103 protein-coding genes (2 of these 103 only partly in view) are annotated in these 115,343 nt (G+C 31.8%); 74 read left to right on the forward strand and 29 right to left on the reverse strand.

Annotated features, from left to right (window positions below):
• From DFQ10_RS15495 to DFQ10_RS15530, 8 genes are all read left to right on the forward strand, one after another.
• Window positions 1-1,900 carry the 3' portion of a heavy metal translocating P-type ATPase gene (locus DFQ10_RS15495; protein WP_115818347.1) on the forward strand. Its footprint begins 527 nt before the window's first position, so the window shows 1,900 of its 2,427 coding nt (coding positions 528-2,427); its start codon lies beyond the left edge, outside the window; it ends in the stop codon at window positions 1,898-1,900.
• A gap of 116 nt (window positions 1,901-2,016) precedes the next feature.
• Window positions 2,017-2,208, forward strand: a complete 192-nt coding sequence (gene ccoS / locus DFQ10_RS15500) for a cbb3-type cytochrome oxidase assembly protein CcoS (RefSeq protein WP_115818348.1) — start codon at window positions 2,017-2,019, stop codon at window positions 2,206-2,208.
• 10 nt (window positions 2,209-2,218) lie between these two features.
• Window positions 2,219-4,426, forward strand: a complete 2,208-nt coding sequence (gene ccoN, locus DFQ10_RS15505) for a cytochrome-c oxidase, cbb3-type subunit I (protein ID WP_115818349.1) — start codon at window positions 2,219-2,221, stop codon at window positions 4,424-4,426.
• Between the two features lie 6 nt (window positions 4,427-4,432).
• Window positions 4,433-4,618: a CcoQ/FixQ family Cbb3-type cytochrome c oxidase assembly chaperone gene (locus DFQ10_RS15510; protein ID WP_115818350.1), complete on the forward strand. Its 186-nt coding sequence runs from the start codon at window positions 4,433-4,435 to the stop codon at window positions 4,616-4,618.
• Window positions 4,615-5,589, forward strand: a complete 975-nt coding sequence (locus tag DFQ10_RS15515; RefSeq protein ID WP_115818351.1) for a cbb3-type cytochrome c oxidase N-terminal domain-containing protein — start codon at window positions 4,615-4,617, stop codon at window positions 5,587-5,589. Before DFQ10_RS15510 ends, DFQ10_RS15515 begins: the two co-directional genes overlap by 4 nt.
• Window positions 5,590-5,605: 16 nt before the next feature.
• On the forward strand, window positions 5,606-7,030 hold the full coding sequence (ccoG, locus tag DFQ10_RS15520) for a cytochrome c oxidase accessory protein CcoG (protein ID WP_115818352.1): 1,425 nt from the start codon (window positions 5,606-5,608) through the stop codon (window positions 7,028-7,030).
• A gap of 75 nt (window positions 7,031-7,105) precedes the next feature.
• A complete protein-coding gene (locus tag DFQ10_RS15525; RefSeq protein WP_115818353.1) occupies window positions 7,106-7,552 on the forward strand; it encodes a FixH family protein in 447 nt (148 codons plus the stop codon).
• On the forward strand, window positions 7,553-8,254 hold the full coding sequence (locus DFQ10_RS15530; protein WP_115818354.1) for a sulfite exporter TauE/SafE family protein: 702 nt from the start codon (window positions 7,553-7,555) through the stop codon (window positions 8,252-8,254).
• Window positions 8,255-8,436: 182 nt separating this feature from the next.
• Here the strand turns inward: DFQ10_RS15530 and DFQ10_RS15535 are convergent, their stop codons facing one another.
• Complete coding sequence (locus tag DFQ10_RS15535; protein WP_115818355.1) at window positions 8,437-9,270, reverse strand: universal stress protein; 834 nt, start codon at window positions 9,268-9,270, stop codon at window positions 8,437-8,439.
• Window positions 9,271-9,356: 86 nt separating this feature from the next.
• Complete coding sequence (hemN, locus tag DFQ10_RS15540; RefSeq protein ID WP_115818356.1) at window positions 9,357-10,721, reverse strand: oxygen-independent coproporphyrinogen III oxidase; 1,365 nt, start codon at window positions 10,719-10,721, stop codon at window positions 9,357-9,359.
• Window positions 10,722-10,869: 148 nt separating this feature from the next.
• On the opposite strand from hemN, the gene DFQ10_RS15545 reads away from it, so the two are divergent.
• The 8 genes from DFQ10_RS15545 to DFQ10_RS15580 all read left to right on the forward strand — a co-directional run bounded on the left by DFQ10_RS15545 (window position 10,870) and on the right by DFQ10_RS15580 (window position 16,754).
• A complete protein-coding gene (locus DFQ10_RS15545) occupies window positions 10,870-11,502 on the forward strand; it encodes a YceI family protein (RefSeq protein WP_115818357.1) in 633 nt (210 codons plus the stop codon).
• A gap of 273 nt (window positions 11,503-11,775) precedes the next feature.
• The gene (locus DFQ10_RS15550) at window positions 11,776-12,357 is read left to right on the forward strand and encodes a superoxide dismutase family protein (RefSeq protein ID WP_115818358.1); all 582 of its coding nucleotides are present in this window, start codon (window positions 11,776-11,778) and stop codon (window positions 12,355-12,357) included.
• A 95-nt stretch (window positions 12,358-12,452) separates the two neighbouring features.
• Window positions 12,453-12,980, forward strand: a complete 528-nt coding sequence (locus DFQ10_RS15555) for an RNA polymerase sigma factor (RefSeq protein ID WP_115818359.1) — start codon at window positions 12,453-12,455, stop codon at window positions 12,978-12,980.
• A 1-nt stretch (window position 12,981) separates the two neighbouring features.
• Window positions 12,982-13,776, forward strand: coding sequence for an anti-sigma factor (locus tag DFQ10_RS15560; protein ID WP_115818360.1), 795 nt, complete (start codon window positions 12,982-12,984; stop codon window positions 13,774-13,776).
• Window positions 13,777-13,988: 212 nt separating this feature from the next.
• Window positions 13,989-14,900, forward strand: coding sequence for a hypothetical protein (locus tag DFQ10_RS15565; RefSeq protein WP_115818361.1), 912 nt, complete (start codon window positions 13,989-13,991; stop codon window positions 14,898-14,900).
• 146 nt (window positions 14,901-15,046) lie between these two features.
• Window positions 15,047-15,478, forward strand: coding sequence for a hypothetical protein (locus tag DFQ10_RS15570; protein ID WP_115818362.1), 432 nt, complete (start codon window positions 15,047-15,049; stop codon window positions 15,476-15,478).
• Window positions 15,475-16,140 carry an SLATT domain-containing protein gene (locus tag DFQ10_RS15575; RefSeq protein WP_115818363.1) on the forward strand — a complete coding sequence of 222 codons (666 nt, stop codon included), beginning with the start codon at window positions 15,475-15,477 and terminating at the stop codon, window positions 16,138-16,140. The genes DFQ10_RS15570 and DFQ10_RS15575 overlap by 4 nt, the downstream gene beginning before the upstream one ends.
• A gap of 245 nt (window positions 16,141-16,385) precedes the next feature.
• Complete coding sequence (locus DFQ10_RS15580) at window positions 16,386-16,754, forward strand: hypothetical protein (protein WP_115818364.1); 369 nt, start codon at window positions 16,386-16,388, stop codon at window positions 16,752-16,754.
• 129 nt (window positions 16,755-16,883) lie between these two features.
• On the opposite strand, the gene DFQ10_RS15585 is transcribed toward DFQ10_RS15580, so the two are convergent.
• Window positions 16,884-17,480: an NAD(P)H-dependent oxidoreductase gene (locus tag DFQ10_RS15585; protein ID WP_115818365.1), complete on the reverse strand. Its 597-nt coding sequence runs from the start codon at window positions 17,478-17,480 to the stop codon at window positions 16,884-16,886.
• A gap of 93 nt (window positions 17,481-17,573) precedes the next feature.
• On the opposite strand from DFQ10_RS15585, the gene DFQ10_RS15590 reads away from it, so the two are divergent.
• The 6 genes from DFQ10_RS15590 (at window position 17,574) to DFQ10_RS15615 (ending at window position 21,861) form a co-directional block, all read left to right on the forward strand.
• Entirely contained in the window at window positions 17,574-18,476 is a 903-nt protein-coding gene (locus DFQ10_RS15590) for a LysR family transcriptional regulator (RefSeq protein WP_115818366.1), read from the forward strand.
• 121 nt (window positions 18,477-18,597) lie between these two features.
• Window positions 18,598-19,134, forward strand: coding sequence for a hypothetical protein (locus DFQ10_RS15595; RefSeq protein ID WP_115818367.1), 537 nt, complete (start codon window positions 18,598-18,600; stop codon window positions 19,132-19,134).
• A gap of 143 nt (window positions 19,135-19,277) precedes the next feature.
• On the forward strand, window positions 19,278-19,856 hold the full coding sequence (locus DFQ10_RS15600; protein WP_115818368.1) for a hypothetical protein: 579 nt from the start codon (window positions 19,278-19,280) through the stop codon (window positions 19,854-19,856).
• A gap of 208 nt (window positions 19,857-20,064) precedes the next feature.
• Entirely contained in the window at window positions 20,065-20,319 is a 255-nt protein-coding gene (locus DFQ10_RS15605) for a hypothetical protein (protein WP_115818369.1), read from the forward strand.
• Between the two features lie 154 nt (window positions 20,320-20,473).
• The gene (locus DFQ10_RS15610; protein ID WP_115818370.1) at window positions 20,474-20,947 is read left to right on the forward strand and encodes a hypothetical protein; all 474 of its coding nucleotides are present in this window, start codon (window positions 20,474-20,476) and stop codon (window positions 20,945-20,947) included.
• 176 nt (window positions 20,948-21,123) lie between these two features.
• Window positions 21,124-21,861, forward strand: coding sequence for an outer membrane beta-barrel protein (locus tag DFQ10_RS15615; RefSeq protein WP_115818371.1), 738 nt, complete (start codon window positions 21,124-21,126; stop codon window positions 21,859-21,861).
• A gap of 624 nt (window positions 21,862-22,485) precedes the next feature.
• On the opposite strand, the gene DFQ10_RS15625 is transcribed toward DFQ10_RS15615, so the two are convergent.
• From DFQ10_RS15625 to DFQ10_RS18770, 5 genes are all read right to left on the reverse strand, one after another.
• Window positions 22,486-24,633 carry a S46 family peptidase gene (locus DFQ10_RS15625; RefSeq protein WP_115818373.1) on the reverse strand — a complete coding sequence of 716 codons (2,148 nt, stop codon included), beginning with the start codon at window positions 24,631-24,633 and terminating at the stop codon, window positions 22,486-22,488.
• Between the two features lie 264 nt (window positions 24,634-24,897).
• The gene (locus DFQ10_RS15630; RefSeq protein ID WP_115818374.1) at window positions 24,898-27,120 is read right to left on the reverse strand and encodes a TonB-dependent receptor; all 2,223 of its coding nucleotides are present in this window, start codon (window positions 27,118-27,120) and stop codon (window positions 24,898-24,900) included.
• A 2-nt stretch (window positions 27,121-27,122) separates the two neighbouring features.
• A complete protein-coding gene (locus DFQ10_RS15635) occupies window positions 27,123-28,400 on the reverse strand; it encodes a tetratricopeptide repeat protein (protein ID WP_115818462.1) in 1,278 nt (425 codons plus the stop codon).
• 81 nt (window positions 28,401-28,481) lie between these two features.
• Window positions 28,482-29,039 (reverse strand): DUF4331 family protein, encoded by a 558-nt coding sequence (locus DFQ10_RS18765; RefSeq protein WP_115818375.1) that lies wholly within the window; start codon window positions 29,037-29,039, stop codon window positions 28,482-28,484.
• A gap of 23 nt (window positions 29,040-29,062) precedes the next feature.
• Window positions 29,063-29,719, reverse strand: coding sequence for a DUF4331 family protein (locus tag DFQ10_RS18770; RefSeq protein ID WP_115818376.1), 657 nt, complete (start codon window positions 29,717-29,719; stop codon window positions 29,063-29,065).
• A 145-nt stretch (window positions 29,720-29,864) separates the two neighbouring features.
• Here DFQ10_RS18770 and DFQ10_RS15650 point away from each other — a divergent pair, with 145 nt between their 5' ends.
• Window positions 29,865-31,049, forward strand: coding sequence for an LETM1-related biofilm-associated protein (locus tag DFQ10_RS15650; protein WP_115818377.1), 1,185 nt, complete (start codon window positions 29,865-29,867; stop codon window positions 31,047-31,049).
• A 41-nt stretch (window positions 31,050-31,090) separates the two neighbouring features.
• Here the strand turns inward: DFQ10_RS15650 and DFQ10_RS15655 are convergent, their stop codons facing one another.
• Genes DFQ10_RS15655 through DFQ10_RS15685 form a run of 7 tightly spaced genes read right to left on the reverse strand, consistent with a single transcriptional unit; the run spans window position 31,091 to window position 35,321 of the window.
• Window positions 31,091-31,846 carry a LytR/AlgR family response regulator transcription factor gene (locus tag DFQ10_RS15655; protein ID WP_115818378.1) on the reverse strand — a complete coding sequence of 252 codons (756 nt, stop codon included), beginning with the start codon at window positions 31,844-31,846 and terminating at the stop codon, window positions 31,091-31,093.
• Window positions 31,847-31,880: 34 nt separating this feature from the next.
• The gene (locus DFQ10_RS15660) at window positions 31,881-32,198 is read right to left on the reverse strand and encodes a 2TM domain-containing protein (RefSeq protein WP_115818379.1); all 318 of its coding nucleotides are present in this window, start codon (window positions 32,196-32,198) and stop codon (window positions 31,881-31,883) included.
• A 15-nt stretch (window positions 32,199-32,213) separates the two neighbouring features.
• Window positions 32,214-32,552 carry a 2TM domain-containing protein gene (locus tag DFQ10_RS15665; RefSeq protein ID WP_115818380.1) on the reverse strand — a complete coding sequence of 113 codons (339 nt, stop codon included), beginning with the start codon at window positions 32,550-32,552 and terminating at the stop codon, window positions 32,214-32,216.
• A gap of 12 nt (window positions 32,553-32,564) precedes the next feature.
• Window positions 32,565-32,885 (reverse strand): 2TM domain-containing protein, encoded by a 321-nt coding sequence (locus tag DFQ10_RS15670; RefSeq protein WP_115818381.1) that lies wholly within the window; start codon window positions 32,883-32,885, stop codon window positions 32,565-32,567.
• 12 nt (window positions 32,886-32,897) lie between these two features.
• Window positions 32,898-34,250, reverse strand: a complete 1,353-nt coding sequence (locus DFQ10_RS15675; protein ID WP_115818382.1) for a histidine kinase — start codon at window positions 34,248-34,250, stop codon at window positions 32,898-32,900.
• A gap of 14 nt (window positions 34,251-34,264) precedes the next feature.
• Window positions 34,265-34,888, reverse strand: a complete 624-nt coding sequence (locus DFQ10_RS15680; RefSeq protein WP_181897656.1) for a tetratricopeptide repeat protein — start codon at window positions 34,886-34,888, stop codon at window positions 34,265-34,267.
• A 10-nt stretch (window positions 34,889-34,898) separates the two neighbouring features.
• Window positions 34,899-35,321 carry a DUF2141 domain-containing protein gene (locus DFQ10_RS15685; RefSeq protein WP_115818384.1) on the reverse strand — a complete coding sequence of 141 codons (423 nt, stop codon included), beginning with the start codon at window positions 35,319-35,321 and terminating at the stop codon, window positions 34,899-34,901.
• 191 nt (window positions 35,322-35,512) lie between these two features.
• Between DFQ10_RS15685 and DFQ10_RS15690 the strand changes: the two genes are divergently transcribed.
• Entirely contained in the window at window positions 35,513-36,163 is a 651-nt protein-coding gene (locus DFQ10_RS15690) for a hypothetical protein (protein ID WP_115818385.1), read from the forward strand.
• Window positions 36,164-36,224: 61 nt separating this feature from the next.
• Here the strand turns inward: DFQ10_RS15690 and DFQ10_RS15695 are convergent, their stop codons facing one another.
• The gene (locus DFQ10_RS15695; protein WP_115818386.1) at window positions 36,225-36,644 is read right to left on the reverse strand and encodes a nucleoside-diphosphate kinase; all 420 of its coding nucleotides are present in this window, start codon (window positions 36,642-36,644) and stop codon (window positions 36,225-36,227) included.
• A gap of 88 nt (window positions 36,645-36,732) precedes the next feature.
• Here DFQ10_RS15695 and DFQ10_RS15700 point away from each other — a divergent pair, with 88 nt between their 5' ends.
• The 3 genes from DFQ10_RS15700 to DFQ10_RS15710 are packed head-to-tail and all read left to right on the forward strand — an operon-like array spanning window position 36,733 to window position 39,525.
• A complete protein-coding gene (locus DFQ10_RS15700; RefSeq protein WP_115818387.1) occupies window positions 36,733-37,767 on the forward strand; it encodes a DHH family phosphoesterase in 1,035 nt (344 codons plus the stop codon).
• An 11-nt stretch (window positions 37,768-37,778) separates the two neighbouring features.
• Window positions 37,779-38,312 carry a gliding motility-associated peptidyl-prolyl isomerase GldI gene (gldI, locus tag DFQ10_RS15705; RefSeq protein ID WP_115818388.1) on the forward strand — a complete coding sequence of 178 codons (534 nt, stop codon included), beginning with the start codon at window positions 37,779-37,781 and terminating at the stop codon, window positions 38,310-38,312.
• The gene (locus tag DFQ10_RS15710) at window positions 38,305-39,525 is read left to right on the forward strand and encodes a peptidylprolyl isomerase (protein ID WP_115818389.1); all 1,221 of its coding nucleotides are present in this window, start codon (window positions 38,305-38,307) and stop codon (window positions 39,523-39,525) included. Before gldI ends, DFQ10_RS15710 begins: the two co-directional genes overlap by 8 nt.
• 131 nt (window positions 39,526-39,656) lie before the next feature.
• Here DFQ10_RS15710 and DFQ10_RS15715 read toward each other — a convergent pair whose 3' ends face one another.
• Window positions 39,657-41,120 carry an aminoacyl-histidine dipeptidase gene (locus tag DFQ10_RS15715; RefSeq protein WP_115818390.1) on the reverse strand — a complete coding sequence of 488 codons (1,464 nt, stop codon included), beginning with the start codon at window positions 41,118-41,120 and terminating at the stop codon, window positions 39,657-39,659.
• Window positions 41,121-41,413: 293 nt separating this feature from the next.
• On the opposite strand from DFQ10_RS15715, the gene DFQ10_RS15720 reads away from it, so the two are divergent.
• Window positions 41,414-41,812 carry a hypothetical protein gene (locus DFQ10_RS15720; RefSeq protein ID WP_147299236.1) on the forward strand — a complete coding sequence of 133 codons (399 nt, stop codon included), beginning with the start codon at window positions 41,414-41,416 and terminating at the stop codon, window positions 41,810-41,812.
• A gap of 306 nt (window positions 41,813-42,118) precedes the next feature.
• On the opposite strand, the gene DFQ10_RS15725 is transcribed toward DFQ10_RS15720, so the two are convergent.
• A complete protein-coding gene (locus DFQ10_RS15725) occupies window positions 42,119-42,658 on the reverse strand; it encodes a porin family protein (protein WP_115818392.1) in 540 nt (179 codons plus the stop codon).
• A 460-nt stretch (window positions 42,659-43,118) separates the two neighbouring features.
• On the opposite strand from DFQ10_RS15725, the gene DFQ10_RS15730 reads away from it, so the two are divergent.
• The 6 genes from DFQ10_RS15730 (at window position 43,119) to DFQ10_RS15755 (ending at window position 51,152) form a co-directional block, all read left to right on the forward strand.
• Window positions 43,119-43,988 (forward strand): VOC family protein, encoded by an 870-nt coding sequence (locus DFQ10_RS15730; RefSeq protein WP_181897657.1) that lies wholly within the window; start codon window positions 43,119-43,121, stop codon window positions 43,986-43,988.
• Between the two features lie 189 nt (window positions 43,989-44,177).
• Window positions 44,178-44,762: a CHAP domain-containing protein gene (locus DFQ10_RS15735; RefSeq protein WP_115818394.1), complete on the forward strand. Its 585-nt coding sequence runs from the start codon at window positions 44,178-44,180 to the stop codon at window positions 44,760-44,762.
• A 151-nt stretch (window positions 44,763-44,913) separates the two neighbouring features.
• Window positions 44,914-45,411: a hypothetical protein gene (locus tag DFQ10_RS15740; RefSeq protein ID WP_115818395.1), complete on the forward strand. Its 498-nt coding sequence runs from the start codon at window positions 44,914-44,916 to the stop codon at window positions 45,409-45,411.
• A gap of 219 nt (window positions 45,412-45,630) precedes the next feature.
• Window positions 45,631-46,698 (forward strand): DUF3810 domain-containing protein, encoded by a 1,068-nt coding sequence (locus tag DFQ10_RS15745; RefSeq protein WP_181897658.1) that lies wholly within the window; start codon window positions 45,631-45,633, stop codon window positions 46,696-46,698.
• Between the two features lie 158 nt (window positions 46,699-46,856).
• Window positions 46,857-49,829 (forward strand): amidohydrolase family protein, encoded by a 2,973-nt coding sequence (locus DFQ10_RS15750; RefSeq protein WP_245940746.1) that lies wholly within the window; start codon window positions 46,857-46,859, stop codon window positions 49,827-49,829.
• Between the two features lie 12 nt (window positions 49,830-49,841).
• Window positions 49,842-51,152: an amidohydrolase family protein gene (locus tag DFQ10_RS15755; protein WP_115818397.1), complete on the forward strand. Its 1,311-nt coding sequence runs from the start codon at window positions 49,842-49,844 to the stop codon at window positions 51,150-51,152.
• A 209-nt stretch (window positions 51,153-51,361) separates the two neighbouring features.
• Here DFQ10_RS15755 and DFQ10_RS15760 read toward each other — a convergent pair whose 3' ends face one another.
• From DFQ10_RS15760 to DFQ10_RS15775, 4 genes are all read right to left on the reverse strand, one after another.
• Window positions 51,362-52,159, reverse strand: coding sequence for a DUF6503 family protein (locus DFQ10_RS15760; protein WP_115818398.1), 798 nt, complete (start codon window positions 52,157-52,159; stop codon window positions 51,362-51,364).
• A gap of 102 nt (window positions 52,160-52,261) precedes the next feature.
• A complete protein-coding gene (locus DFQ10_RS15765; RefSeq protein WP_115818399.1) occupies window positions 52,262-55,132 on the reverse strand; it encodes a T9SS type A sorting domain-containing protein in 2,871 nt (956 codons plus the stop codon).
• A 112-nt stretch (window positions 55,133-55,244) separates the two neighbouring features.
• Window positions 55,245-58,085, reverse strand: coding sequence for a T9SS type A sorting domain-containing protein (locus tag DFQ10_RS15770; RefSeq protein ID WP_115818400.1), 2,841 nt, complete (start codon window positions 58,083-58,085; stop codon window positions 55,245-55,247).
• A 402-nt stretch (window positions 58,086-58,487) separates the two neighbouring features.
• On the reverse strand, window positions 58,488-62,321 hold the full coding sequence (locus DFQ10_RS15775; RefSeq protein WP_115818401.1) for a DUF7619 domain-containing protein: 3,834 nt from the start codon (window positions 62,319-62,321) through the stop codon (window positions 58,488-58,490).
• A 137-nt stretch (window positions 62,322-62,458) separates the two neighbouring features.
• On the opposite strand from DFQ10_RS15775, the gene DFQ10_RS15780 reads away from it, so the two are divergent.
• The 17 genes from DFQ10_RS15780 to DFQ10_RS15860 all read left to right on the forward strand — a co-directional run bounded on the left by DFQ10_RS15780 (window position 62,459) and on the right by DFQ10_RS15860 (window position 81,725).
• Entirely contained in the window at window positions 62,459-63,256 is a 798-nt protein-coding gene (locus DFQ10_RS15780) for a TrmH family RNA methyltransferase (protein WP_115818402.1), read from the forward strand.
• Window positions 63,257-63,347: 91 nt separating this feature from the next.
• Window positions 63,348-64,580, forward strand: a complete 1,233-nt coding sequence (locus tag DFQ10_RS15785; protein ID WP_115818403.1) for a M48 family metallopeptidase — start codon at window positions 63,348-63,350, stop codon at window positions 64,578-64,580.
• A 101-nt stretch (window positions 64,581-64,681) separates the two neighbouring features.
• A complete protein-coding gene (locus DFQ10_RS15790; RefSeq protein WP_115818404.1) occupies window positions 64,682-65,458 on the forward strand; it encodes a hypothetical protein in 777 nt (258 codons plus the stop codon).
• Window positions 65,459-65,503: 45 nt separating this feature from the next.
• Window positions 65,504-65,953, forward strand: coding sequence for an SET domain-containing protein-lysine N-methyltransferase (locus DFQ10_RS15795; RefSeq protein WP_245940747.1), 450 nt, complete (start codon window positions 65,504-65,506; stop codon window positions 65,951-65,953).
• Window positions 65,954-66,097: 144 nt separating this feature from the next.
• Window positions 66,098-66,817 carry a 3-ketoacyl-ACP reductase gene (locus tag DFQ10_RS15800; RefSeq protein ID WP_115818405.1) on the forward strand — a complete coding sequence of 240 codons (720 nt, stop codon included), beginning with the start codon at window positions 66,098-66,100 and terminating at the stop codon, window positions 66,815-66,817.
• Between the two features lie 209 nt (window positions 66,818-67,026).
• Window positions 67,027-67,509 carry a DUF2628 domain-containing protein gene (locus DFQ10_RS15805; protein ID WP_115818406.1) on the forward strand — a complete coding sequence of 161 codons (483 nt, stop codon included), beginning with the start codon at window positions 67,027-67,029 and terminating at the stop codon, window positions 67,507-67,509.
• 100 nt (window positions 67,510-67,609) lie between these two features.
• Window positions 67,610-69,817, forward strand: a complete 2,208-nt coding sequence (locus DFQ10_RS15810; protein WP_115818407.1) for a RelA/SpoT family protein — start codon at window positions 67,610-67,612, stop codon at window positions 69,815-69,817.
• A 115-nt stretch (window positions 69,818-69,932) separates the two neighbouring features.
• Window positions 69,933-70,385: a Fur family transcriptional regulator gene (locus DFQ10_RS15815; protein ID WP_115818408.1), complete on the forward strand. Its 453-nt coding sequence runs from the start codon at window positions 69,933-69,935 to the stop codon at window positions 70,383-70,385.
• 12 nt (window positions 70,386-70,397) lie between these two features.
• Window positions 70,398-71,678 carry an adenylosuccinate synthase gene (locus DFQ10_RS15820; RefSeq protein ID WP_115818409.1) on the forward strand — a complete coding sequence of 427 codons (1,281 nt, stop codon included), beginning with the start codon at window positions 70,398-70,400 and terminating at the stop codon, window positions 71,676-71,678.
• 4 nt (window positions 71,679-71,682) lie between these two features.
• Window positions 71,683-72,276 (forward strand): outer membrane protein, encoded by a 594-nt coding sequence (locus DFQ10_RS15825; RefSeq protein ID WP_115818410.1) that lies wholly within the window; start codon window positions 71,683-71,685, stop codon window positions 72,274-72,276.
• A gap of 80 nt (window positions 72,277-72,356) precedes the next feature.
• On the forward strand, window positions 72,357-74,159 hold the full coding sequence (locus tag DFQ10_RS15830; RefSeq protein ID WP_115818411.1) for an OstA-like protein: 1,803 nt from the start codon (window positions 72,357-72,359) through the stop codon (window positions 74,157-74,159).
• Window positions 74,160-75,335 carry an aspartate aminotransferase family protein gene (locus DFQ10_RS15835; RefSeq protein ID WP_115818412.1) on the forward strand — a complete coding sequence of 392 codons (1,176 nt, stop codon included), beginning with the start codon at window positions 74,160-74,162 and terminating at the stop codon, window positions 75,333-75,335.
• A 161-nt stretch (window positions 75,336-75,496) separates the two neighbouring features.
• On the forward strand, window positions 75,497-76,903 hold the full coding sequence (locus tag DFQ10_RS15840) for a tetratricopeptide repeat protein (RefSeq protein WP_115818413.1): 1,407 nt from the start codon (window positions 75,497-75,499) through the stop codon (window positions 76,901-76,903).
• A gap of 37 nt (window positions 76,904-76,940) precedes the next feature.
• The gene (locus tag DFQ10_RS15845) at window positions 76,941-77,909 is read left to right on the forward strand and encodes a DUF368 domain-containing protein (RefSeq protein WP_115818414.1); all 969 of its coding nucleotides are present in this window, start codon (window positions 76,941-76,943) and stop codon (window positions 77,907-77,909) included.
• Window positions 77,909-78,928, forward strand: a complete 1,020-nt coding sequence (locus DFQ10_RS15850) for a DUF368 domain-containing protein (protein WP_115818415.1) — start codon at window positions 77,909-77,911, stop codon at window positions 78,926-78,928. The genes DFQ10_RS15845 and DFQ10_RS15850 overlap by 1 nt, the downstream gene beginning before the upstream one ends.
• A complete protein-coding gene (locus DFQ10_RS15855) occupies window positions 78,897-79,658 on the forward strand; it encodes a shikimate dehydrogenase family protein (RefSeq protein WP_115818416.1) in 762 nt (253 codons plus the stop codon). The genes DFQ10_RS15850 and DFQ10_RS15855 overlap by 32 nt, the downstream gene beginning before the upstream one ends.
• Window positions 79,659-79,739: 81 nt before the next feature.
• The gene (locus tag DFQ10_RS15860; protein WP_115818417.1) at window positions 79,740-81,725 is read left to right on the forward strand and encodes a DUF349 domain-containing protein; all 1,986 of its coding nucleotides are present in this window, start codon (window positions 79,740-79,742) and stop codon (window positions 81,723-81,725) included.
• Window positions 81,726-81,837: 112 nt separating this feature from the next.
• On the opposite strand, the gene DFQ10_RS15865 is transcribed toward DFQ10_RS15860, so the two are convergent.
• The 3 genes from DFQ10_RS15865 to DFQ10_RS15875 all read right to left on the reverse strand — a co-directional run bounded on the left by DFQ10_RS15865 (window position 81,838) and on the right by DFQ10_RS15875 (window position 84,572).
• On the reverse strand, window positions 81,838-82,146 hold the full coding sequence (locus tag DFQ10_RS15865) for a hypothetical protein (RefSeq protein ID WP_147299237.1): 309 nt from the start codon (window positions 82,144-82,146) through the stop codon (window positions 81,838-81,840).
• Window positions 82,147-82,182: 36 nt separating this feature from the next.
• Window positions 82,183-83,481: a metal-dependent hydrolase family protein gene (locus tag DFQ10_RS15870; protein ID WP_115818419.1), complete on the reverse strand. Its 1,299-nt coding sequence runs from the start codon at window positions 83,479-83,481 to the stop codon at window positions 82,183-82,185.
• 80 nt (window positions 83,482-83,561) lie between these two features.
• The gene (locus DFQ10_RS15875) at window positions 83,562-84,572 is read right to left on the reverse strand and encodes a 3-oxoacyl-ACP synthase III family protein (protein WP_115818420.1); all 1,011 of its coding nucleotides are present in this window, start codon (window positions 84,570-84,572) and stop codon (window positions 83,562-83,564) included.
• Window positions 84,573-84,743: 171 nt separating this feature from the next.
• Here DFQ10_RS15875 and htpG point away from each other — a divergent pair, with 171 nt between their 5' ends.
• From htpG to DFQ10_RS15935, 12 genes are all read left to right on the forward strand, one after another.
• A complete protein-coding gene (gene htpG / locus DFQ10_RS15880; protein ID WP_115818421.1) occupies window positions 84,744-86,654 on the forward strand; it encodes a molecular chaperone HtpG in 1,911 nt (636 codons plus the stop codon).
• Between the two features lie 197 nt (window positions 86,655-86,851).
• The gene (locus DFQ10_RS15885) at window positions 86,852-88,186 is read left to right on the forward strand and encodes a hypothetical protein (protein ID WP_115818422.1); all 1,335 of its coding nucleotides are present in this window, start codon (window positions 86,852-86,854) and stop codon (window positions 88,184-88,186) included.
• A gap of 156 nt (window positions 88,187-88,342) precedes the next feature.
• Window positions 88,343-89,998 (forward strand): serine hydrolase, encoded by a 1,656-nt coding sequence (locus DFQ10_RS15890; protein WP_115818423.1) that lies wholly within the window; start codon window positions 88,343-88,345, stop codon window positions 89,996-89,998.
• 83 nt (window positions 89,999-90,081) lie between these two features.
• Complete coding sequence (locus DFQ10_RS15895; protein WP_115818424.1) at window positions 90,082-90,816, forward strand: Tim44 domain-containing protein; 735 nt, start codon at window positions 90,082-90,084, stop codon at window positions 90,814-90,816.
• A gap of 249 nt (window positions 90,817-91,065) precedes the next feature.
• The gene (locus DFQ10_RS15900) at window positions 91,066-91,641 is read left to right on the forward strand and encodes a Crp/Fnr family transcriptional regulator (protein ID WP_181897659.1); all 576 of its coding nucleotides are present in this window, start codon (window positions 91,066-91,068) and stop codon (window positions 91,639-91,641) included.
• Between the two features lie 155 nt (window positions 91,642-91,796).
• Window positions 91,797-92,345, forward strand: a complete 549-nt coding sequence (locus tag DFQ10_RS15905) for a hypothetical protein (RefSeq protein ID WP_115818425.1) — start codon at window positions 91,797-91,799, stop codon at window positions 92,343-92,345.
• Window positions 92,346-92,763: 418 nt separating this feature from the next.
• On the forward strand, window positions 92,764-93,651 hold the full coding sequence (locus tag DFQ10_RS15910) for an ABC transporter ATP-binding protein (RefSeq protein ID WP_115818426.1): 888 nt from the start codon (window positions 92,764-92,766) through the stop codon (window positions 93,649-93,651).
• Between the two features lie 32 nt (window positions 93,652-93,683).
• Window positions 93,684-97,328: an ABC transporter permease/M1 family aminopeptidase gene (locus DFQ10_RS15915; RefSeq protein ID WP_115818427.1), complete on the forward strand. Its 3,645-nt coding sequence runs from the start codon at window positions 93,684-93,686 to the stop codon at window positions 97,326-97,328.
• A 70-nt stretch (window positions 97,329-97,398) separates the two neighbouring features.
• A complete protein-coding gene (locus tag DFQ10_RS15920) occupies window positions 97,399-98,034 on the forward strand; it encodes an MOSC domain-containing protein (RefSeq protein WP_115818428.1) in 636 nt (211 codons plus the stop codon).
• A gap of 231 nt (window positions 98,035-98,265) precedes the next feature.
• The gene (locus DFQ10_RS15925; RefSeq protein WP_115818429.1) at window positions 98,266-101,718 is read left to right on the forward strand and encodes a pyruvate carboxylase; all 3,453 of its coding nucleotides are present in this window, start codon (window positions 98,266-98,268) and stop codon (window positions 101,716-101,718) included.
• Window positions 101,719-101,920: 202 nt separating this feature from the next.
• A complete protein-coding gene (gene rlmF / locus DFQ10_RS15930) occupies window positions 101,921-102,877 on the forward strand; it encodes a 23S rRNA (adenine(1618)-N(6))-methyltransferase RlmF (protein WP_115818430.1) in 957 nt (318 codons plus the stop codon).
• Between the two features lie 82 nt (window positions 102,878-102,959).
• A complete protein-coding gene (locus DFQ10_RS15935; RefSeq protein ID WP_115818431.1) occupies window positions 102,960-104,195 on the forward strand; it encodes a DEAD/DEAH box helicase in 1,236 nt (411 codons plus the stop codon).
• A gap of 100 nt (window positions 104,196-104,295) precedes the next feature.
• On the opposite strand, the gene DFQ10_RS15940 is transcribed toward DFQ10_RS15935, so the two are convergent.
• From DFQ10_RS15940 to DFQ10_RS15950, 3 genes are read right to left on the reverse strand one after another with little or no spacing between them, the layout of a single operon-like run.
• On the reverse strand, window positions 104,296-105,453 hold the full coding sequence (locus DFQ10_RS15940) for a hypothetical protein (protein ID WP_115818432.1): 1,158 nt from the start codon (window positions 105,451-105,453) through the stop codon (window positions 104,296-104,298).
• Window positions 105,437-105,949: a hypothetical protein gene (locus tag DFQ10_RS15945; protein WP_115818433.1), complete on the reverse strand. Its 513-nt coding sequence runs from the start codon at window positions 105,947-105,949 to the stop codon at window positions 105,437-105,439. The genes DFQ10_RS15940 and DFQ10_RS15945 overlap by 17 nt, the downstream gene beginning before the upstream one ends.
• A complete protein-coding gene (locus DFQ10_RS15950) occupies window positions 105,933-106,478 on the reverse strand; it encodes an RNA polymerase sigma factor (protein WP_115818434.1) in 546 nt (181 codons plus the stop codon). The genes DFQ10_RS15945 and DFQ10_RS15950 overlap by 17 nt, the downstream gene beginning before the upstream one ends.
• A gap of 129 nt (window positions 106,479-106,607) precedes the next feature.
• Here DFQ10_RS15950 and DFQ10_RS15955 point away from each other — a divergent pair, with 129 nt between their 5' ends.
• The 3 genes from DFQ10_RS15955 (at window position 106,608) to DFQ10_RS15965 (ending at window position 109,331) form a co-directional block, all read left to right on the forward strand.
• Window positions 106,608-107,924 carry a hypothetical protein gene (locus DFQ10_RS15955; protein ID WP_115818435.1) on the forward strand — a complete coding sequence of 439 codons (1,317 nt, stop codon included), beginning with the start codon at window positions 106,608-106,610 and terminating at the stop codon, window positions 107,922-107,924.
• 83 nt (window positions 107,925-108,007) lie between these two features.
• Window positions 108,008-108,985 (forward strand): hypothetical protein, encoded by a 978-nt coding sequence (locus DFQ10_RS15960; RefSeq protein ID WP_115818467.1) that lies wholly within the window; start codon window positions 108,008-108,010, stop codon window positions 108,983-108,985.
• Window positions 108,978-109,331, forward strand: coding sequence for a DoxX family protein (locus DFQ10_RS15965; protein WP_245940748.1), 354 nt, complete (start codon window positions 108,978-108,980; stop codon window positions 109,329-109,331). Before DFQ10_RS15960 ends, DFQ10_RS15965 begins: the two co-directional genes overlap by 8 nt.
• A gap of 3 nt (window positions 109,332-109,334) precedes the next feature.
• On the opposite strand, the gene DFQ10_RS15970 is transcribed toward DFQ10_RS15965, so the two are convergent.
• On the reverse strand, window positions 109,335-110,015 hold the full coding sequence (locus DFQ10_RS15970; protein ID WP_115818436.1) for a M15 family metallopeptidase: 681 nt from the start codon (window positions 110,013-110,015) through the stop codon (window positions 109,335-109,337).
• A 537-nt stretch (window positions 110,016-110,552) separates the two neighbouring features.
• Here DFQ10_RS15970 and DFQ10_RS15975 point away from each other — a divergent pair.
• The 8 genes from DFQ10_RS15975 to DFQ10_RS16010 all read left to right on the forward strand — a co-directional run.
• Window positions 110,553-111,479: an alpha/beta hydrolase family protein gene (locus tag DFQ10_RS15975; RefSeq protein WP_115818468.1), complete on the forward strand. Its 927-nt coding sequence runs from the start codon at window positions 110,553-110,555 to the stop codon at window positions 111,477-111,479.
• 355 nt (window positions 111,480-111,834) lie between these two features.
• Window positions 111,835-112,695 carry an SPFH domain-containing protein gene (locus DFQ10_RS15980; RefSeq protein WP_115818437.1) on the forward strand — a complete coding sequence of 287 codons (861 nt, stop codon included), beginning with the start codon at window positions 111,835-111,837 and terminating at the stop codon, window positions 112,693-112,695.
• 1 nt (window position 112,696) lies between these two features.
• Window positions 112,697-112,885 (forward strand): hypothetical protein, encoded by a 189-nt coding sequence (locus tag DFQ10_RS15985; protein ID WP_115818438.1) that lies wholly within the window; start codon window positions 112,697-112,699, stop codon window positions 112,883-112,885.
• A complete protein-coding gene (locus DFQ10_RS15990; protein ID WP_115818439.1) occupies window positions 112,882-113,040 on the forward strand; it encodes a DUF4177 domain-containing protein in 159 nt (52 codons plus the stop codon). The genes DFQ10_RS15985 and DFQ10_RS15990 overlap by 4 nt, the downstream gene beginning before the upstream one ends.
• Window positions 113,040-113,549, forward strand: coding sequence for a hypothetical protein (locus tag DFQ10_RS18635; protein WP_181897660.1), 510 nt, complete (start codon window positions 113,040-113,042; stop codon window positions 113,547-113,549). Before DFQ10_RS15990 ends, DFQ10_RS18635 begins: the two co-directional genes overlap by 1 nt.
• Window positions 113,542-113,721: an Arc family DNA binding domain-containing protein gene (locus DFQ10_RS16000; protein ID WP_115818440.1), complete on the forward strand. Its 180-nt coding sequence runs from the start codon at window positions 113,542-113,544 to the stop codon at window positions 113,719-113,721. Before DFQ10_RS18635 ends, DFQ10_RS16000 begins: the two co-directional genes overlap by 8 nt.
• Before the next feature lie 64 nt (window positions 113,722-113,785).
• On the forward strand, window positions 113,786-115,096 hold the full coding sequence (locus tag DFQ10_RS16005) for a DUF819 family protein (protein WP_115818441.1): 1,311 nt from the start codon (window positions 113,786-113,788) through the stop codon (window positions 115,094-115,096).
• Window positions 115,097-115,147: 51 nt separating this feature from the next.
• On the forward strand, window positions 115,148-115,343 hold the beginning of the coding sequence (locus DFQ10_RS16010) for a DUF4369 domain-containing protein (RefSeq protein WP_115818442.1). Its footprint extends 512 nt past the window's final position; 196 of the gene's 708 nt are visible here — the first part of the coding sequence; it begins with the start codon at window positions 115,148-115,150; its stop codon lies off the right edge, out of view.

Raw genomic sequence — 115,343 nt, forward strand, 5'->3', positions numbered from 1 at the left:
TGGGTTTGGTAATATTATGTTTTTATCTTTTCCGGAGTATTTTGAAGTTAACGAATATTGGTTAGAACAATACAAACCGTTATTCCGTTGGTTAATGTTTGCCTTGTCGTTACCTATCGTATTTTACTCAGCTCAAGATTATTTTATTTCAGCATTTAAAGGCTTAAAGGCAAAAATTTTAAATATTGATGTTCCAATTGCGCTAGGAGTTTCAGTACTTTTTATAAGAAGTACTATTGAAATTATGTTCGATTTAGGTTCTGGATTTTTTGACAGTCTCGCTGGTTTAATATTTTTTCTTTTAGTTGGGAAATTCTTTCAACAAAAAACATATGAGTTCTTATCCTTTGAACGCGACTATAAATCTTATTTCCCTATTGCCATAACTAAAATAAATAAGGAAGGTTATGAAGAAACGATTCAAGTTTATGATATAGAAAAAGGTGATCGTATTTTAATTAGAAATGAAGAATTAATTCCTATTGACGGCATCTTAATTAATGGTAACGCAAAAATAGATTATAGTTTTGTTACTGGTGAATCACAAACCATTTCAAAACAGTCTGGAGATAAATTATTTGCAGGTGGAAAGCAAACCAATGGTGTTATTGAAATGGAAGCTTTAAAATCTGTTGAGCAAAGTTACTTGACGCAATTGTGGAGTAACGATGTTTTTAATAAAAACAAAGAAGAAGGTTTTACTAGTATTACCAATACCATTAGTAAACATTTTACAATAGCCATTTTAACTATTTCTGCAGTTGCAACTTTATTTTGGTTATTTGTTGATCCTAGTAAAGCGATGAATGTTTTTACTGCTGTATTAATAATTGCATGCCCTTGTGCTATTGCACTTTCTGCACCATTTACCTTTGGAAACTTATTGAGAATCTTTGGCAAACAAAAATTCTATGTTAAAAACGCAAGTGTTATAGAACAATTGGCACAAATAAATACCATAATTTTTGATAAAACGGGTACAATTACTTCTAATAAGGATAGTAGTGCAGCATATGATGGAGAATTACTTTCAGATTCTGAAAACATAGTCCTAAAGAATTCACTCAGAGGATCTAACCATCCGTTAAGCAGAACTTTATATCATATTTTAGAGGAAAACAACATTATTACACTCGATGCTTTTGAGGAACATATAGGTAAAGGTATAGAAGCAAAACATAATGCCGTAAACATGAAAATTGGCTCTGCAAGTTTTGTTGGTAACACAAATGAAAAAACTATTCTAAACACCACAGTACATGTAAGTAGTAATAATATATATAAAGGAAAATTTACATTCTATAATAGTTACAGAAAAGGGGTTTCAAAATTATTTAATCAATTAAAACAGCAATTTGATTTAGTGATCTTATCTGGTGATAATGAAGGTGAGCGCGAAAATCTAAAAAAATTACTGCCATCAAAAACTAAATTAATTTTCAATCAAAAACCAGAAGATAAACTCGATTTTATAAAATACCATCAATCCGAAGGCGCAAAAGTATTAATGATAGGTGACGGATTAAATGATGCAGGCGCATTAGCACAAAGTAATGTTGGTATAGCCATCTCTGAAGATGTCAATGTATTTTCACCAGCTTGTGATGCTATTTTAGATGCTTCAAGATTTGAACAATTATATACATTCATAAAGGCCTCCAAATCCGCTATAAAAATTATAAAATGGAGCTTTGTATTGTCATTTTTTTATAATCTTATTGGGTTATATTTTGCTGTAACCGGACAACTTGAACCTGTAGTTGCAGCTATTTTAATGCCTTTAAGCTCTATTAGCATTGTTATATTTACAACTATTGCTACTAATATTTTAGGTAGAAGAATTATAAAAAAAACAGAAAAACCACATAAGTCACTAGCTACAAGCACAATCTGCTTATAATTAGTTCGAATAAAAAATTAAAAGTTAATAAACAGTTAAAAAAAATCATTAACATGATAAAAATCATGTTTTAAGAATAGGTTCAATATTATTTTTGGGCCATAACTTCAGTAGGTATGAGTGTTATTTATATTTTATTAACGGTTAGCGTAGTTGTTGGCGTGACTTTTTTTGTCATTTTTATAATGGCAGTAAGGTCTGGTCAGTACGATGACGATTATACTCCATCTGTACGCATGCTATTTGAAGACGAACTAGTAAAAGAACAAACTAATATATCAAAACAAACTAAAACTAAAACCGACTAATATTTTTAATATGGAAATGCAACAATTCTATTACGATAATAAAATCGTTAAAAAATTCCTCTATGCCACAATAGTGTTTGGTGTGGTTGGGATGCTTGTAGGTCTTCTTCTGGCCTTTATGTTTTTATTCCCAAACATGACCGATGGTATCTCTTGGTTAAGTTTTGGTCGATTGAGACCATTACACACCAATGCAGTCATCTTTGCCTTTGTAGGTAATGCGATTTTTGCAGGAGTTTACTACTCTACACAGCGTCTCTTAAAAGCTAGAATGTTTAGCGACTTATTAAGTAATATTAATTTTTGGGGTTGGCAACTTATTATTGTAGGCGCTGCAATTACGCTTCCTTTAGGATATTCAACATCAAAAGAATATGCCGAGTTAGAGTGGCCTTTTGATATTGCGATTGCAGTAATATGGGTAACCTTTGGTATTAACCTTATTGGTACAATGCTTAAGCGTCGTCAACGTCACTTATATGTAGCTATTTGGTTTTATATCGCGACGTTTGTTACCGTAGCGGTACTTCATATTTTTAATAGTTTAGAAATTCCTGTGAGTTTTACAGGTATGAAAAGTTATTCAGTTTATGCAGGTGTACAAGATGCCTTAGTGCAATGGTGGTACGGACACAATGCGGTTGCATTCTTCCTTACTACTCCTTTCTTAGGGTTAATGTACTACTTTGTACCTAAAGCAGCAAATAGACCTGTTTATTCATATAGACTTTCTATTGTTCACTTTTGGTCATTGATCTTTATATACATTTGGGCAGGACCTCACCATTTATTATATACAGCATTACCAGAATGGGCACAGCATTTAGGTGTTGCATTCTCTGTAATGTTATTGATGCCATCTTGGGGAGGTATGATAAACGGACTTTTAACCTTGCGTGGAGCTTGGGATAAAGTACGTACAGATCCTGTTTTAAAATTCATGGTTGTGGCTATTACTGGTTATGGTATGGCGACTTTTGAAGGTCCAATGCTATCCCTTAAAAACGTAAATGCTATTGCACACTTTACTGATTGGATTATTGCTCACGTTCACGTTGGTGCTTTAGCTTGGAATGGCTTCTTAGCCTTTGGTATGATTTATTGGTTAATTCCAAGATTATTTAAAACAAAATTACATTCTATTGGTTTAGCAAATGTTCATTTCTGGATTGGTACATTAGGTATTATGCTTTATGCATTGCCATTATATGTTGCAGGTTTTGCACAAGCAAGTATGTGGAAGCAATTTAATCCAGATGGTACATTAGTTTACGGTAACTTCTTAGAAACTGTAACGGAAATAATGCCAATGTATTGGATGCGTGCTATTGGTGGTACACTTTACCTTACAGGTATGCTTATTCTAGTATTTAATGTAATCATGACGATTGTAAAATCTGAACATAAAGTAACTGATGAATTAGCTGAAGCACCAGCATTAAAACGCGTATCTAAGAGTCGTGTTGCAGGTGAAGGATGGCACACTTGGTTAGAGCGTAAGCCAGTACTTTTAACAATATATGCTACAATTGCCATTTTAATTGGTGGTATAGTTCAAATAATTCCAACAATTGTTGTAAAATCTAACATACCAACTATAAGTAGTGTTAAGCCTTACACTCCATTAGAGTTAGAAGGAAGAGATCTTTACATCAGAGAAGGTTGCGTAGGATGTCACTCTCAAATGGTTCGTCCGTTTAGATCTGAAGTAGAACGTTACGGTGAATATTCTAAAGCTGGAGAATTTGTTTACGATCACCCATTCCTTTGGGGAAGTAAACGTACAGGACCAGATTTACACAGAATTGGAGGAAAGTATTCAGATAACTGGCACTTTAATCACATGTACGACCCTCAAAGTACCTCTAGTGGATCTATAATGCCTTCTTATAAATGGCTTATTGTAGGTGAAGGTGCTAAACTAGACAAATCCACTATTGAAAAGAAAATGGAAGTTATGGTAACTTTAGGTGTACCATATACAGAAGAAGACATTGCTAATGCTCAGGCTTCAATGTTAGAGCAAGGAACTAAAATAGAACAAAGTCTTTATAATGATCCAGATTTTGTAGCTTCATATGAAGCAGACAAAGCAGCTTCAGGAGACGAATTCATAGAAATGCGAAACAGAGAAATCGTTGCCATGATTGCGTACTTACAACGCCTTGGAACCGATATTAAAGTAAAAGATATTATAGACGAAACTGCTCAAAACTAAATTATTATGTTCAAATTTATAAAAGGCCATTTAGAAAGCATTGCTGGTATTGAAATATACCCAATGATATCGCTTCTTATCTTTTTTATCTTCTTTGTTGTGTTATTCTATTGGGTAATCACAGCTAAAAAAGATTATATAACAACTGTTAGTAATATACCATTAGACAACCAAAACGACACCGAAATATGAGACATTTAATCCCATCATACATTAGAGTACCTGTTATCTTTTTCGCCATTGCAGGACTCATAGAATACTTTGTAGATTCAGGTGATCAACCTGCATTTATTGAGCAACCTATTATTTTACTATTCTTAGTTCTTGTACTATTAGTACTTATTGGAATAGAAGGTATTGTTAGCTCAATGGATAACATTCTTTTTCAAAGCTTAGATGAAAAAGGCAAAGAACGCTATTTAGCATCAAGGACTAAAGCACCTCAATTTGAAAAAGTTAATGCGCTTTACGCAAAACTAGTAGGTAAACACAAACCTATTGAAGAAGAAAGTGAGATTATACTAGATCATAATTACGATGGAATTAAAGAATTAGATAATAATTTACCACCATGGTGGGTTTATAGTTTTTACATCTCTATCGTTTTTGCAGTCATTTATATGGTGCGTTATCATGTACTAAATGCAGACGATCAGTTTGTAGAATATGAAATTGAATATGCAGAAGCTAACGCTGCCATTGAAGAATACAAAAAAACAGCTAAAGGTTTAGTAGATTTTAATACCGTAGAGCTCTTAACTGAAACAGCAGATTTAAATGCTGGTCAAAAAGTTTTTGAAGCCAACTGTGTTGCTTGTCACAAAGCTGATGGTGGTGGTGGAATTGGACCAAACCTTACTGATAATCACTGGATTTTAGGTGGAGGCATTAAAAATGTTTTCAAAACGATTTCTGAAGGTGGTAGAGATGGAAAAGGAATGGTATCATGGAAATCTGAATTAAAGCCTCTACAAATGGCTCAAGTTGCTAGTTATGTTTTAAGTTTTCAAGGCACAACACCTGCTGAACCAAAAGCTGCAGAAGGTGACATTTGGGTAGAAGAAGGTGCTGTTAACACTAATACAGAAGCTACACAAGATAATAGCGACACCACTACTGAAGAAGTAACTGAAGCTGTTGAAAACGTAGTATCTAATAATTAATTAGAAGTTACAAAAAATGGAAACGCCAGACAATGAAGTTTTTAGAGATTCAATAGGTACCATCGACGAAGAAGGTAAACGTAAATGGGTATTTCCTAAAAAACCTTCGGGACCTTTATATGAGAAGCGTAAAATAGTCAGTTATTTTCTATTAGCATTTTTACTTGCTGCTCCTTTTATAAAGATCAACGGTAATCAATTTCTATTATTTAATATTCTAGAAAGGCGTTTCAATATTTTTGGTTTTCCATTTTGGCCACAAGATTTCTATCTCTTTGTAATTTCAATGTTGATAGGTGTTGTTTTCATTACCTTGTTTACAGTAGGTTTTGGACGTGTGTTTTGTGGTTGGATTTGTCCTCAGACCATATTCTTAGAAATGGTCTTTAGACGAATTGAATATTGGATAGATGGTGATCGTAATAAACAAATGCGTTTAGATCGTCAAAAATGGGATGCAGAGAAAATTAGAAAACGAGTACTAAAATGGTTTATCTTTTTAGTCATTTCATTCTTAATTGCTAATGTCTTTTTAGCCTATTTAATTGGAGGGGACAAACTCTTAAAGTATATTACAGAAGGGCCATTTGAGCATACAGGCACACTTATTCCGTTGCTAATATTCACAGCTGTCTTCTATTTTGTATTTGCATGGTTTAGAGAACAAGTATGTATAATAGCTTGTCCATACGGCCGTTTACAAGGTGTACTTTTAGATAATAAATCTATCGTTGTTGCTTATGATTATAAACGAGGAGAAGCTGATAATGGCAGAAAGAAATTCAGAAAAAATGAAGATCGTGAAGCCTTAGGTCATGGTGACTGTATTGATTGTAATCAATGCGTTAACGTTTGTCCTACTGGTATTGATATTAGAAACGGTACACAATTAGAATGTGTTAATTGTACTGCTTGTATAGATGAGTGTGATCACATAATGGAAAGCATAAATCTTCCTAAAGGCTTAATTCGTTTTGCCAGTGAAGATGAAATTGAAAAGAAAGAGCCTTTTAAAATAACGGCTCGTATGAAAGGTTATATCGCTGTACTGACTATTTTAATAGGTATTTTGGCAGGTATGTTATTATTACGTAGTGATGTTGAAGCTAGAATATTACGCTTACCAGGACAATTATTTGAACATAAAGAAAATGGTATTATTAGTAATGTTTACACCTTTAAGCTAGTTAACAAAACCTCTCAGGACATTGATAATTTAAGTTTCAAATTAAGAGGATGGGATGGTACTATAAATGTTGTATCTACATCTGAGACTTTTGAAGTAGATGCTCAAGGTATAGCGGAAGGCACATTATTTATTGAATTAAAACAAAGTGATTTATCTGGTGATAAAAACGAGGTAATGATTGATTTATATAGTGATGGTGAGTTAATTGAAACCACATCTGTATCATTCTTAGGACCACGAAGTTTTAATTAGATATAAAATACTAAGATTCTGAAATACTTTCAGAATACAATTAAAAATGGAGATTCCCATTAGGGAAGTTGAATTATGAAAATAAATTGGGGAACAGCAATTGTAATAGCGTTTGTATGTTTTATATCATTTATCATGTATTTTGTTATTACCATGAGTACTGGCACAAAATACGAACATGATTTGGTGGTAGAAGATTATTACGGTCAAGAACTTCAATTTCAAGAAGATATTACTCATGAAGAAAATTCTAAAACATTAAAAACCAATGTAACCTGGAAAAAAACAAATGATGGCATTGTTATCACGTTTCCAGAAGATTTGGATATTAACTTAATTAAAGGTAAAGTGTTCCTATACAGACCATCTAACAAGCAATTAGATTTTGAAACACCGATTTCACTATCTAACCATAATTTGCTCATACCTGACAAACGCATGTTGGATGGTCGTTGGAACATTAAAATAGACTGGAAATATAACACTAATTCTTATCTTTATAAAACCGAAATAACATATTAAATGTTGTTTTCAGCTTTCATATTAGGATTATTAGGGAGTTTACACTGCGTAGGTATGTGTGGCCCAATTGCCTTTATGTTACCTGTTGATCGGTCTAATTCTTTCAAAAAAGTAAGTCAAATTGCAATTTATCATTTTGGCAGATTATTATCTTACAGCTTAATAGGCTTGGTTTTTGGTCTCTTAGGTAAAAGCTTTTATCTATTTGGTATACAGCAACAACTCTCTATCATCATTGGTGTATTAATGATTATTATAGTGATTTTACCGCATAAAGTCATCGGTAAATACAACTTATCAAAACCTTTATACCGAATTATATCCAAAGTAAAATCATCTCTTGGTAAAGCCCTAAAAAAGAAAACGGCAGATACATTTTTAACTATCGGTTTTCTCAATGGTTTTTTACCTTGTGGTTTAGTATATATGGCTGTTTTTGGATCTATTGCTACAGGAAGTCTTTTAGAAGGCAGTTTATACATGATTTTATTTGGACTTGGCACTATTCCATTAATGACTACCGCTATTTATTTAGGTAAATTTTTAAACAGCACTATAAAACAACGCATCCAAAAAGCCATTCCTGTTTTTGTGGTTGTTATTGGTGTTTTATTTATTCTTCGTGGTTTAGGTCTTGGCATTCCTTACATCTCTCCTGCTCCAATTGTAGAAACAGCTACGAGTGCCATAGAGTGTCACTAAACAGCAAATAAACTCTCTAAACATATAACAATTATTATAGCTATATTTATTCCTATAAACATTAATTAAAGATTGTAATAACCTGAAACTATTAAGATTTCAGAAATAAAAAAAACGTCAAAAGTCTAAACTTTTGACGTTTAATTTGATGTTAAAAACCCTTAAGACAATAACACCAAATACTATATTTTAAAAGTCATTACAGGCAACGTAGAATGATTAGCGATATCTTCGGACACACTACCATCGAAGAAATGAGATAATCCTTTTCTGCCGTGAGTTGCAACAGCTATAACATCTGCACCAATCACATTTGCAAAATTTAGAATTCCTTTTTCTATAGAATAATCAGACACTACATTAACGTCTTTTAAGTTATCTAAACCACCTTCTGCAATTCTTAAAAAAGCGGCTATTTTCTTATCAATTTCAGAAGAACTTCTAAAATTACCATCTGGAGAATTTACATACACTAAATGCATTTTAGTCCCTAAAGCATCAAACGTTTCCTTTGCTTTTAAATAAGGTTTTACAGCCTCTTCTTCAAAATCACTAGCAAAGACCGCATTTTCAAAATCTAATAATATTGGATTATGCTTAATTACTAAAACAGGGATATTAGCATGTCTAACCACTTTTTGGGTATTAGAACCAATTAACACCTCTTTAAAACCACTTGCACCTTGTGAGCCCATTACAATTAAATTTGCATCATGCTCAATGGCTATATCGTTTACTTCACTCCAAACCTTAAAGTGTTTTACAATTGGTGTAACTTTAATATCTTTTAGATAAGGCTTATCTAAAAAGGTATCAAACTTTTGTTCTGCTAATTTTAAATAAAAAACGGCCTCTTGGCTTAAAGTTTCACTAGCTGAAGAAATAATTGCATTAGACAATTCTAACATGTGTAAAACAATAAGTTCTGAGTCAAATTTTTGAGCCAAACTTGCTGCTGCTTCTAGTGCAAACTCTGAATGTTCAGAGAAATCTATGGGTACAATTATTTTTTTCATCGTTTTTTTATTTAGTTAATAATTCATTTTATAAACTGATTGTAGTACTCATCAGTCTAAGTGTTATTGTCATATATTTCAAATTTCTATATGGTCATTGAGAACAACTTTGTTTCTGGCTTTTTTCGCTGTAATAACAAATCGAAAGCCATACAAATATTTCTTATAAATGGTTTCCCTTTATCTGTAACGGTAACATTTTTTGTTTCAAATTGAAGTAATCCGTCTAATTCAAATTCCTTTAAATTAATAAGTACTTCTGGTAATTCATTAAATGCCATATCATCATTAATCCAGGACGTTTCAAAATTACACATCAGATTAAGAATGTGTTTTCTAATAACTAAATCTTCTGTATTTAAAATGTGACCTTTAAAAACCGGAATTATATCTTGGTCTAATAACTTATAATACTCTTCATTAGACTTCACGTTTTGCGCAAAACCATACCAGCTATCACTAATAGAAGACACTCCCAAACCAATCATAGCTTGAGTTTTAGAAGCGGTATAACCCATAAAATTACGATGCAATGTTTTATTTTCCATCGCTTTATAGAGTGAATCTGTTTTTAGTGCAAAATGATCCATACCAATCTCTACATAACCAGCTTCTTCAAAACGTTGTTTTCCTGTTTCGTACTGCTGACGTTTAGATTCTGGAGTTGGCAAATCGTCTTCACTAAAACCACGTTGTCCATTTCCTTTTATCCAAGGCACATGTGCATAACTGTAAAACGCAATGCGATCTGGCATTAATGTTTTTGTTTTATTAATGGTTTCTATGACATCTGCTTCTGTCTGAAATGGTAACCCAAAAATAATATCATGGCCTACAGAAGTATAACCTATGTTACGTGCCAAATCTGTAGCGCGTTTTACGTTTTCAAAAGGTTGAATACGATGAATCGCTTTTTGAATACTGAGATTATAATCTTGAACACCATAACTCACACGTCTAAAGCCTAAATTGAATAGTGTTTGAAGATGTGCTTCTGTTGTATTATTAGGATGGCCTTCAAAACTAAACTCATAGCCTTCAGCCAATTCAGCATCTTTTAAAAGTCCTGAAATTAAAAATTCTAGATGCTCTGGTGAGAAAAATGTTGGTGTACCTCCACCAAGATGTAATTCTTTAATTTTTGGTGTACTACCTAATAATTTGAGGTACAATTGCCACTCCTTTAAAACGGCTTTTATGTACGGAGCTTCTACCTCATGTCGTTTAGTAATGCGCTTATGACAACCACAAAAGGTGCATAAACTTTCGCAAAACGGCAAATGGATGTAGAGACTTAAACCTTCGGATGTATTACTTTCTTCAAAAGAACGCTTTAACGACGCTTTCCATTGCTCTAAAGAAAACGATTCTAAATCCCAATAGGGCACTGTTGGATAGCTCGTATAACGAGGACCCGCAACATTATATTTATTAATTAACGATTGACTCATACCTAAAAACTTGGGTTCAAAATTAGTAGTATGTACAGAATTAAAATATGATATTTGTCATATCGAATTAATCTCAAACTGAAGACCATTAATTCATCTTGCACAAAAACATTTATATAATTAACTTTACTAAAAAATAGAAATAGCCATGAAAAGCACAAAATTCTTATCCCTACTTGTTATTATTACTTTAGCATTTACATCTTGTAAAGAAGAAAAAAAAGAAGCACAAACGGAGGTACAAACAGAAACAGTTGAAAACACCACTAAATACGTGGTTAAACCAGAAGCAACAACAGTGACTTGGAAAGCTTACAAAACAACAGAAAAGCTACCTGTTGGTGGTGAGTTTGCCACTTTAAATTTTAAAGAAAAAGAAGGTGCTACTCCAGAGGAAGCTTTAAACGGTTTAGAATTTTCTATTCCTATTAGTAGTTTATTTACTAAAGACGAAACTAGAGACCAAAAACTAAAAACATCTTTCTTTGGTGCTATGCTTGATACCGAGATTTTAAAAGGCACCATTAAGTATATAGACAATGCTTACCTAGCATCTATAACGATGAATGGTGTTACAGCAGACTTACCTTTAGAAGTTAGTATTACTGACGAAAGACGTGTAAATATGAAAGGTACCATGCAACTGAAAGATTGGGATGCATTAGGTGCATTAGAATCTTTAAACAAAGTTTGTTTTGATCTTCATAAAGGTGCAGATGGCGTTAGTAAAACTTGGGAAGACGTTGCTATTGAAGTAAACACTTACCTACGCGAAAACTAAATTCCTTTTAATTTTTCCATTTGATAGCGTTTATCAAATGGGTTAATATAATTATGGATTGCGTTCTTTAAGCACATATTACTTTGGTAATTTGTGCTTATTGTTATTATACATCTAATATCAAAAAGCGTATTGTAAAATAATCGGAATACAGGTTATTTCACTTATATGATTGCTGAAGATGATTCATTAAAGAACATCACAGTAGCAATAGAGATAGAAGGCATATAACTAAGTTTTACTATTAACACTAATTAAAAATCAGAAAGCATCATGAAAAATTTAAAATTATTAGTACTCACATTTGCTGTTGTATTTACTACAGCTTGTAAAGACACCACAAAGACTGCAGACACAACTATTAAAACTGAAACAGAAGAGATTAAGGACAACATATCTTCTGAAAAAAAATTATCAATTACTTTATCTCCAAAAAGTGATAGTAATGTAGAAGGTACCATAAATTTTAGTGAGAAAAATGGTATCGTCACTATGGCTGGTACTGTCACTGGTTTAGAAGAAGGAGAACACGCTATTCACATTCATGAAAAAGCAGATTGTTCTGCTGCTGATGGCACATCTTCAGGAGGTCATTGGAATCCTACAGGTCAACCACATGGTGCTTGGGGAGACAAAGCTGGCTATCATAAAGGAGATATTGGTAACTTAACTGCAAATGCAAACGGACGTGCAACAATCACTAAATCAACAAATGAATGGTGTATAGGTTGTGGAGACGAGACCAAAGATATTTTAGGTAAAGCGGTCATTGTACATATTGGTATAGACGATTTAAAAACACAACCTACTGGTGCTGCTGGTGCTCGTATTGGTTGTGCAGGCATTATAGAATAATTAACTAAACTATTACATAACATTTAAATTGTTAGAATAATTGCGGCGATTTCTTCCCCATTTCTGCGAAAAATTCTAAATAATATCGCTAATAAATGGAATTAGAAACACTGGTAATTCAGTTTCAAGATAAAAATCATGCCGCATTTGAGAAGCTCTACGGCATGTACAGTAAAAGCATACATGGTGTGGTTTACAACATTGTAAAAGATACTGCTATTGCAGACGAGTTAATGCAAGATGTCTTTATAAAGGCATGGCATAAGTCGGATACTTACTCGCCAAAGAAAGGACGTTTTTTTACGTGGATTTTAAATATAGCACGTAATGCTGCTATAGACAAAACACGTTCTAAAGCATTTAAACAGTCTAAACAAAACCTCAATACAGATTATTTCGTAGATATTATAGCCAGTCATGATAATTTAGATGACAGCACAGATGCTATTGGCATTAAGAAATTTGTAACCGAATTAGGTGAAAAATGTAAAGCAGTTATTGAACTGTTGTACTTTAAAGGATTTACGCAAAAGGAAGCTTCGGAAGAATTACAAATGCCAATTGGCACTATTAAAACAAGAAACCGAAACTGTATTCAACAATTAAGAGATATGGTATTGTAATATGGACATAAAAGCATACATAGAATCTGGTATTTTAGAGCTATACGTAGCTGGCCAACTTTCTGAAACAGAAAATCAGGAGATTTATGACCTTTTGCAACAACATCCCGAATTGTTACAAGAAGTTATAGAAATAGAACAAGCCGTTGTTAAATTAACAGCAGCAGCATCACCAAAAGCCAACGGTTTTAGTTCCATTAAGGAACGCTTAAGCACCAACGACACTAAAGTGGTAGAGCTTACACCTAAAAAGACCAATTGGATCAGTTATACAGGTTGGGCAGCTTCCATTATATTGGCTGCTGGCTTATTCTGGACTTTAAACCAAAAAACAGAATTAGAACAACAAATACAAACTGCAGAAATAGAAAACCAATATCTCGAAACACAAATAGAAGATGCCAGAGCTGATTTAGCAGCAACTAAAAACTTACTTAATGTAATAAGAGATAAAAACATTATTGCTGTACCACTTGGTGGCCAAGGTGATTTTGCATCTAGCTTTGCAAAAGTATATTGGAACAAAGCAGACAATACCATTTACTTAGATGCAGAAGGTTTACCAAATGCACCAAAAGGAAAAGTTTGGCAAGTTTGGTCGTTAACGTTAAACCCATTAACACCTACAAGTTTAGGTACTATTGAAGATTTTAATACCGATGAGAATAAGATCTTTTCTATTGCCAACGCTAATAAAAGTGAGGCCTTTGGAATTACTTTAGAGCCCGAAGGAGGAAGCACATCTCCAACTATGGAGCAACTCTACACCCTTGGTGTAGTGGCAGCAGCACCTTAATATTAATACATATTAAATATTTAAAACCACCTTGTGCAAGCTTGGTGGTTTTTTTATTAAAATACGTAGTTCTACTTATAGTATCATAATTTTATTTTAGTATTTTTAAAGAGACTAAAATACACTGTTTATCACTAAATTAAAAAGGGATAATAACTGTTTTTATGTTCTTATAACAAGTTGGGGTTAATTTGAGAAAATCTGATAATCAAATGAAATTAGTACAATTAATTGAACTTCTAAATAAAGCAGAGAGTGAAAATGGTTATGAAAATTATGATGATGAATTAGCTTATGCATATGGCGAAATATTTGGGAAAGAAAAATTAGACAAAGTAATAAACTCAACTGGTTGGCCTAAAGACTACCATTTTTGTTGGGATGAATTAATTATCAAAAAGTTGAATAATGATTTATTAAACAGTCAAAAATATCTTTCATTAATTAAGTCTAAACATGAGAAATTTTGGATAACAATTGATTTAATTAAAAATGCTTTATTTGAACTTTCAAATTCTCAAATTGGAATAGACCTTATTGATAGCTTACAAATAGAAGATTTAAAATTTAAAGGATATAGATTACTTCTAAAGTATTATGCCCTAAATGGAGATTTGATAAATTTTAAAAATACTCTAGCAAAATGTGATACTAAAAAAGGACCTAGAGATGAAATTTATGGAGCAAAAGGTTTTCTACTCTCTGCTTTAGTAAATATCGATGGATTTCATAAAACCTATGAACTCTCACAAAGTAATTTTTTTAAAAACAAATCAACTGATTACATTTTAGATCTTACTGTTCCAATGACAAAAGAATCTGATATTGAAAAATTAGATGTTTTTTTAAACCAGTATCCAGAATTAGAAGAGAAAATGCCAACTCTACGACAAACATTATACATTGAGCTTGTCAAGAATAATGATTTTAATCAAGAGTTTTTTAATAATGCTTTAATCTACTTAGAGAAAATACCTAAAAAAGATAGGTATGATTGGGATGTTTTTGAATTAGCAGTAACAACAAAAAATCTTGATTTGATTAAAAGATGTAAGAAAGTTTTAAAAACACCAACAGTTAGAAAAGAACTAAATAAATATATTGATAGTATTAGTAAAAACTAACCCCAACACCGTATATAATTTATTGCTGGCTTCTTGCCTACTTACGAAAGTCCTCGCGGACTTTCTTGGTCTTTAATTATTTACTAAATTAGTTGTTTAAAACACGCAACAAACCATATACATCAACGTTAGGCAACATTTGAGAAATGACGAAACAAGAATTTTTATTTCATCTAAAAGGTGCAAGTTTAGTATCATTAAAATTTGCAGAAAATTATGTGAAAGATAAACTGACAACTGATTTTAAATATAATGTAATTCTCAATGCTTCGACTGACAATCCAAATCTGACCCAATTTGAAGTTTACCCAGAGGACGACGGAAAAATGAAATTGGATTTGACCGATAATGAAGTTGTCGAATTAATATATCGGAATGGAAAAGTGCCTGTATGGATTGACATAAACGTGCTTAAATCAAGTAGAAAAAGTACAACATTCAATTTACTTTGTGCTGGCAGATATTCGGACGATAAAAATGAATATTATTATAATGATAATGGTTCTGGTCCATTCGGAATTAAAAGTCCAAAATTGCCAATAGATTATAAAGAAGGAAAAAAGTTTAAATTAAAATGAAAAAACCAAAAAGCTTTGAAAAACCCGAAGGAAAAGAACATCTAGACAAAGATTTTCTGGAAGAATTAAAACATAAATTGTGGTCAACCAAAGGGATTCGATTTTATGCCAGCGATAGACTAAAGAAGATTTCAAAAATCTCAAATATTTGCACGAGTGTTTTGTCTGTATATTTAATTATTTTCGGACTTCTTTCTGTTTATAATATTTATAACCCATCTGAACAACACGAAAACTTATTTGCTTTCTCTATGACAGCAATTTCAATAATACTTCTGATTTTTTCAGTCTTTGAGAATTCTCAAAATTATTTAGTGAAAGCTGAAAAATTTCACGATTGCTCATTAGATATCGCCGATTTATATAATGAACTTCAGAATTTTAAAACGTATGACACAAAAAGTTCTGATAAAGAAAAAATGGAATATTGTAATGATATTCAATCGAGATATCAGAATATTTTAAGGAGATATGAAAATCACGACCAATTAGACAGACAAAAATTTAGAGCTGACAATATGGACTATTACAAATATCTAAAATGGGATTATTGGTGGAGAATTCAAATTATATATTTCTATAAAACTAAACTGATTTATTTATTAGCTATGATAATTCCTGGACTGATATTAGGATATTTAATAATAAAAAACGTTGCCTAACACCGTATATAATTTATTGCTAGTTTTAGCCTACTTACGAAAATCCTCACGGATTTTCTATTCGGTTTTTATTTGCTAAATTACGTGCTAAACCACGCAACAAACCATATACAAACACGTTAGCTACAATTATGAAAAAAACAATAATCGGAATAATAATCATCTTTCTATCTGGACTCAAATTGTTCAGTCAAAATACTTATACAGTTGATAAATTCAATATTTCGTTTGAAACGACTGAAAAGTTGGAATTTTCACTAGTTGAAACTGAAAATGTAGCATCTTTTGAAAATGACAATGTTGCAGTAGATATAGAAATTATTCCTATTGAGCAAGAATCGAAAAAGTTTAGAAAGAATCTCAAAAAAGGTGCGAAAGAAATTGCAAAAGACTTTGGTTTAAAGAAGATTAAAGATGGCGGAAAATTACTAAAAGTTGACAACGGATATTATGTAAAAGGACTTGACTTTGATGAAGGAACAAAATATCCTGTTATTATTATTGCAGCTTTAAACTATGACAAAGGAATAGCATACGAAATAAGTATTGACTGTTATAACTTAAATGAAACTGAAAGTAATAGAATTATAAATAGTATTAAACTAGTTAAATAACAGTAGCTAACAATGGCTATAAGTAATTGCTTGTTCTCGCCTACTTCTGAAAATCCTCGCGGATTTTCAGTTTGGTGTGTACTTGCAAAGTTAAGTGCTAAACCACGCAACTACTCATAGCCGAGACCGTTACAAATTAATCATTACATCATTTAAAAATGTACTGTAATTATTCAACTCAAAAGGAACATCTGCATTTTTTTCCATATCGTGAAAATGATGTGTTGCTAATAATTCAATTCCTGTAAAAGCATTCATTTTGTGAAACCCAAACATAGCACCCTCATCTACACTTTTTTGATTAAAAAATTCATTTTCTAAAGTAAATGCGGTTTTAGGTGCATTCCAACTTGTAGTTAGTATATATTTTTTTCCGTGCATTAAACCACCAGTTCCGTAATTGATGTCTGGATTTTTTCTACTTCTTCCATCACTGGCATAAATTCCATTTTGATGACCTTCTGTAAAAACTTCATCTATATATTTTTTAAATCCAAAAGGTATTTGAAACCACCAAATAGGCGTATGATAAATCACTATATCTGCCCACTTAAATTTTTCAACTTCTTCTTTTACGTTATAATTTTCACCTACTTGAGTAGATTTCACTTCAAATTCCTCACGCTTATCAAAATATGAAATCGTATTATTGAAAAGTGTTTCGTTAAATCTTCCACCAGAATGTGCAAATGGATGACTGCCATTAATTATAAATATATTTTTCATTTGTCTCTTATTCTATTTGAGGCAAAACTAAACCAATATTTATTATTGTAAAAATAATACAAATCATACCTTTGTATCAATATTTTAATAGCTATGGTGAATTTAGAATGGTACAGAACATTTAAAGAAATCTATGAAAACGGAACGTTAACTAAAGCTTCTATTGCTTTATATGCTTCTCAACCCGGAGTTAGTGTGCACTTAAATGCACTAGAAGCTTACGTTGGCAAAAAACTATTTGAGCGTACTTCGAGAAAAATGATTCCAACAGAGGATGGGAAATTTTTATATGAATATATTATTGAATCTTTAAAAAAACTTGAAATTGCAGAACAGCATTTTAAAAAAACAACGCAAGAAAAAAATCCTTCGCTAAACATTGGAATGTGTTCAGAAATGTTTCAACTAATTATTGAACCCGAAATTCCCAAACTAGACTTTGACCTAGTAGCTAGATTTGGAGCACATACAGATTTAATAAAAGACCTAAACAATGGCATTTTGGATTTAGTAATAACACCTAAAAAACAGAATGAAAAAAGATCATTAGTTGAGTATATTCCGTTTTCAAAAGAAAGAATCGTTTTAATAGCAGGAAACAAAACGAATACAACTCAAATACAAAAACACATTAAATCTAATAATTTAAGTAATTTAGAAGCCGAATTACATCAAAATATTTGGTATAGTTCATCAAACGAAATGGAACATTTTAGACGTTTTTGGTTTGAGAATTTTAATAAGAAACCTGCTTTTAAACCCAACTATATTTTACCAAATATTACTTCTATTATTAGATGTTTAAACAATGGAAAGGGACTTGCATTAGTTCCCGATTTTTTATGTCAGGAACAAATTTTAAAAAACGAAATAAATTTAGTTTGGGAAGGAAACGTAAAAACGGAAAACACCTTATACTTTGCATCAAGAACAGATTTGAAATACAAAAAAGAATTAAATACAATTAAGAATATATTTACATCAAAAATGAAATAAACGTAGCAGAACAACGTGTATAATTGGTAAATTTGATCGTTACTTATTTGGAAAATTCCTTAAGAATTTTCTCTGGCAAGTATTTGTTTACTAAATTAGTTGTTTAATCACGCAACTCATCATGCACAAGACCATTGTCTGTAATGCGGAAAACCACGATAACTCAATGAATATATTTTTAAAATTAAAAAACTGGCAAGTCTTTTTAATTTGGATTTTGGGAGTTATTCAATTGGCGTTTTTTATAAAATCTGACTTTTGGTTTATTTCGTTTGGTATTTATTTCGGGCTTTTTTCACTCTGGATTTATTCTATAGGAAAAGTTCTAAACAAAAACAATCCTGAATTAATTAAGCGTATGAATATTTGGTGGATTTTATATTCGATTTCACTAATTCCTTTAGCAATAAATTACCGAGATAGTATAATGAGAACTTATGACAGAATTGACACATGGATTATAATTCTGACTATATGTATTGGATTTATAGCAATTGCAAAAATTACAATATATTCTGCAAAAACAATAAAAAGAGCTGAATTGGGTAGAGAATATGAAACAGCTGATTTAGTTTCAGAAATATTCTTAATCTACTTTTTCATCATTGGAATTTGGATTTTACAACCACGACTGAATAAAATAATGGCTGAAAAATAAAGCACAACAGGTAACACCATGTATAATTAATTGCTTGATCATTACCAACTCACTAACATTCCTGCGGAATATTCTATCTGTGTTTTATTTACTAAATTATGTACTTAAAACACGTTAACAGCCCTTTGAATTCGTAACCAAAAATGAGAACAAGAATTACTGATAAAAATATGTTTTTATCCTTATTTATTTTCCTTTTTATCTTCTCGTGTAGCGAGAGTGAAGAAGAAATTAATCTTGGAAATAATTTTTATTATATCCCATTTCAAGAAATAATATTTGATGTAACAAGTTTTGGTGGAAATGGAATTTACCAACTTAAAAATAATGAAAAAATCCCTGTGGTTTTATCTAATATTGACAAGTATAAATATAATTCTGAATTCATTATTATAAAACAGATTTTTGACATGGAACAGACTTCTCTACTCATAGAAAATATGATATTTCTACCAAAAACATATTTTACCTATGACAAAAATTATATTCTTCTAAATGAAAACTTTTTAAGCAAATTAGACACGTCGAAAGATAATAGTATTTATTCTCAAACATTCACCCACCAACTTTTAGAAAATACGTCATCGATTCAAAAAATGAAAACGAACAAGGAAAATTACTATATTATTGAAAAAAAGAATCTAAAAATTAATGGACCATTAACCAAAAATGAATTCAAAGAAATAAAAAAAAATCTTGAAATAAATTTAAGTTTTGAATAAAAACACAATTTTAGAACTACACTCTAGAGATCATTCCTTTTAAGATTTTATGCAAGTAGCGTGTATAATTAACTGTTGACGGACTATTCAAAATCCTTCCGGATTTTATATTCGAGTTTTAATTCATTAACTTTAGGGCTTAAACACATAACAAACCCAATATAGATATTAGTATTTATTGAGGCAAAAAGTTAAAAATGAAACTTCTATGAGTAATCTATCAAAAATTAAATCGGAAATTGAAAGTTATGCCAATGAATCAAATTTGACAGAATTGCAAATTGTTGAGAAATTGGAACATCATTTTTTCAATAAAAAAGTTAATGAGAATTTAAAACTTTATAAAAAAGGAAAGAAAAGAGTGAGTGATATTACTAAAGACCTAAAAATATCTCCACGAAAATTTTATGCCATTTTAGAAAAGAAAAAAATTAGTCATAAAAAATACAATAAAAAGGAATAAAGCATACCATTGCTAAGACTAATGACTTTTTTAATCATACATCTTCTAAAAATCATTAAAAAATTTCACGCCAAAAGTGGGTTTACAAAATAATATGTCCACTATATAACTAATTACATTAAAGTAAACTTTAAGAAATTTCTAACCAAAACTAGTGGAAGATTTTCAAATAAAATATAATAAAACCTCTCAATTACTCAAAAAAGCTGTTTCTTATTACTATCACGGAAATTCATGTGCTTGCCAGTATCCAAGGTTTATGCAAATAGTTGGAATAAACTGCATTCACTATAAAGCATCTTTTAAGGCTTGGGAAACAACATTATTAATTGAAAAAGTAAAACCTTATTTTGAAATTGAAACGCTTAAAAACGGATCTGAAAATACAAATGAAAAATGGACTTGCAGAAAATGCAAATCTCAATTTAACTATGGATGGTCAGATTTCAGTATTGCAGTAGAAAGAGACGTTTTGTTTCCAATCAAATTAAACGCTAAAGAAAAGGGAGAAAAAGCGATAAAACCTATTCCACTCTATCTAGGACTTTACGGTCATAGCTATCCTTCAAAAAAAGAAATTACTAATGTGAATTTTGATGCTTTCAAAACATATATAATGGAAAAATAACATCTTAAACCTCAAAGTATATTTCGGTTATGGTGGTAGTTCATCTTTTTAAAAACTATCAAATTTTACTTCTCTAGTTGGTTGAGTTCAGTTATTTTAGATTTTTATTTGCTAAATTACATACTTAACCTCGCAACTAATCATTCATAATAACTCACACAAAACTAAAGCCAACCATGACACTGAGATTTTCACTAATTATTATGATGTGTTTTTGCATTAAGACTTATGCACAAGACAAAAAAATTAATTTTCAATTATCACTTGGACCAACGATTTCCATTCCAAAAACAAGCGAACTCACCAACACCAACGTTAATGGAAGTCCTGAAATTAAGTCTTCCATAAATATTGGAGCTTATATTTTACCAAGTGTAAATTATCCCATTAACGAAAAATTATCTCTCGATTTTGGTATCGGGTTTTATCTCGATCGGTTTTCTGTAGAAGATAAAGTTGCCGCAACTACTAATAAAGGCAACCGCAATATTAGCCAAATTCAAACACCAATAAATTTTAACTTTCATTTTTCTAAAGACAAATCGTATCAATTAGGTATTGGAGGATTTGCTAGTTTTTTAGTTGCTGCTAAGGAAAAAGGAGAGACCATCGTAGATAATTCTCAATTTAATTTTATTGATCCCAATGACCCAATATTCTATGAAAATTCTGTAGTGAGTTATGACAAAAACATAAAGGATAATTATAATTCTGTAAGTTTTGGAGCCTTTATTCAAATAAAAAGAAGCATATCATTTTCAGCAGACAAAAAAGGCTTTATACTTCTAAAGATTAATCAATATTTTAATGCCATAAAGAACAATGATCCTGATTCAGATTTAACCCAATACATTGATTTTAAAAATGAAAAAGAACCTACAACAGTAAATTTAGGAATTGGATTAGTATTATAATACTAAACTAAACCTATATGTATAAAAAAATAGTTGAGTTATTATTTTTATTAATTGTTGTTCTATTTTGTAAACCATTGATAAAGATTTAGACTCTCTTAAAATTGCTGAACAATATTATGAGATTTTAAACCACTCAGATCTATCAAAAATATCAGAATTATTAAGCAATAGTATTGTAATTAGAAAAAGGAAAGTAACTATGATGAACATTTTATAAGTCATTGAGCATAATCATAAAACTAAAAGATCAATGAAATCAATTTTTAAAATTCAAATAGTAATTATTCATTTATGGTTTATCGTTTGTTCTTATTTAATGTTAACCGAAAATAATGAAGTCGACTACATAGGAAAGAATGAACCTACCAAAACAGAACTTTATGAAATTTTATTTTACATATCATTAGTTATATTAATTGTATTCTATCTCTACCTTTTAAGTATAAAATTATTAAACAAGACTAAATAGAATTAGCAATAGTGTTATTAAGAAATTAGTTCCTATATACTTTTGAGAAAAAGAAAATATAATCCCATAACAGTAAACTAAATAACATTTTGACACAAAAAAAAAGCGACCTGAAGTTCAGATCGCTTTTTATTTGTATTAATTTCTATTGACTAGTTATTAATAATCGTTAACTCATCTACAATATGTTTGGCATTAGAGTACTTGTCTATTAACCAAAGTACATATCTAATATCTACATTAATGGTACGTTGCAAATCTTTATCGAAAATTACATCACCTGCCATAGCTTCAATGTTTCCATCAAAGGCTAAACCAATTAATTCACCTTTTCCATTTACAACAGGAGAACCAGAGTTACCACCAGTAATATCATTATCCGTTAAGAAATTTACTGGTAATTGACCACGCTCATTAGCATAACGACCGTAATCTTTCTTTTCGTAAATATCTAGCATACTCTGATCTAAATCAAACTCACTATCGTTTGGCTTGTACTTTTTAATCATACCTTGAAACGTTGTGTAGTTATTTTCGTTTGCATCGTTTCTTTTATCTGCTGGTAAAGCTCTCACTTTTCCGTAAGATAAACGCAAAGTAGAATTTGCATCAGGATATTTTATATCGCTTAATCCAGATTTACGTAAACCTTTTACTAATAATCTAAATGACGCTTGAAAATCATTTTCTGGTTGTTCTAATTCCTCAGGACTTTCTCTATACTTATCTAATAACTGGTTAGATAATTTAAATAAAGGATCATTCTCTAAAATAGCTTCATCAGGATATTGTAAAAATGATAAGGCTCTTTCTTTTGAAGAAAACAAACTTAAATCGAAAATTGCATTAGTATATGCCGTAAAATCATTATTGTTTTTTTGTCCTACTTCAGCAACAAGTTCTGGTAACGAATAATTAGATTTTGATGCTAATAAGCCTAGTTGTTTTGCTAGAATTTCTTTTTCTAAAGGCAAATGATAATTTTGATACGAATTTTCTATAAACGCTTCTAGTCTTGGCAATAAGTTTTTACGTTCTGCATCACTAGCACTCACATATTGTTTTAAACCAGATCCAATTCTATATGGCAAGACAGCAAACTTACTAGAACGTAACATACCTAATAAATAATTGGTTTGCTTTGCTTTTTCGTTAGTTAAGCTATAATAATTATTGATGTTTTCAATAACCTTTCCGTAAGTGGCTTTATTATCTTTCTTCTTAGCCCATTTTTCAAATTTAGCTTCGGTTTTACTCTTTTTCTCAACGGTTTTATGCTCCGTTAATGCTTTAATCATACCTGCTCTATTTTTCCAGTAGTTAGCAATGCCAGCATATGCAGAAGCATACATTAGATTTACAGATTCGTCTGCATCCATGTATTTCTTCATCACGTCCATACTTAACTTAGAACCTTCTACCCAAGCAGGATATGCATATTTCACATTTTGCTCAACACCTTGTGCAGGCATCCAACGGTTTGTACGACCAGGATAACCCAAAATCATAGCAAAGTCATTTTCTTTTACACCATCTATATTTACTGGTAAATGATATTTTGCTTTTAAAGGCACGTTATCTGTAGAATATTCTGCTGGTTTACCTTCGTTATCAGCATAAACTCTAAATAATGAAAAATCACCAGTATGTCTTGGCCATTCCCAGTTATCTGTATCTCCACCATATTTACCTACATTTTCTGGAGGTGTACCTACTAAACGTACATCTTTATAATCCTCGTAAACAAAGTAGTAAAACTCATTGCCTTGATAAAATGAACGTACAGAAACAGTATATTTTCCGCCTTCACTATTTTCTTGTTCAATTTTAGCAATCTCTTTATTAAGTGCTGCTTCGCGTTCTTTTTCGCTCATGCTATCATTAACTTGAGCCAACATACGTTTAGAAACGTCGTCCATTCTCACAAAAAAGCGAACATATAGACTTTCTGGCTTCATTTCTTCTGCCTGAGAACCAGCCCAAAAACCATTTTTTAAATGATTCTGTTCTGCTGTAGACAATTCTGCAATAGCATCATAACCACAATGATGGTTAGTTAATACTAAGCCACTATCTGAAACTATACTTGCCGTACAACCTCCGTTAAATTGTACAATGGCATCTTTTAAACTTTGATTGTTAATACTGTAGATTTCTTCGGGTGTTAATTGCAAACCCATTTTTTGCATATCGCGATAATTTAAGCGCTCTATATGCATTAAAAACCACATACCTTCATCTGCCATTACTGACGTAAATGAGATGATAAAGGCAATAATTGTAAGGGATATTTTCTTCATGTTTTGTTGTTTTAATTATCGTGTTAAAAATAATGAAATTTATGTGGTTTCAGTTGTTGTAAAAGTGTTAAAACTACTATTCCATAAAACAAAAAACACCCACTCTTTCGAGCAGGTGCTTTCCCTAACAAAAAAACTCAAAAAACATCATAATCAACTTATGATTTGATTCATCTAAACCCTAACCTTAGATGCATCTTTCTTGCTAGTGAACAATCAACAAAAACTAATCTGCTTCCCCACAGATTAACTCATTGAACGTTTTTAAAATCTATAACTAACAGTTCCTTTTAAAAAGAAAGGTATTCCGGGTGTAAAATGAATTTCTTCTACAGATGCTGCCTCGTTTTGTAAGCGAGATTCTGTTGCAAATTGTGTTTCATTCCAATCCACATCAAATAAATTTTCTACGGCTAAACTAAAAGTGATCTGGTTCAATGTATAATTCACATTAAAATCTGTAACCATATAACCTTCTGCTACAATAGAATTATCTTCATTGGCAGCTCTATCATCTAAATATCTAAAACGCAATCCACCTGAAAATCCATTAAGATCATCAATAGACAAACCACCTGTTAATGTAAAATCTGGAGCTAAAGGAATATAATCCTCTCCATCTGGTTCATCTATACTTCTGGCATTGGTTAAAGTGGCATCTGTATCTAAAAACAACCAATCATTAAGCTGGTAACGCAACCCTAAATCTAATCCGTAACGTCTTGTTTTTCCGCTTGGTTCTACAATACCTGCATCACCTACATACACAAACTCTTGCTCTAAAAACAAATACCAAAGCGCTGAGTTTACAATTAACTTAGAAAATGGTTTCCATACTGTTCCTAAATCTGCACCATAAGATTGTGGTAAAACAGCTTCACCTCCATTGGCTACAACGACTCTTGTGTCGTTAGAATGAAATCCTAATCCAGATTTTAAATACAACTGTAAATTATCCTGGGCATTATAAAAGAAATTCAATTTTGGACTTACAATTGTTTTAGTTTCAGATAAGGTTTTATAGTTAGTTTGAAGTGCGTCATTGTACATAAACTTAAAATAATCTAACCTTAAAGCTGGTGCGATTTTTAATTTTCCAAATTCAAATTCTGCATTAACAAAAGCATCAATATTAGTTTGATTAATATCACCTAATTGGATGTTTTCTAAAATTGTAGACCTATTTAAAGTTCTCGATAATTCTGTATCATCAGAAATATCATGTCTAATACCTATACCAGATGTTAATATCAATTCCGTTTCACCTAAAAAGGTTGTGTGCGAAATCGCTGTATTTACACCAAATATATTTCGGTCTTCCTTTTGTTTTATTTGATCTCCATTTATAGGATCTTCTAAAAAGAAAGTGAAATTAGAATACAGCTCAAAAGCATAATGTGAATAAAACGCATTAGCCTTAAGTTTTGTATTATCATTAATATATTTATCGAAGGTTACATTGAAATTTGTACGTTCCGTTTCACCTCCTTCAGTATCATCAATGGCACCAAATCTTGAAATATTGCCATTATCAACTTCGCGTTGTGGAATTTGACCTGAAGCATCCCAACGACTTGTAAAATGTGATGCTGTTAAAGTCAGTTTATCATTCTCTGGCGAAAACACCACGTACTTACCAAAAAGATTCAAACGGTTAAAATTTTGAGGAGAATCGTATGGACCATCAGTAGCTATATATTCCATAGCCACATAAGCATTTTGGTTTTTGGTATTCTCCATTAAATTAAATAACCCAACAGTTCTTAAGCTATTAAATTGACCAACGGAAAACAAAATTTCGCTTTCTTTTAAATAATCCTTTGTTTTAAAATCCACATAACCAGCTGTGTTAAAATCACCTTGCTGAACATAATATGCACCTTTACCAAAATCAATTTTATTAACCGTTTCTGGAATTACAAAATGTAAATCACTATACCCTTGACCATGTGCATGAGACACCATATTCACTGGCATTCCGTCTACTGAAAGCGATATATCTGTTCCGTGATCTATATCAAAACCACGTAAAAATATCTGTTCTGCTTTTCCTCCACCTGCATGCTGACCAATAAATAATCCAGGTACTTTACGCAGCACTTCTTGTGATGAATTTACAGGTGTAACATTTAAATCTAATCGTGAAATGGTGCTAACCGTATTTAATTCTTCGGTAATTACCATTTCATCTAATTGAAACATTTTTTCTTCAAGAATAATTTTAAAACCCTCAACAACATCTAACGTAATTCGTTTGGTTTTATAACCTAATAGACCTATTCTAATAGAATCACCTATTTTGGTGTTAGCGATTACAAACACACCATTTTCTGAGGTATGCGCATGATTTTCTGTGGTTTCATTATAAATATATACAGCTTCTAATGGCTGATTGAGTTCATTGACGACTAATCCTTTTAAATTTTGAGCCGTTAGAATTAATGATGAACAACCAAAGATGAGCATTACTAAAATTTGCTTTTTCATCTTTATAAATTTTTAATCTTGGTTGTCATTAAAGGCCCTAACTCATAAATACTTGCTATTAGTTCTTCCTTTAATGGTTTAATTTCATCTGTTTTACCCGCTGCTTTATAAATCTCAGCAACATGATATAGCACAGCTGGCTCAAAGGTTTTACCATCTACAAATTCTTCAATAATTTGATTTGCTTTATCAACATCACCTTGCTTAAAATAACTCCAAGCTAATAAATCGTAAGACAATGGTGTTGGTCTGTTTTCAACTTCTGTAGTCGCAAAATCTATAGCAATTTCTGGTAGTAATAAATCGTCTGTAAAAAGCGTCACATTGTATGCGTTGTACATATCACCATATTGCTTGTTACTTACGGCTACCTGATAATTTTCTAAAGATTTTGACTTTAAGTCCAGGTTATTCTGAAATTCTGCAACCTCAGCTTTTAATAATTCGTAATCTGGTGCTTGGTAGTAACTTGAAACATGGTCTAAAATTTTTAAAGCCTCTTCTGCATTATTCTCATAAGAATATACAATCCAAGCAATTCCTTTTTTAGCATAAGCATCATTTGGATCTAACTCTAAAGCTTTTAGAAAATATTTATATGATTTTTTAATATCGCCTGCATGTCCATAAAAATCTGCTGAGTTAGTGTAAGCCCATTGTTTCATACCCTTTAAATTAGAAGATTCAGCAATTTGTGTAGCTTTCTCCATGTTTTCAATGGCTCCTTCCAAATTACCATTATGATCTTCCCACTTTGCTAAACGTATTAAATAATCAAAGTCAGATGTGTTTTTAATCGCTTCTAAATACGATTCTGCTTCAATATAATTTCCCAATTCTAAATGTACATCAAAGAGCATTTTTTTAGTTCCATTGATTTTATCACCAATGGCTTCGGCTACCTTTAATTTTTCTAATGCTTCTTTAAATCGATGTTGAGAAATATAATTTGCAGCTAAACTTTTTAAATAAGAGCCATTTTTCTCATTGGTAACTTTAATAGCCTCAAGTAAATCATACTCAGCTTGTTTTAAATATTCTATATTTCCTGTAGCACTAAATAGTTTTGAATATGCACTTGCACGTTTTCCTAAGTATGGAAATTGATTTGGGTTTGCATCTAGTTTGTCTGTCCAAATTTGCGCTGCTGCCAATAGTTCAGTTTGGCTGTCTGTGTGTGTTAAATATGTATTGTAGTCTTCTGCATTAGTAACCTGTTTAGAATTACAACTAAAGACTACCACTAATAAAATAAAGGGAAAGATTTTTTTGAGTATCATGGTTATAGGTTTTTGAGTTTTCAATTAAAATAATCTTGAAGTAAAGTGTAAACTTCACTTCAAGATTTTAAGATTTATAGCTTACCAAGGTGATGCTAGGTAAGGAAATGATGATAAAAATGCTTTATCATTCGCATTTACATTATCATTTGATAACCCTGGATTTTCTGAAAAATCTTCACCACCAAAAATCAGTAATAATTCTACTGTAATAACATCGTCAGCCAAAGCTCTACCTGTTAATACATTAGTTCCGTCATAGAAAGTAGTTGTCCCATCTAAAGACACATTAAGGACATCAGTAGCCAATAAACCTGTAAATTGAGCAGAAGTTAATGTTAAGGCATTTGCATCTGTAGGTGTATTATATGCAGGACTCAATCCTTCTAAATTATTTTGAAACATTGTTTGAAATGCTGCACCTTGCTCTGAAGGAATTGTGGTATTAAAAGCATCTTTCATTCCACTCGATACAAAAACAGTGTTTACTGCTGGTCTTCCCATTTGATCTTCTTGCGTGTATGTTCCGCTAAAATTTGGTTCTGTTGATATGTTTATATCATCATCGTTATTACAATTTAAAGCTGTCACTGATACTAAAATTGCAATGGCGTAAAGTTTTATATTATTAATTTTCATCTGTTCTAATTTTTAAATTTTAATTATTGTTTTCTTTTAGATTCTACCCAAGTATTTATGGTTCCTGAACCACCAATCATAGATTTTGGAACTTCAATCACTATAGACATTACATTAGTGCCTGCAAAAGTGTCTGTACCTGGACTATTAAAACTGGAAGCATTGCCTGCTATAATTTGTCCATACTGTGCAAAATCCATAAAGAATGGATCATCTCTTGGGCCAGCGAAAAATTTCATTCCATTAGCATTTTCAATAATGGCGCTTGCACCATAAGCCGAAATATCTACAGATGCTTGATTTGTTGTGGTAGAAGCAATTGTACTATTTAAACCTGTTTGCGATGGAGCAACTGGCCCGAAAAAATACATTTTGCCATCTCTTGCTGTAGCTTGGATCACCAAATCCTCTACCTTATCATCATTAGTATCAATGTTAAATTCTATTAGAACATTCTCATCGAAAGCTGCATTTTGAGTATCGCTACCAGCACCCAATAATCCTTGAACATTAGCAACAAATGCAATGTTAGAATCGTCTTCACCTTCAAAGGCATAAAAATCTGTGATGTCACTTGTACCACCTTGTACTGCAGGAGCATCAATGTGATCCGCAGCAATTGCTACCAATGTCGCAATACCTAGTACTGCTGTTGAAATTAAAAATTTTGTTTTTTTCATAATTTTGAGATTTTTGTTAATTAATTGTGTCTCTGCTCTACCTACGAAAAAATGAAATAGGCGGTTTTGTTAAAGTTTTGTTAACGAAATAAAATCGTGGAGTTTTGGTATAAAAATTTACCTTTGCTACATCAAATAAGATGTTATGAATCCATCAGCTAATGGCTGGATAAAAAAATTACTCAATCAAGTCTCAGAGACGAAGTACGCTGAGACAGATAGCTACGAGTTTTACAACCGCTTAAAACAAGCTGGATTTATTTATGGAAGTAACATTAAAGTGGTTTTAGATATCGTTAAACCATTTGATCTCACTGAAGAAGAACGCTGTAAAATTAATCTGCTTCTCACCTATTATTTTGTTTACAAAAAAGGAAAATCTCAAGAAGATTTTACAGATAGTTTAATTAGATACTACAAAGCTATTAGCGATCAGAAACGTTCGTTTTTTGAAGAATTGTTTGGAGATAAAACACCAGATAGTTTGTTGGAAAAAATGATACATAAGCGTATTCATATCGATGATAATTTTATTACCAAAAACTTTAATTATTTTTTAATTAATGCCCTTTTATTTGTTGATGTGTTAGGCTATCAGCGATTTTTAAAGGATGAAAATGATATAAAGAACTATGTCAATAATCTTGAATCGGCATTAGAAACTATTGTATTCTCAGTTATTGATAATAAATCTGAAAAAACAGAATACGACGAAAATCTTATAAGACTGTTTGAAGACTCTATTAGACAAAAGAATGCAGAATTGCCATCTTACAAAGATGCCGTGTCATTTATAGATGCTCCGTTTGAAAAACTATATGCTATAGACCTCGTTTGCATGGCGTCTTGGACAGATAAGATAATAGACACTGAAGAACGAGAATTCTTAGTGCGTTTAAAAAATGATTTAACTATTGATACTGATATCATTGCGCAATCTATGAATGATATTAATTTATTTTATGATGAGCACAAAGATGATGTAGCCTTTTTAAGTTCTAAAAATCTTGCACAGAGTTTTTATGACAATAGCAGTAAAGTGGTTTCTAAACTTATTACCAGAAATAGTAAGCGTTTAATAAAAGAATTATCGGAAAGCAAGGAAGCCATGACACTACTTGCGCAATCTACACAACGAAATCTTACTGATGATGAACAGAAAAAGATTCAAACTCAGTTATTAGATATTTTTAAATCTATTCCTAGTTTGGCTATTTTTATGCTACCTGGAGGCATGTTACTTTTACCGCTGTTTATAAAGTTTATTCCTAAATTATTGCCATCTGCTTTTGATGATAATAGAATAGATGATCAAAAGAAAAACGATTAAAATAATACACTTCCTTGATAAATATTAAAACCAATTAGTATTTATTCTAACCAATTTTTAAAATCCTTTACGCGTTCTCTAGCAACAATAATATCTTGCTCGTTAAAACGGTTCAGTTTTATTTGAAGTCGAGAATTGGTATAACTTACCATATCTTTTATGGCATTGATATTTATATAGAATTTTCTACTAATTCTAAAAAACACATTGGGTTCTAATTCTTCTTCTAATTGATCTAAAGTTGCATCTAAAAGATAATTTCTGCCTTCATTGGTATAAGCATACGTGCCCTTATTTTCGCTATAAATACATTCTATATCTTCAATATTTATCAATTTTAAATGCTGACCAACCTTTACAGAAAAACGCTTTTTATATTCGCGCTCAATAGGATTAACCAATAGATTCTTTATATCATTAAAATCTAAAGTAACCGATTGTTTTTGAGGTGTTCTTCCGTTATATTTTTCAACAGCCGTTTTTAAATCCTCATCATCAATAGGTTTTAATAAATAATCGATACTATTTAGTTTGAAGGCTTGTAAAGCATACTCATCATAAGCCGTTGTAAAAATCACAGCCGACTTTATATCAATAGCTTCAAAAATCTCAAAAGACAAACCATCACTGAGTTGAATATCTAAAAAAATCAAATCTGGATGTTCGTTATTCTGAAACCAGTCTATCGATTCTTCAACAGAATGCAACATGGTATCTGTATTCATATCCAAAGCTTTTAGCATGCGTTGTAGTCGTCTTGCTGATGGTTTCTCGTCTTCTATAATGATTACATTCATTCTTTTAAATTTGTTTACTTAATAACTTAACTATCTATTCCCAAAAGGTCTTTTCTTCTTCTTTATCTTTTAGAAACTGTGCTGTTTTTTTGTCTTCCCAACTCTTTTTAAAAATTCGTTTTCCTTTAAAAACATTTAGTCCATGGATAATAATAAAAACCGTCCAACCCACTAAAACACTCAGATTTAAACTAATGATGTTGTTTTTATATGGTCCTGCCACAATATATAAATTATATAAAAGAAGTGCTACCACTACCACATAACCCGCTAAATGAATATAGAAAACTTTTACTTTTCTAACCTTATCCTTTGCTTTTCTTAACTGCTGTTTTTTGAGATCTTGATTCATAATATTAGTATTAAATTACTCCCAATGTTCACGGTCTTTATCCATATACTCTTGTATTTTTTTCTTTTCCCAATCCTTATTAAACAGAAAATTTGGACCAAAAACACCCAAGAAATGGAACACTAATCCTATGCCCCAAAATACAGCTGTCGCATAAGGGCCAAATCCAGAAAAACCAGCATTAACACCTATTAGTATTATTAAAAAAATATTGACAACCACATAAACAGCTAAATGCCAATAAAAACCAATTAAAGCATCTACTTTTTTCTTGGCTCTTAAATAAGCTTCTTCAGTTCTAAAATCGCTAGATTTATCTGGTTCTTCGTATGGTTCTATATGATATTTTTCCATTGTACGTTATTTTTAATCTTTTTGTAATTCATCATTCATATATTTTTCAATTTTTCGCTCTTCCCAATCCTCTCCTAAGATAAGCGGAAGTCCAAAAACTGAAAATGCATGCAACGCAATTGCTATTCCCCAAACTAACCATGTAGCAAGGGTAGAAAAATCATAAAAAGCTTGATCAAATGTTTCACCCATATTCATATTACTCATCACTTTTACAACTGTAATAATAGTGTTAATTACAAAGTAAACTCCTAAATGCGTGTAAAAACGCTTTAGCTTTTCAACTTTATTTTTAGCTTTTAAAAACTTTAAATTTGAATCTTGTTCTTTCATAATTTCATAAAATTAATTCCAACGATTCTTCTGATCTTGCTTGTTCATGTATTCTTCAATCTTTCGTTTTTCCCAGCCAGCGCCTAGAGCTCCATCATCTACAAACACTCTATAAGCTTGAAAAACTAAACTTAAACCCCAACCAAAAGCTGGAAACCAAAACCATTGTATCGTCATATAAGAATAATTATACCAGATAAAAACTAAAAATGGTATGACAAATACGTAAGAAATTAAACTGTAATAAAACCCTTTTAATTCTTCTACGCGTTTGCGAGCTCTAACATAATCATCGTTAAGACGCTCTTGTGATTTTTGTGCTGTTCTCATGATTGAAACTTGTTTTGTGAGCATCGGAATTGCTACTGCAAAATCCTTTTCTCGTTGATTGATGTGTACTATTCGTTTTGAAAGTAGTTGGTATCGTTGTTTTATATTTTCTAAACCAACACCACTACTCTTCTTTACTATTTGTTTTGGTTGCAAATTATTCATCACTACCAAGTAATCTCCATCTTCGTATATTTTGACATGTAATGGTTTAGTTGTTGTTACCATATTATGCTTTACGGCATTTTCTAAAAGTAACTGTAATGATAAGGGCACTACTTTGCTTTCTGGATTTGAGGCCTTATCCGGAATTTCGAAAATGATACTATCTTCAAATCGCATTTTTAAAAGCGACATGTATGTTCTGGCAAAATTCAATTCTTCATCTACCGTTACCAATTCTTTACTTTTCTGTTCTAAGACATAGCGGTAAACTTTTGATAATGACGTTGTAAATTTTTGCGCGTTTTCTGGATTTTCTTCAATTAAGCTTGTTAATACATTTAAACTATTAAATAGAAAATGAGGATCTAACTGGTTTTTTAAAGCATCAAACTTGGCGCTTGCTGCACCTGCTATAACCTTTTGTTCTTTTATTTTATTTTTCTGGTAACGATTATAGAAATAAACAACATGAAAAACAGTTACAATAGTTAAGGTAACCCATAAACCAAAGGAATAACCTCTCCAAGATTCTCGACCAATAAAGGTCTCAAAATCCATATCGTATAAAACTATCGCAGTAAACAGTCTTAAAAAAAATATACCTATTAGAGTAATAACCGTACTACCAATACTACCGTAAATCACTCTTTTAATAGTTTCTCCTGGTTTCCATGTACGTTTTTCCATGTAATAAAAAAACGTCATATTAGAATACCCTAAGACAAATGCATAGAGTTGATAAAACCCAAAGTCTATTAAAAAATCACTAACAGATTTAAATTCAAAACCACCAGAAAACAGATGTCCTATTACAAAGACTGCACTACCAATAGCAAAGGTTAGTATAATTTTTTTTAAAGACTTTTTCATGTGTTAAATATTTATTATGCTTTGCATTCTTTAGCTACCATTACTGCACGTTCTTTCCCCCAATTTGGATGAAGTTCACTCTTTGGTTTAAAGGTATCAAAAAGTTTAAGCGATGCTTCAATGTCTTTACAAAATGGAGCTGTATCTTGACCAAAATATTTTGCGCTATTTAAGTTCCAATCTGCTTTACAAAATGTAGCTCTAGGATTCTTTGGTTCTAACACTAACGCTTTGCTATATAATTCATTTATTTTTGCTCCATATTTCATACCGTAAGTCATTCCATCAAAAACAACCCAATTGGTAAAAATCTGAGCTTGCATTACCATTAACTCGGCATTATCTTCACTGATCGTCATTGCCAAATCTAAATGTTCTTGTGCCTTATCTAACTGCGCTTTTAATACGGTTCCGTCTTTCTCATTCCAGCTTTTTAAGCTATTAATCTGAGCAATGTAATAACTAGGCAACCATTCTTTTGGTTCTGCTTTTGCTATACGTTCAAACATATTTTCTGCATCGTCCATGTTACCGTTTTGCCAAAGAGTAAAGGCTTTAGTCATTCCTTTTTCAAAATTTGTTTGTGCAGTTGCAATTCCTGACATTACAAGTAATGCGATGATGATTATATTTTTCATTGTTATAATATTAAAGTGTTATAGTTATTGATTTGTTGTCTCTTAATTCAAATTTAGCATCTTCCCATTGTGGTGGTCCCATGAAACCTTTAGCATCATTAGAGCATCCGTAATCTTCAGAAGGAATACCAAAAAAGTTGGTATCCATTTTTCCATTATCGTTTTCATCATGAAAGATTGAAACAGCATAAGTTCCATTAGGAATATCTTCAAAAGTTACTGTACATTGATTATTTTTTATAACACTTTTAGACCCTTTATACGATGTGTTTAAAAAGTTATTTTCAGCATTATAAAGCGCAATAAACATTTTACCATCATTATTACTAGCCTCTTTAACATTCACCGTAATTGTGAAATTGTCTTGAGCTTCTAGTTGAAACCCTAAAGAACTAATAATAAAAACAATAATGATTTTGGTAAGTATATTCATGGTTATATAATTTTATTTGATACAAATATCGAATACAAGTCTTGGTTTTTAAAACTGATATTACTGAAATGTGTTTTTTATATGATGAACTGTGATTATTATATAATTCTATTCAAAAACCGTAACTTTTCAATGAAGTTTTATACTTGTATTACTAAAGTGACTGAGCTTTAAAAATAATGCATTAAATAATGAAAGCAACATTTAAACTTGTTACCTACAAAAAAAGTATGGAGGAAAAAGACGGTTTTGCCGTCACTGTTATTACGTCTTTTATACTCGTTATGGCTGGTGCTTACTTAGTTATTGAGTTAAAAATGAACCCTTTTATTATTGGTATTATACTTATTGGTTACAAATATATTATTGGTCCATATATAAGAAAACAGTTTACAGATTGGGTTAAGGAAAGAGATATTACTGGTATTGTGGAATTCTTTGACGACTATTTAGAAGTTAAAAACAATACAAACTCCACAAAAATATTCTATGCAGAATTAGAATCTATCTACATAAATTATAATCACATAAAGGGAAAATCATTTTCTGCAAAAGACATTATACATAATGGTTTAGCAGAAATAAAACTGTATACCAAAGACGAAGAACTAAAAAAATTCAAATTTCTAATAGAGAATGAAAATCAAATTAATGACCTAAAACCTATTTGGAAAAACTTATACCTTTCAGGCATATTTATACGTGAAAAATTAGGGAACCATGAGCATAAAACAATTATGTTTGATGGAGATTTAACAGACGACAAACTCAAATCTTTAATGACAGAATTACAAGTGAGTTCATTTTACAAACCGCCTTTGCGCCATAAAAAACTCAACTAATGGAAATAAAAAAAGACCATCTATTACAGATGGTCTTTTTAAATAAGATATAAGATATTGCTTAAAACATATCTCTTCCTGCAAAATGGAATGCGCTTTCAATAGCTGCATTTTCATCACTATCACTTCCGTGAACAGCGTTTTCTCCAATAGAAGCTGCGTATAATTTACGGATAGTACCTTCAGCTGCATCAGCAGGATTAGTAGCTCCGATTAAAGTTCTAAAATCTTCAACAGCATTGTCTTTTTCTAAAACTGCTGCAACGATTGGTCCACGAGTCATATATTCTACTAACTCTCCAAAAAATGGACGTTCGTTATGTATTGCGTAAAATTCCTCAGCATCTGCTTTGGTCATTTGCGTTAATTTCATTGCTACGATTCTAAATCCTGAAGCAGAAATTTTTTCTAATATTGCGCCAATGTGTCCTTTTTCAACAGCATCAGGCTTTAACATTGTAAATGTTCTGTTAGTTGCCATGTATTTTTTTTTAATGAGGTGCAAAAGTAATGTATTTCTTTAATTAATCAAGTACTTCAAATATTAAAAAATTGTATCTTCGTCAACTATGAATAAAGGACAGATTTCCGAAATAAAAGCACTTTTAAGTACACCTAAGAATATTGTGATTGTACCACATAGAAATCCAGATGGAGATGCCATGGGTTCTACATTAGGCTTGTATCATTATTTAAAATTATATCATCACAATGCAACTATAATTGCACCTAACGATTATCCAGATTTTTTAAAATGGCTGCCAGGAGATGATACCGTTTTAAAGTTTGAAGCCAACCCAGAAGAAAGTCATCCTCTTATAGAGGCCGCAGATCTTATTTTTACATTAGACTTTAATGCCTTTCATAGAGCAGGACACCAAATGGCTGAAGTTTTAGAAAAATCTGAAGCTATTAAAATAATGATAGATCATCACCAACAACCAGATGATTACGCTAAGTATATGTACTCGGATGTAAAAATGTCCTCAACCTGCGAAATGGTTTATAATTTTATTGAAATGCTTGGCGATGTAGCTAAAATCAATTCTACTATTGCAACATGCTTGTATGTTGGTATTATGACGGATACTGGGTCTTTCCGCTTCCCGGCAACTACTAGTAGAACACACGAGGTAATAGGACAATTAATAGAAAAAGGTGCTGAGAATTCTCAAATCCATAATAATATATACGACACCAACAGTTACAGTCGTTTACAACTTTTAGGTAGAGCCATGCAAAACTTAAAGGTAATTCCAGAATTAAGAACAGCTTATATGACACTTTCTCAAGCTGAATTAGATGAATTTAACTTTAAAAAAGGAGATACCGAAGGATTTGTAAATTATGCATTATCCTTAAAAGGCATTATATTTGCTGCGATTTTTATAGAAAACAAACAAGATAGCATTATAAAAATCTCGTTACGTAGTAAAGGAGAATTTTCGGTTAACGAATTTTCTAGAGCACATTTTCACGGAGGTGGACACACAAATGCTGCAGGAGGACGTAGTGATGATGATATGCCAACAACTATAAATAATTTTATTAGTATATTACCACAGTATAAACAAGAGTTGTCCCATACCCAAAATGGGCTTTAAAATTAATTAATATGAAAAACCTACTCATCGTATTTACCATTGTCTTACTCTGTTTCAGTTGTAAATCACCAGAAGCTCGCATGCCAGAATCAGTACAATCGGGTTCATTCTTAAAAGCCTCTGCAGAACGTAACAAAAAACTGAACGAGCACGAGCATAAGCAAATTCAAGATATTATTAAAAGTAATCCTAATAGAGACTACATTGCCTCAGAAAGTGGTTTTTGGTATTATTACAACACTAAAATGGAACGTGATACCATTCAACCAAAATTTGGCAACGTCATAAATTTCACTTTTGATGTTTCTAATCTTGAAGGAGACGAAATTTACGCTAACACCAACAAAACCTATGTCATGGACAAGGAAGAATTGTTCACAGGTTTGCGTGAAGGTTTAAAACTCTTAAAACCTACCGAAACAGCAACATTTATATTCCCATCCCAAAAAGCATTTGGTTATTATGGAGATGAATATAAAATAGGAACTAATGTTCCATTAATTTGTGAAGTAACCTTAAACACTATAATTCAAAAAAATGATTAAAAAAGCGCTTACAGCATTCGTTGTACTAGTAGTATTGGCAAATATATCTTGCCAAGAACGTTATCCTGATTTAGAAGATGGGCTTTATGCCGAAATTGTAACCTCTAAAGATACTATGGTTGCAAAATTATTCTTTGATGAAGCACCCGTAACTGTTGCCAACTTTGTTGCATTAGCAGAAGGGACACATCCTTTGGTTAAAGAAGAATTTAAAGGAAAACGTTATTATGATTCATTAACGTTTCACCGTGTTATGAATGATTTTATGATTCAAGGTGGTGACCCAACCGGAACTGGTAGTGGTGATCCTGGATATAAATTTGAAGATGAACTTGTTGAAAATTTAAGACATGATAAACCTGGAATGTTATCTATGGCAAATCCTGGTGTTAATGCTAACGGAAGTCAGTTTTTTATTATTGAAAAAGCAACACCTTGGTTAGACGGCTATGATGAGCAAGGTAATTTAAAAGATTGTGCAAATCCTAGAGTATATTGTCATGCTGTATTTGGTGAGTTGGTAAAAGGCTTAAATGTGCTAGATACAATCTCTAATGTTAAAGTAGAGCCTAGATCTAATAAACCTTTGGAAGATGTTGTTATTGAAAAAGTAAATATTATAAGAAAAGGTTCTGCAGCAAAAAAATTCGATGCACCTAAAGTATTCACTGAAGAATTACCTAAAATTAAAGAAAGAGCTGCAAAAGCTAAAGCCGAAGCACAAGCTAAAGCTGAAGAAGCTAAAAAAGAAGCCAAAGCTAAAGCTGATTTAGCAAGAACGGAATTCTTAAAAAAGAATGAAGAATTAAAAGGACGTAAAATTGAATCTCCAACAGGTATGGCTATGATTTTTACACATGAAAGTAATGGTGTAAAACCAAAACCTACAGATCGTGTAAATATAGAATGTGCTGGTTATTTAGAAAATGGAGAGTTGTTCTGGACCACTTGGAAAGATGTCGCTGAAAAAAATGGAAAATACGACGAACGAACTGATAAAGCTGGTCGTTATACTTATTTTGACATGCCTTACAACGAAACCGCTACCTTAATAGCAGGTTTTAGAGAAGCTATGTTACATATGAAAATAGGTGATAAAGCAAGAGTTTATATTCCTTACTATTTAGGTTATGGCGAAAGAGGAAATCCTCCTGTAATACCTGGAAATGCTAACCTTGTTTTTGACATTGAATTAGCTGGAATTAAAAAATAGTTACTATTACGGAATAATATAAAAAGACCTGTTAAGTTTAGAACTTAACAGGTCTTTTTTTTTTTTTTGCACTAATTTCAATATTGTCTTTACTAGAAAAACAATAAAGTGAAATTTATTATCCCATATAACTAAGCTTTAGGTATATTTTTTAATATCTCTAATACAAATTTCCAATACTTTTGAGCAGAAGAAATCTGTGCACGCTCATCTGGGGAGTGTGCTCCTTTAATATTTGGTCCAAAACTAATCATATCCATGTTTGGATAGTTTGTTCCTAAAATACCACATTCAAGTCCTGCATGGCAAGCTGCAACATGTGGTTTTTCACCATTATTTAAACGCTCGTAAATTGGCACCATTAATTTTAAAATGTCCGAATCCATGTTTGGAGCCCAACCAGGATAATCACCAGAAAACTCAACTTCACAACCTGTAAGTTCAAAAACAGAACGCAATGTATTTGCTAAATCTAGTTTTGTACTTTCTACAGAACTACGTGTTAAACAGCCAATTTTAATGTGGCCATCTTTTACAATAACTCTAGCGATATTATTAGACGTTTCTACTAAACCTTCAATATCCGGACTCATACGGTATACACCATTCCAAGCCGCATACAAAGCTCTAGTTAAGCCCTCTTGCACTCCTAAATCCATTATTTTCTCTGGAGTCTCTGTTTTAGAAACAACAATTTCTAAATCTGGCTCCATCGTTTTAAATTCAGTTTTTAGACTATCACCAAGGTCTTTCATTTCTGCTTCAAAAGCAGCTTCATGTACAGCATCAATTGCAACAATTGCATTACTTTCTCTTGGAATAGCATTACGTAAACTTCCACCATCGATTTCAGAAATACGAAGTCCGAAGTTTTCAAAACCATCAAATAATAAACGGTTCATTAATTTATTGGCATTACCTAAACCTTCATGAATTTGCATTCCGGAATGTCCACCTTGTAACCCTTTTACTGTAATAGTATAACCCAATTTAAATTCAGGTGTTTCTTCTTCTTTGTACTCGCGTGTTGCCGTAACATCTACTCCACCAGCACAACCTACTCCAATTTCGTCATCCTCTTCTGTATCTAAATTTAAAAGAATATCACCATTAAGTAAACCTCCTTTAAGGCCTTTAGCACCTGTCATGCCTGTTTCTTCATCAATAGTAAACAATGCTTCTAAAGCCGGATGCGCAATAGTCTCACTTTCTAAAATAGCCATAATTGTTGCTACCCCAAGTCCATTATCTGCACCAAGGGTTGTACCATTGGCTTTTACCCAGTCTCCTTCTACAAACATTTCAATACCTTGCTCATCAAAATTAAACACCGTATCGTTATTTTTTTGATGTACCATATCTAAATGGCTCTGCATTACAATAGGCTTTCGGTCTTCCATACCTTTTGATGCTGGCTTACGGATAATTACATTCCCAACTTCATCTTCTATTGTTTCTAAACCTAAATGTTTTCCAAAATCTTTCATGAATTGAATCACACGTTCTTCCTTTTTTGAAGGTCGTGGCACAGCGTTTAAATCTGCGAATTTATTCCATAATTCTTTTGGCTCTAAGGCTCTTATTTCTGAACTCATATGTCTTTATTTTATTGAATTGCAAATTTACAAAATATGAACCATTCTTTTTTGATTTTAGGAATTGAAAGCTTTTTAAGATTCTAATTTAAAACGGAGTTTGAATTTGATAATAATAAACCCTTTTGTACTGCAGTTTTTTTTTCAAAGTTTAGTAATATTTTGTGGTTATGTTGCGTATATTTAGGTGTTAGCACAGATTTGAAAACTGCAACTTGAGATCAATAATTTACATATCAATTTTGACTTTTTTACTACTTGGATGTTCGAATCCAAAACGGAATTTAATTGTTGTGGAAAACGATTATGAAATTGATTTAACCGAATTAGATTCTGTACGTGAAAATCTAAACGGATTTTGGATTCCTGAAAACCACCTAGATTCTGAAAATATACTCTGGTTGGATTTTTACAAAAAAAAAAAAATTGCGACTTGGGAAACAATCCCATTTACTGAAGAAATTAAACGAACTAAATCATTACCAATAAAATCTTGTCCGACTTTAGCTGGATTGATAAAATTGAATGGTAAAGTCCAAATGGAATTTGTCAGTTTAGGAGGTTCGGACACAACCGAAATCGAATCTTTGGCCAAAACGAAATTCAAAATAAACGGAATGACATATTTAAGACATAAAGGTTATGATTTTTTAAAAACTTGGAATGTTCACGGATATGAATCTAAAAAATAAAAAAACTTATGTTAACAACGCGTATAATTTATTGCTAGTAATAGCATACTTACGAAAATCCTAGCTAATTTTCTATTCGGTTTTTGTTTACTAAATTACGCAAATAACCAAATATATACAGATTGTGATGCATTAGAGAGCAACCAATAAAATTTAAAAGAATAATATTAATAATAGATTTTTAATTAGGGAAAAGGAAAAAACGAACAACGGATTTTGGAGTTTAACTTGTAATGTACATTTTAAAAATCAAATTGTCGGACAATAATAATTTATTAATTCCTCTTCCCTAAATAGTAACATTGTTTAGTCAAATCTATAAACTAAACCAAACTGGAATCCATTAAATTCAGCGAATAAATCAGACGATGAACTAAAATCATCCTTTAGAGAATTTGACAATGCTAAATTGTACCTTGCTTCGATGGAAAGCCTATTTGTAATATCATAAGATACACCTAAAGAAACACCAAGATAATAAGAATGAAAATTTTCATTAGTGTTTAATAAAAATCCCAAATTTGGACCAGCCAATACCTTAAACTTTTTTCCGATTCTATACTTAGCTAAAACAGGAATTTGAAGTTGGTCAAAATCATTTTTAATGTTCACATAAGTAACTTCAGGCTGAATATAAAACCTTTCAGAAATTGAAAATTCTACGAAAGCACCTATGTACAAACCATCATTATAATTTTTGTTGTTTTTTAATCCATCTCCTTCAAATGTTGTATTTGTTTCTCTAAAAGATTTAAAATATCCTGATTTAACTCCAAATTCGGTTTGAGCACTCAAACTTGATATTGCTAAAACTAAAATAAGACTTGTAAGTAATAATTTTTTCATGTGAGATTGTTTTTATGTTATAACTCAAAACTAGTAGTTAAACAAGAAGGCTATCTTAATTAAACCCTAATTAACTTTTATTTTCATCTTCATTAACTTTTATTTTCATCTTTATTAACTTCTATTTAACAGAACATCAAGCTTTAACAGAAAGAAATCGGAGTTTTCGTCTTATTAAAAACAACCAATGACTTTTATGCAAACCGAGTTGAACATAATTATTAAATAGAATAAAAAAAGACACCTCAAGACCGTGTATATTTAATTGCTTGGTAGAGCCTACTTACAAACATTCCTCCGGAATATTCTAGCTATGATTTATTTCCTAACTTAGTTGCCTAACCGCGCAACACCCGAGCGTAGCGAACAGACGAAGTAAACTACATACGAGACTGTTAGCACCAATTTAAATAAAATGAATCCGAATACTTTGTATGACATAAGATATAGAACGACATTGATGGTCTTCACTGTTCTAATATTTCAAATTTTTGGATGTAAACAGCTACCTGAAAAACCCGAAGAGACTGAGAAATTGAGTAAAGTCAATTTTCACCATGTTCATCTAAATGTTACAGACAGAGATTCAACTATTGCATATTATCAAAAATACTTTGGTGCAACTCAAGTAAAATATCGAGATCGAGTGGATGCTCTTTTTACGGAAAAATCATTTTTACTAATGAATCTTGTCGATACTGCACCATCGACACATTTGGGTTCTAGTTTATGGCATATTGGTTGGTCTGGTGTAGATGGTCAATCTGAGTTTGATTGGAGAGTCAATGAGGGAATAGCGATACATACCGACATTACACCTCTTGGTGATAATTTTTGGATGTACTTTCTTGGTCCAGAAAAAGAAGTTATAGAGGTATACACGGGAAATAAAAACCATAGATTTGAACATATACATTTACTATCAACTGATGTTGATAACACTATGAACTGGTTTGAATCCCATCTTGGCTTCATTCCAGAATATGAAGAAGCAAAGCAATGGCAGAATAACGAGCTTCGGTGGAAATGGAATTTATTAACCGTCAATAATATTAATATCATTGTATTTGGCAAACCCGTTGAAGAAGAATCGTGGTGGACTAACGAAGAAATTAAACCTACTGATGGAAGCGCAATCGATCATATTGGTTTTTCAACTGAAAATATTGAACTTCTAATGAATAAAATGAGATCTGATGGGCTAGATATTGTTCATGATATAAAAATGGATTCTATTCATGGAATGAAAAGTTTTTTTGTTAGAGGTCCTGACAGTCTGCTAGTAGAAATAGTTGAAGAAAAGCAAATTCCTGAAGGTATCTGGCACTAATAATCCGAATAGACTAAACATTTAAAATAAATAAAAACGAGCGCTAACACAGTGTATAAGTAATGAATAATACTCACCTACTTGCGAAAATCCTCGCGGAATATTCTATCTGTGATTTATTTGCTAAATTAGGTGCTTAACCATGAACAAAAACGTTGTAGCTAATACAAAAAAACTCAAGAAACAAAATTGAAAAAGCAAATTTTAGTCATTTTAGGAATCCTGATTTTAGTTGTAATCGGATTTTTTGCCTCAAAAAAAATTAATCTAAATCCGAATTACGAAGTCGGACAAAAAGTTGATGAATTAAATGGAGTTACTGTATATTACAATGGTGGAGTTGAAAATGTTAGTGGACGTGAATTAACTGAAGATGGATATAATCTTGGACTGAAATACCAATGTGTCGAATTTGTAAAACGTTATTACTACCAAGAGCTGAATCATAAAATGCCTGATAGTTATGGACACGCAAAAGACTTTTTTGATTCTAATGTAAAAGATGGAAAGAGCAATAAACGACGGAATTTAATTCAATATACAAATCCAAGCAAATCTAAACCAAAAGTCAATGATTTAGCAATATACTCTGGAACAACTATGAATAAATACGGACACGTTTCAATTATTTCCAAAGTGACTGAAAAAGAAATAGAAATTATTCAACAGAATCCTGGTCCTTTTGGAAAATCAAGAGAAAAATATAGCTTGATTAATGAAGATGGAAAATGGAAAATTAACAACGACAGAATTTTAGGTTGGTTGAGAAAATAAATAAAAGCACTAGGTACAACATTGTCTATAATTAATTACTAGTTCACTTCCGACTTACGAACATTCTTGCAGAATATTCTATCTGTCATTTATTTGCTAAATTAGGTGCTTTACCATACAACTCGTCATATACAAAACTGTTGTAACCAATTTGAAAAAAATTAGAAACATAAAAGAATTATTAGGAATAGACATTGATTTTCTTTATAAAAAATCAATCTTTAAAGCTGATTTAATTAGTGACCCAAATGATACTCGGAATTTTTTAGTGTTTGAACTAAATTTCAAATTTCTAGAAATATTTGATCAATTCCAGATCTCAATATTTAACGGCAAAGCCCTACATCTTGAATTTCACAGTTCGGATTATGAACCTGATAATTTAAAAAAACTTTTGGATTTGATTCTAAATGAATATGGAAATGATGAAAATAATCAAAGCTCAACGGATTCTCTAAACCATATGAGTTGGTGGTTTAAAGATAATGAACACTCACAAACTTATGATGATTATGAAAACACGGATGAACTGTATTACGGAATAATGATTTCAGGAAATAATGCAAAAGGAATTGAGCTTCCTATTCTTTCCTATTCCAATATTGACTTGAACTTTAATAAAATAAACTGGCTACAAAAATATGTGTAATTGCTTGTTTATAGCCTACTTACAAAATACTCATGGGATTTTTATTTACTAAATTAGATAAAGAACCATGCAACTAATTAGTTACAATAACAATATGATGCTATCTTATTCCTAAAACTAGAAAGGTTTTTACTTTTTAGAGCAACTTCACTCCCAATAGCAATCTAGATTACAAGAAAATCAACAAATCAATCCCATCTTTTTTCCTATTTTTGGTCTATGTTCAAAAACAAAAAATTAGGTTTAGTTATTTTCTTAGGAATTCAAATTGTTTTAATTTCTATATTGAAGCATTATCCTGAATATGTTGAGCAATTTTACAGCAATGGACTTTATGTTTTCGTATCTAAACTCAGTCGCTATGTTTTTGGTTGGATACCTTTTTCGGTTGGAGATATATTCTACACACTAGCGGGAATTTATGTAATTAGATGGTTAATTATAAATAGAAAACGCATCTTTAAAGACACCAAAAACTGGTTTCTAGATATTGGAGCAACGTTGTCAATCGCTTATTTTGCGTTTCATGTCCTTTGGGCATTTAACTATTACAGACAACCTCTTTACAAATCCTTAAATCTTGAAGCTGAATACACCACTGAACAACTGATTTCATTTACAGAAAAATTAATTCAAAAATCGAATAACCTACACCTTCAATTAGCAAAAAACGATACTTTAAAAGTTGAACTACCTTATACTAAATCTGAAATTTTAAGTAAAGTAAAAGATGGCTACAGTACACTTTCAGAAATATATCCGCATCTTGAATATCATCCAAAAAGTATCAAGAAATCCATTTACAGTGTGCCTTTAACTTATATGGGTTTTTCAGGATACCTAAATCCATTTACAAATGAAGCTCAAGTAAATGGCTTAATTTCAACTTATAAATTCCCAACCACATCTTGTCACGAAGCCGCTCATCAATTAGGTTATGCAGCCGAAAACGAAGCGAATTTTATAGGAAGTTTGGCTGCCATTCATAATAAAGATGTTTACTTTAAATATTCTGGTTATACGTTTGCGCTTCGGTATTGTTTAGCGGAACTTTATAAAAGAGATCCAGAACGTTACTTAGCCATTATGTTTTCAATTAACAAAGGCATATTAAAAAACTACCAAGAAGTCCAAGATTTTTGGAAGTCTTACGAAAATCCAATAGAGCCTATTTTCGAAAAAACGTTTGATAGCTTCTTAAAAGCAAACAATCAATCTGCTGGTATGAAAAGCTACAGTTATGTTGTTGCATTATTGGTTAATTATTATGAAGACAAACCGTTATAATTTCAATTAAGCACCTAAACTTAACATACACTAAATCTTCATTTACCTTATTTAAAGGACATTCTCTCGTCTTAGAAAATGTTAAAGTATTCTAATAATGAATACCCATTTAGCTATAATTCTTATCTTTAGAATTCAATCTAACCAACCAAAACCATATGATTAAAGTTCATTTATGGCTGCTCATTTTTATGTGCAGTTTTTCGTTATTTGCACAAGATTACTTTCCGAGTAATTCTGGAGTCATTGCAAACAACTCTAACTACACAGCATTTACAAATGCTACGATCCACGTATCACCAACCGAAATAATAGACAATGCCACGCTCCTCATTAAGGATGGTAAAGTGGTGAGTGTTGGTAAATCAGTAAACATTCCGAAGAACACTACAAAAATTGATCTTACGGATAAAACCATTTATCCGTCTTTCATTGACTTGTATACCACGTTTGGTGTAGAAAAACCCAAACGTGGAGGCAACGGTCCACAATATGGAGCAAGCCGAAGCGGTTATTATTGGAATGATCATATTATGCCAGAACAAGACGTCATGGCAAGTTTTAAATATGATGTAAAATCAGCATCTGAGCTACACAAATTAGGCTTTGGTGTTGTAAATACACATATGCCAGATGGTGTTGTTAGAGGCACAGGTGCTTTAATTGCACTTAATAATAATGCGGATAATGCTATGCGTGTTGTTGATGGTGAAACCACACAACATTTATCATTTAGAAAAAGTGTAAAATCTCGCCAATCGTACCCATCTTCAATTATGGGCAGCATGGCTTTATTGCGTCAAATGTATAATGATGCCAAATGGTATGAAGCAGGACATATTGATACCAAAGACTTATCACTAGAAGCTCTGAACAAAAACAAAAACTTACTTCAAATTTTTGAAGCTGGCAGTAGAGCCAATTTGATGCGAGCAGATAAAGTTGGAGATGCTTTTAATATTCAATATACCATTGTTGGTGGTGGCGATGAATACGAACGTATTGATGAAATCAAACGCACAAACGCCACTATTATTCTTCCCATAGATTTTCAATTGGCTTATGATGTTGATGATCCATTCTTAGCAAGTACATTGTCTTTAAGCGACATGCGTGCTTGGAATCAACAACCACATAATCCAAGACTATTGGCTGAAAACGGTATAAAATTCGCGTTAACCACACATGGTTTAAAATCGAATAAAAGCTTTTCTTCTAATTTAATGAAAGCGATTGAAAATGGGCTTTCTAAACAAAAAGCATTAGAAGCTTTAACAACAACTCCAGCCGCTTTATTAGGTAAATCAGATGTTTTAGGCACTTTAAAAACGGGAAGCTATGCTAATTTCTTAATCACTGATGGTGATATTTTTGAAAAGAAAACCAAACTCTATGAAAATTGGGTTCAAGGTACAGTAAACGTTATTGCTAATATGAACACAACAGATATCGATGGCGATTACAATTTTAAACTTACTGGAAGTGACTATAAACTTACCATTTCTGGAAGCGTAAGTAAACCAACAGCGAAACTTGAAAGTGATAATAAAACTTTAGGTACAAAAATGAGCTACTCAGATGACTGGGTTAATCTTACGTTTAAAACCGCTGATAGTACTAAAAAAGAATTTATAAGAATTGTAGCCAATGCTTCAACAAATAATTCATTAAACGGAAAAGCAATTTTACCAAATGGCAATGAATTATCATTTTATGCTAATAAAAATAAAACCAAAGATTCTGATAAAAAAGGAGACAAAAAGAAAGTTGACGATGCTACAGATACTCCATTTATGAGCCCTATCACCTATCCTAATTTAGCTTACGGATTTACTGAGAAACCAAAATCGGAAACTTTATTATTCAAAAATGCAACGGTTTGGACAAATGAAAAAGAAGGTGTTTTAGAACAAACTGATGTCTTAATTAAGGACGGTAAAATTTCAAAAATAGGAAAAGACCTATCGAGTAAAAACGCAAAAGTTATTGATGCTACAGGAAAACATATTACGGCTGGTATTATTGATGAACATTCACACATTGCTGCCGCTTCTATAAATGAAGGAGGTCAAAATTCTTCAGCAGAAGTGACTATTGAAGATGTTGTAAATGATGAAGACATTAATATTTATCGCAATTTGGCAGGTGGAGTTACTTCTATTCAAATTTTACATGGGTCTGCAAATCCTATTGGTGGACGCTCAGCAATCATCAAACTAAAATGGGGAGAAGCAGCAGACGATTTAATCTATGACAATACTCCTAAGTTTATCAAGTTTGCTCTAGGTGAAAACGTAAAGCAATCGCGAAGCAGAACCAATTCGCGTTTCCCACAATCGCGAATGGGTGTTGAACAGGTATTTGTCGATTATTTTACCAGAGCAAAAGCTTATGACCAATTAAAGAAAAGCGGTAAACCATACCGACATGATGCCGAAATGGAAACACTTGTTGAAATTCTAAATGGTGAGCGTTTTATTTCTTGTCATTCTTATGTACAAAGTGAAATTAATATGCTGATGAAAGTTGCCGAGCAATTTGATTTTAGAATCAACACATTTACGCACATCCTTGAAGGTTATAAAGTAGCTGATAAAATGAAAGCACATGGAGTTGGTGGTTCTACATTTAGCGATTGGTGGGCTTATAAATATGAAGTAAATGATGCTATTCCTTACAATGCTGCGATTATGCATAATGCTGGTGTTACTGTAGCCATTAATAGTGATGACCCAGAAATGTCGCGTCGTTTAAATCAAGAAGCTGCAAAATCTGTAAAATATGGTGGCATTACTGAAGAAGAGGCTTTAAAGTTTGTCACTTTAAATCCGGCAAAGCTTTTACATCTTGATGATCGCGTTGGAAGTTTAAAAGTTGGAAAAGACGCAGATGTGGTCTTATGGAGCGATCATCCGTTATCTATTTACGCTAAAGCTGAAAAAACGATTATTGAAGGAGTAACCTATTTTGATTTAGCTAGAGATCAACAAATGCGTGAAGCCATTAAAAACGAAAAAAGCGAACTCACAAACTTAATGCTTCAAGATAAAAACAAAGGCTTAAAAACACAGCCTGTTAAGAAAAAAGAAGAGAAATTAATGCATTGTGACACCATGGATTCACACCACTAAAAACAATTTAAAATGAAAAACTTAAATAAATTAAATAGTCTATTGTTTTTGTTGTGTGTTACTTTAGGATTCGCACAGCAAACACCTGCACCTAAGCAAACCAAAGACTTTGCGATTGTTGGTGCAACCGCTCATATCGGTAATGGTACTGTAATAGAAAACAGTATTATAGTAGTAAGTAACGGAAAAATAGTAACGATTGGACCAGAAGCTACAACTCCACTCACCAGACAAGCCATGGATATTATTGACGCCAAAGGAAAAGACGTCTATCCAGGTTTTATTGTAGCTAACGGCACCCTAGGCTTGGTTGAAGTTGATGCTGTAAAAGCCTCTAATGACTTATCTGAGATGGGTACTTATAATCCACATATTAGAAGTATAATCGCTTATAATACCGAATCTAAAGTTACTGAGTCTATGCGACCGAATGGCGTATTACTTGGACAAGTTGTTCCAAGAGGTGGCCGTATTTCGGGTACCTCATCTGTAGTACAGTATGATGCTTGGAATTGGGAAGATGCGGCTATAAAAATGGATAATGGAATTCATGTTAATTGGCCAAGTAGTTTTAGCCGTGGTCGTTGGTGGTTAGGTGAAGATCCAGGTTTAAAGCCTAATAAGGATTATGCTAAACAAGTAAAAGAATTATCAGATTACTTCAATGAATCTAAGAGTTATAATAAAGGAAATAAGTCCGAATTACATTTACCTTTTGAAGCTTTAGGTGGCTTATTTGATGGCTCTAAACGTTTATATATTAATACTGATGACGAAAAAGGCATTACTGATGCTGTAAATTTTGCGAAGTCTCAAGGGGTTTCAAAAATCACAATTGTTGGTGGCTACCAAGCGGGTAATATCGCTAGTTTTTTAAAACAAAATGATGTGTCTGTCTTTTTAAGACGAATTCACTCTAGACCAGAATTAGAAGATGATGATTATGATATATCTTACAAACTCGCAAAACCATTGGTAAATGCTGGTGTTCTAGTGGCTTTAGAGCCAAGCGGACAAATGGAACGTATGAATTCTCGTAACCTTCCGTTTTATGCTGGCACCACTGTAGCACATGGACTAACCAAAGCACAAGCCTTGCAATTAATTACTCAGAATCCTGCAAAAATTATGGGTATTGATGATATGTATGGCACTTTAGAAGTTGGCAAAAGCGCAACACTTTTTATTAGTGAGGGTGATGCCTTAGATATGCGCACCAATCAATTAACACATGCTTTTATTGATGGTAGAAATTTAAGCTTAGAAACTCACCAAACAGAACTTTGGAAACGGTTTTCAGAGAAACCTATACAAGAAGATTAACAACTATTAATTTACACCCCTCAAGTCCCCTCAAGGGGACATTCCGACCAAGTTTATTCTTTGGATTGTCCCCTTTTGAGGGGACTTTAGGGGTGTTTTTAGTTTAAAAGTTAAGCTACTATTAAATTACATCAGCACGTTTACGTAACATCTTAATACAAAAGAAAGCGAGCCAATTGGCTCGCTTTTTTTGCTTTTATATATGTTGATTATTCAATCACTTTAGCATCTTCAGGTTTTGAAAATATAGTTTTATCAGGTGCATTTTCAGAAATTACAACTTCCGTAAATTCAACCGTATTTCGTTTTTCTGTTGGCAAATTATCTTTATAGTTGTACCAATCTACACTTTTAGGCACTACAAGTCCATTAACCGTTTGCCAATTATTATATCTTATAAAATGAAAATCTGGACTTCCTTCTGTTCTTCCAAAGGTTACCGTATAAGCTAACCACTCCATTTGACCAGATTCAGCATTGTAAAAAACCTTATACTGATCATTTGAAGATTCTCCAACACCTGCTTCAAAAGTAATTAAGATTCCAGGATAGGTCTTACCCTCAAAAATTAAAGGCTCTGTATCTTCATATGTTATACCTTCATCACCTAAAACAAATGGCATTGCGTAGAAATAAAACATTAGGCCTTTATAAAATTGAGGCTTTCCTCTATAAGCTTTACCATCCTTTTCGTTAATCCAAAGCGTTTTACCATCAAATCCTTGTGTGTAAGTTGGTGTATCAATTAACTCAGCTCTTGTTTTTAAATTCTCAGTTGTCTTTTCTATTCCTGTAGGTTTTGTAATGGAGAAAGAAAGCGTCTGCATTTTATTCCAGTTATCAATGCCACCATGTGCATCAAACACTTTAGTTATAGATTCTGGATAAATGCTTGTGGTAATCTCTTCTTGTTTCACCTCATCAACAATTGTAGCGTCTTGTTTTGGTTCATTTTTACAAGCTGTAATTAACATTGCTAAGAGTAATACGTGTACTATTTTTTTCATGATATGGTTTTAAGTTGGAATGTTTGACGAAATTAATCATTAAGCATTACAAAAAAAGCTTCAAGAATTACCCGAAGCTTTTTTATAAAATATTAATTCAGCTTAATTCACAATTAATTTCTGAACGGTTGATGTATTTCCAACGGTCATCTCTACAAAATACAAACCAGTTTCTAAACTTGAAATATCTAAAATCGAAGAATTACCTTCAAAATTAATATGTTTCAAAATTGCTTTTCCTTGAATGTTGTAAATATTCACGTTCCCTGTTCCAAAATTAGACGATGCTAATTGAATAGTAACCTCATCTTTTGCAGGATTAGGATATATAGTAAAATTAACTGCTTCAAAATTTTCTACTGATAATGTTTCAACAAACTCAGTTTGGAATGTATTGGTAATTATCGGAGTATTAAAATCGAAATAAATAGATGCTGTATTTTCAATGATATCTCCAATAGCATAACCTGCATTTGGCTTTATTTTAAAATACACAAAACCATTGCTACCTTCTGCATCATCTTGTTCTGCTGGCAGGTTGATATCTTCAAAATACCATTCTAAACTATTCCCTGTTCTGGTAACCACATAATCGTGACTAGATCGTAACATTTGAAATGTGCTTTCATCTAATTGCGCATCTAATTCATCCTCTATTCTTACAAAAACAGCTTCTGCTGTACCCACATTTTGAAAACGAATGGTGTAATATAAATATTCATCTGAAGTTACAAAGTCATCATATAAAATCTGAGGGCCATGAGATTCCATTTTATCGTTAGGATCGTAAGAACCAATGACTACTTCTGATATTGAAGATTCATTATTATCTGAGACAATATCGTTAGTAGACGTTGTATAGATTGCCGTATTAGTAACCGTCTCACCTAGAGCTGTACTCGCTGATGTTTGCAAGAAAATAGAGACATAAATATGATGCTGTGGTGCCAAATCAACAAAATTTAAACTAAAACCGTTTGCATTTAACGTTGTTGTATAATTACTACTTGTACTTATAGAGTTTATACTTAAGTTGTCATCTAAAGTATAATCTACAGTACCTGATACTGGTGTTAATCCGAGATTTTGAATGACTAAATAATTGGTATGGTAAAATCCTGGTCGAGGTGACTGTTGGTTCATTAGAAATACAGAAATATCTTCACACGACTGATAGTTAACAATTGGAAAATCTATCGTAATATCCTCACCAAATAAAACACCCACATCTTCAAAACTAGGGACAGATAAGCTGTAACAATCTCCGTACTGACCATAAAAATAATAATTTATATCGTAGGTATTTGCTTCATCTAAACTTGTAATAGTAAAGTTACCTGTGGAAGATTCTATAATATTAATAATACCATCATTATTCATCTCATAAGTAAAATAACCATTAGTAAAATTTATCTCGTTGGCATCTAAAATGGCGTCTTCATTTTCATCATAAAATGCATTTAAGGTAATGGTACCAATATCACAATTTACAACAAGATCTACAGTAGATAAATATCTGCAACCTAAAAACCCATTAGCTTCTGCATCGATATCTGCTACTCTAATAATTAAAGTTTCTCCTACAGAGTTATATGGGCTTGCTATTGAGTTAATCCCTTGATTGGCATCTATATTACTTGTGTAATAACTTATTACAAACCCTTCACCTAGACCAAGTGAAGCTGATAAATCATCGAGATTAAAGTCTGCCGTACCATCTGTAGATGAATTATCACAAGCTATAATAGTTTGTGGGTCTATTGTATCTGAAAGTTCATACAAATTTACAGAGACCATCTCCGAAAACGCCTCACTTCCACATAAGGTATTAACGACTTGTACTTGATAGTTATCAGATTGTGTAACAACAAGTGTAGAAGAGGTTTCACCTGGTAATAAAAAACCATTCCTATACCAAATAAACTCATCTGCAAATGACGAATTAGCCTCAAGAATAACATCATCAAAACCACAATAATTTTGTTCTGACATACCTAAATCTACTTCTGGTAAGGGATTTACAATGATATCAAAATCAACTACAGCAAAACAACCAGTAGTATTATTTGTTACTCTTGCATAAATAGTTTGTGGTGAAATTGTATTAGAAAATTGTGTTGGGTCTGAAATACTATTAGAATCTGCTAAGGCATCATTTTCACTTAAATAATAAGTAATAGACTGACCTGGTTCTCCGTTAAATATCAGAAGTTCATTTTCTGTTAAATCAAACACTTCGACTTCATCTCCTGTATTAATTTCATCACATAAAACTAGATCTGGTATTGTATTACTAGGTGTTGGATTTGGCAATACTCTAATAGTTAAAGTTGTAAAACCCAAACAACCTGTTGTAACATCTGTTACTGTTACATATAATGTCTGAGGATTTAGAGGAAGCCCATTAACAGATCTATTTGTATAGGCGGTAGGATTTGCAATTACATTAGTTTGCGATTGCGCATCTGCATTGGTTTCGTAGTAAGCTACAGACCAATTTGCGTTACTACCTGTGATTTCTACATCTTTTATTGTTAAATCGAAAACCGCAATTTCATCTCCTGGTATTTCACCAACATCATCGCAAAGATTTAAAGACGATGGTTGCACAGGTAATGGTGAAGGATTAACAATTAAATTTACTGTTGTAATATCATAACTCCCTGTATTATTATCTTCTAATCGCACATATATAATTTGTAACCAATCAGTATTATTGACATAAGGATAAAATACAATAGGACTAAAATTATTTTCTGCATCATACAGTGTTTCGTGATACGTTACCGTATAATCTGCTGCACTTTGTTGACTTCCTAAAACTTGTGCATCTACATAAGTTAAATCGAATAAAGCAAAACCATCATTGTCATCATCGCAAACCACGTAATCATTTGGTTGATTAGCCACCTGAGCAAATGAAGTTATACTGATTGTTAAGAATAGAAATAGGTAAAGTAGTTTTTTTGTCATGATGAAGGTTTTTTGATTCTTTAAAGATATAAGAATATATCAATTTAAATCGCTCCAATAAAAAAAGCTTCAGATTAGTTCTGAAGCTTTTTTTATTAAATATTATTTCAATTTAATTCACAATTAATTTTTGAACAGTTGATTCGTTTCCAATTGTTAATTCTACAAAATACAATCCACTTTCGAGATTAGAAATATCTAAAGTTGAAGTTTGATCTTGGAATTTAATGTCTTTCAGAATCATCTTGCCTTGTATATCCAATACATTGATTTTTCCAATTCCAAAACTCGAATTTACTAGTTGAATAGTAACCTCATCTTTTGCAGGATTAGGATATATAGTAAAATTAACTGCTTCAAAATTTTCTACAGATAAGGTTTCAACAAATTCAGATTGGAATGTATTGGTAATTATCGGAGTATTAAAATCGAAATAAATAGATGCTGTATTTTCAATGATATCTCCAATAGCATAACCTGCATTTGGCTTTATTTTAAAATACACAAAACCATTGCTACCTTCTGCATCATCTTGTTCTGCTGGCAGGTTGATATCTTCAAAATACCATTCTAAACCGTTATCTGTTCTGGTAACCACATAGTCGTGACTAGATCGTAACATTTGAAATGTGCTTTCATCTAATTGCGCATCTAATTCATCTTCTATTCTTACAAAAATTGCTTCTGCTGTACCCACATTTTGAAAACGAATGGTGTAATATAAATATTCATCAGAAGTTACAAAGTCATCATATAAAATCTGAGGGCCATGAGATTCCATTTTATCGTTAGGATCGTAAGAACCAATGACTATTTCTGATATTGAAGATTCATTATTATCTGAAACCATGTCGTTAGTTGAAGTTGTGTAGGTTACTGTATTGGTAACCAAAGTACCTAAACTTACACTTGTTGATGTCAACAAGGAAATAAAAACCGTAATACTTTCTTGCGGTAATAAACCGATAAAATCTAAGCTAAATCCATTTGAATTTAAAGTAGTCGAATAACCAACACCTTCAGTTATTGAATTAATAATCAAGTGCTCATCTAAAATGTAATCTACAGTACCAGAAGTTATGGCTGAACCCAAATTTTTAATTTCCAAAAGATTAGTATGATTAAATCCTGGTCTTGGTGCTTGCTGATTAATAAGATTCACGGAAATATCTTCGCAAAGTTGTGCTTCAATAATAGGAAACTCAACTGTTACATCACCACCAAGCAAAACACTGATATCTTCAAAACTAGCAATTGATGTATCAAAGCAATTTTCATCATAAAAATAATAATTAATATCATAGGTATTTGCTTCATCTAGACTTATGATGGTAAAACGTCCTGAAGAAGATTCTGTAGTGTAAATGACACCATCATTATTAATCTCGTAAGTTATATAGCCATTCATAAAATTTGTCTCAGATGTATCAAATATCGAATTCTCATTAACATCAAAAAATGCACTTACATCAATAATTCCTGTATCCTCACAATCTACAACAAGCTCTAATAAAGATAGTTCTCTGCATCCTAGAAAGCCATCTACTAATGCATCAGTATCTTCAACTCTCATAATTAAAGTTTCACCAAAAGAATTATAAGGAGAGCTTAAAGTATTTATAGCCTGGTTGGCATCATTGTTATTATTATAATAACTAACCGTAAATCCTGATCCAAAACCAAGAGTAGCTGTTAAGGCTTCCAAATCGAAATCTACAGAGCCATTGGCAAGCAAATTATCACAACCTTCGACTAAGCTTTGCGGGTTTATATTACCTATATCCTCATACAAATTTAAACTTACAGGCTCAGAAAGAGCAGAAGTCCCACACTGACTATTAAATGTTTGTACTTGATAGCTACCAGACTCTGTTAATATAAGCGCAGAAGACGTTTCACCTGATATTAAAAATCCATTCATATACCAAATATATTCATCAGCAAATGGTGAATTAGCATTAAGAGTTACTGTATCAAAACCACAGTAATTTTGTTCTGACATTCCTAAATTAACTTCTGGTTCAGGATCAACTATAATATTAAAATTTACTAATGCAAAGCATCCAGTAGTATCATTTGTTACTTTTACATAAATAGTCTGTGGTGAGACTGTATTGTTAAATTGTGTGGGATCCGAAATAGTATTAATTGCAGATACGGCATCACTTTCACTAACATAATATGTAATGCTTTGTCCTACCTCTCCATTATAAATCAATGGTTCATTTTCTGTAAGATCAAACGTTTCTGTATTATCACCTGTATTAGTGTCATCACATAATCCTAAATCTGGTATTAAACTACTTGGTGTTGGAGAAGGAATTGGCAACACACGTAAGATTAATGTGGTAAAGCCAACACAACCAGTATTAACATCTGTTACCGCAACATATACAGTTTCTTCGGTACCTATATTAATATAAGGTGACGGATATTGATTCACTTGATTAGCTGCATCTGCGCTAGTTCCATGATAAGTAACATACAAATTACTATTTCCACCTGTTATTTCATCATCTTTTAAGGTTAAATCAAATATGCCAAAGGAATTATTAAACCCCTCAATACTACATACCTCTAATGGTGTAGGTTGTACGGGAATTGGTGAAGGGTTTATGATTAAGTTTACCGTAGTTATATCTGCATTACCAGTACTGTATTCTTCTAAACGTATGTATAAAGTTAGAGCATTAGCAATTAAATTATTATAAGGAGAAGATATAGCATCAATTCCATTCTCAGCATGGCTCAGAAGTTCGTGATAAGTAACAGTATAGTCATTTGCATTTTGTGTACCTAATACTTCCGCGTCTAAAATCGTTAAATCAAATGTTGCAAATCCATCATTATCATCATCACAAACATTTAGAGGGCTTGGCTGATTTGCTACTTGAGCATAAGAGGTTATAGATAATGCGAATACTAATAAAAACTTGAAGAAATTTAGTTTCATATTGGTTAGGTTATTGATTCAATAATAAAACAAGTTAAACAAAAAAACTCCTACCCCTTTAAAATAAGACAATTACATTTTATTCGCTTAAATTCGTAACGTCATTCATACAAGAACAATAACCATATGATTAAACCCATTACAAACACGTAAAACCCACTAATTAAACAAATTCTTCTACTAAAAGAAAAGTCTAGATAACACAAAAAGACAAATCAATTCTTAATTGAATGCAAACGCGAATTATCTTTAGCGATAAAATGAGATTGAGTAATTTTTATTTCATAATTCAAATCTTTTGATTGAAATAAATGCAAGAAAAAATGTTAGTAGAAATTATTGAATTAAAGCAAAAAGCCTCAGAAACAATCTGAAGCTTTTCTATTAAAATTTCAATTCAATTTAATTCACAATTAATTTTTGAACAGTTGATTCGTTTCCAATTGTTAATTCTACAAAATACAATCCACTTTCGAGATTAAAAATATCTAAAGTTGAAGTTTGATCTTGGAATTTAATGTCTTTCAGAATCATCTTGCCTTGTACATCCAATACATTGATATTTCCAATTCCAAAACTCGAATTTACTAGTTGAATAGTAACCTCATCTTTTGCAGGATTAGGATATATAGTAAAATTAACTGCTTCAAAATTTTCTACAGATAATGTTTCAACAAATTCAGATTGGAATGTATTTGTAATGATAGGTGCATTAAAATCGAAATAAATAGATGCTGAGTTTTCAATAACATCTCCAATAGAATAACCTGCATTTGGCTTTATTTTAAAATACACAAAACCATTGCTACCTTCTGCATCGTCTTGTTCTGCTGGCAAGTTGATATCTTCAAAATACCATTCTAAACTATTCCCTGTTCTGGTAACCACATAGTCGTGACTAGAACGTAACATTTGAAATGTGCTTTCATCTAATTGCGCATCTAATTCATCTTCTATTCTTACAAAAATTGCTTCTGCTGTACCAACATTCTGAAAACGAATGGTGTAATATAAATATTCATCTGATGCTGCAAAATCATCAAACAAGATATCTTTTCCATGAGACTCCATTTTATCGTTAGGATCGTAAGAACCAATGACTATTTCCGATAACGACGACTGATTATTGGTAGACACCATATCGTTAGACACTGTTGTATAAGTTGCTGTATTCGTAATTAATTCTCCTAAAGCAACCGTTGCAGGACACAATAAATTAATTAATACCGTTTCGGACTCACCTGCTCCTAAGTTTGTAAAATCTAATGTAAAGCCTGATGTTGTCATCGTTACATTCATACTTGGATCAGTCAAAACAGTACTATTTATTATCAAATCTTCATCTAGCTCAAATTCCACTGAACCAGAAGCTATGTTAGCACCACTTAAATTCTCTATAACCAAAGCATTAGAATACTCAAAACCAGGTCTTGGTGACGCAAACGGATTTAGAAGGTAAACCGCTAAATCTTCGCAAGTTAAATTATCTTCTACTGGGAATTCAACTTGAGCTAGCTCACCAAAGGCAACGTTAACATCATTAAACGACGTAATGTTTTGGGTGTAACAATTTAAATATTCATCGTTAACCGTAAATGTAATATCATAAGTATCACTTTCATCTGTACTTAAAATAGTAAAACTTCCATTTGAAGAATTAACCACATTCACTACTCCGTCGTTATTTTTCTCATAAGTAAAAGTACCATTAGAGAAATTAGATTCTCCACTATCTAAATTACCATTGATATTGGTATCGTTAAAAGCTTTTAAACTAATTAATCCTGTGTCTTCACAAAGACTACCAATATCAAAACTTCCTGCTTTAAAGAACACAGCAGAATCATACGCTGAGTCACCATCATCTGCTATAACTAGTTTTATGTGATAGGTCTCACCTATATTTACATCAGCTTGGGCAGTAAAACTCACTGTTCTACCATTAAATTCAAATGGTGGTGAATTTTCTGGAGTGTAACCTGCAAAAAACTCAGCATTTGCAGCAACACATGAGCTGTTGGCATTGTGAATATTAGTTACTGTTATTGGCAATTCAGTTCCTGGAATTAAAGCCAAATTAGTAGTATTACCCATTGGATCGGTAAGTAAAAAAGCGAATGCATCTGAAAAAGTACATTCAAAACTACCTCCTTCATATTCCTCTGATGCCATTAAAAACTCAAAATTGATTTGATTAACTACTGGCACAAAGTCAAACTCAATAGTGGTTGCATTGTTTGATTGTACACCCAATGCTGCATCTAAATCTGAATCTCCTGGCCAATTGCTAGAACCCGAACTAATATTACTATCATTTGGTCCTCCTGCATCTCCAGCTTCACCTGTACTTAAAAGTAATCCTTCAGAAAAAGGAAAATCATCACCTGCATAAACAAAATAACCAATTCCATTAGGTTCTGAGGTCGCAAATGTGGATCCTGTAGAATAAATAATGTTTGAAATCTGACTACAATCATTACTAATAAGTACATTTTGAATAAGCTCTTCTACAGTAAATTGAGATTGATTAACACTAAGGAATTCACCTAAAATCAATACCTCAATACTAACAGACTCTGAACAGCCCTCTGGATTATTATCAGTAACTGTTAGTGTGGCAGTGTAAGTTCCTGCTTGCGAGTATGGATGTACAACAGATAAACCTGATCCCATAGTATTATCGCCAAAATCCCAGTTGTAAGTTGCATCTGTGCCATCAGTTGCAAAAATAGCATTACCATTAAAACTAATGTCATCATTTACTTGCGCTACAACTATCCCAGAATTATTAACTTCTGGAATTGTACTTTCTATAGATAGTGTAATATCTTGACAAGGCATACACATTATATCTGCAACAAGATTAAAACTTTGCACTTCTATATTACAACCATAATAATCGGATACCGCAACATAAATCGTTTGTGGATTAGACGTATTAGTATAAATATTTGGCAATGGATTTGTTTGACCTTGTGCATCACTTTCACTTAAATGATACGTAACGTACAATTCAAAATTATCTTGATTTATTAGAACTTCGTTATCTCTTGTATGTAAGTTAAATTCGGCAAATCCATCTTGGTCTTCATCACAAACCACATAGTCTAGCATTGTAGGTAAAGGTGCGACACCGGAAACTATCAAATTTAAGAAAGCCATCTCAACACAACTAGAAATGGTACTTTCTACTCTTACATAGAGTATTTGGTAATTGGGAACTATATTAACATATGGATTTATAGTATTAATTGAATTAACATCACTATAAGCATCTGCCTGTGTTTCGTAATAGCTTACCATTACATCTGTTTGGCTTCCTACAATAAGTGGTGTTGCTTGCGAGAAATCGAATTGAGCAAAACCACTACCATCAAAACTACAGGCATATAATTCGGTTTGTGCATTATAGTTTATTGGTTCGGTCTGTACTACTTCAAATTGAGTTTGCGTTGAGCCACATCCAGAGATATCAGTTACTAACACAGTATATGTACCAACCATATTTACATCCAAAGACGATTGTGACCCTTCAGAAATTATATTACCATTAAGATACCAAAGACATGAATATTGGTTTGGATTTAAACCCGTATCAATTATTATACTTTCTCCTCCACAAATCGAATAAAAATTATCTAAATTAAATACAGGTATGGAAGATACAGAAACTGTAACCGTTGCCGTACTATTAGCACAAGAAGCAACACCAGAAACCGTATAAGTATAAGTTCCGGCAGCATCAATATCAGGACTAAAAATACCTGTACCACTTGCCAATCCAGGTGACCAAGTACCACCTAATTGTGGTGAGCCTCCAAGCGCATAAAATAGATCTATAGGTGATTCGTTGTTACATAATTGCAATGTACCATCCAAACCTGCGCTTTGGGAAGAAGTAACCATAATATCAAAACTAGTACTGTCAAAATTATCAGTGACATTATCAGTGACTGTTGCAAAAATAGTCTGTGGGTTAGTAAAATTGGTAAAAGGGCTAGACAATGAATTAATGGCATTATCTGCATCTTGTTGAGAAAGGTAATAGTTAACTGTAAACATTGCAGGATCTTGACCTTGCAATATTTCGGCATCTTTTTCGGTGAGATCAAATTCTGCAATTCCACTATTAAAGCCATCATCACAAAGGATATAATCAGTCGGCTGATTTGCAACTTGAGCAATGAGTCCAAAAGTTAAAAAGCATAAAATAAGAACTAGTAGTTGTTTTTTCATGATGAGTTAGGTTTAAAAAATTAATTTTGGCATTTACTATACTTATAACAAGTAAACAGTGTTATCTCCTACTTAAATGTAGTAATTCTTAAAAATACATTAATAATAATGTATTTTAGTTTTTTATAAATTATTTCATGTTCAAAATTATTTCAAGTCCGCAAAACGCTTTAATTAAACAACTTATCCTTTTAAAGGAAAAGTCTAGGCAACGCAAAAAAACGAATCAATTTTTAATTGAAGGGAAACGCGAATTATCATTAGCCATAAAAGGAGGCTATAAGATTGAAACACTTTTGTTTTTACCTGATTTATTTTCGGAAAGCGAAGCGCAATCGATGTCACAATATAATATTGACATTATTGAAATATCAAAAGAAGTGTTTCAAAAATTAGCTCATAGAGATACAACTGAAGGTGTTATTGCTGTTGTAAATTCTAAAAACCATACCCTTGAAGATTTAAAACTTACATCTAAAAATCCATTAATTTTAGTGGCCGAAGCACCAGAAAAACCCGGAAATATTGGTGCATTATTACGAACAGCTGATGCGGCAAATGTAGATGCTGTGATTATTGCTAATCCAAAATCAGATTTGTACAATCCTAATATCATTCGTTCTAGTGTTGGCTGTGTATTTACAACAGAAATTGCTATGGCAAGCTCTGAAGAAGCGATTGCTTTTCTCAAAAAATATAACTTCAATATTTTCTCCGCTATCTTACAAGAATCAGAACCTTACCATTCTCAAGATTACACCTTACCAACAGCAATTGTGGTTGGCACAGAAGCAACAGGTCTAACTGAAGAATGGAGAGAAGCTGCCACTCAAAATATTAGTATCCCAATGCAAGGAGTTATAGACTCTATGAATGTTTCTGTTGCTGCCGGAATCCTTATTTTTGAAGCGAAACGCCAACGCAATTTTAAATAACCTAATTTGTCTGGTTGAGCGCAGTCGAAACCTATTTTAATAGTATTCTAAAACCTTTCACCTGAACTCTAGGTGACAAAAAAATATTTTAATGACAGCACAAACCCTATTCTATATCATCATCGCTATTATTGTCGTCAACTTTATAATCGATAAAGTGCTCGATGCTATAAACGCAAAACACTATAACGATCCAATTCCTGAAGTATTAAACGATGTATATGACGCAGAGGAATATAAAAAATCACAAGCTTACAAAACCGTGAATTATAAATTTGGACTTATAACCTCCTTGTTTTCTTTTGCATTAACCTTAGGGTTCTTACTTTTAGATGGCTTTGAATACGTTGATAATTTCGCTAGAAGTTATTCTGACAATCCAATAATTATCGCGTTAATTTTTTTCGGAATTATTATGATTGCAAGCGATATTATTACCACTCCTTTTGGCTACTACAAAACCTTTGTGATTGAAGAGAAGTTTGGTTTTAATAAAACGACTAAAAAAACCTTCATATTAGATAAATTGAAAGGTTTACTAATGACCGTTTTGCTTGGTGGAGGTATCATTGCACTTATTGTTTGGTTTTATCAAATTACAGGCCATCAATTTTGGTTATATACTTGGGGAATTGTGACTATTTTTACGGTTTTTATGAATATGTTTTATTCCAAACTTATTGTACCACTTTTCAATAAACAAACTCCTTTAGAAGATGGCGAATTGCAAAATAAAATTTCAGCTTATGCAGAATCGGTTGGTTTTAATCTCGATAAAATATTTGTCATTGATGGCTCAAAACGAAGCACTAAAGCCAATGCCTATTTTTCGGGCTTTGGAAGTGAAAAACGTGTCACACTTTATGATACTCTAGTCAACGATTTAGACGACGACGAAATCGTTGCTGTGTTAGCACATGAAGTTGGGCATTATAAAAAGAAGCACATCATTTTTAATTTAGTAACCTCTATTCTACTCACTGGACTAACACTTTTTATCTTATCTATATTTATTTCAAATCCATTATTATCGAATGCTATTGGAGTTGAAATTCCAAGTTTCCATGTTGGCTTAATTGCCTTTGGATTGCTCTACTCTCCTATTTCGGAAATCACAGGTTTAATAATGAATTACGTTTCGCGCGTTTTTGAATACCAAGCAGATGATTATGCTAAAAACACATATAAAGCGGAACCTTTAATTACCTCATTAAAGAAATTATCTAAAAATAGTTTGAGTAATTTAACACCGCATAAAGCCTATGTCTTTATGCATTATTCACATCCAACGCTTTTAGAACGCGTTAAAAATTTAAAGAAGTAAAAGCAGTAACCTTGATTAAAACATTCTGCTAACTTATTCAGCAATTGGTATTAAATTTAAAATATCATGAAAGAGAACAATATTATAAATAATGCTTAACTATGAAGGAAGAACTTTACTCTGATTTAAATCAAAACTATATAGATGCAAAGGAGCAAAGAACAATTGATTTACATTTTGCTATAGTCTCTTTGTCCCAGCGTAACTTTTCTGTTTGTATGATGATTCAAGATCAAAAGATGCAGGACGATAGCACTGAAGAAATAAAAAATATGATTAGCACCTATAATGAATCCTCAAAGGAATTAGAAAAAAATGGTATTGATTTCATTAAAGTGTTATTTAGTAGAAGCTACATTAATTCCTATCAGATTTTTGAAGAATTCTGCTATCAAAACTTGTTAAGTTTATATTTGAAATTACCAACGTTCCTAAAAAAAGAGGAAATAAACGTTACTTTCAAAGATTTATTTATGCAAGATGACATTAATGTAATTAGGCAAAATATCATAGAAAAAAAAATCAAATCAATTATTCAGGGATCTAATATATATGCAATTATTAAAAAATTTAAAACGATTTTTGGAATCGATATTAATATCGAAAAAAAATTAATCGATAAATTATTCATTATATCTCTAAAAAGAAACCTATTAGTCCACAATAAAGGGATTGTAAATAGCATTTACCTAAATGAAATTGAAAGATTTAACTTAAAATCAAAACTGATATTAGGTGATTACATATTGAAAGATATCAATAGCTTTTCTGATTTAAATGAAACGAATAACTTAATCGATAACATTATTGATTCTATATCTGAAACTATGCTTTCAGATATTCCTAGATTGATAAAATACAATGACAACTTGAAATAGTTATAATGACTTTGTCATATCTTACTTTCAAAAATCTACAAAAATTTGAGCGACTCCAATACAGAAGACCATTATACAAGCACAAACACTATTGAGGCTCCAGAATCAGATTACTTATTTATTCAGCCTTCACAAATTAAAAATGCTGGCAAAGGTTTGTTTACAGCAATAGATATCTATGAAGATGAAATAATTTCTTTATTTAAAGGAGAAATTATTGATAACAAAGAAGCTGCCATAAGAGCACAACAAAACAAAGATCGATATTTTATTAATTTGCTAGATGGCAATATTATGGACAGTATGTATACAGATTGCTATGCCAAGTATGCTAATGATGCAGAAGGTTTATCGCAAAGTAATTTTAAAAACAATGCAGCAATCACTTTAGACGACGACAACAATGTCTGCATAAAAGCAATAAAAGATATAGAATACGGAGAAGAAGTGTTTTGTAGCTACGGTAAACCCTATTGGAAAAAACATGGAGAATAGCATTTACTGCCATCCAATAAATACCCAAAATACGCATCTCACACTTTTAGAATGTATTAAGAATTTAAGGCCAAAACTTCACATTATTATAACATTAAAGACCCACAATTTTTATAACTTTGAATAAAAAGTAAACATAAAATAATGACAGATTTAAAAAATAGAAAAGCAATAATTACAGGAGGCGGAAGAGGTTTAGGAAAAGCGACTGCTATAGCTTTTGCTAAAGAAGGAATCGATGTAGCTATTACTGGCAGAAATGAAGCCGTTTTAAAAGAAACAGTTTTAGAATTAAAGGCATTTGGCGTAAACGCTATTTATGCTGTATTTGATGTAAGCAACTACGAAGAAGTTCAAGCAAGCATCAAATCTATAATTGAAACATTAGGTTCAATAGACATTTTAGTAAACAATGCTGGTATTGCCGCTTTTGGCTCTTTAAATGATATGGAAGTGAGCCAATGGAGCCAAATTATACAAACCAATGTTATGGGAATGTATTACGTAACTAAAGAGGTTTTACCACATTTAATAGCTAAAAATGAAGGTGATATTATAAATGTATCATCTACAGCAGGTTTAAATGGTAATGCTACAACTTCTGCATATTCAGCTTCTAAATTTGCAGTTATCGGAATGTCTCAATCCCTAATGAAAGAAGTTCGTAAAAACAATATTAGAGTGTGTACGTTAACACCAAGCACCATTGCTTCTGATATGTCCATAGATTTAGGGATTGCAAGCAAAGACTCTGAAGACAGCGTTTTACAACCCGAAGATTTTGCAGAACTAATTGTATCTGGTTTAAAATTACCACGAAGAGCTATGATGGCAAATGCATCATTATGGTCTACTAATCCGTAAGTTTCAGATTGAAATAAGCTATAGCAAAACCCACTTTACTGTGGGTTTTGTTGTTTATATAAAATCTAATTTCTAATAAAGTAATATAAATATATCTCAATTTAAAAAGCAAAATTGAATATAGGTTAATATGTAATACTACTATTTGACAATGTGAATCATAATTTCTTAATTTTATATTATTGTAAAACCCAAAACAATTATAAAATATGCTAACAGAGGAAAACAGAATACAATATGAGAATTATTTTCAGTCAAATTCAGATTACTATTTGGAACAAATGGCAAAAATTGACAGTAGAAAAAAATTCACATTTAATATCGCTGCATTTTTCCTTGGTATATTTTGGATGGCCTACCGCAAAATGTATATTCATATTGTAATAGTATTTGGAATTATTTTCGCGGAAATGTTAATTGAAGAAATGTTACTAGATTTAGGAGTGATTTCCTATGCAGTTTATGAAACAATTGACTTTTTAAGCATGTTTATTTGGAGTTTTCTATTTGCTACATTATCAAACGGATTGTATATCTCAAAAACAAAAAAGGAAATTAGAAAAATCTTGAATGAAAATGAAAACACTAAAATACAAAATGAATTGATTTCTAAAAAAGGAGGAGTAAACAGTTTTGCCCCTTTTATATTGCTTTTAATAATTATAGGCTTAATATCTATCTCAAGTATTTAACTTACAATAACTAAACATTATTTATTGATATAAAATTGATTTTCAAATTTCATTTATAAAAACAATTGCCAATTAGAAATCCTTTCACTAATTTAGTTCTATGACTGAGGAAGCCATTGAATTAGAAAATAAGGCGATTGCCAAAGCTTATAAAGAATTACTAAAAGTAAGCTATCAAACTTTAACTGAAGACGACAAGAAATTAATTCGTCATGCTTTTGATGTGGCCGTAGATGCACATAAAGATCAACGTCGTAAATCTGGTGAAGCGTATATTTTCCATCCCATTGCTGTAGCCAAAATTGTGGCACAAGAAATTGGTATGGATGCCACATCTATTGCAGCCGCTTTACTTCACGATGTTGTAGAAGACAATCCAGATTACACTATAGATGATATGGAACAGCTCTTTGGTGAGACTGTTGCTAGAATAGTTGATGGACTAACAAAAATCTCATCGCTTAAAAAAGACATGGACGTGTCTTTGCAAGCTGAGAATTTCAGAAAAATGCTATTAACCTTAAATGATGATGTGAGAGTTATCATTATAAAAATAGCAGACCGTTTGCACAATATGCAAACTATGGATTCTATGCGTGCAGACAAACAAGTAAAAATTGCATCAGAAACCTTATATATTTACGCTCCACTTGCACATAGAATAGGACTTTACAACATAAAAACAGAGCTCGAAGATTTAGGTTTAAAATATACAGAACCAGAAGTCTATAACGACATTTTAGAAAAAATACAAGACAGCAAGGAAGATCAAGACGCTTACATTAAAGCATTTTCTAAAGTTATTGATGACTCTTTAACTAAAGAAGGCTTGCACTACGAAATTAAAGGAAGACCCAAATCTATCTTTAGTATTCGTAGAAAAATGGTTAAACAAGGTGTTTCATTTGATGAAGTTTACGATAAATTTGCCGTTAGAATTATTTACAAATCGGATTTAGCTAACGAAAAATTCTTAGCTTGGAAAATATATTCCATCGTTACAGATCACTTTACTCCTAACCCAATTAGACTTAGAGATTGGATTTCATCTCCTAAATCTACAGGTTATGAAGCACTTCACATTACCGTTGTTGGCCCAAAAAGTCGTTGGGTAGAAGTTCAGATTCGAAGTGAACGGATGAACGAGATTGCAGAAAAAGGCTATGCTGCTCACTATAAATACAAAAACGCTGATACAAAAGAAGATAATCTCGATTTATGGATTAACCGTTTGCAAGAAGCTTTAGAAAATCACGAAGCAGATGCTGTAGATTTTGTAGAACAGTTTAAACTCAATTTATATTCTAAAGAAATTTTTGTTTTTTCACCTAAAGGAGATTTAAAATCGCTTCCTAAAGGTGCTACTCCACTCGACTTTGCTTTTAGTATTCATACCGAAGTTGGTATGAGGACACGTGGAGCAAAAGTCAACGGAAAATTAATGCCATTAAGCCATGAGCTCCAAAGTGGAGATCGTGTTGAGATTATGACTTCTGAAAATGCTAAACCAAATGCCAACTGGCTAGATTATGCAACCACAGCAAGAGCCCGAAGTAAAATTAAATCAGCATTAAACGAAGACACAAAATTAATAGCAGAAGAAGGTAAAGAGATTTTAAGACGAAAATTAAAACAACTTAAAATAGCATTGAATGAGAACTCTATTAATGAACTCGTTAGCTATTTTAAATTAAATACGTCTTTAGATTTATTTTATCGTGTAGGTATAGGTACTATTGATAATACAAAATTAAAAGCCTTTGCCTCGTCACGTAGTAATGCCTTTGTAAGTTATTTTAAAAATAAAATCTATAAACCAACAACACCAAAGGATATTCATAAAGAAGAAATCACTTCTAAATATGATATGCTGGTTTTTGGTAAAGAAGAAGAGAAACTTAATTATACACTAGCTAATTGCTGTAACCCAATCCCTGGAGACAAAGTATTTGGATTTGTAACAATTAATGAAGGTATAAAAGTGCATAAGAAAAACTGCCCAAATGCAGTGAGTTTGCAGTCTAATTATGCATATCGAATTTTACAAGCCAAGTGGATCGACTCCTCACAACAGGTATACACTTCACAGATTAAATTATCTGGTATTGATGACATGGGACTTGTAAATCATATTACTAAACTGATTTCAGAAAATATGCATGTTAATATGAAAAGCTTAAGTTTCTCTAGTGACGACGGTGTGTTTATAGGCAATATTACTGTTGAAGTAAAAAATCAAGCCATGCTTAAAAAAGTAATTGATAAACTCAAAAAAATTAATGGTATAGATAAAGTTAGTAGAGTTTAACTGTTTTTTTTGTGCTTTTAAAAAGTTATTAAAAGAGTGTTCATTTCTTTCATTTTTAATACTCGTTTTTATAATTCATATCATTTAAAATTTACCTAAATTTGTAGTCATAATTATGAATGCAACCACACAAGAGAGTAATCAGGAAATTGTAAAACGCGTATTTACACAGTTCCTTGAAGATAAAGGTCACAGAAAAACACCAGAGCGCTACGCTATTCTTCAAGAAATCTATGATAGTAAAGACCATTTTGATATTGAATCTTTATATATCAAAATGAAAAACAAAAACTATCGTGTCAGTAGAGCAACTCTATATAACACTATTGAATTACTTTTAGAATGTGCATTGGTACGCAAGCACCAATTTGGGCAAAACCAAGCACATTACGAAAAATCATATTTCGATAAAAATCACGATCATGTAATTCTCACAGATACAGGTGAGGTTATTGAGTTTTGTGATCCTCGCATTCAATCCATCAAAAAAACCATTGAGGAGGTTTTTGATATTCAGATAACTAATCATTCACTATATTTTTACGGTAATCGTAAAAAAGACGACTAATTCAATTTTATAATGGCAGTAGATTTACTACTTGGTTTACAATGGGGAGATGAAGGCAAAGGAAAAATTGTCGATGTATTTACCTCTAACTACGATATTATTGCACGTTTTCAAGGTGGTCCAAATGCAGGACATACTTTAGTTTTTAACGGCAAAAAACATGTTTTACATACTATTCCTTCTGGGATTTTCCATGAAGACAAAGTGAATCTTGTTGGTAATGGTGTGGTAATTGATCCTGTTATTTTCAAAAAAGAACTCGATAAATTAGCAGAACAAAATGTAGATTATAAAAAATCACTTTGCATTTCGCGTAAAGCACATATCATTTTGCCTACACACCGTTTATTAGATGCTGCTAGTGAAGCTGCAAAAGGTAAAGCAAAAATTGGTTCTACTTTAAAAGGTATTGGTCCAACTTATATGGACAAAACTGGTAGAAATGGAATTAGAGTTGGTGATATTGAATTAGCCGACTGGAAAGATAAATATAGAGCTTTAGCAGATAAGCACGAAGCTATGATTGCTTTCTACAATGTAGATATTCAATACAACTTAAAAGAATTAGAAGCAGATTTCTTTGATGCTATTGATACATTAAAAGGCTTAAAATTTATTGATTCTGAAGAATATATACACCAAGCTCAACAATCTGGAAAATCTATTTTAGCTGAAGGAGCTCAAGGTTCTTTACTCGATATTGATTTTGGAACGTATCCATTTGTTACATCATCCAATACCACTGCTGCAGGTGCATGTACTGGTTTAGGAGTTGCACCAAACCAAATTGGTGAAGTTTTTGGAATTTTTAAAGCGTATACTACTCGTGTTGGTTCTGGACCATTTCCTACGGAATTGTTTGATGAAGATGGAGAAACTATGGGACGCGTTGGTAATGAATTTGGAGCTACAACAGGTAGATCTAGACGTTGTGGCTGGTTAGATTTAGTGGCTTTACGTTATGCTTGTCAGGTTAATGGTGTTACACAATTAATTATGATGAAAGGTGATGTACTTTCTGGTTTTAAAACCTTAAAAGTATGTACAGCTTACAACTATAAAGGTGAAACTATTACGCATTTACCATATAATATTGAAGCAGAAAACGTGACACCTATTTACACGGAAGTAAAAGGTTGGGCTGCAGATTTAACAGGTATGACTGAAGCATCACAATTACCAGAAAATCTAAATGGTTATGTTGAATTTTTAGAAAAAGAATTGGACCTTCCTATTACTATTGTATCTGTAGGACCAGACAGAAAACAGACAATTATTCGTAAGACTATTTAATTGAATGCTACAAAAGGTTATTCTATTATTAATAGGTCTTATATCAATTAAAGGCTTAGCTCAAGATTCAAAAATGAGTGTTGAGCTAAGTTATCCTTTACCTATTGACAATAATTTTGTTGGTGATAATTATAATGGAATTATTGACCTAGGATTTAAATATCGTTTTTTAGAATTTAACACTATAAAAATAGGAGGCTCATTAAATATAGGCTATTTAAAAAATTCTAAAAAAGCAAATAATCAACCTTTTACAGTAAACCTATACCCTATACAACCTAGAGTTTTTGCAGAATTAACCTTACCAAGTATCCCTAAATTTCACACATCATTAGGACTGGGCTATAGTTTACTTTTATTTAAAGTAGCTAATAATAATAATAATAATAATGTAGCTTTAAACTCTAACGTATCTACAGATATTCAAAATGAATCAGGCTTAAATATTAATACTGGAGTCGCTTATGATGTTACAGAAAAATTGATGATACAAGCACAATACGACTTTGTAAACATTGGAGTTGATAATGATGTCCCAGATATCGCCTACAATAAAAACATCAATATTCTTAAAATTGGATTAGGCTATAGATTCTAATGTAAACCTAATTATCTGTTAAAAAAAAACGTTAACAGATACTAAAGCAAATCTAATAAGTGTTATTTTGTAAAAAATATATGTCTTTGAAACATCTTAAAAACCTATTATTCCTTGTTTGCTTTACGATTACTTATTTCAGTTTCGGTCAAGAGAAACAAAGAATAACTATTGAGCATGCTCCTATAAGTTATACCGATCCTAAAATTGAGGATGGAGCTAATGTATTTCTTAGAGATAAATCTCAGCAAGTCCATTTTAGTCACAAAGGTGTTAGTCTATGGTGTGATAAAGCAGTATATTATCAAGATCAAGATTTTATAGAAGCGTACAGCAATGTGGTAATGAAGCAAGGCGACACTATACAAATGGTTTCTAAATATTTAGAGTATAGTGGCAAAACCCAGTTAGCATTCGCTAGTGGAGATGTTGTTTTAACAGAACCTCAATCAACACTTAAAACAGACACACTCTGGTTTAATAAAACCAAACAACAAGCCTATTACAATACAGGTGGCACAGTTGTAAGAGATTCTTCAGGAACAATTACAAGTCAAATTGGTCGTTATTACATGAACACAAGCAAGTATCAATTTGTAAAAGATGTGGTACTTGTTAATCCAGATTATACACTTAACACAGACCGATTAGATTTCTTTTCAGAAAATGGACACGCTTATCTTTTTGGACCATCAACAATTACAGGAGAAACGAGCAAAGTATATTGTGAACGTGGTTTTTATGACACTAATAACGATATCGGTAATTTTCAGAGAAATGCAAAAATTGATTACGACAATAGAACTGTTGAAGGTGACAGCTTATATTTTGACCGTAAAAGAAACTTTGCCTCTGCAACCAATAATATTACCGTCACAGATACTTTAAACAAAAGTATTGTTAAAGGACATTATGCTGAAGTCTGGCGTGCTAAAGACTCCATGTATATTACAAAGCGTGCCTTGGCAATTACAGTACAAGAAAAAGATTCGGTGTATATGCATTCAGACACCATAATGGTAACTGGTAAGCCAGAGCATCGTATTACTCGCGCTTATTACAACGCAAGATTATACAAAAGTGATATGGCTGGTAAATCCGATTCTATTCATGTAGATCATAAAATGGGTCTAACAGAATTGATTAATTTAAGTCGATTTAGCTCTGACGATGCTTTTGCCCTAAAACGCAAACCAGTGCTTTGGAATATTGACAACCAAATGACAGGAGATACCATTCATTTAATTTCTAATGCTAAAACAGAACAACTCGATTCTTTAAAAGTGTTTGAAAATGCATTTTTAATAAGTAAAGACACCATAAGCAAAGATGCTTTTAACCAAATAAAAGGTCAACGCTTAATTGGCTTATTTAAAGATAATGAATTGTATAATGTTGATGTCATTAAAAATGCCGAGACTATACGCTATTTGCGAAACGATGATAATGAATTAATAGGGATTCAAAAATCAAAATCAGGAAGTATCAATGTTAAAATCATTGAACAAATAGTAGACGAGGTAAGATTCATCAACCAAATTGATGGTAATATTTTTCCAGAAGCTGATTTCCCTAATAGCGGAAAAAAATTAAGAGGTTTTGATTGGAGAGGTGAAGAAAGACCAAAGTCTGTTGAAGATTTATTTAAAGATGATCCTCCTTTAGATTTACCAATTATTAAAGGTTTAGAAGATTATGTACCACCTGAAGAATTCATAGACAGCGACGTTACTGAACGTATCGAAGACGCAGGTAAAGCAACACCAAACAAAACAAATAAGGCAGCTAGAAATCTACCTAAAAAAACAGCGGTTTCACCATTAAAGCAAAATTTAAAACCAAGTGATTCCGTAAAAGTCAAAACAAAAAAAGCAGGTCAATAATTGAAAACAGACTTCTTTAAATATCAAGCTCAAACGACACCTCATCCTTTAGCGATGGAAATCAGCCATGCAAAAGGCTCATATATTTTTGATACAAATGATAATGCATATCTCGATTTCGTAGCTGGAGTATCTGCTTGTAGTTTAGGCCATTCACATCCAAAGGTAGTTAATGCCATAAAAGACCAATTAGATAAGTATTTACATGTTATGGTTTATGGTGAGTATATTCAAAAACCAGCTGTAGACTTAGCAAAATTATTAGCAAAACATTTACCAAAACCACTTGAATCAACGTATTTAGTCAATTCAGGAACAGAAGCTATTGAAGGCAGCCTAAAATTAGCAAGACGCTATACTGGACGCTCAGAAATTATTGCCGCAAAAAATGCGTATCATGGTAACACCCTAGGCTCCTTAAGTCTTATGGATTACGAAGAACGCAAACAACCGTTTCTACCCTTAATACCAGATATAAAACACATTGAATTCAATTCTGAAAGTGATTTACTTCAAATTACAGAAAAAACAGCAGGTGTTATTTTAGAAACTATTCAAGGAGGAGCGGGTTTTATTGAACCTACTAACGATTATTTAAACAAAGTACAACGTCGTTGCAATGACGTTGGAGCCGTTTTTATTTTAGATGAAATTCAACCAGGCATAGGTAGAACCGGTAAACTATTTGGTTTTGAGAATTATAATTGTCTACCAGATATAGTAGTTACAGGTAAAGGATTAGGAGGAGGTTTACCCATAGGAGCTTTTACCGCGTCAAATGAAATGATGACCTCATTAAGCGATAATCCAAAACTAGGACACATAACAACCTTTGGAGGTAACCCAGTAATTGCAGCTGCAGCTTTAGCAACTTTAAAAGAAATTACAACGTCTAATCTTATGACTGAAGCTTTAGAAAAGGAGCAGTTATTTAGGACACATTTACAACACAAACGTATCAAAGAAATTAGAGGTCGTGGATTAATGCTAGCCGCTTTTACTGAAAATGCAGATCTTACAAGCGAGGTAATTTTGCGTGCTCAAGACCAAGGATTAATACTTTTTTGGCTACTTTTTGAACCTAAAGCCATCCGAATTACACCTCCTTTAACCATTTCTAACGAAGAAATAATTAAAGGTTGCCGTATAATCACCTCAATACTCGATAAAATTTAAGCATACCACAAAGACCAAAAACCACTAAAAACCAGTCTTTTAAATCAAATCAACTACACAATACATTTAATGTTAACTACTTTGTTAAAAACATTAGTTTAAAAATCCATCTAGCGCAAAGTATAACTGTAATTTTATTTCAGTGAACTATTAATCATTTTATGCAGTACAGTCACGAAGACGAAAATTTTCCACTTACCCGATTTGAATCGATGTTAAAGACCAATGACATTTTGTTCTTTGACTCTAGTGAGTTCGAAAATATTATTCATCATTATCTTGAAAACGGCAAAATTGCCTTGTCTAAACGTGCCATAAAATTAGGATTAGAACAACACCCAACTTCAATCAACTTAAGATTATTTCAAGTTGAAATTTTAGTCATTGAAAACAAGTTTGCTGAAGCTGATGATTTACTCGATCAGCTTCATAATTTAGAACCTACTAACGAAGAAATTTTCATTCAAAAAGCAAATGTTTTATCTAAACAAGATGAACATCAAAAAGCAATAGACACATTGCTTATAGCTATAGATATGTCTAGTACGCCAGAAGATGATGCCGATTTGTATGCTCTAGTAGGTATGGAATATTTATTTCTAGATCAGTTTGAGAAAGCCATCATATATTTTAAAAAGTGCTTAGAAAGTGACACTAACGATTACTCTGCACTACATAACATAATTTACTGCTATGATTTTTTAAATTTAAATGAAGAAGCCATAGAGTATTTAAATAAGTTCTTAGATACCAATCCTTATTGCGAAGTGGCTTGGCATCAATTAGGCAGACAATATTTTGCCATTAAAGAATATGCTAAAGCAAGTGCTGCTTTCGATTTTGCTATTATTTCTGATGATACATTTGTAGGAGCTTATCTTGAAAAAGGAAAAGTTTTAGAAAAATTAAAAAATCACGAAGAAGCTATTGAAAATTACAAAATCACTTTAGCTTTAGACGACCCAACATCATTTGCTCTTTTACGAATTGGTCAGTGTTATTCTAAACTAGGACAAGATGACTTAGCCATTCAGTTTTTCAAAAAAACGATTGATGAAGATGCCTTATTAGATAAAGGTTGGCTTGCCATTACTAAATTTTACATGAAGCGTTTAGACTACCAAAACGCACTAGATTATATTAAAAAAGCCGTTGCTATTGATGGAGACAATGTACTTTATTGGAAATTATTTGCAACCATAAATAAGCGTTTAAATTTTCTTGAAGAAGCAGAACAAGGATATAAACGCGCAATTGAGTTAGGAAACTACGAATTAGATACTTGGCTAAACAGAACAGACATTTTAGTTGAACTTGGTGAATATCAAGCTGCCATTTTCAATTTATTACAGACTATAGAATTTTATCCGGAAAACGCAGAAGTTGAGTATCGATTAGCTGGTCTCTACTTTATGGTTCATCAAACTGAAGAAGGTCGTTTTCATCTAAAAAATGCCACACACCTTAATATTGATTATAGCTTTATTATTTCAGAATTGTTTCCTCAACTAACAGACAGACCTGTAATTAAAGCCATAATTTCAGAAGCCAAAAAGGCATCGAACTAAAAAAAATCATACCTTAGCAGCCTTATTTAGACATAAAATGCAAAGACGATTTTTAGATTATTTAGCTATCACTTTTAAAGGTATTGCCATGGGAGCCGCAGATGTAGTTCCTGGAGTTTCTGGTGGAACAATTGCCTTCATATCTGGTATTTACGAAGAACTTATTGAAAGCATAGACAAGGTAAATCTTAACGTTTTTAAAGTATGGAAACAATCGGGTTTTAAAACTGCTTGGAATTCTATTAACGGTAATTTTTTACTAGCACTATTTTCAGGAATCGCCATTAGTATTTTATCATTAGCAAAATTGATAAAATGGTTATTACACAACGAACCTATTTTACTTTGGTCCTTCTTCTTTGGGCTTGTTTTAGCGAGTATTCTATATATTGCTAAGCAAATTAAAGGCTGGTCAGTTAAACTCGTCATTGCCATCATTATTACTTCGGTTTTATCTTTTTACATTACGCTTGCGGAACCTTTTGCTTCACCAGATAGCCCATTTTACCTATTGTTTTGTGGCTTTGTTGCTATCATAGCAATGATTTTACCTGGCGTTTCCGGAGCATTTATCTTACTTATTCTTGGAGCTTACCAAACTGCTATTGACACTATAAATAACTTAAGAGATGGTTTGCTTAATGGTGATATGGCACTTTTTAAAGATGCCTTTTTTAAATTTATTCTACTTGCCGTTGGTGCTGTAATTGGACTTAAAGTATTTTCAAAAGCTTTAAATTGGATGTTTAAACATCATAAAAATTTAACGCTGGCAATCTTAACTGGTTTTATGATTGGCTCGCTTAATAAAATATGGCCTTGGAAAGAAGTCTTAAAAACACGTGTAAATTCTGAAGGAGAAGTAGTTACTTTACTCGACAAAAGTATTCTACCATCTAATTATGCTGGAGACAATGAAATTGTAATGTCCATTGTTTTTATTGTGGTAGGTTTTGCTGCAATTCTTGTTTTAGAAACTTTAGGTAAGAAAAAAACTGAAGTGTAATGCAAAGTACAAGAACCCTTAAAGATCGTATATTTTTGGTCATTAAAGGTTTGGCTATGGGAGCTGCTAATAAAGTTCCAGGTGTTTCTGGAGGTGTTGTGGCTTTTGTTGCTGGCTTCTACGAAGAATTTATTTACTCTTTACAACGCGTTAATAAAAAAGCCTTTAAACTTTTATTTAATGGAAGATTTAAAAGTTTCTACCGTTATATCAATGGTAAATTTTTAAGTCTATTATTCTTAGGAATGATAGTGAGCTACTTCAGTATTTCTAAAATACTTGATTTTCTAATTGTTCACTATGAGCTGTATGTATGGAGCACGTTTTTTGGGATGATCCTTGGTTCTATTTACTACATTAGTAAAGATTTTAAAGAATGGAATAGAACAACAATACTGGCTTTAGCCATTGGTGCAATAATAGGTATTAGTATAAGTTTTTTAGATCCTGCTACAGAAAATGACAATCTTATTTTTGTATTCTTTTGCGGAATTATTAGTGTTTCAGGTATGACTTTACCTGGATTTTCAGGTTCATTTATTCTTATTCTATTAGGTAACTATGTACTACTATTGGTAGATTCCGTTAACGCACTTTACGACACTATGTTCGATGTTTTAAGTGGTAATTTTGAATTTATACATAACGCACTTCGCATTAGACTTTTAAAAGTTTTAGTGGTATTTACATTAGGTTCTGTGACAGGTTTAGTCACATTTTCACATTTGTTAAGTTACATACTTAAGCATTATAAAAACATTACATTAGCAACTATAATGGGTTTTATTATAGGATCGCTTGGTGTGGTATGGCCTTGGAAAGAAACCATTTACAAAACGAATTCTGAAGGTGCACTCATTTTAGATTCTACAGGAAAACAAATCATTACTAATTATCAACGATTTTTACCAGAAATCAACAGTCAAACTTACATAGCAATTGCTTATATTGCCTTAGGAATCCTCATAGTTTTAGGATTAGAATGGTATGGACAACGAACAAGACAAACAAAAATATAAATTCGGGCTTTTAGGACGAGACATCTCCTACTCTTTCTCAAGAGGTTATTTTGCTGAAAAATTTAAGAATGAAAACTTACCTCATTCTTATGTTAATTTCGATTTACCATCTATCGATGACCTCACAGAAATAATTAAAAACACGTCAAACTTAAAAGGGATTAATGTAACTATTCCTTATAAAGAAGAAGTGATACCGCTATTAGATAAATTGAATAAAACAGCTAAAAAAATTGGAGCTGTAAATACCATTCGGTTTTCAAAAAACAATAAACTTGTTGGTTATAATACCGATTATTATGGGTTTAAAAACTCAATAAAACCACATTTAAAATCACATCATAAAAACGCTTTAATATTAGGAACCGGAGGAGCATCTAAAGCCATTGCTTATGCACTTAAGAAACTAAAAATTAAATATGATTTTGTGTCTCGAACTCAAAAAGAAGGAGTCACCTTTTTATATTCAGATCTTACAGAAAAAATCATTTCAGATTATACCATAATTATCAATTGCACTCCCATTGGTACGTTTCCAAATATTGATAAATGCCCTAATATCCCTTATAATACTATAAGCGAAAAGCACATTTTGTACGATCTTATCTACAATCCGGAAAGAACAAAGTTTTTAAACCAGGGCTTTAACAAAGGGGCTACAATTATTAATGGTTTAGAAATGTTACGATTACAAGCCGAAAAATCATGGGAAATATGGCATAAGTCATAAAATAGAACCTCTAGATGTATTTCCTTTGTAGTTCTAACAACTGTTAGTATCTTTAACCTCATATATTTAAAACATTGACTTATGTCTGAGAATGATAACCTGCAAGATGCAGATGGAAAAAAAGAAGTAGAAACAACAGAAACTACTCCAACACAAGAAACAACTCCAATGGTTGAAACTGAAACTGAATCAACTAATGTTGAAACGACAGAAGCAGTTGAAGACGTTGAGAATAAAGACGAAACTGAAGCTGTAACAGAAGTAACTGCAGACCATCATGTAGATGAGATTGACGCTTCTAACGCAGAAGATGCGGAAGACGAATCTAATGCTGAACGTCATGAGGTAGAGGAAAAAGATTACCATTCCATGACTATGGATGAATTGGCTACGGAATTAAACCGCCTATTAAAGCATCATAAAATTCAAACAATTTCTAAACATGTTAATGAAATAAAAGCTGAATTTAATGCTAAATACAGTGAACTTCTAGATGAGAAGAAAGAAGAGTTTATAGCTGATGGAGGTAATGAAATAGATTTTTATTACACTAACGATACCAAAAAATTATTCAATTCGCTTTATAAAGACTATAAACAATCTATTGGTGCTTACTACAAGGAACGTGAACAAAACCTGAAGCAAAACCTTGAAGACAGATTACAAATTATAGAAGATATTAAAGGATTGCTTAGTGTTGAAGAAAATATGGGTACCACCTATAAAAACTTCAAAGAACTGCAAGAAAAATGGCGTAATGCTGGGCCAATCCCTAGAGATAAATACAATAATGCTTGGAATACATATCACCATCATGTAGAACGTTTTTACGATTTTCTACATCTCAATAATGATTTGAGAGATATGGATTTTAAACACAACTACGATCAGAAACTAAAAATCATAGAACGTGCTGAAGAATTAGCACAAGATGAAAACACTAACCGTTCATTTAGAGAGTTACAAGTGTTACATAAACTATGGAAAGAAGATCTTGGACCTGTTGGTAAAGAGCATAGAGAAGAAATTTGGGAGCGTTTTAGTAATGCTACAAAAACGATTCACGACAAACGTCAGGCATATTATGCCGATATGGATAAGGCGCACGAAAAAAACTTAGAGCGCAAAGAAGAAATTATTGCACTCATCAATGCTGTCGCAGAAGATAAAGGCAATTCGCATAGCGCATGGCAGAAAAAAATTAAAGACATTGAAGTTTTAAGAGATGCCTTCTTTAAAGCCGGAAAAGTGCCTCTAAAAGTGAACGAAGCTACTTGGGCTAAATTTAAAGATGCCGTTAGAACTTTTAATCGTGGAAAGAATAGTTTTTATAAAGATTTAAAGAAAGACCAATACGATAATCTTAAAAAGAAAAAAGATTTAATTCAAATTGCTGAAGAAAACAAAGACAGTGAGGATTTTGCAAAAGTCACTCCTTTGATGAAAAAAATTCAGAACGAATGGAAAAAAATCGGTCATGTACCAAGACGTGATAGTGATAAAATTTGGAAGCAATTTAAAGGCGCTTGTAATCACTATTTTGATAAAATGCATGCGGCACGTAAAGCAGAAGATCAACATTTATTTGATGCGTTTGACAAAAAAGTAAAACTTCTTGAAAGTCTAAAAGCTATGGAGCTTACTGAAGATCCTAAAGCAGATATTGAAGTTTTGAAAGCTAAAATTGCAGAGTGGAAAGAGCTAGGTCATGTACCACAAAACAAACGTTATATAGACGGTAAATTCTACAAAGCTATTGATGATACTTTTGATAAGCTTAAAATGGATAAAGCGAAATTAGAAATGATTAAGTTTGATAGTAAACTTGAAAATTTAGCGAATCCTGATGATACAAGATTATTGGACAATGAGTATAATTTTATCAAAAAGCGTATTGACGAGATTAAATCTGAAATTAATCAATTAGAAAACAATTTACAGTTTTTCTCTAATGTAAAATCTGACAACCCTTTAGTTAAAGATGTACATAAAAACATCGCAAACCATAAAAAGGACTTAGATACTTGGAAAGCTAAATTGACAAAAGTACGTGGAATGTATTCTTAATTTTTTATTCCAATACACTTTAAAATAAAATTACGATCACTAAAAAAGCCCAAACAAAATTTTTGTTTGGGCTTTTTTTGTCTAAACTATTTATTGCAAATACTAAAATAGCTTACTTATGAGATTCTCTTCTATCAAATTTTCCATCAATAAAAACAAGGATATGAGACATACCTAAAGGGTCATAGCTCCCTTTTATTTCTCGTATATAATACCTATTCTCATTTCTAACCTTTTCAGGATCATTCCAATTTATATGGACAAATTTTGGCTGACTTTCTTTTACAGTTTCTATCGTAGAATTAGGTTCAAGATTATCCATCCAATCTATAGTGTCATTGTAATAATTTTTACAGCCGATTACTAAATGCGTACAACATAAAAATAAAACAATACGTGAAAAATTTCGAACTTGTTTCATTTCAATTGTAAAATTCATTTTTAAAATATCACTAGTTCAATTAAGATTACTCAAGTAAACCTTACCATCTTTCATTACAAATACTACTTGTTCTATGGTATCAACAAAATCCGTGGTTATATTTCCTTTTACAGCAATTATATCTGCTTTTGCATCAGACTTTATAACTCCAATTTCATTTTCTTTATTTAAACTAAGCGCAGAAGTATACGTTGCAGATTGTAAAATATCTAGAGGTTTCATGCCTGCTTCAAAATAAGCACGAAACATATCTCTTGAAGATGCACCACGAGTGCTTCCGATATCTGTATAGTTATCAGAACCTGCTACAATTGCAACTCCTTTTTGGATCGCTCTAGTAAGTCTATTTCTCATCCTTACTAAATAACTATCTATCCAATCTAAATCATCGTTATCGTAACCTGCAAGTTTACCATAGATTTCCATATAGGCTCTACTATTTTCGGTTGGGACCAAAAACACTTTTTTTTCTGCCATTAAAGTTAAAGTTGAATCTGCTAATTTAAAACCGTGCTCAATGCCATCTACTCCAGCTTGTATGGCATTCCATGCAGATTGATTGGTTATAGAATGTGCAACCACACTTAGACCATATGAATCTGCTGTCTGTACAATTGATTTCATTTCATCAATAGATAAATGAGTATTATTCGGAATATTATCCGCACAAATCTTAATAACATTTACGTTTTGATTCACGTGTTCTCTAACCGCAATTTTAGCATCTTCTACTCCATTTATAATACGGTATTCTAAATCTATGAGATTTTGATGTTTTGGTGATACACCATAAATTTGTCCACCTGTAGCTGCCATAATAGGTCCTGATGCAAAAATACGTGGCCCTTCAATTGTTCCTTCATTAATGGCATCACGCAGAGCAACATCTAAAAAAAGTCCAGAATTACCGAGGTCTTTTACACTTGTGATTCCAACATCTAAATATGATTTAGCTCGTTTTGCTCCTCTAAGTGTTCTTACGGCATCACTTTCCATGGTTAATGAGTGAATACTATGTTCGGAAAAATCTTCGCTTGCATCTTGAGAAAAAAGCACATGTGTATGCGCATCTATTAATCCAGGAAGCACCGTGTATGCTGTTAAATCTATAATTTCAGCACCATTAGGAATCGTACTATATGTTCCGATAGATACAATTTTGTTACTCTTAACATGAATAACCTTGTTTTTTAAAAGGACATTTTGTTCACTGTCGTATAAAAGACCAGCTTTAATGTAAGTATCTTTTTGCTGTGCGGATAAAATTGTTTGAGAGCAAATGATAATTAATAAAAGGATAACTATTTTTTGCATATTTATTTCTATTTTGTTATTGAATTAAACGAAAAAAAAAGTAATAAATAATTATAGACTCCCTTTTGTAAAGTGATTAATTACCACTTAATTATCACACTTCCCCAAGTAAATCCACTACCAAAAGCAGCCAATACAACAGTATCTCCCTCTTTAATTTTACCTTCTTCCCATGCTTCAGTTAACGCAATTGGAATTGATGCTGCTGTAGTATTTCCGTACTTCTGTATATTATTAAACACTTGGTCGTCCGATAATTTAAACTTACGTTGAATAAATTGTGAAATACGCAAATTCGCTTGATGCGGAATTAACATATCAATATCATCAACCTGTAAATTATTTTTCATCAAACCTTCCATTATCACTTCGCTAAAACGTACAACTGCATTTTTAAATACAAATTGTCCATTCATATGCGGAAAGTAACTCACATCATCAGGATCGTTATCTGCTAGAATATCGCTTACCCAACGTTTACCCATACCTGGTGCAATCAACACCAATTCTTCAGCATGTTCTCCTTGTGAGTGTAAATGCGTAGATAAAACACCTTTAGAGTTATCTTCTTCTCGGGTTAAAATTGCTGCGCCTGCTCCATCACCAAAAATAACTGTAACACCTCTACCACGCGTGGTTTTATCCATACCATGAGAATGTAATTCACTTCCTATAACAAGAATATTTTTATACATACCTGTTTTAATAAAGTTATCTGCTACAGACATTGCATATACAAAACCAGAACATTGGTTACGTACATCTAAAGCTCCAACCGTTTTTATATCTAATGCATGTTGTACTTGTACACCTGGACCAGGAAAATACATATCTGGACTCAACGTAGCAAAAACGATAAAGTCAATATCATCTTTATCAATACCAGCGCGTTCAATAGCTTGCTTTGCAGCTTTTACTCCCATGCCTGCTGTAGTGTCTTCACTACCCTTTATAGCCCAACGACGCTCTTTTATACCAGTTCGTTCTTGTATCCATTCATCATTGGTATCCATGAATTTAGATAAATCATCATTGGTTACCACATTATCTGGCACGTATTTACCTAAGCCTATTATTTTTGAATTGTACATAATATCTATTTAGTATTGCGAAGTTAATCTTTAAGATACAATTTATTTTTATTAGAATTTATATTCGTTATGCACGCATAGTACTTGTGTCACTTTGTCACATTTTAAGTCTTGGTATTTTATTTGACTATAGATAATCATTCAAATTAATTATACAAAAAACTATATATCATGACAAAAGGAAGTATTAATGTATCGGTAGAGAATATCTTTCCGTTAATTAAAAAGTTCTTATACAGCGATCACGAAATATTTTTACGTGAGCTAATTAGTAATGGTACAGATGCCACACTAAAATTAAAACACCTTACTCAAATTGGTGAATCTAAAGCTGAATACGGAAATCCAATAATTGAAGTAAAGATTGACAAAGAAGGCAAAAAGCTTCATATTATCGATCAAGGTTTAGGTATGACTGCCGAAGAGGTTGAAAAATATATTAACCAAGTCGCTTTTTCTGGTGCAGAAGAATTTTTAGATAAATATAAAGACTCTGCAAAAGATTCAGGAATCATTGGTCACTTTGGTCTTGGTTTCTACTCTGCTTTTATGGTTGCAGAAAAAGTTGAAATTATTACAAAGTCGCATACTGGAGCTGAAGCTGCACATTGGACATGTGATGGTTCACCAGAATTTACATTAGAGCCTTCTGATAAAGCAGATAGAGGAACAGAAATTATTCTTCATATTGCAGAAGATTCTACTGAGTTTTTAGAAGATTCTAGAATCAGTGAGTTATTAAATAAGTATAACAAGTTTATGCCTATTCCAATTAAATTTGGAACTAAGGAAATAGACGATCCAGATTTTACTCCTGCAACAACTACAGATGCAGAAGGAAAAGAAACGACTGAGCCACATAAAAAGATTACTGTAGATAATATTATCAATAATCCAAATCCGGCTTGGACAAAACAGCCAGCTGATTTAGAAGATAAAGATTATAAGGATTTCTACCGAGAATTGTACCCAATGCAATTTGACGAGCCTTTATTCCATATTCACTTAAATGTAGATTATCCGTTCAACTTAACAGGAATTTTATATTTCCCTAAGATGACGAATGATATGAACATGCAAAAGGATAAGATTCAGTTGTACCAAAACCAAGTTTATGTAACTGATAATGTTGAAGGGATTGTACCAGAATTCTTAACCATGTTACGTGGTGTAATTGATTCTCCAGATATTCCGTTAAACGTATCACGTTCGTATTTACAAGCTGACGGAGCTGTGAAGAAAATTTCATCTTACATCACTCGTAAAGTTGCTGATAAGTTGAAATCATTATTCAACGCAAACCGTGAAGATTTTGAAAAGAAATGGGATGATATTAAGATAGTCATTGAATACGGAATGTTATCTGAAGAAAAATTCTTCGAAAAAGCGGATGCCTTCGCCTTATACCCAACTGTTGATGGTAAATTTTATACCTACGAAGAGCTTTTCAACAAAATAAAAGCTACTCAAACGGATAAAGATGGTAAGTTAGTTATTCTTTATGCTTCTAATAAAGACCAACAGCACAGTTACATTGAAGCTGCAAAAGCTAAGGGTTATGAAGTATTATTATTAGACTCTCCTATTGTATCTCATTTAATTCAGAAATTAGAATCAACTAAAGAGAATATTTCTTTTGCTAGAGTTGATGGTGATCATATTGATAATTTAATCAAGAAAGACGAAACTGCAATTTCTAAATTAACAGAAGAGCAACAAACAGAATTAGATACTCTTTTAAAAGAAGTAATACCTTCTGAAAAGTTCGCTGTACAATTAGAAGCTATGGATAGTGATTCTTCTCCATTTATTATTACGCAACCAGAGTTTATGCGTAGAATGAAAGAGATGCAACAAACTGGTGGTGGCGGAATGCACATGTTTGGTAATATGCCAGAGATGTACAACCTCATCGTTAATACTAATTCTCCTTTGGTTAGTGAAATTTTAGAAACTAAAACCAAGAAGAAACAAGAACGTTTAATTACGCAAAGTTTAGATTTAGCACGTTTATCTCAAGGCCTTTTAAAAGGTGAAGAGTTAACCAACTTTATTAAGCGTAGTTATGAATTATTAAAGTAAGTAGATTTTTGTCTCATATTTTTTTAAAATATGAATAACAAAAACGTGCTTTCAAAAATAATCAGCGCAGCTAAATGATTAAGTAACATATTTTTGCGAAAGCAGAAATCTCATTAATATTCAAAACCACTTTGTTAATTCAAAGTGGTTTTTTATTTACATAAATTCACTAATTTGCTCAAAAACTCACAAGATATATGCAAGAGCCAAAGTCTTCAAAATCATTTAAAGAATGGTTAGATCATCTACAACAAGAAAGTTGGCAGCTAGAGCTTGTTATTTCTGGTTTTTCAATTTTTGGTTTAATCTCCGTTTTTGAACCTCTGAGTTATCAATTTAGTTTAGCTCAAAATCTTGGCAATACCATAAAGGCTAATTTAATTATGATTACTCTAGCCTCTTGTTCTATTCTTTCTTTAAATCTTATTATTCATGTTATTCTTAGAGGCTTATGGATTGGTGCCCTTGGTTTGCGCTATGTCTCTGGAGACATTGATTTTGATACGCTAAATTATTACTCAAAATTCGATAAATTTTTAAGAAAACGCATTGGCTCTTTCGATAAGTTTATAGAAAAACTAGAAAACTATTGTAGTATTATTTTCGCTACATCCTTTCTGATGATCTTTTATTTTTTAGCATTTTTCATATGTACGTTATTGTTTGCCCTTTTAATTAAATTTATCACTACTTCATTCGATGCAGAAACTATAGCCTTAAAAATCTTAGGTATTGTTTTAATTGTAATATTTCTAATATCCATCCTACTTACCTTAATAGATTTTGCAACACTGGGTTATTTAAAAAAGAAAAAATGGCTCGCTATTATATATTATCCTTTTTATAGATTTATTAGTCTTATTACTTTATCCTTTTTATACAGAAGCTTGGTCTATAATTTTCTGGATAACAAATTAGGTAGGCGAATAAGTTTTATTTTGTTTCCCTTATACATCTCAGTTGCCGTATTCTCTGCTGTAAAATTTGAGAGTTCTAATTACTTCTTTAATGAGAATGCATCTTCTTTTTCGCAAACTAAACCATCGCATTATGAAAATTTAATTGAAGAAAACAAAGCGTTTGTTGATCTTGCATCAATACCATCAAAAATTATAACAACGCCTTATCTACCTATTTTTATAGAGTTTGATGATGACATAGAAGATAATATCGTTAGTTTTAATAAAGATTTAGAGATTGAAGAAGAAACTAGAGGACTCAATATAAACTTTATTAGCGACACAGATAAAAACAAGAGTTTTGATAGTTTAATTAAAAATTTGCAACCCATATATTTAAAAACGCTTGAGTCTTTTTTTACCATAACAATTGACACTTCAAAATATAAAGATGTTGAGTACACCTTTACTAAAAATAGATTTAAGCAAACAGGTTTTGAGACTGTAATTAAAATTACTCCACTTAAAGAAGGTAAGCATTTACTAAGTATTGACAAGCATATTAATCGTAAAGACTCGCTAATTAAAGTTAGCCATGTCAAAATTCCTTTTTGGTACTATAAAAATGATTAATTATTCAATTTATAATATTATTTCTTTAAATGTTTGGTCCTTACTATAAGGATACATTGAAACACTAAAAACCACTTAGTCAAAAGCTTAGTGTTTTTTTTTTGTAACTTATGGACACAATTATCGTCTTACAATTATAATCAATCAAAACCCATTATGAAAACGTTCTATTCCTCTGCTCTATTTCTAATGAGCATTCTATTTACAACAACCATTTTAGCTCAAAATCAAAACCAACAATTTGATGACATTGTAGCTCAACATTACAATAATGCAGATGCACCAGGAGCAACTATTTTAATTGCAAAAAACGGAAAAACTATTTACAGAAAAGCTGTTGGTAAATCTAGTCTAGAACTAGATGTAGATATGGCACCAGAGAATGTATTTATGCTTGCCTCTATCACCAAACAATTTACAGCTGTAGCTATTCTAATGTTAGAAGAGCAAGGCAAATTGAGTTTAAATGATCCTATTACTAAGTTTATTCCAGATTATCCTACACATGGAAAAACCATCACAGTGCACCATTTGTTAAATCATACGTCTGGTATAAAAAGTTATACAGGTATAGGTAACTTAGTAGATGTTGCTAGAAATGATAAAACATTAGATGAATTAATAGATTATTTTAAAGATGAACCTATGGATTTCGATCCTGGTGAAGAATTTAGATATAACAATTCTGGCTATGTGCTACTTGGTAAAATAATAGAAGTACTATCTGGTGACACCTACGAAAACTATATTGAAAAGCATATGTTTGACCGTCTAGACATGAAGAGTTCAAGCTATGGTAATAACAGAGAATTAGTTATAAACAGAGTTGAAGCATACGAAGAAGAAGACTCTGGTTATGTCAATGCAAGCTACTTGAGTATGACATTACCTCATGCTGCAGGTGCACTAACCTCAACCATTGACGATATGTTAAAATGGCAAAATGCTCTAACAAATAATACCTTAATAAAATCCACTTCTTTAGACAAAGCTATTAATGGTTCTAAACTTAATAATGGAGAACATATTCCTTATGGCTATGGCCTCGGAGAAATGAACCTCAAAGGCTCAAAAGGTTACACGCATAGTGGAGGTATTTTTGGAACATCTACAAATGGTATTTATCTAATTGATGAAGATGTCTATGTGGTAGGTTTAAGTAATTGCAGTTGTAATGATATAGGTGCGGTAACAAGAAATCTTGCTGCTACAGCCATAGGAAAACCGTTTCCAACAATGAAAGATGTGATAACGCTTTCTGAAGACAAAATGAAACAATGGGTTGGTGCATATGAATTTGAAGATGGAGCAATTAGACATATTTTTATTAAAGATGGCCAATTAAAAAGTATGCGAGAGTCTGAAACCAATACTATTTTTGAAATTTTTCCATTATCAGAAAACCGCTTTATGTTTAAAGATAGTGGGACTGAATACATGTTTTCAAAGACTGCTGACGGAAAACGTCAAGCTATATTTACGGCTAACAAAGAAAGCATAGGTAAGGAAGTTAATAAACCAATGCCAGAAGCTCGAAAAGAGATCACACTTTCTAATACTGTTTTAAAACCATATGCCGGAAAATATGAATTAGCACCTAATTTCCATGTTGAAGTTACAATAGAAGACAATCAAATTTTTACACAAGCCACTGGCCAAGGAAAATTTGAAATTTTTGCAGAAAATGAATCTACGTTTTTCGCAAAAGTGACTCCACTTAAAGTAACGTTTAATAAAAATGCTTCAGGCAAAGTAGAAAGTTTTACGTTATACCAAGGAGGACAAGAAACCGTTGCTAAAAAAGTTGAATAACGTTTTTTACTTTGAATTATAATCTAAACCACTTTGTTAATTCAAAGTGGTTTTTTATTTTTAGAAAACGAAACTTATCGCTTATGAAACCGCAACATAAAAAAATACTCTTAACCATACTCATTATTGGATTCTTGTTTTATATAGATCCTGTTTATGCCGGACCAGGTGGAACCATAGCCAAAGGTCTATTTAAAACTTGGTGGGGAAAATTAATATTGTTCGCATTGTTTATTGTACTATTCCCATTAATCGTTTATACGTATACTGTAGAGTTTTTTGCAATTAAAAAATCTAAAAAACAGCTTAATCAATTAGGATTAAGAAACAAAGATTTTATGTGGTTGAACCTCGAAAAAAATGTGAAAAACATTTTTACACGTGTCTATCTCGCATGGGAAAGAGAAGATATGGCAGAAGTTTCTGAGTATGTAAATCATTGGTATAGACAAAACCAACAAGCGGTTTACTTAGATAAATGGAAGCAAGAGAATCTTAAAAATGTATGTAAATTAGATAAAATTAATAGTATAAAACCACTTTATATAGAAATAACAAATGATGAAAATTTAGAAGGCTCTAAAATCGCTTTTGTAATTACAGCAACTATTAAAGATTATTTAAAAGACAGAACAACAAATCAAATTGTTGAAGGAAAAAATGAATTTGGAGACGAAGAAAAAATCTGGATTTTAGAATACACAAATGGAAAATGGCTCCTCGACGATATTAGGGAAGGTAAATTTAGTTTGGCTTTTGCTAAACTAAAAAACGTAGTTCCAGAACTTCAACTTAATCAAGGTGTAACCATAAAATAAATATTTAACAACCATACTTCAGGCAAAGTAGAAAGTTTTACTCAAGACCAAATAGGAGAAGAAACCGTTGCAAAAAAATTGAATAAGATGTATTGCACTTAATTATAATCTAAACCACTTTGTTAGTTCAAAGTGGTTTTTTTCTTATAGAAAAAAGCAGATAAACAGATATAAAACTATAGCATCGACTTTATCATTTATGCTCAACTATTTTACGTAATTTAAAGATTATTAACTAATTCACTTTAATTGCAATCAGATAATTCTGTTATAAAAATAATCTTTAAAGATCTTAACTTCACAAAAGCTGAAATAAAGATTATTGAATCACATTTTCATAAAATCAATGTAAAAAAAGGAACTATTCTTCTTAATGCAGGTGATCTAGTTGATGTACAATATTATATTCTAGATGGCTGTTTAAGAACTTTTCATATGGATTCTCAAGGCAAAGAACACACCATTCAATTTGGTATTAAAGATTGGTGGGTAAGTGATTTTACAGCATTGCTTGATTCAGATGAGGCAATTTTAACCATTGAAGCTATTCAAGATTCCACGCTTTATAAAATTTCTAAACAGGATATGAATTATTTATATTCTAAAATCCCAAAAATAGATAGTTTCTTTAGATTAAAATTAGAACGTTCATTTGCTGCTTTTCAAAAAAGAATTCTATCATATTTATCTCAAAGTGCAGCAGAACGCTACTTAAATTTTATAAAAACGTATCCTAATATTGAAAAGAGTGTAAAAAACTATCACATAGCGTCTTACTTAGGCATGACGACTGAAAGCCTAAGCAGAATTAGAAAAGAATTATAATTTTTTTACATTTATTACCATACATCAATTTTTTTATTCAATTTAAATTTTATTTTTGTGCCCCTAACAAGGTAGAATATTCCTTATTTTCCCTAAGATTAATAGCTGAAAAGCGCAGGTTTATTTAACCTGCGCTTTTTTATTTATATTAGCTCATGGAAGAAATTAAAATACTATTTTTTGTTATTGGTACTTTTTTTGGAATTCACCAAAGTAACATTATCGCAGAAAAAGCAACAATAACAATAGATCCTGAAGCTAAAACCATTACTGTTTTACAAGAGAATTTAATTTCAATTATTCAGAATGAAAGCGACAGTTTAAAAGTGAAGAGTGAATTAAAAAACATCACCCAACCCAACTATCCTTGGAGTTCAGAATTCGCAAATTATTCAAAAAAAGAGAAATACTTCTTTATTTCTGAAGACACACAAACTCTTAACTTAAAACTGACTCTAACTTACACAACTGCTAATGATTTAAAAGCTTTTGGAATTAATAAAAATAATGATGGTAAGTTCTCTATGACCAACTTTCCTAAGGCTCATACCAAGTCTACAGATGGTGCATTAGGCGAACGTTATTGGAATTTTGAAGCCAACAAACCTTTCACTTTTACTGAAGAACCTTTAACTCAAATGCCTGAGAAATACCAAAAGTTCCAAATGAATTTGTTGCCATTTTGGAAAACTTTAAAGCAATAAATAGAGTTAAAGCTAGAGAATATTACAATAAAAAAGACCATCGAAAGATGGTCTTTTTTATTGTACATGTGCTAATAATTTACAATGTAAATACCAGAAACCATTCCGCTTATATCCGTATTATTTATACTATTTCATAAAGTAAGTTGCTACTGCTCCACTTTATCTGTTACAGAAACTATCTGAACATCTATTCTACTTATAATTAATTCATCAATTGCAATATCTAAAAATGCTAATACGTATTTACAAAAATTAGGCCTTTACAAAAACCTTTTATCTCAGAGTTGTTGTAACTAAAATTAAATTGAAACGTCATATATACATATCAAGATAAAAAGCTAATAGATTATAAATCAAGACATTCTATAATTTTATTATCTTTAACACAATACCAACCAAAAAAACAAACTAAAACATGGAGTTACAAATCAAGAATTTGAGCAAGACGTATTCAAATGGAGTACAAGCTTTAAAAGATGTTACACTAACTATTCCACAAGGTATGTTTGGGCTATTAGGTCCAAATGGTGCAGGAAAATCATCATTAATGAGAACTCTAGCCACTCTACAGCAAGCAGACTCTGGTTCTGTTATGCTAGACGATATTGACGTTTTAAACGACAAGTCTAAAGTCCGAAAAATTCTAGGTTATTTACCACAAGAGTTTGGAGTATATCCCAAAGTAAGTTCATACAACATGTTAAATCATATTGCGTCTTTAAAAGGTGTTTCTAATAAAGGAGAACGAAAAGACTTAGTAGAATCTTTACTCAATAAAACAAATTTATGGCACGTAAGAAATAAAAGTTTAGGTACCTATTCTGGTGGAATGAAACAGCGTTTTGGAATAGCTCAAGCATTAATTGGTGATCCAAGACTTATTATTGTTGATGAACCAACAGCTGGTTTAGATCCTGCTGAACGGGTGCGCTTTCATAATTTGTTAAGTGAAATTGGTGAAAATACCATCGTTATTTTATCTACACATATTGTTGAAGATATTTCTAACTTATGCAATAATATGGCCATTATCTGTTTAGGCGAAGTGGTTGCTAAAGGCAATCCTAGTGTTTTAACTGAAGCTGTAAAAGGTAGAGTTTGGAAAAAAGCCATTGAAAAAGTAGAGCTAGAAAAGTATCAGAATAACATGCAAGTTATTTCTACGCATCTTAAAGCCGGACAAACAATAATTCATGTTTTAAGTGATAATCAACCAGACGCTTCTTTTGATGCTAGTACTGCGAATTTAGAAGACGTTTATTTTGCTGAAATTACATCTCGTATGGAAACTGTTTCTGCATAATTGTTAATTAATCAACTTAAAATCATTCAATTATGTTTAAAGAAATCTTTCTATTCGAAATAAATTACAGATTTAAGCGTCCTGCAACTTGGGCGTATTTTGGAATCCTTGTAATTTTTGGCCTTATTGTTTCCATCGGAGGAAACGGACCTGCCTCAGAAAAAGTGTTTGTAAACTCGCCTGTGGCCATAGCAACCATGCTTTCTACTATAAGTATTTTTGGTATTATGCTCTCTAGTGCCATTATGGGTGTTCCTGTTTATAGAGATATAGAACATAAAACTGAAAATTACTATTTCTCATTTCCTGTTACTGAAAAAGGCTATTTATTAGGACGCTTTTTAGGGTCTATGTCAGTCTTACTTTTAGTAAGTTTAGGATTGCATTTAGGTTTAATTATAGGATTTGCTATAGGCCCTTTTGCTGGCTATGTAGAACCCGATCGTTTTACGGATTTTAATTTTTGGCATTATTTACAACCAACATTAACCTTGTACTGGACTAATTTTTTCTTTGCAGGCTGTATCTTTTTTGCGTTAGTAAGTCTTACCAAAAAAGTAATGTTAGCTTATGCTGGTGGTGCCATTCTTTTTATCACTTATTTAATTACACTAACCTTAACTCAAGACCTTGAAAATACCGATTTAGTAAGTCTATTAGATCCTTTTGGATTAGGTACATACAGTAATGTTATCAGGTATTGGACTCCCGAAGAACAAAATTCTTTAACCGTCCCATTTAGCGGAATGCTAGTATGGAACCGCTTAATATGGGTTGGGATTGGATTACTTGCACTTCTCTATACGTTATTTAAATTCGATTTTATAAAATTCTTAAACAAGAACTATACTTCTAAAAAGAAAGACGACAATTTAGATATGCCAAAGGCATCAGCTGCGTTAACTAAAATTCCAAGCGTATCACAAGTCTTTTCAAATAGCTTAAACCTAAAATTATTATTTGGTTTGGCTTATATGGAATTTAAAAATATTATTAGAGATAACTTCTTTAAAGCGATACTTATAGCTGCTGTATTATTCCTGTTTTTCGATGCTTGGTTTGGCTTTCCTATATACGGAACTCCGTCATTACCTCTCACCTACTACATGCTAGAGGTCAAAGATTTTACCTATATCATACTTATATTTATTCTTATTGTATTTATGACTGGCGAAGTATTGCATCGCGAACGTAATGTTAATTACGATCAAATCTTTGGATCCTTACCGTTACCAAATAGAATTGTATATGGTTCTAAGTTTTTGGCACTTGTTATGGTAAGTTTCGTCTTAGTAAATATGATTTTGGTTAGTGGTGTTTTAAATCAAATTATTAAAGGTTATTTTAATTTTGAATTTGATAAATACTTCACTGATTTATACCTTATTGAATTCCCAAAGTATATCATCTTTATCATGTTAGCCTTTTTTGTACATTCTTTAGTTACAAAAAAGTTTATGGGACACGTGATTGCCATCGCTATCTGGGTGTTACTTTTTGGATTAAACAGTTTAGCCGATGTAAATAACAACTTATACTTGTACAGTTACGCTCCAAGTTATACCATTTCAGATATGAACGGATTCGGTCATTTCGGAGAAGCACTATTATGGTTTAGAACCTATTGGTTAGCTTGTGGAGGAGTACTAACAGTAATTGGCTATTTATTTTGGAAACGTGGTACAGATTCTGGTCGAAAAGCAAGATGGCAACTCGCTAAAGAACGCTTAAATATTAGAACTATCGGAACGCTTATCATTTTATTAGCTGTATTTATTGGCTCTGGTGCATTTATAAATTATAACACCAAAACAATCAATAATTATAGATCTGTAGAAGCTAGTACCATAGGTTCTGCAGATTACGAAAAGCAACTTGGTAAATATGATAAAATAGCACAACCTAAGGTCATAGATGTTAAGGTTTTTGCCGATTTAGTACCCGAAGAGCGTTCAGCCACCATTAAGACTAATTATGTTATGGTGAATAAAACAAATGAAGTTATAGATTCATTACATCTTAATTGGGGAGCGGAAGGCTTGTTAAAAAAGGAAATAAAAACGTTTACTCTAGATGGCAAATCACCAAAATTGGGTAAACGCTATGATGATTATGGTTACGAAATTTATGCCTTTGATAAACCAATGCAACCCAATGACACTATTACCTTAGAATTAGAAGTTGCTGCATCCTATAAAGGATTTCCTAATGAAGGAACAGGTTCTGATATCGTTTATAATGGAACTTTTTTAAACAACAATTTCTTTCCTTCGTTTGGTTATAACTCACAAAGTGAATTAACAAGTGATCAAGATCGAAAAAAGTATAATCTACCAATAAAAGATTATCAACAACCAGTACAAACAGATCCTTGGGGAACCAGTAATTTCCTATTTAATGACGATGCAGATTATGTCACTTTCGAAGGAACTGTGAGTACTGCACCTAATCAAATTGCAATAATGCCAGGTCAATTACAAAAAGAATGGGAAGAAAATGGACGTAAATATTACCACTATAAAATGAGTGGAGAACTCGATTTTTTCTATAATATTTCTTCAGCTGAATATGAAGTACATCGAGAAGTTTGGACAGGTAAATCTGGAGAAAAAGTGAATATTGAAATTTTCCATCATCCAACACATACCTATAATCTTGATCGTTTTGTAAAAGGAGTAAAACATTCTATGGATTATTTTTCTGAAAATTATGGACCATACCAATACCGCCAAATGCGCATCTTAGAGTTTCCAAGATACTCAACATTTGCACAGTCATTTCCTAATACAGTGCCTTTTGCAGAGAGTTTTGGTTGGGTGGGTGATTTTAGTGACCCTAACGATTTAGACTATGTGTATACTGTGACTGCTCATGAAGTTGCTCACCAGTGGTGGGGACATCAAATTAGTCCTTCTGCAACTCGTGGTGCAAATCAAATTTCAGAATCTATGGCTGAGTATTCATCACTAATGGTAATGAAAAAAGAATATGGAGTCGATGCAATGCAAAAATTCTTAAAAGAAGAATTAGACCTCTACTTAAGGGGTAGAGCTAACGAAAGTAAATTTGAAAAAACACTTTTAGACAATGATAATCAGACTTATGTTTGGTATAGAAAAGGTGGCTTAATTTTATATGGTCTTCAAGATTTAATTGGTGAGGACAATTTAAATAGAGGTTTTAAAGCTTATACCGAAGCTGCTAAATTTAGACAAAACGCTCCATTTACAACAACTACAGAATGGTACAATTATATGAAATCTGTAACACCAGATTCTTTAAAATATTATTTAGAAGATAGTTTTGAAAACATAACCTTATACTCTAATAAAGTTACCGAAGCCACTTATAAAAAACTAGCTGACAATAAATATGAAGTAACATTTAGTGTAGAAAGTAGCAAGAATTATTTTGACGGCACAGGTAAGTTACTAAAAGAAGGAACCAAAGCCAATTTATTAGAAATTGCCGTTTTTGATAATGACATTGAAAATGCTCAAGGTATGACAATTAAATCTCCGCTAATGATAGAGCGGGTATGGGTAAAGCCAGGAAAATCCTCTTATACTTATATTACAAACAAATTACCAATAAAAGCAGGTATCGATCCTTACAACAAAATGATAGACCGAATTCCTGATGATAATTTAATTTCTATAGAAGAGCTAACAGATTAAATAGTATAAATACAATACATTTTTAAAAACCACTTTAGATAATCTAAGGTGTTTTTTTTATTTTTATAGAATGAAAATCATCTCAACCAATATTGCGCAACCAACAACTATTATTTGGCAAGGAAAAGAAGTTACCACTGGCATTTATAAAAAGCCAACTGACGTCCCTATATATTTAGGAAAAGAAGCCGTAAGAGGTGATGAAGTTTCAGATAGAAAAGTGCATGGTGGAGAATTTAAAGCCTGTTATTTATTCTCGGCCAACCACTATCCTCATTGGCAAGCGCTATATCCTAATTTAGATTGGACTTATGGTATGCTTGGAGAAAACATAACTATTGAAGGATTAGACGAAAAACAACTCTACATTGGTGATATTTATAAACTAGGAAACGCTTTAGTGCAAATTACCCAACCCAGAGAACCTTGTTTTAAATTTGCTTATAAATTTGAAAACAAAGACGTTTTACAACAATTTATAGACCATGGCCATTCTGGCACATATGTTAGAGTTTTAGGGGAAGGCAATGTAAAAACGGGAGATACATTTAAATTGATAGAACACGCAAAAGATAGTGTCTCTATTTTTCATTTTTTCGAATTATTATATGCTGAAGATAAAAACAAAACTCATATAAAATTACTACTTCATAATGATGCGTTACCGCTACGCATAAGAAAACGCTTGAACTTTTTTCTACGTTAAATCATTCAAAATCGCATCCCATTTACTCATCGGATTTTTTTGAAAAAAGCTACAGATTATAGATTTTCTCATACTGCACAAAAAATATACAAACACTTAAAATACAGATTATTAATAAATAATCTAACTTTTACGAAAACGTTATCGTAACTCTTTTATATATTTGAAAAATATTACAAGAATATCGTTAACTAAAATTCAATTCAACAATTTCTACATAACCAATAAATCATGAAAATTAAAAAAATTCTTGTTGCCAACCGAAGTGAAATTGCTATTAGAGTTCTGAGAGCTTGTGCAGAACTTAACATTTCTACTGTTGCCATTTACACCTATGAAGATCGTTATTCGCAGCATAGAAATAAAGCTGATGAATCGTATCAAATTGGTGAAGATAATGACCCTCTAAAACCTTATTTAGATATTGAAGAAATTGTGGCTTTAGCAAAAGAAAAAAATGTAGATGCCATACATCCTGGTTACGGTTTCTTATCTGAAAATTCAGAATTTGCGAGACGTTGTGCAGAGAATGATATTATTTTTATTGGTCCAGACCCAGAAGTTATGGATGCTTTAGGAGATAAAATTACAGCTAAAAAGATCGCAGTAAAATGTAATGTTCCTATAATTAAAAGTAACAAAAAAAGCCTTACATCATTAAAAATTGCTGTTTCTGAAGCTAATACTATTGGCTATCCATTAATGTTAAAAGCGGCATCTGGAGGTGGTGGACGTGGTATGCGTGTGGTTAGAAATGATAAAGATTTAGAACAAAATTTTGATTCGGCTAAAAATGAAGCTTTAAACGCTTTTGGTGATGATACCATGTTTTTAGAAAAGTACGTCGAAAACCCAAAACACATTGAAGTACAAATTGTTGCCGACAGACATGGCAATATTAGACATTTATATGAGCGTGATTGTTCTGTACAACGTCGCCATCAAAAAGTTGTTGAAGTTGCACCATCTTATAATGTATCTGACAAAGTAAAAGAAGCCCTATATAATTATGCTATTGCTATCACTTCTGAAGTGAATTATAACAATATCGGAACCGTTGAGTTTTTAGTAGATCAACAAGATAACATCTACTTTATTGAAGTCAATCCACGTATTCAAGTAGAGCATACGGTAACAGAAATGGTGACTGGAATTGACTTGGTAAAAACACAAATTTTTATTGCTGGTGGTTATAAATTATCTGATCAACAAATAAAAATATACGAACAAGACTCTATAAAAACCTACGGATTTGCGCTACAATGTAGATTAACAACTGAAGATCCTGAAAATAATTTCACACCAGATTACGGAAACATCACAACTTACCGAAGTGCATCAGGAATGGGTATTCGTTTAGATGCTGGTAGTATTTATCAAGGTTATAATGTGAGTCCGTTTTTTGATTCTATGCTTGTAAAAGTATCTGCTCACGGCAGAACATTAGATGGAGCCGTTAGAAAAATGACACGAGCCTTAAAAGAATTTAGAATAAGAGGTGTAAAAACTAACATTCATTTTCTTCAAAATGTCATTAAACATGAAACCTTTAGAGACGGAAAAGTAACGGTTAATTTTATTGAAAACACTCCTGCCCTATTCGAAATAAAATTACCACAAGACCGAACATCTAAAGCGGTTAACTTTCTAGCTGAAGTTATTGTTAATGGAAATTCAGATGTTAAAAATATTGATGCCACTAAAATATTTAGAAACGCTAAAGTCCCAAAATATAACCGTTCTGATGCGTATCCTAAGGGCACTAAAGATTTACTAACCGAACTTGGTCCTGAAGCCTTTTGCCAATGGCTAAAGGAAGACAAAAAGATACATTACACTGATACTACTATGCGAGATGCACATCAGTCACTGTTGGCAACGCGTATGCGAAGCTACGACATGTTAAAAGTCGCAGAAAGTTTTGCAAAAAACCATTCTAACACCTTTAGTATGGAAGTTTGGGGAGGAGCAACTTTTGATGTTTGCTTACGCTTTCTACACGAAAGTCCTTGGACACGATTAAGAGAATTACGCAAAGCTGTGCCAAACATTCTATTTCAAATGTTATTGCGTGGCTCTAATGCTGTGGGTTACAAAGCGTATCCGGATAATTTGATTGAAAAATTTGTTGAGAAATCTTGGGAAAATGGTGTTGATATTTTTAGAATTTTTGATTCTCTAAATTGGGTTAAAGCTATGGAGCCAAGTATTAACTATGTACGCAACAAAACTGGAGGTATTGCTCAAGCTGCTATTAGTTACACTGGTGACATATTAGATCCTAAGCAAACCAAATACAATCTAAAATACTATACACAACTTGCCAAAGATTTAGAGAATGCAGGAGCGCATATGATAGCTATAAAAGATATGGCAGGTTTATTAAAACCTTATGCTGCTACAGAATTGGTTTCTGCACTTAAGGACACCGTAAATATTCCTATTCATTTACACACACATGACACCTCTTCATTACAAACTACAACCTATTTAAAAGCTATTGAAGCTGGAGTTGATGTTGTAGATGTTGCACTTGGAGGCCTTTCTGGGCTTACATCACAACCCAATTTTAACTCTGTTATTGAAATGATGAAAGGACAAGAGCGTGCACACGATTTTAATATGAATTCATTAAATCAATTTTCAAACTTCTGGGAAGACACACGCGAAATGTATTACCCTTTTGAATCGGGTTTAAAAGCAGGAACTGCAGAAGTCTATCAGCATGAAATTCCAGGAGGTCAATATTCAAATTTAAGACCTCAAGCCATTGCTTTAGGTTTAGGAGACCGTTTTGATGATGTAAAGAAAATGTATGCGCAAGTCAATACTATGTTTGGTAACTTAATTAAAGTTACTCCAAGCTCTAAAGTCGTTGGTGACATGGCTATTTTTATGGTGACCAATAATTTAACTCCTGAAGATGTAATGGAACGTGGTGAAACGATTTCGTTTCCAGAATCGGTAATCAATTTCTTTAAAGGGGATTTAGGACAACCAACAGGAGGCTTTCCTAAAAAACTTCAAAAAATTATATTAAAAAATAAAGAACCTTATACAGACCGACCAAACGCGCACTTAAAACCTGTTGATTTCACTAAAGAATTTGCGGCTTTTAAAAAGAAATTTCAGCAAGGCTTTACAAGAGCTATTGAAATGGAAGATTTTCTTTCTTATATGTTATATCCAAAAGTATTTGAAAAAGCACACGAAAACTATAAACTATACGGAAATATAGCACTTATACCAACTAAAGATTTCTTTTTTGGTATGAAACTTCAAGAAGAAACCAACATTACGCTTGAACCAGGAAAAACGATTATTGTAAAATTACTTTCGGTAAGTATCCCTAATGACGAAGGTATAAGAACTGTATTCTTTAAAGTAAATGGTGAAAACCGTTTTGTTGAAATTTTTGATACATCTCTAAACATTAAAAAAGTTGAAAATATAAAAATTGATTCTGAAGACGCTAACCAAATTGGAGCACCTTTACAAGGCTCATTATACAAGGTTTTAGTAAAAAAAGGAACGACTGTCAAAGAAAACGATCCACTATTTGTAATTGAAGCCATGAAAATGGAAACCACAGTAACAGCACACAAAGCTGGTAAAATAAAATCGGTGACTTTAGCTGAAGGTAGTATGGTGAAACAAAATGATTTGGTAGTTACTATGGAATAATTTTTAAGGACAAAATATTAAAGATTTTATAGTGCCCGTTTTATTTTGTAGGATTATAGCTTATTTTGTTGTGTTAATTCGTGAAATTTACTTCGAAATATCTAATAGGGATAGTAATGTTACTACTCATAGTATTGATAGGTTTTAATAGTTATTAACCAATTAGTTTTACATTACCTTTGCCTCATTAAATTTTTAAGCATTGGAAAAGAAAAAACCGCATCCTCAAATAAAATCAGAACTTCACCCAAGAAGTCAACATAGATCACGATATAATTTTGATGCGCTTATAAAAAGTTCGCCAGAGTTAGGTACTTATGTGGCACCAAATAAATATGGAGATGATTCTATCGATTTTTTTAATCCAAAAGCTGTAAAGGCTTTAAATAAGGCTTTATTAATTCATCATTATGGATTAGATTATTGGGATATTCCTGAGCATTATTTGTGTCCTCCAATTCCTGGTCGTGCAGATTACATTCATAACATTGCAGATCTATTAAAAGGAGATGGTACTGTTATTCCTAAGGGCAATCATATTAAAGGCTTAGATATTGGAGTTGGTGCCAATTGTATTTACCCAGTTATTGGTCAGCATGAATATGGTTGGTCTTTTATTGGCAGTGATACTGATGAAACAGCTATAAAATCTGCAAAAAACATAGAGCAAAAAAATTATAAGTTAAGATCAACTCTAGAAATTAGACGCCAAGAGATTGCAAACAACTTTTTTTATGGGATTTTAAAACCCGAAGAAAAGGTTGATTTCACCATTTGTAATCCACCGTTTCATGCCTCTGCAGAAGAAGCTCAAAAAGCAAGTTTAAAGAAACAGAAAAATCTAAAAGGCAAAAGACCTAATAAAGCGCTTTTAAATTTTGGTGGACAGCAAAACGAATTATGGACCAAAGGTGGTGAAGCACGTTTTGTAAAAGACATGATTTACGAAAGCAAGCATTTTGGACAACAATGCTTTTGGTTTACAAGTTTAATTTCGAAAGAAGTAACTCTAAAACCAACTTATAAAGTTTTAGACAAAGTTAATGCCACTGCTGTAAAAACTATTGAAATGGGACAAGGTCATAAAATCAGTAGATTTATCGCTTGGACGTTTTTAACAGAGCAAGAACAAAACGATTGGATAAAAGAACGTTGGTAATCAAAATCACGCCAACTAACTAAAAGATAATTTTAAAGATGGAATTAACTAATATTCTACCTTTGTAAAAAATACAAAACACATGTCATTTAAAGACTTACATCTTATAAAACCCTTACTAAAAGCTGTTGAAGCTTCTGGTTACGCAGAACCTACTTTGGTACAACAACGTTCTATTCCGCTTGTATTAGAAGGCAAAGATGTTATTGTATCTGCACAAACTGGTACTGGTAAAACGGCAGCATTTGCGTTACCTATTTTGCAAAAACTTTACGATAAGCAAGATGCACCAAAGAAAGGCAAAAAAATAAGAGCTTTAATTGTAAGCCCAACAAGAGAATTAGCCGTACAGATTCAGCAGAATTTTAAAACCTATGCAGAGTTTACAAATTTAACGTCTTTAGTGGTTTTTGGAGGCACTTCTATTGAACCACAAATTGATGTGCTAAAAAAAGGAGTTGATATTTTAGTTGCTACTCCTGGTAGACTTCTCGATTTACACAAACAAGATTATATAAATCTAGATTATATTGAAACTCTAGTCCTAGATGAAGCCGATTTAATGCTAGACATGGGTTTCATTGATGACATAAAAAAGATTGAACGTCTTTGCCCAAAAGAGAAACAAAGCTTATTATTCTCTGCAACGATTCCTTTTAAAATTGAAGATTTAGCTAATACTATACTTAAAGATCCTGAACGCATAGACGTTACTCCAACAAAATCTGTGGCTAAAGACGTAAGCCAAATGTTGTATTACGTACCTAAGCAAAGTAAAATTGAATTGTGTCTACATTTATTAAGAAACACCATTGAAGGTAACGTTCTTATTTTTAGACGTACCAAATACGGAGTAGATAAACTTGAAGAAACACTTTTAAAGAATGGCTTTTCTGTAAATAGTATACATGGAGACAAGCCTCAAAGTGAACGTCAAACCGCGCTTAATAAATTTAAAAACGGTTATGTAAAAGTTTTAATTGCAACAGACGTTGCTGCTCGTGGTATTGACATTAACGAATTAGATAACGTTTTAAATTTTGATATGCCAAATGTACCGGAAACTTACGTTCATAGAATAGGAAGAACAGGTAGAGCTGGTAAAACAGGTAAAGCATATGCTATGTGTTCTGCTGATGAAAAAAATTATGTAAAAACGATTCAGAATGCTATAAATGTTCAAATTCCAGTTGAAACAGAGCATCCTTATCCTTTAGATCCAAAAGCCAAACCTATTGTGCATAAAAAGCAAGGTAGCAAATATAAAAAAGGACGTAAAAGTGAAGCTTCTAAGAAGAAGAAAAAACGATGGTATTAGAATAGCTGTTGGCTGTTGGCTGTTGGCTGTTGGCTGTTGGCAAAAAAATAAAAAGCACTTAGTGAACTTAAGTGCTTTTTGTTTTTTTTAAATCTTAATTTTACTCGCCTAAGTCAATAAAGTCGCTACCAAATCTAATAATACCATGCGCTGTATTAATCTGAATTTTATTTGGATTTGACTCCTCTCCTATTACCATCATTTTTGAAAGCTCATTTTTACGGCTTGGAGGAATTTCTGTAATTATATTTCCATAATAATGGACAGTATCATTTCCATACGTTTCTATATAATAATCCATATTCTCTGGATAGAAAAGGTTGATTTCAGAATATTCCGTATCCATTTGAAAACTTTTAAAATCTTGTGAGAAATTATGAAGCCAAAATTTCCCGTTAAAATCTACTATTTTTACATGCTGTCCTATTTCTCCAATCTTTGTTGTTGAGAATTCACCATCAATAGTCAAATTCCGCACCTCAGCTATTTGAACTTCATCTACATGATTAAATTTATAAGCTCCACCATTTAAAGTATTGCTTCTAAAACTACCATTAACAATATCAAGATTATTTAAGGGATTCTGTATGCTTTGGAATTTCAAACTCGTATTTCTTGCATTTACATTTAGTTGACTTTCTAAATCGAGTTTAAATGTCATGTTAGAATTTACAGCCATAAGTCTTAAATTTAAATGAGAAGGTATTTTTATTGTGAATTTAGTTCTTAAGATTTTTACGTTTTTAGAATTTATTTTTCTTTTTTCTCCTTTATCATCAACCTCTCTTAAATTCTTTAAATACTCTTTTAAACTTTTCCCTCTAGAGCTACTATTAATATCTAAAAAATATTGCTTTGATTTTCTAAACTGTCTTGTTGTTGGTTCTTTAAAATTAATATAATCACCTTCAAAGGTAATTCCATAAAGTGTTTCAAAAGAATAAGTGACATCACTAGATATATTACTCCCCTTACTTTTAAACTCTAATTTATCATTTACAATTTGTGATTCGGGCTCAACTGCTTCTAAAATTTTATCAATTTCTTTATTTGAATAGTTTTCAAATTCAATCGTATAATCAAAATAGACTTTATTGTCCTCAGATGCTTCGATAACTACATAAGTTCCTTCTAAATCTAAAACTAAGTTTTTTAGGTTTGTAGCATCAAAGCTTTCTTTGTAAATGTCTTTAATTTGAGATTGAACTTGCAATGATGTGATGAGCATCAATGCAAAAATTTTAAATGGTGTTTTCATGGTGTTCGTTTTTTTGATTTAATATTTTGATGTGTTTCTGAATGTCTTTTAGAATTTGAAGTCGCGTTTGAAGATTAGCAACTAATGCTTCAATGATTAAAATGTTATTAGAATCTGATTTAAACTGCATTGAAATATCTTGATAATCTAAATCTAACTCCTTCAGCTTTTTTCTAAAGCGTTCTACTAAAATGTCGTCGTTTGCAATAGCAATAAAACTTTGCCACTCTTCTTCAATACTTGCCATATACTGAGCTTCAACAGCTTCTACTTGTGCTATAATTGGAGACACCTTTACCGCTTTTGGTTGATTGTAATACACACTAAAACCAATCGTTAACGCAATTAATAATACTGCTACAATTTTTAACCAAGAAAATGATGGTTCTTTCTTAGACTGCTTTCTTAGCTTTTCTAAAAATTCAGTGCTATGATCTTCTGGAAGCGTTTTCAATTCGTCTTCCTCTTTAAATAGGTTTCTAATATCTTGCTTCATTATACTTTTGTTTTAATAGGTCTTGTAATTTTAATTTGCCACGTCTTAAATGTGTGCGTGAAGTTTTTACAGGAATCTCCAAGATGTCTGAAATCTCTTCGTGGTCATAGCCCTCTAATAGATAAAGCTTTACTACAACTCTATGTTTTTCACTTATCTGCTCAATGGCAAATAAAATCTCTTGCTTCGTAATGGAGATATCAAAGTGCCAATCGTCTTCATTTGAAATCTGTAATTCTGACACCTCAACTGCTGCAAACTCTAATTTATTTTTCTTTAAAATATCTAAACACTGGTTAATGATAATACGTTTTAACCAAGCTCCAAAAGTGGCTTCTGGTTTATAAGCTTCAATATGTCTAAATGCTTTTAGAAAGCCTTCTTGCATTGCATCTTTTGCATCTTCTTCACTTAGATATCGACAAGCAACGGTATACATAGCTCGACTATACTTATCATAAACTTGCATTTGAGCAACCTGATTTCCTTTTTTGCAAAGTTCTATAAGCTGATGATCTAATTTCTGCATTGGGTTGGTTAGCGGTTTCTATTCTTAAAAACGACGGAAAAAGTAAAAGGTTTCAAAATATGATAAAAAAGATTGGTTTTAATTGAATATGTCTAATTTTAACCTGAATTTCAATCCACCCAATAAAAGATGAGTGAAGATTACAATAAACCTGCGTTTAAAAAATTATTAGATCGATTACAAGAAGAAAGCTGGCAATTAGAATTACTAATATCTGGTTTTGCAATTTTTGGGTTATTCTCAGCATATCCTGCTTTAGAGATAAAAATGGCTTATCATCAAGCACAAAGCGATAATAATCTTTTTTTTATGTTGATTTTGCTCGTTGCGCTTTCTGCCTGTTCCATATTAATTTTTAACTTACTTCTACATGTGCTTTTAAGAGGCCTATGGATTGGTGCTTTAGGTTTGCGTTATGTTTCTGGCGACATTGATTATGATACCTTAAATTACAGTACACGATTCCACAATTATTTAAAAAATAAAGTTGGCTCTTTTGATAAATACATTGCGAGATTAGAGAATTACTGTAGCATCATTTTTGCCATTACATTTTTACTTATTTTTTATGTGATCTCTCTGGTTCTAATCGTTGGTGTAATTGCTGTAATAATTACAGTATTTTTAAATGATCATTCATATAAGGATGTTTCAACATATTTTGGCATCGCCCTTTTAATATTTGTAGTTGTTGGTATGTTACTTACTTTTATAGACTTTATTACACTAGGTTTTTTAAAAAAGAAAAAATGGATTAGTAAAGCGTATTTTCCCTTTTACTGGTGTTTTAGCATTATTACACTTTCTTTTTTATACCGACCACTGATCTATAATTTTCTTGATAACAAATTTGGAAAACGCTTAAGTTTATTTTTAGTTCCTGTCTATGTTTCATTGATATGGATGACTTCTTTATACTACAATCAGTCGAACTATTTTAATTTTATTGAATCTTCAGGAAATCATGTAGCGAATTCAATGAATTATGAAGACATGCTTGTTAATGATTCTGACTTTATAAGTAGTATTGCTATTAATAGTAAAGTTATAAGTGATCCATTCATTAAAGTATTTATTGTTTTTGATAAATTTATAGAAGATGAAATTTATCTATTTAATCCGAGTTTAAAACCTGAAGAAGACACTAGAGGCATTACATCAGAAATAAGTTCCATAAATGTAGGCTCCATTGATAGCAAATTAAAAAGAGACTACTTAGACACATTTAATTCGCTTTATTCCGTTGAAATAGATTCTACAGTATATAAAACCAATTTTGTACTTGGTAAAACCATAAAAAAACAAAATGGGTTTGAAACTTATATTGGTATAAAGAACCTAGATGAAGGTAAACATATGATACATGTAAAACGAAAAGAAATAAAAGAATCGGATACCATATCAAAAATTGAAGCTTCTATACCATTTTGGTATTATCCAAATTAGTAAACAACAAAAAAAAACGCCTCATATTGAGGCGTTTTTTTATGCGTATAAATAATGTATCTTTAAAATCTATAAGCTTAACCATGCAGAAATTTTTATTTATTCTATTATGTATTGGGCAAATTACTTTGGCTCAAACAACAATAAAAGACAGTATTACATCTTACCCTGTAAGTTACGCAACCATTTCTTTTGGCAATGGCAACGGACTTTTTGCAGATGATGAAGGGCATTTTGTTTTTACAAAAAAATTATATCCAGATATAGATTCACTTTTTATATCCGCTTTAGGGTTTAAAGATTTAAATATAGCGACTAAAAACTTGCCTGCTCAATTGTTAATGCAACCACAAGCCCAACAATTAGATGCCGTAATTATTGCTAATAAAATAGACCGAAAATTTAAAGAAGAAAAGCTAAAACCATCTTTAGATGATGACTATTACAACTGCTGGCTTCCAACAATTGAATCGGAGATTGCGGTTTATTTCTCTAAAACTACAACCAAGGATCAGAAATTAACTAGCGTATTATTCCCTATTGCCTTAGAATCTAAAGATTGGAATAAACGTGAACGCAAGAATAGTGAAAAGAAGAAATTTTCTACATTGTTTAAGGTGAAATTCTATCAGAATAATGATGGATTACCTGGCAAAGTATTAACCTATGAAACTATTGTCTTTAGAGCAACTGAAAAAGATGGTGATGCGCATGTATTAAATGTAGATGACTTTGATATTTACATTCCAGAAAACGGTTTCTTCGTTTCTCTACAAGTATTAGGCTACACTAACAAAGCGGGCAAACTATTACCAAATAAAAAATACAAAGAACTTGTTTCTAAAAATGGTAGCGTGGTTAAAATACCAACCAACTTCAGACCCTTATTGCCTTTTACTGATGAAGTAGAAAACAAAAACACCTACATAAAACGTGTGTTTATTAATGGAAATAATTGGGTGAAATTTGAAAAAGGAAATGGGTTACAGTCAAGCTTACTAAAAAGAGACTTGTATAATTATGGTATTGGCATAACCTATAAAACTTTTAAAGGTGAATGAACCTTTAGGTCTTTACGCCATGGCTGCTTTATACATTATTGCAGGTATAATGCATTTTATTAAGCCAAAAATGTATATGCGTATTATGCCAACTTATCTACCAAATCATAGAGCTTTAGTGTATCTGAGTGGTATTGTAGAAGTTCTTTTAGGTCTTGGATTATGCATCCCTCAATTAAGAGTGATCTCAATTTGTGGCATTATTACTATGCTTTCTGTCTTTTTACTCGTTCATTTTTATATGCTCTCTGGAGAAAAAGCGTCTGTCGGAATACCGAAATGGATATTAATTTTACGTATACCACTTCAGTTTATTTTAATGTATTGGGCTTGGTTTTATTTGTGATATTTACTCTACATCAAAATCAAAATAAGTCTTAGGAAATGGCTCCCAACGTAATGTAAAATGCCACCATTCTTTTGGGTAATTTCTAAAATTATGTTTTAACATTACAGTTTGCAATAACTGTCTATTTTTCTTTTGTTGTTCCGTTAAATCATCATGAGCAACCCAAGAAGATTCACCAAAAAAATCGTAAGGACTACCCATATCTAAAGGCTCTCCAGTTTCACCATCTGTTATAGTCAAATCTATGGTGCTTCCTCTACTGTGACCAGAACGCGACGCTATATAACCAGCCTTAAACAAATTTCGTTTGTTCACTTCAGGATAAAATTGCTGTTTATTAATAGTGTCATTTAAATCTTTTGCCCAACGCATAAAATGATTTACAGCAGGTTGTGGTCTGTAACCATCATAAACTTTTAAACATAGGTTTTGAGATTGTAATTCGTTTTGAACCAATTTTAGCTTTTCTGCTGTTTCTTTAGTTAATATTAAGCGATTAGCTTTATAGCCATCAATGGTATCACCAACAAAATTGTTTTGAGAAAAATAACGTAATTCCACATCCAAATCCGGAATTACAGATTTGACATACACAAAACCATCAGGTAAAGTATGTTTTTGTTGAAATCCCAACGTAAGAAAGAGAAAGCTTCCTATATATAAGAGTGTTTTATAATTCATATCAAACACTAAATTACAGAAAAAATAGAATTACAACTGGTTTTATAAAAAGAATCAAATTAATAAACCCCTTAAAACACAAAAAATAGTGAAATAAAATTACTTATAGTTTAAAATAAAGCGAATGGTAGAAGTTATAAAAACAAAAAACCGAGATCCCTCAATCTCGGTTTTCGTTTATTTGCTTTTATATGCTGGTAGATTTAGGGTCTCTAATTAAACACAACATAAGGCAAATATTAATTAATTAATCCATTGAACTAAAAACTAAATTTTAGTACGAGTCAAATATATAATTCAATTTTAATTACAACGCTAAAAAACACATTTAATCGATTAAATACATTAAATTTTAACATTTAAAGATGAAATTATGCATTTCACCGATAAAATACACGATCAAACAATTTAAAATACCTTAAACAAAAATCATAAATGAGCATAAATTTCGTTTAAAAATGGAGAATCAATACTATATAAATTAACTTTATGCTTTTCTACTGTAAAATTGTATTAAACGGATTAAAACCATTAAAAATGAAATCACTTGTAATTTTCGCTTTATGCCTAATTAGCTCATTAAGTTATAGCCAAGAAACATCCTATACAGAAGAAGAATTATCCATAACCCAATGGATAGATGGCACGTTACTTACACCAATTGAAGGTAAAAAACCAAATTTAGCTATTATAATTGCAGGCTCTGGTCCTACTAATAGAAATGGAAATCAAAATTTCCTTAAAAATAATTCCCTAAAAAAATTAGCTGTAGGTCTTACAGAAAATGGAATAGCCACTTTTAGATATGATAAACGTATTGTAAAACAAATACTGCAAAATAAGGTAGATAAAAATATTATGTTCGATGATTTTGTGAAGGATGCATCAGATATTATCTCCTTTTTTAAAGCAAAAGACAGTTATAGTAAAATATATGTAATTGGTCATAGCCAAGGTAGCTTAATTGGCATGCTATCTGCTAAAGATACTGCTGACGGTTTTATTTCACTTGCAGGTGCAGGTAATAATATAGGTGATGTACTAATAGAACAGGTTACCAAAATGGCGCCAATGCTAGGCGAAGAAACTGAGCGTGTTGTAAAGATTTTAAAGACAGGTGAATCCACAACAGATTATCCTGCTGCATTAGGCTCATTATTTGGTCCAGATATTCAAGATTTTATGATTAATTGGATGACCTATTACCCAACTGAAATTATAAAAGAATTAAATATGCCTGTTCTTATTGTTAATGGAACAAAAGATCTTCAGGTTTCAGTTAAAGAAGCCGAAGTATTAAAAGAAGCCAACCCAACATCTGAATTGGTAATTATTGAAAACATGAATCATGTCCTTTTTGAAATTGAAGGAGATGATTTAGAAAATTCAAAATCCTATAATGAATCATTTAGACCAGTCTCACCGCAACTTATTAAAATAGTTACTGATTTTATAAAGTCTTAATGTTATCTCACCATTGAATTTAAGAATAAAAAAAAGCATCTCAAAAACGAGATGCTTTTTTAACTTAACTCACTCATAAAATGAAAAGCATCCCAACCACGAGATGCTTTTTCTAACTAACCAACCAATGTAATGTTACTACTTTGTAGTGCTGCTATCTAGTGATATCAGTTGTAATAATCATTACAATTAGTATTATGCAAACCCTGTGCCAAACTTTATTTTTTTAATTCTTTTAGTACAACTGTAACAAAAAACATTTTTTGTGTACTTATAAAATAAGTTATATCTTTATGATATCATTTTAATATCATATTGATTAATTATAAACATTAACCAATTAAACTTTTAAATCATGAAAGAAGAAAAAATCATTGTCCCAGCAAATGGCTACTTAATGTTATTTTTATTTATACTACTTTTCTTTGGTAGTATTGCACTTATTCCTTTAACAGAAACAGGTTGGTCTGTGTTTGGTATTGTAATAGCACTAGTTTTAGCCTTCGGGTTTTTAATGGTACAACCTAATGGTTCAAGAGTTTTGCTTTTATTTGGAAAATACGTTGGCACAGTTAAAAAGAATGGCTTCTATTGGGTAAATCCTTTTTACACTAAAAAGAAAATATCGTTAAGAGCTAGTAATTTTGATAGTGAACGCCTAAAGGTGAATGACAAACTAGGTAACCCAATTATGATAAGCACCATATTGGTTTGGCGTGTACAAAATACTTACAAAGCTGCTTTTGATGTTGATAATTACGAGAATTTTGTACGTGTACAAACCGATGCAGCTGTACGTAAATTAGCAAGTATGTATCCTTATGATAATTTTGCAGATGAAGGCCATGTTGAAGATATAACACTTCGATCTAGTGTTAATGAAGTTAGTGAAGCTTTAGAAAAAGAAATTGATGAACGTTTATCTATTGCTGGCATAGAAGTTTTAGAAGCACGAATTGGCTACTTAGCTTATGCGCAAGAAATCGCCAATGCCATGTTAAAACGTCAGCAAGCCACAGCTATTGTTGCTGCAAGACATAAGATTGTAGAAGGTGCCGTTAGCATGGTAGAAATGGCCATTGAACAACTCAGCAAAAAAAATGTTGTAGATTTAGATGAAGAACGCAAAGCGGCAATGGTGAGTAATCTAATGGTAGTGCTTTGTGGTGATAAAGATGCTTCACCTGTTTTAAATACAGGGACTCTAAATCATTAAAATGAATCAAAAACAAATTTCAAGCATTTCTATAGCAACCGCTATTGGCAGTAGCATAGGAACTACAATCGGAGCCATAACAAACACCATAGCAACAAGTTTGATATACGGCTCAATTATAGGGACTTTAATAGGTGTTATTTTAGCTTTAGTAATTTTTAAAACAGATAGTAAAAAAGATAGGTTATGAAGGAATATAAAGTAATCATCCCTAAATTAGGTTTTAGAAACCGGGTTCAAAATTTTGAAGATTTACTCAATCAACACGCACGCGAAGGATGGACTGTAAATCAAATTGCTGTGAATTGGGCAACTGTAGTTTTTGAACGCGATAAAAACAGATAATGAGAATTTTTAAAGAAGAACAACGTTTTAATCAAATATGGTTAATTGTACTTATGTTGGTAAGTACAATTGTTCCTATTGGTATTTATGTAAAAGAATACATTGAAAATCCTAAAAACTTTACAAGCTTAGAATTAATAGGTTTAATTTTTCTAATTTTCTTTGCTTCTGGATTTATATTTTTCTTTAAACTAACAACACGTATTGATGAAAAAGGCATTCATTATAAATTTTTCCCTTTTCATTTAAGCTTCAAAGTCATAAAATGGAATGAACTCAACAATGCCTATATAAGAACATATGATCCACTTGGTGAATATGGTGGTTGGGGACTAAAAGGTGGTATACTTTGGAATAAATCTAAAGGAAAAGCGATAAACGTTTCTGGAGATGTTGGCATTCAGTTGGTCTTAAAAAACGGCAAAAAACTTTTAATAGGAACACAAAAACAAGAAGAAGCAAAAAACATTTTAGCCACTTATAAAACAAAAATTATTGCTAATGTCTAAAAAGAAAGCCTTTGCACTACGAATAAATGAAGATATGCTGAAAGCCGTTGAAAAATGGGCTTCGGATGAATTCCGCAGTACCAATGGCCAGATAGAATGGATGCTTATGCAATATCTTAAAGAACACAATAGGCAACCCAAACCAAAGGATAAACCTTTAGATAAAAAGTGATCGGAAACGGTCACTTTTTTAGTTTTTAATTTTTGTATTTTGCAAGTTCTAAAGAAACTAAACTATGGATAATACTCCTATTTTCACTGATGATACTATTGTATTTGGACTCTTAATGTTAGCCTTAGGTTTTGTGTTTATTACAGAATCCATTAAAACTGGCTTTTGGTCAAAGTTCTACAAAATAGTTCCAGGTCTGTTTATGGCTTATATGGTTCCTGCTTTATTAACCACAACAGGATTAATTTCACCAGAATGGACCACAGTTTCAGAATCTGGAGTTGTTACAGAACATAGCTCTAACTTATATTACGTTTCTAGTCGTTATCTATTACCTGCAGCATTGGTCTTAATGACTTTAAGCATTGACATTAAAGCCGTTTTTAATTTAGGATGGAAAGCCTTAGTAATGTTCTTTACTGGTACTTTAGGAATCGTTATTGGTGGCCCAATTGCCATCTTATTAATTTCTACTTTTTCACCAGAAACAGTTGGAGGTGTTGGTCCAGATGCAGTTTGGAGAGGCCTTTCTACTTTAGCTGGTAGTTGGATAGGTGGTGGTGCCAACCAAACAGCTATGTTAGAAATTTATGGCTATAACCAAGCAAAATATGGCGGAATGGTATTTGTAGATATTGTTGTCGCAAATATTTGGATGGCTATTATACTTATTGGTATCGGCAAAAGAAATAGAATTAATAAATGGTTAAAAGCAGATACATCCTCTATTGAAGAACTTAAAGAAAAAATGTCAACCTTTTCTGAAAAAGTAAAACGTAACCCATCACTTACAGATATCATGATTATTTGTGCTATCGCTTTTGGAACAGTAAGTATTGCTCATTTAAGCGCAAACTTTTTAGCACCATTATTTGAAGGTATTGTAGCAGATATAGAATCACCAACGACACGAAATATTTTTACATTCTTAGGTTCTAAATTCTTTTGGATGATTAGTGTAGCAACGATTATCGCTATACTATTATCTAATACAAAAGCTAAAAATTATGAAGGTGCTGGAGCCAGTAAATTTGGAAGTGTCTTTATCTATATACTAGTAGCAAGTATAGGAATGAAAATGGATTTAATGATGATTTTTGATAACCTTGGTCTTATCGTTATTGGAGTGGTATGGATGACCATACATGCTCTGTTATTAATTTTTGTAGCTAAACTCATTAAAGCACCTTATTTCTTTTTAGCCGTTGGAAGTCAAGCCAATGTTGGTGGAGCTGCTTCTGCACCTATTGTTGCATCTGCCTTTCATCCATCATTAGCAACAGTTGGAGTTTTACTAGCCGTGTTTGGTTATGCCGTTGGTACAATTGCCGCCATTGGCTGTACAATTTTAATGGAATTAGCCGCTGTTAGTTAGTATTTTTAAAACTATTATAAGATATTTGCGCACCTAATTATTTAGCAACTCATGACAAAATTAAACAAAGCATTAAGTCTTATTATTTTATTATCAATTGCCGTTTCTTGTGGCAAAAACAACGATTCCAACTTTACCTTAAAAGGTAAAGTTAAAGGCTTAAAAAAAGGAGTAGTTTATCTTCAAAAGGATGGTGATTCTAGTATTGTAAATTTAGACTCTATGGCTATTACGGGTCAATCAGAAT

Origin of the sequence: Winogradskyella eximia (genome assembly GCF_003386165.1) — a bacterium.
Lineage (GTDB): Bacteria > Bacteroidota > Bacteroidia > Flavobacteriales > Flavobacteriaceae > Winogradskyella > Winogradskyella eximia.

What these genes read in the sequence shown, in the direction of transcription:
- ccoS (WP_115818348.1), top strand. Translation starts at nt 2,017, where the DNA reads ATGAGTGTTATTTATATTTTATTAACGGTTAGCGTAGTTGTTGGCGTG.
- ccoN (WP_115818349.1), top strand. Translation starts at nt 2,219, where the DNA reads ATGGAAATGCAACAATTCTATTACGATAATAAAATCGTTAAAAAATTC.
- DFQ10_RS15510 (WP_115818350.1), top strand. Translation starts at nt 4,433, where the DNA reads ATGTTCAAATTTATAAAAGGCCATTTAGAAAGCATTGCTGGTATTGAA.
- DFQ10_RS15515 (WP_115818351.1), top strand. Translation starts at nt 4,615, where the DNA reads ATGAGACATTTAATCCCATCATACATTAGAGTACCTGTTATCTTTTTC.
- ccoG (WP_115818352.1), top strand. Translation starts at nt 5,606, where the DNA reads ATGGAAACGCCAGACAATGAAGTTTTTAGAGATTCAATAGGTACCATC.
- DFQ10_RS15525 (WP_115818353.1), top strand. Translation starts at nt 7,106, where the DNA reads ATGAAAATAAATTGGGGAACAGCAATTGTAATAGCGTTTGTATGTTTT.
- DFQ10_RS15530 (WP_115818354.1), top strand. Translation starts at nt 7,553, where the DNA reads ATGTTGTTTTCAGCTTTCATATTAGGATTATTAGGGAGTTTACACTGC.
- DFQ10_RS15535 (WP_115818355.1), bottom strand. Translation starts at nt 9,270, where the DNA reads ATGAAAAAAATAATTGTACCCATAGATTTCTCTGAACATTCAGAGTTT.
- hemN (WP_115818356.1), bottom strand. Translation starts at nt 10,721, where the DNA reads ATGAGTCAATCGTTAATTAATAAATATAATGTTGCGGGTCCTCGTTAT.
- DFQ10_RS15545 (WP_115818357.1), top strand. Translation starts at nt 10,870, where the DNA reads ATGAAAAGCACAAAATTCTTATCCCTACTTGTTATTATTACTTTAGCA.
- DFQ10_RS15550 (WP_115818358.1), top strand. Translation starts at nt 11,776, where the DNA reads ATGAAAAATTTAAAATTATTAGTACTCACATTTGCTGTTGTATTTACT.
- DFQ10_RS15555 (WP_115818359.1), top strand. Translation starts at nt 12,453, where the DNA reads ATGGAATTAGAAACACTGGTAATTCAGTTTCAAGATAAAAATCATGCC.
- DFQ10_RS15560 (WP_115818360.1), top strand. Translation starts at nt 12,982, where the DNA reads ATGGACATAAAAGCATACATAGAATCTGGTATTTTAGAGCTATACGTA.
- DFQ10_RS15565 (WP_115818361.1), top strand. Translation starts at nt 13,989, where the DNA reads ATGAAATTAGTACAATTAATTGAACTTCTAAATAAAGCAGAGAGTGAA.
- DFQ10_RS15570 (WP_115818362.1), top strand. Translation starts at nt 15,047, where the DNA reads ATGACGAAACAAGAATTTTTATTTCATCTAAAAGGTGCAAGTTTAGTA.
- DFQ10_RS15575 (WP_115818363.1), top strand. Translation starts at nt 15,475, where the DNA reads ATGAAAAAACCAAAAAGCTTTGAAAAACCCGAAGGAAAAGAACATCTA.
- DFQ10_RS15585 (WP_115818365.1), bottom strand. Translation starts at nt 17,480, where the DNA reads ATGAAAAATATATTTATAATTAATGGCAGTCATCCATTTGCACATTCT.
- DFQ10_RS15590 (WP_115818366.1), top strand. Translation starts at nt 17,574, where the DNA reads ATGGTGAATTTAGAATGGTACAGAACATTTAAAGAAATCTATGAAAAC.
- DFQ10_RS15595 (WP_115818367.1), top strand. Translation starts at nt 18,598, where the DNA reads ATGCACAAGACCATTGTCTGTAATGCGGAAAACCACGATAACTCAATG.
- DFQ10_RS15600 (WP_115818368.1), top strand. Translation starts at nt 19,278, where the DNA reads ATGAGAACAAGAATTACTGATAAAAATATGTTTTTATCCTTATTTATT.
- DFQ10_RS15605 (WP_115818369.1), top strand. Translation starts at nt 20,065, where the DNA reads ATGAGTAATCTATCAAAAATTAAATCGGAAATTGAAAGTTATGCCAAT.
- DFQ10_RS15615 (WP_115818371.1), top strand. Translation starts at nt 21,124, where the DNA reads ATGACACTGAGATTTTCACTAATTATTATGATGTGTTTTTGCATTAAG.
- DFQ10_RS15625 (WP_115818373.1), bottom strand. Translation starts at nt 24,633, where the DNA reads ATGAAGAAAATATCCCTTACAATTATTGCCTTTATCATCTCATTTACG.
- DFQ10_RS15630 (WP_115818374.1), bottom strand. Translation starts at nt 27,120, where the DNA reads ATGAAAAAGCAAATTTTAGTAATGCTCATCTTTGGTTGTTCATCATTA.
- DFQ10_RS15635 (WP_115818462.1), bottom strand. Translation starts at nt 28,400, where the DNA reads ATGATACTCAAAAAAATCTTTCCCTTTATTTTATTAGTGGTAGTCTTT.
- DFQ10_RS18765 (WP_115818375.1), bottom strand. Translation starts at nt 29,039, where the DNA reads ATGAAAATTAATAATATAAAACTTTACGCCATTGCAATTTTAGTATCA.
- DFQ10_RS18770 (WP_115818376.1), bottom strand. Translation starts at nt 29,719, where the DNA reads ATGAAAAAAACAAAATTTTTAATTTCAACAGCAGTACTAGGTATTGCG.
- DFQ10_RS15650 (WP_115818377.1), top strand. Translation starts at nt 29,865, where the DNA reads ATGAATCCATCAGCTAATGGCTGGATAAAAAAATTACTCAATCAAGTC.
- DFQ10_RS15655 (WP_115818378.1), bottom strand. Translation starts at nt 31,846, where the DNA reads ATGAATGTAATCATTATAGAAGACGAGAAACCATCAGCAAGACGACTA.
- DFQ10_RS15660 (WP_115818379.1), bottom strand. Translation starts at nt 32,198, where the DNA reads ATGAATCAAGATCTCAAAAAACAGCAGTTAAGAAAAGCAAAGGATAAG.
- DFQ10_RS15665 (WP_115818380.1), bottom strand. Translation starts at nt 32,552, where the DNA reads ATGGAAAAATATCATATAGAACCATACGAAGAACCAGATAAATCTAGC.
- DFQ10_RS15670 (WP_115818381.1), bottom strand. Translation starts at nt 32,885, where the DNA reads ATGAAAGAACAAGATTCAAATTTAAAGTTTTTAAAAGCTAAAAATAAA.
- DFQ10_RS15675 (WP_115818382.1), bottom strand. Translation starts at nt 34,250, where the DNA reads ATGAAAAAGTCTTTAAAAAAAATTATACTAACCTTTGCTATTGGTAGT.
- DFQ10_RS15680 (WP_181897656.1), bottom strand. Translation starts at nt 34,888, where the DNA reads ATGAAAAATATAATCATCATCGCATTACTTGTAATGTCAGGAATTGCA.
- DFQ10_RS15685 (WP_115818384.1), bottom strand. Translation starts at nt 35,321, where the DNA reads ATGAATATACTTACCAAAATCATTATTGTTTTTATTATTAGTTCTTTA.
- DFQ10_RS15690 (WP_115818385.1), top strand. Translation starts at nt 35,513, where the DNA reads ATGAAAGCAACATTTAAACTTGTTACCTACAAAAAAAGTATGGAGGAA.
- DFQ10_RS15695 (WP_115818386.1), bottom strand. Translation starts at nt 36,644, where the DNA reads ATGGCAACTAACAGAACATTTACAATGTTAAAGCCTGATGCTGTTGAA.
- DFQ10_RS15700 (WP_115818387.1), top strand. Translation starts at nt 36,733, where the DNA reads ATGAATAAAGGACAGATTTCCGAAATAAAAGCACTTTTAAGTACACCT.
- gldI (WP_115818388.1), top strand. Translation starts at nt 37,779, where the DNA reads ATGAAAAACCTACTCATCGTATTTACCATTGTCTTACTCTGTTTCAGT.
- DFQ10_RS15710 (WP_115818389.1), top strand. Translation starts at nt 38,305, where the DNA reads ATGATTAAAAAAGCGCTTACAGCATTCGTTGTACTAGTAGTATTGGCA.
- DFQ10_RS15715 (WP_115818390.1), bottom strand. Translation starts at nt 41,120, where the DNA reads ATGAGTTCAGAAATAAGAGCCTTAGAGCCAAAAGAATTATGGAATAAA.
- DFQ10_RS15725 (WP_115818392.1), bottom strand. Translation starts at nt 42,658, where the DNA reads ATGAAAAAATTATTACTTACAAGTCTTATTTTAGTTTTAGCAATATCA.
- DFQ10_RS15730 (WP_181897657.1), top strand. Translation starts at nt 43,119, where the DNA reads ATGGTCTTCACTGTTCTAATATTTCAAATTTTTGGATGTAAACAGCTA.
- DFQ10_RS15745 (WP_181897658.1), top strand. Translation starts at nt 45,631, where the DNA reads ATGTTCAAAAACAAAAAATTAGGTTTAGTTATTTTCTTAGGAATTCAA.
- DFQ10_RS15750 (WP_245940746.1), top strand. Translation starts at nt 46,857, where the DNA reads ATGATTAAAGTTCATTTATGGCTGCTCATTTTTATGTGCAGTTTTTCG.
- DFQ10_RS15755 (WP_115818397.1), top strand. Translation starts at nt 49,842, where the DNA reads ATGAAAAACTTAAATAAATTAAATAGTCTATTGTTTTTGTTGTGTGTT.
- DFQ10_RS15760 (WP_115818398.1), bottom strand. Translation starts at nt 52,159, where the DNA reads ATGAAAAAAATAGTACACGTATTACTCTTAGCAATGTTAATTACAGCT.
- DFQ10_RS15765 (WP_115818399.1), bottom strand. Translation starts at nt 55,132, where the DNA reads ATGACAAAAAAACTACTTTACCTATTTCTATTCTTAACAATCAGTATA.
- DFQ10_RS15770 (WP_115818400.1), bottom strand. Translation starts at nt 58,085, where the DNA reads ATGAAACTAAATTTCTTCAAGTTTTTATTAGTATTCGCATTATCTATA.
- DFQ10_RS15775 (WP_115818401.1), bottom strand. Translation starts at nt 62,321, where the DNA reads ATGAAAAAACAACTACTAGTTCTTATTTTATGCTTTTTAACTTTTGGA.
- DFQ10_RS15780 (WP_115818402.1), top strand. Translation starts at nt 62,459, where the DNA reads ATGTTCAAAATTATTTCAAGTCCGCAAAACGCTTTAATTAAACAACTT.
- DFQ10_RS15785 (WP_115818403.1), top strand. Translation starts at nt 63,348, where the DNA reads ATGACAGCACAAACCCTATTCTATATCATCATCGCTATTATTGTCGTC.
- DFQ10_RS15790 (WP_115818404.1), top strand. Translation starts at nt 64,682, where the DNA reads ATGAAGGAAGAACTTTACTCTGATTTAAATCAAAACTATATAGATGCA.
- DFQ10_RS15800 (WP_115818405.1), top strand. Translation starts at nt 66,098, where the DNA reads ATGACAGATTTAAAAAATAGAAAAGCAATAATTACAGGAGGCGGAAGA.
- DFQ10_RS15805 (WP_115818406.1), top strand. Translation starts at nt 67,027, where the DNA reads ATGCTAACAGAGGAAAACAGAATACAATATGAGAATTATTTTCAGTCA.
- DFQ10_RS15810 (WP_115818407.1), top strand. Translation starts at nt 67,610, where the DNA reads ATGACTGAGGAAGCCATTGAATTAGAAAATAAGGCGATTGCCAAAGCT.
- DFQ10_RS15815 (WP_115818408.1), top strand. Translation starts at nt 69,933, where the DNA reads ATGAATGCAACCACACAAGAGAGTAATCAGGAAATTGTAAAACGCGTA.
- DFQ10_RS15820 (WP_115818409.1), top strand. Translation starts at nt 70,398, where the DNA reads ATGGCAGTAGATTTACTACTTGGTTTACAATGGGGAGATGAAGGCAAA.
- DFQ10_RS15825 (WP_115818410.1), top strand. Translation starts at nt 71,683, where the DNA reads ATGCTACAAAAGGTTATTCTATTATTAATAGGTCTTATATCAATTAAA.
- DFQ10_RS15830 (WP_115818411.1), top strand. Translation starts at nt 72,357, where the DNA reads ATGTCTTTGAAACATCTTAAAAACCTATTATTCCTTGTTTGCTTTACG.
- DFQ10_RS15840 (WP_115818413.1), top strand. Translation starts at nt 75,497, where the DNA reads ATGCAGTACAGTCACGAAGACGAAAATTTTCCACTTACCCGATTTGAA.
- DFQ10_RS15845 (WP_115818414.1), top strand. Translation starts at nt 76,941, where the DNA reads ATGCAAAGACGATTTTTAGATTATTTAGCTATCACTTTTAAAGGTATT.
- DFQ10_RS15850 (WP_115818415.1), top strand. Translation starts at nt 77,909, where the DNA reads ATGCAAAGTACAAGAACCCTTAAAGATCGTATATTTTTGGTCATTAAA.
- DFQ10_RS15855 (WP_115818416.1), top strand. Translation starts at nt 78,897, where the DNA reads ATGGACAACGAACAAGACAAACAAAAATATAAATTCGGGCTTTTAGGA.
- DFQ10_RS15860 (WP_115818417.1), top strand. Translation starts at nt 79,740, where the DNA reads ATGTCTGAGAATGATAACCTGCAAGATGCAGATGGAAAAAAAGAAGTA.
- DFQ10_RS15865 (WP_147299237.1), bottom strand. Translation starts at nt 82,146, where the DNA reads ATGAAACAAGTTCGAAATTTTTCACGTATTGTTTTATTTTTATGTTGT.
- DFQ10_RS15870 (WP_115818419.1), bottom strand. Translation starts at nt 83,481, where the DNA reads ATGCAAAAAATAGTTATCCTTTTATTAATTATCATTTGCTCTCAAACA.
- DFQ10_RS15875 (WP_115818420.1), bottom strand. Translation starts at nt 84,572, where the DNA reads ATGTACAATTCAAAAATAATAGGCTTAGGTAAATACGTGCCAGATAAT.
- htpG (WP_115818421.1), top strand. Translation starts at nt 84,744, where the DNA reads ATGACAAAAGGAAGTATTAATGTATCGGTAGAGAATATCTTTCCGTTA.
- DFQ10_RS15885 (WP_115818422.1), top strand. Translation starts at nt 86,852, where the DNA reads ATGCAAGAGCCAAAGTCTTCAAAATCATTTAAAGAATGGTTAGATCAT.
- DFQ10_RS15890 (WP_115818423.1), top strand. Translation starts at nt 88,343, where the DNA reads ATGAAAACGTTCTATTCCTCTGCTCTATTTCTAATGAGCATTCTATTT.
- DFQ10_RS15895 (WP_115818424.1), top strand. Translation starts at nt 90,082, where the DNA reads ATGAAACCGCAACATAAAAAAATACTCTTAACCATACTCATTATTGGA.
- DFQ10_RS15905 (WP_115818425.1), top strand. Translation starts at nt 91,797, where the DNA reads ATGGAAGAAATTAAAATACTATTTTTTGTTATTGGTACTTTTTTTGGA.
- DFQ10_RS15910 (WP_115818426.1), top strand. Translation starts at nt 92,764, where the DNA reads ATGGAGTTACAAATCAAGAATTTGAGCAAGACGTATTCAAATGGAGTA.
- DFQ10_RS15915 (WP_115818427.1), top strand. Translation starts at nt 93,684, where the DNA reads ATGTTTAAAGAAATCTTTCTATTCGAAATAAATTACAGATTTAAGCGT.
- DFQ10_RS15920 (WP_115818428.1), top strand. Translation starts at nt 97,399, where the DNA reads ATGAAAATCATCTCAACCAATATTGCGCAACCAACAACTATTATTTGG.
- DFQ10_RS15925 (WP_115818429.1), top strand. Translation starts at nt 98,266, where the DNA reads ATGAAAATTAAAAAAATTCTTGTTGCCAACCGAAGTGAAATTGCTATT.
- DFQ10_RS15935 (WP_115818431.1), top strand. Translation starts at nt 102,960, where the DNA reads ATGTCATTTAAAGACTTACATCTTATAAAACCCTTACTAAAAGCTGTT.
- DFQ10_RS15940 (WP_115818432.1), bottom strand. Translation starts at nt 105,453, where the DNA reads ATGAAAACACCATTTAAAATTTTTGCATTGATGCTCATCACATCATTG.
- DFQ10_RS15945 (WP_115818433.1), bottom strand. Translation starts at nt 105,949, where the DNA reads ATGAAGCAAGATATTAGAAACCTATTTAAAGAGGAAGACGAATTGAAA.
- DFQ10_RS15950 (WP_115818434.1), bottom strand. Translation starts at nt 106,478, where the DNA reads ATGCAGAAATTAGATCATCAGCTTATAGAACTTTGCAAAAAAGGAAAT.
- DFQ10_RS15955 (WP_115818435.1), top strand. Translation starts at nt 106,608, where the DNA reads ATGAGTGAAGATTACAATAAACCTGCGTTTAAAAAATTATTAGATCGA.
- DFQ10_RS15960 (WP_115818467.1), top strand. Translation starts at nt 108,008, where the DNA reads ATGCAGAAATTTTTATTTATTCTATTATGTATTGGGCAAATTACTTTG.
- DFQ10_RS15970 (WP_115818436.1), bottom strand. Translation starts at nt 110,015, where the DNA reads ATGAATTATAAAACACTCTTATATATAGGAAGCTTTCTCTTTCTTACG.
- DFQ10_RS15975 (WP_115818468.1), top strand. Translation starts at nt 110,553, where the DNA reads ATGAAATCACTTGTAATTTTCGCTTTATGCCTAATTAGCTCATTAAGT.
- DFQ10_RS15980 (WP_115818437.1), top strand. Translation starts at nt 111,835, where the DNA reads ATGAAAGAAGAAAAAATCATTGTCCCAGCAAATGGCTACTTAATGTTA.
- DFQ10_RS15985 (WP_115818438.1), top strand. Translation starts at nt 112,697, where the DNA reads ATGAATCAAAAACAAATTTCAAGCATTTCTATAGCAACCGCTATTGGC.
- DFQ10_RS15990 (WP_115818439.1), top strand. Translation starts at nt 112,882, where the DNA reads ATGAAGGAATATAAAGTAATCATCCCTAAATTAGGTTTTAGAAACCGG.
- DFQ10_RS18635 (WP_181897660.1), top strand. Translation starts at nt 113,040, where the DNA reads ATGAGAATTTTTAAAGAAGAACAACGTTTTAATCAAATATGGTTAATT.
- DFQ10_RS16000 (WP_115818440.1), top strand. Translation starts at nt 113,542, where the DNA reads ATGTCTAAAAAGAAAGCCTTTGCACTACGAATAAATGAAGATATGCTG.
- DFQ10_RS16005 (WP_115818441.1), top strand. Translation starts at nt 113,786, where the DNA reads ATGGATAATACTCCTATTTTCACTGATGATACTATTGTATTTGGACTC.